The sequence below is a fragment of the Aquariibacter albus genome, assembly GCF_014145335.1.
Lineage (GTDB): Bacteria > Pseudomonadota > Gammaproteobacteria > Burkholderiales > Burkholderiaceae_C > Aquariibacter > Aquariibacter albus.
Genome location: NZ_JACIVI010000004.1, coordinates 1 through 112516 on the forward strand (window position 1 = coordinate 1; position 112516 = coordinate 112516).

At 70.3% G+C, this 112516-nt stretch carries 100 protein-coding genes, 1 tRNA gene, 1 other RNA gene and 1 pseudogene (1 of these 103 cut by a window edge); 49 read left to right on the forward strand and 54 right to left on the reverse strand.

The features are described 5' to 3' along the window. The coding region (locus H4F90_RS15895) for a hypothetical protein (RefSeq protein WP_235972167.1) at nt 1–540 on the forward strand (540 nt) is incomplete at its 5' end. On the opposite strand, the gene H4F90_RS11080 is transcribed toward H4F90_RS15895, so the two are convergent. From H4F90_RS11080 to secA, 15 genes and pseudogenes are all read right to left on the reverse strand, one after another. After that, nucleotides 532–1482: a WecB/TagA/CpsF family glycosyltransferase gene (locus H4F90_RS11080; protein ID WP_182664551.1), complete on the reverse strand. Its 951-nt coding sequence runs from the start codon at nt 1480–1482 to the stop codon at nt 532–534. The genes H4F90_RS15895 and H4F90_RS11080 overlap by 9 nt on opposite strands. 112 nt (nt 1483–1594) lie before the next feature. Continuing rightward, on the reverse strand, nt 1595–2671 hold the full coding sequence (locus H4F90_RS11085; RefSeq protein WP_235972168.1) for a glycosyltransferase family 2 protein: 1077 nt from the start codon (nt 2669–2671) through the stop codon (nt 1595–1597). 155 nt (nt 2672–2826) lie between these two features. Beyond that, nucleotides 2827–4083, reverse strand: coding sequence for a glycosyltransferase (locus tag H4F90_RS11090; protein WP_182664556.1), 1257 nt, complete (start codon nt 4081–4083; stop codon nt 2827–2829). Nucleotides 4084–4099: 16 nt separating this feature from the next. Continuing rightward, nucleotides 4100–5629, reverse strand: a complete 1530-nt coding sequence (locus H4F90_RS11095; RefSeq protein ID WP_182664558.1) for an O-antigen ligase family protein — start codon at nt 5627–5629, stop codon at nt 4100–4102. A 22-nt stretch (nt 5630–5651) separates the two neighbouring features. Further along, a pseudogene (gene xrtB, locus H4F90_RS15875) lies at nt 5652–6544 on the reverse strand (exosortase B). Next, the gene (locus H4F90_RS11105; RefSeq protein WP_182664560.1) at nt 6541–7455 is read right to left on the reverse strand and encodes a polysaccharide biosynthesis tyrosine autokinase; all 915 of its coding nucleotides are present in this window, start codon (nt 7453–7455) and stop codon (nt 6541–6543) included. The pseudogene xrtB and the gene H4F90_RS11105 overlap by 4 nt, the downstream one beginning before the upstream one ends. Continuing rightward, nucleotides 7452–8879 carry a chain length determinant protein EpsF gene (gene epsF / locus H4F90_RS11110; protein WP_182664563.1) on the reverse strand — a complete coding sequence of 476 codons (1428 nt, stop codon included), beginning with the start codon at nt 8877–8879 and terminating at the stop codon, nt 7452–7454. The genes H4F90_RS11105 and epsF overlap by 4 nt, the downstream gene beginning before the upstream one ends. 18 nt (nt 8880–8897) lie before the next feature. Then, nucleotides 8898–9761, reverse strand: coding sequence for a polysaccharide export protein EpsE (epsE, locus tag H4F90_RS11115; RefSeq protein ID WP_235972170.1), 864 nt, complete (start codon nt 9759–9761; stop codon nt 8898–8900). Between the two features lie 7 nt (nt 9762–9768). Continuing rightward, nucleotides 9769–10842, reverse strand: coding sequence for an EpsD family peptidyl-prolyl cis-trans isomerase (locus H4F90_RS11120; protein WP_182664565.1), 1074 nt, complete (start codon nt 10840–10842; stop codon nt 9769–9771). Between the two features lie 155 nt (nt 10843–10997). Beyond that, nucleotides 10998–11732 (reverse strand): bifunctional demethylmenaquinone methyltransferase/2-methoxy-6-polyprenyl-1,4-benzoquinol methylase UbiE, encoded by a 735-nt coding sequence (gene ubiE / locus H4F90_RS11125; RefSeq protein ID WP_182664567.1) that lies wholly within the window; start codon nt 11730–11732, stop codon nt 10998–11000. Between the two features lie 16 nt (nt 11733–11748). Then, the gene (locus H4F90_RS11130; protein WP_182664569.1) at nt 11749–12183 is read right to left on the reverse strand and encodes a gamma-butyrobetaine hydroxylase-like domain-containing protein; all 435 of its coding nucleotides are present in this window, start codon (nt 12181–12183) and stop codon (nt 11749–11751) included. A gap of 117 nt (nt 12184–12300) precedes the next feature. Then, the gene (locus H4F90_RS11135) at nt 12301–12738 is read right to left on the reverse strand and encodes an HIT family protein (protein WP_182664571.1); all 438 of its coding nucleotides are present in this window, start codon (nt 12736–12738) and stop codon (nt 12301–12303) included. Further along, nucleotides 12735–16772, reverse strand: coding sequence for a DUF3683 domain-containing protein (locus H4F90_RS11140; protein ID WP_182664574.1), 4038 nt, complete (start codon nt 16770–16772; stop codon nt 12735–12737). The genes H4F90_RS11135 and H4F90_RS11140 overlap by 4 nt, the downstream gene beginning before the upstream one ends. 216 nt (nt 16773–16988) lie before the next feature. After that, a complete protein-coding gene (gene argJ / locus H4F90_RS11145; RefSeq protein ID WP_182664576.1) occupies nt 16989–18233 on the reverse strand; it encodes a bifunctional glutamate N-acetyltransferase/amino-acid acetyltransferase ArgJ in 1245 nt (414 codons plus the stop codon). A gap of 100 nt (nt 18234–18333) precedes the next feature. Continuing rightward, nucleotides 18334–21090 (reverse strand): preprotein translocase subunit SecA, encoded by a 2757-nt coding sequence (gene secA, locus H4F90_RS11150; protein ID WP_182664578.1) that lies wholly within the window; start codon nt 21088–21090, stop codon nt 18334–18336. A gap of 200 nt (nt 21091–21290) precedes the next feature. Between secA and H4F90_RS11155 the strand changes: the two genes are divergently transcribed. Then, nucleotides 21291–21713, forward strand: coding sequence for a hypothetical protein (locus H4F90_RS11155; protein ID WP_235972171.1), 423 nt, complete (start codon nt 21291–21293; stop codon nt 21711–21713). On the opposite strand, the gene H4F90_RS11160 is transcribed toward H4F90_RS11155, so the two are convergent. After that, nucleotides 21694–23004: a hemolysin family protein gene (locus tag H4F90_RS11160; RefSeq protein WP_182664580.1), complete on the reverse strand. Its 1311-nt coding sequence runs from the start codon at nt 23002–23004 to the stop codon at nt 21694–21696. The genes H4F90_RS11155 and H4F90_RS11160 overlap by 20 nt on opposite strands. A gap of 118 nt (nt 23005–23122) precedes the next feature. Between H4F90_RS11160 and chrA the strand changes: the two genes are divergently transcribed. Beyond that, nucleotides 23123–24466 carry a chromate efflux transporter gene (gene chrA, locus H4F90_RS11165; RefSeq protein WP_182664582.1) on the forward strand — a complete coding sequence of 448 codons (1344 nt, stop codon included), beginning with the start codon at nt 23123–23125 and terminating at the stop codon, nt 24464–24466. 10 nt (nt 24467–24476) lie between these two features. Here chrA and H4F90_RS11170 read toward each other — a convergent pair. The 6 genes from H4F90_RS11170 to petA form a co-directional block, all read right to left on the reverse strand. After that, nucleotides 24477–24552: transfer RNA gene (locus H4F90_RS11170), tRNA-Thr, on the reverse strand. A 68-nt stretch (nt 24553–24620) separates the two neighbouring features. Further along, on the reverse strand, nt 24621–25154 hold the full coding sequence (locus tag H4F90_RS11175; RefSeq protein ID WP_182664584.1) for a ClpXP protease specificity-enhancing factor: 534 nt from the start codon (nt 25152–25154) through the stop codon (nt 24621–24623). A gap of 70 nt (nt 25155–25224) precedes the next feature. Beyond that, nucleotides 25225–25836 (reverse strand): glutathione S-transferase N-terminal domain-containing protein, encoded by a 612-nt coding sequence (locus tag H4F90_RS11180; protein WP_182664587.1) that lies wholly within the window; start codon nt 25834–25836, stop codon nt 25225–25227. 121 nt (nt 25837–25957) lie between these two features. After that, a complete protein-coding gene (locus H4F90_RS11185; RefSeq protein WP_182664589.1) occupies nt 25958–26725 on the reverse strand; it encodes a cytochrome c1 in 768 nt (255 codons plus the stop codon). A gap of 31 nt (nt 26726–26756) precedes the next feature. Beyond that, nucleotides 26757–28157 (reverse strand): cytochrome b, encoded by a 1401-nt coding sequence (locus tag H4F90_RS11190; RefSeq protein WP_182664591.1) that lies wholly within the window; start codon nt 28155–28157, stop codon nt 26757–26759. A gap of 22 nt (nt 28158–28179) precedes the next feature. Next, nucleotides 28180–28782 (reverse strand): ubiquinol-cytochrome c reductase iron-sulfur subunit, encoded by a 603-nt coding sequence (gene petA / locus H4F90_RS11195; protein ID WP_182664593.1) that lies wholly within the window; start codon nt 28780–28782, stop codon nt 28180–28182. 202 nt (nt 28783–28984) lie between these two features. Here petA and mscL point away from each other — a divergent pair, with 202 nt between their 5' ends. Continuing rightward, nucleotides 28985–29410 carry a large conductance mechanosensitive channel protein MscL gene (gene mscL, locus H4F90_RS11200; RefSeq protein WP_182664595.1) on the forward strand — a complete coding sequence of 142 codons (426 nt, stop codon included), beginning with the start codon at nt 28985–28987 and terminating at the stop codon, nt 29408–29410. 12 nt (nt 29411–29422) lie between these two features. Here mscL and pdxA read toward each other — a convergent pair whose 3' ends face one another. Both pdxA and H4F90_RS11210 read right to left on the reverse strand, forming a co-directional pair. Next, nucleotides 29423–30472: a 4-hydroxythreonine-4-phosphate dehydrogenase PdxA gene (gene pdxA / locus H4F90_RS11205; RefSeq protein WP_182664597.1), complete on the reverse strand. Its 1050-nt coding sequence runs from the start codon at nt 30470–30472 to the stop codon at nt 29423–29425. 7 nt (nt 30473–30479) lie between these two features. Beyond that, entirely contained in the window at nt 30480–31232 is a 753-nt protein-coding gene (locus H4F90_RS11210; RefSeq protein ID WP_182664599.1) for a Nif3-like dinuclear metal center hexameric protein, read from the reverse strand. An 18-nt stretch (nt 31233–31250) separates the two neighbouring features. Between H4F90_RS11210 and H4F90_RS11215 the strand changes: the two genes are divergently transcribed. Then, the gene (locus H4F90_RS11215) at nt 31251–32417 is read left to right on the forward strand and encodes a S1C family serine protease (protein ID WP_182664601.1); all 1167 of its coding nucleotides are present in this window, start codon (nt 31251–31253) and stop codon (nt 32415–32417) included. Between the two features lie 32 nt (nt 32418–32449). On the opposite strand, the gene H4F90_RS11220 is transcribed toward H4F90_RS11215, so the two are convergent. The 4 genes from H4F90_RS11220 to pyrC all read right to left on the reverse strand — a co-directional run bounded on the left by H4F90_RS11220 (nt 32450) and on the right by pyrC (nt 36028). Next, nucleotides 32450–33670, reverse strand: a complete 1221-nt coding sequence (locus H4F90_RS11220; protein WP_182664603.1) for a multidrug effflux MFS transporter — start codon at nt 33668–33670, stop codon at nt 32450–32452. Between the two features lie 118 nt (nt 33671–33788). After that, an RNA gene (rnpB, locus tag H4F90_RS11225) (RNase P RNA component class A) lies at nt 33789–34150 on the reverse strand. A 23-nt stretch (nt 34151–34173) separates the two neighbouring features. Beyond that, entirely contained in the window at nt 34174–34941 is a 768-nt protein-coding gene (locus H4F90_RS11230; protein WP_182664605.1) for an NYN domain-containing protein, read from the reverse strand. A 37-nt stretch (nt 34942–34978) separates the two neighbouring features. Next, nucleotides 34979–36028, reverse strand: coding sequence for a dihydroorotase (gene pyrC, locus H4F90_RS11235; RefSeq protein ID WP_182664607.1), 1050 nt, complete (start codon nt 36026–36028; stop codon nt 34979–34981). Nucleotides 36029–36163: 135 nt separating this feature from the next. On the opposite strand from pyrC, the gene epsI reads away from it, so the two are divergent. Beyond that, a complete protein-coding gene (gene epsI / locus H4F90_RS11240; RefSeq protein WP_328700912.1) occupies nt 36164–36865 on the forward strand; it encodes an exosortase-associated protein EpsI, B-type in 702 nt (233 codons plus the stop codon). 45 nt (nt 36866–36910) lie between these two features. Here epsI and galE read toward each other — a convergent pair whose 3' ends face one another. The 3 genes from galE to H4F90_RS11255 are packed head-to-tail and all read right to left on the reverse strand — an operon-like array spanning nt 36911 to nt 40713. Then, on the reverse strand, nt 36911–37936 hold the full coding sequence (galE, locus tag H4F90_RS11245) for a UDP-glucose 4-epimerase GalE (protein ID WP_182664611.1): 1026 nt from the start codon (nt 37934–37936) through the stop codon (nt 36911–36913). Continuing rightward, nucleotides 37933–39273, reverse strand: coding sequence for an outer membrane beta-barrel protein (locus tag H4F90_RS11250; protein WP_182664613.1), 1341 nt, complete (start codon nt 39271–39273; stop codon nt 37933–37935). The genes galE and H4F90_RS11250 overlap by 4 nt, the downstream gene beginning before the upstream one ends. Before the next feature lie 45 nt (nt 39274–39318). Beyond that, entirely contained in the window at nt 39319–40713 is a 1395-nt protein-coding gene (locus H4F90_RS11255) for an undecaprenyl-phosphate glucose phosphotransferase (protein ID WP_182664615.1), read from the reverse strand. 167 nt (nt 40714–40880) lie between these two features. On the opposite strand from H4F90_RS11255, the gene H4F90_RS11260 reads away from it, so the two are divergent. The 12 genes from H4F90_RS11260 to H4F90_RS11315 all read left to right on the forward strand — a co-directional run bounded on the left by H4F90_RS11260 (nt 40881) and on the right by H4F90_RS11315 (nt 53201). Next, entirely contained in the window at nt 40881–41417 is a 537-nt protein-coding gene (locus tag H4F90_RS11260) for a hypothetical protein (protein ID WP_182664617.1), read from the forward strand. Beyond that, entirely contained in the window at nt 41414–42991 is a 1578-nt protein-coding gene (ubiB, locus tag H4F90_RS11265; RefSeq protein ID WP_182664619.1) for a ubiquinone biosynthesis regulatory protein kinase UbiB, read from the forward strand. Before H4F90_RS11260 ends, ubiB begins: the two co-directional genes overlap by 4 nt. Nucleotides 42992–43129: 138 nt before the next feature. Next, nucleotides 43130–44569 carry a sodium:solute symporter family protein gene (locus tag H4F90_RS11270; protein ID WP_182664990.1) on the forward strand — a complete coding sequence of 480 codons (1440 nt, stop codon included), beginning with the start codon at nt 43130–43132 and terminating at the stop codon, nt 44567–44569. Between the two features lie 133 nt (nt 44570–44702). Continuing rightward, nucleotides 44703–45056 (forward strand): FmdB family zinc ribbon protein, encoded by a 354-nt coding sequence (locus H4F90_RS11275; protein WP_182664621.1) that lies wholly within the window; start codon nt 44703–44705, stop codon nt 45054–45056. A 64-nt stretch (nt 45057–45120) separates the two neighbouring features. Beyond that, nucleotides 45121–45771 carry a DUF502 domain-containing protein gene (locus H4F90_RS11280; RefSeq protein ID WP_182664623.1) on the forward strand — a complete coding sequence of 217 codons (651 nt, stop codon included), beginning with the start codon at nt 45121–45123 and terminating at the stop codon, nt 45769–45771. A gap of 66 nt (nt 45772–45837) precedes the next feature. Further along, the gene (gene aspS / locus H4F90_RS11285; protein ID WP_182664625.1) at nt 45838–47628 is read left to right on the forward strand and encodes an aspartate--tRNA ligase; all 1791 of its coding nucleotides are present in this window, start codon (nt 45838–45840) and stop codon (nt 47626–47628) included. Nucleotides 47629–47700: 72 nt separating this feature from the next. After that, nucleotides 47701–48186, forward strand: a complete 486-nt coding sequence (nudB, locus tag H4F90_RS11290; RefSeq protein WP_182664627.1) for a dihydroneopterin triphosphate diphosphatase — start codon at nt 47701–47703, stop codon at nt 48184–48186. Further along, the gene (locus H4F90_RS11295; RefSeq protein ID WP_182664629.1) at nt 48183–49007 is read left to right on the forward strand and encodes an endonuclease/exonuclease/phosphatase family protein; all 825 of its coding nucleotides are present in this window, start codon (nt 48183–48185) and stop codon (nt 49005–49007) included. Before nudB ends, H4F90_RS11295 begins: the two co-directional genes overlap by 4 nt. An 11-nt stretch (nt 49008–49018) precedes the next feature. Then, nucleotides 49019–50350 carry a cardiolipin synthase ClsB gene (clsB, locus tag H4F90_RS11300; RefSeq protein WP_182664631.1) on the forward strand — a complete coding sequence of 444 codons (1332 nt, stop codon included), beginning with the start codon at nt 49019–49021 and terminating at the stop codon, nt 50348–50350. A gap of 77 nt (nt 50351–50427) precedes the next feature. Continuing rightward, a complete protein-coding gene (locus H4F90_RS11305; protein WP_182664633.1) occupies nt 50428–50964 on the forward strand; it encodes an SH3 domain-containing protein in 537 nt (178 codons plus the stop codon). A gap of 63 nt (nt 50965–51027) precedes the next feature. Further along, the gene (locus H4F90_RS11310) at nt 51028–52032 is read left to right on the forward strand and encodes an acyltransferase family protein (protein WP_182664635.1); all 1005 of its coding nucleotides are present in this window, start codon (nt 51028–51030) and stop codon (nt 52030–52032) included. A gap of 2 nt (nt 52033–52034) precedes the next feature. Then, nucleotides 52035–53201, forward strand: a complete 1167-nt coding sequence (locus tag H4F90_RS11315; RefSeq protein WP_182664637.1) for a ligase-associated DNA damage response exonuclease — start codon at nt 52035–52037, stop codon at nt 53199–53201. On the opposite strand, the gene H4F90_RS11320 is transcribed toward H4F90_RS11315, so the two are convergent. Continuing rightward, nucleotides 53117–53671 (reverse strand): copper chaperone PCu(A)C, encoded by a 555-nt coding sequence (locus H4F90_RS11320; RefSeq protein WP_182664638.1) that lies wholly within the window; start codon nt 53669–53671, stop codon nt 53117–53119. The genes H4F90_RS11315 and H4F90_RS11320 overlap by 85 nt on opposite strands. A gap of 65 nt (nt 53672–53736) precedes the next feature. Between H4F90_RS11320 and H4F90_RS11325 the strand changes: the two genes are divergently transcribed. The 5 genes from H4F90_RS11325 to H4F90_RS11345 all read left to right on the forward strand — a co-directional run bounded on the left by H4F90_RS11325 (nt 53737) and on the right by H4F90_RS11345 (nt 60346). Then, nucleotides 53737–55539: a cisplatin damage response ATP-dependent DNA ligase gene (locus H4F90_RS11325; protein WP_182664640.1), complete on the forward strand. Its 1803-nt coding sequence runs from the start codon at nt 53737–53739 to the stop codon at nt 55537–55539. A 128-nt stretch (nt 55540–55667) separates the two neighbouring features. After that, nucleotides 55668–56390, forward strand: coding sequence for a GTP cyclohydrolase I (gene folE, locus H4F90_RS11330; protein WP_235972172.1), 723 nt, complete (start codon nt 55668–55670; stop codon nt 56388–56390). A gap of 4 nt (nt 56391–56394) precedes the next feature. Then, nucleotides 56395–56823 carry a BLUF domain-containing protein gene (locus H4F90_RS11335; protein WP_182664644.1) on the forward strand — a complete coding sequence of 143 codons (429 nt, stop codon included), beginning with the start codon at nt 56395–56397 and terminating at the stop codon, nt 56821–56823. A 477-nt stretch (nt 56824–57300) separates the two neighbouring features. Further along, nucleotides 57301–59466, forward strand: a complete 2166-nt coding sequence (locus H4F90_RS11340) for a TonB-dependent receptor family protein (protein ID WP_182664646.1) — start codon at nt 57301–57303, stop codon at nt 59464–59466. 49 nt (nt 59467–59515) lie between these two features. Then, nucleotides 59516–60346, forward strand: a complete 831-nt coding sequence (locus tag H4F90_RS11345; RefSeq protein ID WP_182664648.1) for a DUF429 domain-containing protein — start codon at nt 59516–59518, stop codon at nt 60344–60346. Nucleotides 60347–60356: 10 nt separating this feature from the next. On the opposite strand, the gene H4F90_RS15795 is transcribed toward H4F90_RS11345, so the two are convergent. Both H4F90_RS15795 and H4F90_RS11355 read right to left on the reverse strand, forming a co-directional pair. Further along, nucleotides 60357–60935, reverse strand: a complete 579-nt coding sequence (locus H4F90_RS15795) for a serine O-acetyltransferase (protein WP_182664650.1) — start codon at nt 60933–60935, stop codon at nt 60357–60359. A gap of 16 nt (nt 60936–60951) precedes the next feature. Continuing rightward, nucleotides 60952–61968: a glycosyltransferase gene (locus tag H4F90_RS11355; RefSeq protein WP_182664652.1), complete on the reverse strand. Its 1017-nt coding sequence runs from the start codon at nt 61966–61968 to the stop codon at nt 60952–60954. A gap of 201 nt (nt 61969–62169) precedes the next feature. On the opposite strand from H4F90_RS11355, the gene H4F90_RS11360 reads away from it, so the two are divergent. After that, complete coding sequence (locus H4F90_RS11360) at nt 62170–64950, forward strand: ligase-associated DNA damage response DEXH box helicase (protein ID WP_182664655.1); 2781 nt, start codon at nt 62170–62172, stop codon at nt 64948–64950. Here the strand turns inward: H4F90_RS11360 and infA are convergent. After that, entirely contained in the window at nt 64877–65149 is a 273-nt protein-coding gene (infA, locus tag H4F90_RS11365; RefSeq protein WP_182664656.1) for a translation initiation factor IF-1, read from the reverse strand. The genes H4F90_RS11360 and infA overlap by 74 nt on opposite strands. Nucleotides 65150–65390: 241 nt before the next feature. Between infA and H4F90_RS11370 the strand changes: the two genes are divergently transcribed. From H4F90_RS11370 to H4F90_RS11380, 3 genes are read left to right on the forward strand one after another with little or no spacing between them, the layout of a single operon-like run. Beyond that, nucleotides 65391–65792, forward strand: a complete 402-nt coding sequence (locus tag H4F90_RS11370) for a YkvA family protein (protein WP_182664658.1) — start codon at nt 65391–65393, stop codon at nt 65790–65792. Beyond that, on the forward strand, nt 65789–66307 hold the full coding sequence (locus tag H4F90_RS11375; protein WP_182664660.1) for a thermonuclease family protein: 519 nt from the start codon (nt 65789–65791) through the stop codon (nt 66305–66307). The genes H4F90_RS11370 and H4F90_RS11375 overlap by 4 nt, the downstream gene beginning before the upstream one ends. Further along, a complete protein-coding gene (locus tag H4F90_RS11380; protein WP_182664662.1) occupies nt 66304–66780 on the forward strand; it encodes a hypothetical protein in 477 nt (158 codons plus the stop codon). The genes H4F90_RS11375 and H4F90_RS11380 overlap by 4 nt, the downstream gene beginning before the upstream one ends. Nucleotides 66781–66816: 36 nt before the next feature. Here H4F90_RS11380 and H4F90_RS11385 read toward each other — a convergent pair whose 3' ends face one another. Next, complete coding sequence (locus tag H4F90_RS11385) at nt 66817–68919, reverse strand: ATP-dependent helicase (RefSeq protein ID WP_182664663.1); 2103 nt, start codon at nt 68917–68919, stop codon at nt 66817–66819. A gap of 140 nt (nt 68920–69059) precedes the next feature. Next, a complete protein-coding gene (locus H4F90_RS11390; RefSeq protein ID WP_182664665.1) occupies nt 69060–70394 on the reverse strand; it encodes a hypothetical protein in 1335 nt (444 codons plus the stop codon). 110 nt (nt 70395–70504) lie between these two features. On the opposite strand from H4F90_RS11390, the gene H4F90_RS11395 reads away from it, so the two are divergent. Both H4F90_RS11395 and H4F90_RS11400 read left to right on the forward strand, forming a co-directional pair. Beyond that, nucleotides 70505–71068: a hypothetical protein gene (locus tag H4F90_RS11395; RefSeq protein ID WP_182664667.1), complete on the forward strand. Its 564-nt coding sequence runs from the start codon at nt 70505–70507 to the stop codon at nt 71066–71068. A 26-nt stretch (nt 71069–71094) separates the two neighbouring features. Further along, nucleotides 71095–72078 carry an AEC family transporter gene (locus H4F90_RS11400; RefSeq protein WP_182664669.1) on the forward strand — a complete coding sequence of 328 codons (984 nt, stop codon included), beginning with the start codon at nt 71095–71097 and terminating at the stop codon, nt 72076–72078. Nucleotides 72079–72095: 17 nt separating this feature from the next. Here the strand turns inward: H4F90_RS11400 and H4F90_RS11405 are convergent, their stop codons facing one another. From H4F90_RS11405 to gspG, 11 genes are all read right to left on the reverse strand, one after another. Next, entirely contained in the window at nt 72096–72572 is a 477-nt protein-coding gene (locus tag H4F90_RS11405) for an AtaL-like protein (RefSeq protein ID WP_182664671.1), read from the reverse strand. Between the two features lie 172 nt (nt 72573–72744). Then, nucleotides 72745–74163 carry a type II secretion system ATPase GspE gene (gene gspE, locus H4F90_RS11410; protein WP_328700919.1) on the reverse strand — a complete coding sequence of 473 codons (1419 nt, stop codon included), beginning with the start codon at nt 74161–74163 and terminating at the stop codon, nt 72745–72747. A 21-nt stretch (nt 74164–74184) separates the two neighbouring features. After that, the gene (gspD, locus tag H4F90_RS11415; RefSeq protein WP_235972173.1) at nt 74185–76434 is read right to left on the reverse strand and encodes a type II secretion system secretin GspD; all 2250 of its coding nucleotides are present in this window, start codon (nt 76432–76434) and stop codon (nt 74185–74187) included. 2 nt (nt 76435–76436) lie between these two features. Next, complete coding sequence (gspN, locus tag H4F90_RS11420; RefSeq protein ID WP_182664675.1) at nt 76437–77309, reverse strand: type II secretion system protein N; 873 nt, start codon at nt 77307–77309, stop codon at nt 76437–76439. 7 nt (nt 77310–77316) lie between these two features. Then, the gene (gene gspM, locus H4F90_RS11425) at nt 77317–77805 is read right to left on the reverse strand and encodes a type II secretion system protein GspM (protein ID WP_182664677.1); all 489 of its coding nucleotides are present in this window, start codon (nt 77803–77805) and stop codon (nt 77317–77319) included. Further along, nucleotides 77802–79070 (reverse strand): type II secretion system protein GspL, encoded by a 1269-nt coding sequence (gspL, locus tag H4F90_RS11430; protein ID WP_182664679.1) that lies wholly within the window; start codon nt 79068–79070, stop codon nt 77802–77804. Before gspL ends, gspM begins: the two co-directional genes overlap by 4 nt. Before the next feature lie 122 nt (nt 79071–79192). Beyond that, nucleotides 79193–80167 (reverse strand): type II secretion system minor pseudopilin GspK, encoded by a 975-nt coding sequence (gspK, locus tag H4F90_RS11435; RefSeq protein WP_182664681.1) that lies wholly within the window; start codon nt 80165–80167, stop codon nt 79193–79195. Nucleotides 80168–80183: 16 nt separating this feature from the next. Then, the gene (locus H4F90_RS11440; RefSeq protein ID WP_182664683.1) at nt 80184–80816 is read right to left on the reverse strand and encodes a PulJ/GspJ family protein; all 633 of its coding nucleotides are present in this window, start codon (nt 80814–80816) and stop codon (nt 80184–80186) included. 12 nt (nt 80817–80828) lie between these two features. Then, nucleotides 80829–81221, reverse strand: a complete 393-nt coding sequence (gspI, locus tag H4F90_RS11445) for a type II secretion system minor pseudopilin GspI (protein WP_182664686.1) — start codon at nt 81219–81221, stop codon at nt 80829–80831. Continuing rightward, a complete protein-coding gene (locus H4F90_RS11450) occupies nt 81205–81720 on the reverse strand; it encodes a prepilin-type N-terminal cleavage/methylation domain-containing protein (RefSeq protein ID WP_182664688.1) in 516 nt (171 codons plus the stop codon). Before H4F90_RS11450 ends, gspI begins: the two co-directional genes overlap by 17 nt. Beyond that, nucleotides 81695–82135: a type II secretion system major pseudopilin GspG gene (gene gspG, locus H4F90_RS11455; RefSeq protein ID WP_182664690.1), complete on the reverse strand. Its 441-nt coding sequence runs from the start codon at nt 82133–82135 to the stop codon at nt 81695–81697. Before gspG ends, H4F90_RS11450 begins: the two co-directional genes overlap by 26 nt. A gap of 22 nt (nt 82136–82157) precedes the next feature. Here gspG and H4F90_RS11460 point away from each other — a divergent pair, with 22 nt between their 5' ends. After that, on the forward strand, nt 82158–82781 hold the full coding sequence (locus tag H4F90_RS11460) for a hypothetical protein (RefSeq protein ID WP_182664692.1): 624 nt from the start codon (nt 82158–82160) through the stop codon (nt 82779–82781). Between the two features lie 10 nt (nt 82782–82791). Here H4F90_RS11460 and H4F90_RS11465 read toward each other — a convergent pair whose 3' ends face one another. Continuing rightward, the gene (locus H4F90_RS11465) at nt 82792–84003 is read right to left on the reverse strand and encodes a nicotinate-nucleotide--dimethylbenzimidazole phosphoribosyltransferase (RefSeq protein ID WP_182664694.1); all 1212 of its coding nucleotides are present in this window, start codon (nt 84001–84003) and stop codon (nt 82792–82794) included. Nucleotides 84004–84027: 24 nt separating this feature from the next. After that, nucleotides 84028–85638 carry a threonine ammonia-lyase, biosynthetic gene (ilvA, locus tag H4F90_RS11470; protein ID WP_182664696.1) on the reverse strand — a complete coding sequence of 537 codons (1611 nt, stop codon included), beginning with the start codon at nt 85636–85638 and terminating at the stop codon, nt 84028–84030. A gap of 401 nt (nt 85639–86039) precedes the next feature. Here ilvA and H4F90_RS11475 point away from each other — a divergent pair, with 401 nt between their 5' ends. Further along, on the forward strand, nt 86040–86462 hold the full coding sequence (locus H4F90_RS11475) for an OsmC family protein (protein ID WP_182664698.1): 423 nt from the start codon (nt 86040–86042) through the stop codon (nt 86460–86462). A gap of 27 nt (nt 86463–86489) precedes the next feature. Here the strand turns inward: H4F90_RS11475 and coq7 are convergent, their stop codons facing one another. After that, the gene (gene coq7, locus H4F90_RS11480; RefSeq protein ID WP_182664700.1) at nt 86490–87125 is read right to left on the reverse strand and encodes a 2-polyprenyl-3-methyl-6-methoxy-1,4-benzoquinone monooxygenase; all 636 of its coding nucleotides are present in this window, start codon (nt 87123–87125) and stop codon (nt 86490–86492) included. A 282-nt stretch (nt 87126–87407) separates the two neighbouring features. Here coq7 and H4F90_RS11485 point away from each other — a divergent pair, with 282 nt between their 5' ends. The 5 genes from H4F90_RS11485 to H4F90_RS11505 all read left to right on the forward strand — a co-directional run bounded on the left by H4F90_RS11485 (nt 87408) and on the right by H4F90_RS11505 (nt 93103). Continuing rightward, nucleotides 87408–88613, forward strand: coding sequence for a porin (locus tag H4F90_RS11485; protein ID WP_182664703.1), 1206 nt, complete (start codon nt 87408–87410; stop codon nt 88611–88613). 113 nt (nt 88614–88726) lie between these two features. Then, a complete protein-coding gene (locus H4F90_RS11490; protein ID WP_182664704.1) occupies nt 88727–89713 on the forward strand; it encodes an ABC transporter permease in 987 nt (328 codons plus the stop codon). After that, nucleotides 89710–90642, forward strand: coding sequence for an ABC transporter permease (locus H4F90_RS11495; RefSeq protein WP_182664707.1), 933 nt, complete (start codon nt 89710–89712; stop codon nt 90640–90642). Before H4F90_RS11490 ends, H4F90_RS11495 begins: the two co-directional genes overlap by 4 nt. Then, the gene (locus H4F90_RS11500) at nt 90639–92069 is read left to right on the forward strand and encodes an ABC transporter ATP-binding protein (protein WP_182664709.1); all 1431 of its coding nucleotides are present in this window, start codon (nt 90639–90641) and stop codon (nt 92067–92069) included. The genes H4F90_RS11495 and H4F90_RS11500 overlap by 4 nt, the downstream gene beginning before the upstream one ends. Continuing rightward, nucleotides 92066–93103, forward strand: a complete 1038-nt coding sequence (locus H4F90_RS11505; protein WP_182664711.1) for an ABC transporter ATP-binding protein — start codon at nt 92066–92068, stop codon at nt 93101–93103. The genes H4F90_RS11500 and H4F90_RS11505 overlap by 4 nt, the downstream gene beginning before the upstream one ends. Before the next feature lie 63 nt (nt 93104–93166). Here the strand turns inward: H4F90_RS11505 and lysA are convergent, their stop codons facing one another. Then, on the reverse strand, nt 93167–94456 hold the full coding sequence (gene lysA, locus H4F90_RS11510) for a diaminopimelate decarboxylase (RefSeq protein WP_182664713.1): 1290 nt from the start codon (nt 94454–94456) through the stop codon (nt 93167–93169). Further along, on the reverse strand, nt 94453–94677 hold the full coding sequence (gene lptM, locus H4F90_RS15880; RefSeq protein WP_407926182.1) for an LPS translocon maturation chaperone LptM: 225 nt from the start codon (nt 94675–94677) through the stop codon (nt 94453–94455). The genes lysA and lptM overlap by 4 nt, the downstream gene beginning before the upstream one ends. A 15-nt stretch (nt 94678–94692) precedes the next feature. Between lptM and cyaY the strand changes: the two genes are divergently transcribed. Further along, nucleotides 94693–95067 carry an iron donor protein CyaY gene (cyaY, locus tag H4F90_RS11520; RefSeq protein ID WP_182664715.1) on the forward strand — a complete coding sequence of 125 codons (375 nt, stop codon included), beginning with the start codon at nt 94693–94695 and terminating at the stop codon, nt 95065–95067. Between the two features lie 32 nt (nt 95068–95099). Here the strand turns inward: cyaY and H4F90_RS11525 are convergent, their stop codons facing one another. After that, the gene (locus H4F90_RS11525; protein WP_182664718.1) at nt 95100–97472 is read right to left on the reverse strand and encodes a penicillin-binding protein 1A; all 2373 of its coding nucleotides are present in this window, start codon (nt 97470–97472) and stop codon (nt 95100–95102) included. 147 nt (nt 97473–97619) lie between these two features. On the opposite strand from H4F90_RS11525, the gene H4F90_RS11530 reads away from it, so the two are divergent. From H4F90_RS11530 to H4F90_RS11585, 12 genes are all read left to right on the forward strand, one after another. Continuing rightward, nucleotides 97620–98699 carry a pilus assembly protein PilM gene (locus H4F90_RS11530; protein WP_182664720.1) on the forward strand — a complete coding sequence of 360 codons (1080 nt, stop codon included), beginning with the start codon at nt 97620–97622 and terminating at the stop codon, nt 98697–98699. Continuing rightward, on the forward strand, nt 98696–99322 hold the full coding sequence (locus H4F90_RS11535) for a PilN domain-containing protein (RefSeq protein ID WP_182664722.1): 627 nt from the start codon (nt 98696–98698) through the stop codon (nt 99320–99322). Before H4F90_RS11530 ends, H4F90_RS11535 begins: the two co-directional genes overlap by 4 nt. Nucleotides 99323–99332: 10 nt before the next feature. Further along, complete coding sequence (locus H4F90_RS11540; RefSeq protein ID WP_235972175.1) at nt 99333–100058, forward strand: type IV pilus inner membrane component PilO; 726 nt, start codon at nt 99333–99335, stop codon at nt 100056–100058. After that, nucleotides 100055–100645 carry a pilus assembly protein PilP gene (locus tag H4F90_RS11545; RefSeq protein ID WP_182664724.1) on the forward strand — a complete coding sequence of 197 codons (591 nt, stop codon included), beginning with the start codon at nt 100055–100057 and terminating at the stop codon, nt 100643–100645. Before H4F90_RS11540 ends, H4F90_RS11545 begins: the two co-directional genes overlap by 4 nt. Then, complete coding sequence (locus H4F90_RS11550) at nt 100642–102519, forward strand: type IV pilus secretin PilQ (protein WP_182664726.1); 1878 nt, start codon at nt 100642–100644, stop codon at nt 102517–102519. Before H4F90_RS11545 ends, H4F90_RS11550 begins: the two co-directional genes overlap by 4 nt. Continuing rightward, nucleotides 102516–103100, forward strand: a complete 585-nt coding sequence (locus H4F90_RS11555; protein ID WP_235972176.1) for a shikimate kinase — start codon at nt 102516–102518, stop codon at nt 103098–103100. The genes H4F90_RS11550 and H4F90_RS11555 overlap by 4 nt, the downstream gene beginning before the upstream one ends. Before the next feature lie 109 nt (nt 103101–103209). Continuing rightward, complete coding sequence (aroB, locus tag H4F90_RS11560; RefSeq protein ID WP_182664728.1) at nt 103210–104379, forward strand: 3-dehydroquinate synthase; 1170 nt, start codon at nt 103210–103212, stop codon at nt 104377–104379. Then, on the forward strand, nt 104376–105617 hold the full coding sequence (locus tag H4F90_RS11565; RefSeq protein WP_407926183.1) for a deoxyguanosinetriphosphate triphosphohydrolase: 1242 nt from the start codon (nt 104376–104378) through the stop codon (nt 105615–105617). Before aroB ends, H4F90_RS11565 begins: the two co-directional genes overlap by 4 nt. A gap of 140 nt (nt 105618–105757) precedes the next feature. Next, entirely contained in the window at nt 105758–107116 is a 1359-nt protein-coding gene (locus tag H4F90_RS11570; protein ID WP_182664730.1) for a porin, read from the forward strand. A 41-nt stretch (nt 107117–107157) separates the two neighbouring features. Continuing rightward, a complete protein-coding gene (locus H4F90_RS11575) occupies nt 107158–108567 on the forward strand; it encodes a porin (RefSeq protein ID WP_182664732.1) in 1410 nt (469 codons plus the stop codon). Between the two features lie 75 nt (nt 108568–108642). Beyond that, a complete protein-coding gene (locus H4F90_RS11580; protein ID WP_182664734.1) occupies nt 108643–109353 on the forward strand; it encodes a transposase in 711 nt (236 codons plus the stop codon). A gap of 131 nt (nt 109354–109484) precedes the next feature. After that, a protein-coding gene (locus tag H4F90_RS11585) for a glutamate synthase-related protein (protein ID WP_182664736.1) crosses the window boundary here: on the forward strand, nt 109485–112516 show its 5' portion. The gene runs 1720 nt beyond the window's last position; 3032 of the gene's 4752 nt are visible here — the first part of the coding sequence; the start codon lies at nt 109485–109487; its stop codon lies off the right edge, out of view.

Sequence of the window (112516 nt, forward strand, 5' to 3'; positions counted from 1 at the left end):
GTCTCGCCCTCGCTCAGGATCGCCAGGATCTGGCTCTCTGTGATTCTCGACTTCCTCATCGCTCTTCCTCGAAGATGCGGAAGTCTCCACTTTCAGGTTGTCTACTCAGCGGGGGAGCTTACGGGGCGACACGGCACGCAGCAGCTCGCCTCGTACCCAGCGGCCCAGGGGCGAGTCGAACGCCGTGCCGAGCTTGCGCGACTTGGCCCTGGACGTCGCTCAGCGCTGCGTGGCCATCGCCTGGGCGCGCGCAGCGCGATACGGGCCACCCAGCGTCGCGTTGCGGGCGAACCGGCGGCAGATCGTGCTGGTGCTGCGCCCCATCTGAGCCGCTATGGCACGGCGGCTCAACCCCTGCTCGGCAAGAAGGCCAAGCTGGGTGCGCTCCTCCAGGCTCAGGCTCGTCTATCCAGTGGCCACGTGTGCAAGTCGTTGAAGTTGCTGGACGTGTTGGACATCAACTTTGACTCTGCTCTGCAAGAGTCAAGCAATACCCGCCGGGTGCTGCACTTCAGAATTGAAACCGCCACCTCAGTCTAGCAAGTGGTTCAGGCGCAGCTGAAGACGAGCACGCCAATGCGTTGGAGGGGTCAGCTCGGACCACTTGCGCGGGCGGTCTGGCCGTCGAAGCAGTACCGCTGCGGTCGCCGCATCCAGGGACCGTAAGGCAGACAAATCCCAGTGACAAGGGCCCGCGACCTTGTCGAGGCCACGCAGGGCTTGGCGCATTGCAGGCCCACCGTCTCCCTGCAGCTTGTAGCTGCCGTCTCGGATGCCCAGAGCACCTCGGGCGTGCGGTGAGCCACCCGCAGGACGACTACCGAAGAGCCAGAGGGGTATGACCTGAGCGATCAGCAGGCCGACCAGTTGGCGGCCATCGTTCATGTATCGGCGCCAGATTCCCGGCTCCGTTGCGATGCGCCAAAGCCATTCAATGCCGACCCTGCGAGCCCACACGGGGGCTCGACTCAGCCGACCAGCGGTGAAGTTCACGACGGCACCAAGATGGCTGATCAGCGGTGCCCGCAACCGGGCTCGGTTACGCAGCGCCCAAGCCTGACCCTTGACGGCACCAAGCGCAACGACGAGAAAGTCCGCGCCGCTCGCATTCAGGGCGGCCAGCGTGGCTTCGTCACTGAGGCTGTCGACATCACCGAAGCCTGCAGCGAAGCCTCCTGCGCCGGTCAATCCTGGAGACAGGCCCTTGGCATGCTGTTCTGTCAGCTGCGCCGATGCCTCCTCCGCCGCACCGGGTGGCCCGCCGAAAAAGGCAACCTTGAGTGGAGGTCCGGGCAAGCGCTGCAGGTCCTCAAACAGATCCGAGCCTGCCACCCGCTCCGGCAGCGGCAAGCCGAGCAGGCGTGCTAGCCAGATCAGAGGCTGACCATCAACAAGCACCAGATCACTCTCCAATACTGAGCGTCTGAACTCGGGTGCGGACTGTGCTGCGATCAGGAAATTGACGTTGACCGTCGAGAGCATGCAGCGTTCCCCCGCGCGGGCCTTTCTTCGCAGAAGCTCCGCAGCTTCGTGTCGGGTAATGGCATCAAAGGGTAGGCCTAGCAACGCATAGGCGGAGCTCGATACACAAGAATCATTCACCGTCACGTCGGGCCCTTACCCAGTTCGATTGCCGCTTGATTACGAATTGCAGGTAAATCGGTATTTTACGCAGGGCGTAGAGAGGCGCAGCGAGCAACTCATGCCCCGCCAGCCAGCTGCGTCCGACTTTGTGCCAGGCAATGAGGACACCGAGCCCAAGTAGGGTCAGTTCGATCATCCCAAGAAAAGCTACCGTACCGGTCAGAGATACACTCGGCGCGACCCACGCAAGCACGCCGGCTGCTGCTGTGACGCTTGACAGCGCCATAACCAGCAGGGCTAGGGGGGGGACGGCCAAGTCCGCAGCCAAGTAGATCAGGCCGACGTCTCGCCGTTGCCAAGCTGCTCGGAGTAATGTGGGCAGCTCGTGAATCAGCGTGCTGAGGTGACCGTGCTCCCAACGGGTCCGCTGATTGCCTCGGCTCGCATCCTCAGGCGCAAAATAGCTCCACACCCGAGCTTGGGCTAAATATCGAGGTGCTCGACCGATTGCGGCGAGGTCCAAGCCAAGTTTCATGTCCTCGACGATGTGGCCGCTTGCTAGCGATACCCCTGCTAGACTTTCCCAGGGAAAGGCCATGCCAGTGCCAGTCAACAGGCAGGGTGCGCCTAAGCGCGCTGAGCCGCGTGGTCGTAAAGAGTTCTTAACTGCCCAGGCGAACCCGGCGATACGTTGGCGTAGACCGGATTGCTCAAAATCGACTGGGAGCTGCATTGCGTAATCCGCCTGTACGGGCAGCTTCAGAGCCATACAGGTTCTCGCTAAAAGATCTATTGCATCGGGGGCCAACTGGCAGTCGGCGTCGATCATGATCAATACCTCTGGTGGCTGCCCGGATGCAAGTAATGCGTTCAACCCGTGGTCTAGTGCGTAGCCCTTCCCTCGCTCCGTTGCGTGATGGCGTTCGCTGACTTCAACGCCGGCAGAGCGGGCAACCTCTGCGGTTCGATCGGTGCAGTTGTCAGCCACGACAAGCAAACGATCGCCCGCTTCCAACTGTGCGAGAGCCGTCTGCAGCGTGGCTGCAAGGCCCACTGCTTCGTTATGTGCCGGGATCAACAGCGCCAACCGGGGTCGATGTGTCGCTCGGGGGAGCGGTTGCCCAGCACTCGGCAAGCACGCTGCAAGTACTTGGACCAGCAGGGTTGCAACTGGAACTGCAAGGATGAGCAGCATCAACCCGACAAGCACAGAGATAAGCCCTGCTGTTTGACTTGCGTCGCTCATGCTGCAGGCACGGCCGCATCGACCGCTTGGCGAAACAAGGTGTGCAGTTTGCGAGCTTCGGTATCGATGTCGTGTCGGGCGAGAACCCGCTCGCGTGCCGAGGAGCCCATACGATTCAAAACGGCATGTGGTGCGTCAAGGAGTTCCTCCAGGGCCAAGCTGAGGGCATCAACGTCTCCGGCAGGGACCAGCCACCCATCTTTTCCTGGACGGACAAGCTCAGGAATGCCGGCCACATACGTCGAAAGTACTGGACGGCGCAGCGCCATTGCTTCCATCAGCACCACGGGCAGGCCTTCTGCAAAGCTCGGCAGTACCAGGGCCTGAGCCGATTGAATCTCCTCTCGAACGCGATCGCTACCGATCCAGCCCGTGATCTCAATCCGGTTCTCCAGGCGATGTTGACGAATCAAGGATTCAACCGCCTCACGGAGCTCGCCATCCCCGGCCAAGACCAAATGGAATGTACGACCTCGTGCTGCAATACGGGCAAGCGCTTCAATCAGAAGCAGTTGGCCCTTCTGCTCGCATAGCCTGCCGACGCAGACCAATCGGCCAACCTCCGGCGTTCGATCCGCCACCGCATGAAAGGTCGGTTCCAGCCCACAGTGCACCACCGCAAACCGCGACCATAGTTCCTGAGGCACCCATCGCATCAGTTGGCTGCGACCGTAACTACTGATGGCGACAACCCGATGTGCTGCTCGGATCTTGAGCGGAAGATGCAGGAACAACGGTTTGTCAAACTCCTCCGGGCCATGTACTGTGAAGCTAAACCCTGGGCCACCCAGCGCCTTTGCCAAGCAAGCAACTGTTGCAGGGTTGGTCCCGAAATGGGCATGCAGGTGATTGATGTTCGAGTCGCGCAGCCATGTCACAAGTAAGCACGCTTCGGCCAAGTAGACAATATGCAAACCAGTGGATCGAACGGATCCTTGGCCTAAACGCCATGCCAATCGCACAGCCTGCATGAAACGCCACGGATGACTCGCAGCAAAGCGGAGCATGGCGACAAGCAAGCCGAGGATTCCCCCGCGCAGCAGATAGCGAGTCTGCTGCCGCTCAGCGTCGTCAATGGGGTCACTCAACTTGTCATCCCAACCTCTTACTGCAAACCGAGCCACGGGCACGCCTTGGCGTTCTAGAGCAAGAATCTCTCGGCGGATGAAAGTGTGACTGACCTTGGGGTACTGGTTAACCAGGTACGCAACCCGTACATCGCTAGAATTCAGCCTCTGAGGCAGTGCCACCATATTAACGAACCTCTGCTCAGACAGTCCGCCACCCGGTTGCCGACCATCCGGGTTGGGCCGCGGAGCGCTGATTGGCGAGCTGTGTATAACTCAAACACAGACCGACCACCATTTGACACAGAACCGGGACCGTGCCAATCGGGCTCAACGTGGCGATCGCAACCATTACACCCGCAAGCGTCGCAAAAAGAGTTCTGCCGAGCCAGTCCAACTCGGGATCACGTGCTCGGTTCAGCTGCCAAGTTGCGGCTGCGCCAATCAGCGCCGCCAAGAAAGGTCCGGTATAAAAGGCGAGACCAATCAACCCGCTGGAGAGTGCAATAAGTATGTAAGTGTTGACAAAGTCGATGAAGTCGCCATAGATCACCAAGTGACTAAAGGCGTCATGATAATAGTAATTAAGGTTTCCGAAGAAGGGATTCTGGGCTATTACTACTAGCGAGGCCTCGAAGAGGTCCTGTCGATACTCGACATTGCTCGAGTCGACGCTGCCGACAAAGGGTAGATAGTCGACCAGTGTCGCGCCGAGTGGGGTGATGATAAGAAAGGGCAACATCACGAAGCCCCAGCCCGCAAAAGCGCCGATGCGTCGCACGCCGCCCTGACCTGTGCTTATCGAGAGCACGAGTGCTGTCACTGCTGCCACCCAAGGGCCACGCGAAACAGGTGCGATCAACCCCAGGGTTAAGAGAGTGATCACCACACTGCGTTGTAGGCGGTTGGTGCTGGGAAGGAATAATGCGAAAGATAGCGCAATCATCATGGCTAGGCCAAGGATCAGCGCATGAATGGCAGGCCCCATCGCACGCAAGGTCGATCCACCGCGGAGAAGGTAAGTGCCGAAGCTCTGGTCAGCACCTAAATATATGCCGGTGGATGCGTAAAGTAACCAGCCCTTCGCATACTCGAATACGGCTACCGGAGCGATCAGCAGGCATCCCAGTGCAAATGCAGCGAGCACTTCAATTAGGCTTTTCCGGTTGGGTGCAAAACGGCTGAAAGCGTAATATGGTAACCACACCTCAATGGCCATCTGAGTGATTTCTCGTGCAATGCCGGTCGTCGATGCGGCGTCCTGAATAAGGGCAATGCGAAGTGTTGCATACGAAAAAAAACAGAGGTCAGCTATCTTCAGCCAAATATTTCGCGGCGTTTGACCACGTAGGCGCTGACCTGACAATACCAAGGGCAACAGCAGCCCCAAGTTCAGCACTGTGATGATGTTGACGTTCAGCAGGTTATTGATTCCCGCGAAGCCGGGCAGCATACTGTTGTTGGCCGGGCTGCACAACAGCAGCAGTGCATAAGCTGCGAGAGGGTTTTTGTCCCTTTTGTGCAAGAATATTGCGATTAAAAAGGCAAGTGCGCAATATACCCAAAAATTGAAACTTAGGAAGGCGGCAAGCGTGAGCGCGAACCATGCACCGCTCCGCCGCCAATAATCTTCGGCAGTCATGGTTCGACTGATGAAGAAATCGCGGCAAAAATGGAGCGTACAAGCGCTGAGCACTAGAATGATGATCAGGGCTTTGAGATGGGCGCTCATAATGGACGGTTTGCAAACAAGTTCAGATTTGGCTCTTGATTGAGTGCTGTCGATTGAGCTGCCGTGCGGCAAGTACCAATACGCCGTCCATTGCGATGAAAATTGCGAGTGCAACAAGCATCAGCACCATGCCAGCAAGGCCATGAAGAAACCCCTGCCCTGCTTCATCGCCTAGATGGTAGGTGATTAGCACAAGAATCATGACGCGAATAATGTTCGCCGTGAAAGCGATGGGCGGGATCAGTACCAGCATAAGCATATTGTGTATGACGCTTTTGCGTTGCGCGATGTACATGTACAGCACGCCCAGTGCGGACAGGCTGAACATAGAGTTCAATCCGGAGCATGCGTCTGCCACCAGCAGCTGATATTGGCCGACCGTCAGCATTACGCCGTTCCGCGCAATAGGGTAGCCTGTCGCGTAAAGGACCTCTTCTGCAATGATTGAAACGTATTGTTTAGATTGGCTGTCGCAGCGTCGATCATGAAGCCCGGTAGGGGTATCATGAAAATGGTATAAAGTAAAGGGAACCATGCCAGCCGCAAAAGGGGGCGTCCGCCCAGCAGCAGAAGCACCCCAGCTAGTATGGGTAACTGCGCGGTAAATACGAAAATCGAAAGATCCAGCGCTCTGCCAGATACGTAGAGCAGAAGTCCAGCAATCAGCAATGGCCAGCCTGCGCGGCAACCTGCACCAACGGATCCAATGACACTATCGCGTTGTCGATAGAAAAGCCACGCGACCACCGCCAGGACGATGGTGCCGTGTCCTTGTTCCTCACTTTGCCAGATCGTGTTCAGGGCCCACCAGTAGATTGGCAGATATAGCGCCAAAAAACCTAGCAGTGCACTTCCAACAGCATACTGCGCGGGCTTGAGGCGCCGTGTCCACGAAGCGAGATTCGCCCTGCTCATGCTGAATGACGAAGGCGCGACTTGGCTTTGGTCGTTGGTACATCAACCAATACGGTGCCGATAGTTGGAGCCCCGACATCCGACAATGCGCCGATCATGTTGCTGAATAGCTTTGCTCGCGTCCGATGGCTGCGAGCGACGGCTAGGGCAGCCCCCGCGAAACGTGTCATCAGCAGCGAGTCATCTCCAAGTTCAAAAGCAGGCGTGTCGATGATGACGGCATCGAAGGTCGCCATGCTTTGCTCAAGGATACGATCGAGCGAGGTCGTGCCTAACAACTCGGCCGGATTGGGGGGCGTCGGTCCCGCGGGCAACACTGCTAAACCCGGTATCCCAGGAATGAAACTAATTGCGCGGTCATGAACCCTCCCAGCAAGCAGACTTGAAAGGCCTGCGCCCGACTCAAGCTGAAACAGTTGGTGTTGGCGTGGGTTTCTGAGGTCCGCGTCGATCAGTAGCGTGCGCTCTCCAACTTGAGCAAAAGAAACAGCAAGGTTTGCGGCCAAGTGACTGCGTCCGTCACCCCGCGAGGTGCTGACGATGCTCAGGGCAGTACGCTTGCCAGGGGCATTGAACCACCTCAACTGCAATTGGCTGCGTAACGCGCGGATCTGGTCTCCCTCAACTCCGAACGGCTTGTAGGCCGCCACCACCTCCTCGCTCACCGGCTTATTAGGTCCGGTAGGCAGAAAGGGGTAATTGAACTGCAGCGACAGTGCGTAAACAATGTCAGCCTCTGTCAGTACACCAATGCGAACGCCCGCTTCACCGAATCGCAAACCTTCACTCTTTTGGACTTGTAAAACGCGTTCTGCGTCCTGAGGACTTAGGATGCCTGCATCTACCAAAATCGCTCCGATGGAGCGCTCCGCCGTTCTGGCTTTCGAGTAATTCATGGTCGCGGCGCTCAAGATGATTCTCCGTTGACTGTTAGTCGGGGCGGCATCTGGACGCGGGGCCGCATCAATGCGATAGACGTAAGGTGTTGTTTGCCGGGCTTGGCCATGGGTGAGATAACGCCAAGCAGTGGCACGCCTTCGATATCGGCCAGATCCGTTGCAGCTCGCAGTCGCCTGTCGAACAGCTCCAATCCCAATGCCACAGCCACAGCAAGGCCTGTGCCCAGCGCTAGGGCGATCAGCACGTTTCCTGGAATATTGGGGCGGCTGTGCACCAGAGGCTCGATGGCGGCGCTGAGTACACGACCCCCTGCCTGTTCTGACTGACTTTCCAATGTCAATTGTGTGCGTCGGTCCGACACTGCTACGAATGCCTTCTGTGCTGCATCCACTTCCCGTTGCAGATTATTCAGATCGTCGAGCTGAGTGCGCATGCCCAGCACAGTTCGCTTCTGTTGTTCGACCAAGCTACGGAGCTGGGCCACCTTCTGGCCTGACTGCCGGTTGACCGTCGCAGTTGTTCCGGAGACTCGCCGCATCTCCGCTGTGAGTTGCTGCTTGAGCGTGTCGATTTGCGCTTCCAGCTGGACCCGTTGGGGGTGGCGGGAGCCGACGATGCTGCTTATCTCACCCAGTTTGGCCTCAGCCGAAGCGAGTTGAGCCTTCAACCCCTGAACGGCAGAACTATTCTGGATGTCCGGCGAAGTTTCATTCCCCGAATTCTGTTGTCGTGCGGACGTGTCGGTTTGCTCCGCAATTGCAGAGGCTAATTGCAGGTTCAGTGCATCAAGTCGTGCCATCTCGGCATCGACCCGTTCAGGGGATGCAACGATACCGTGCTTACTCTGGAAGTCAGATAGTCTTGCTTGAGCTTTTTCCAGATTCTCTCGGATTGATTTAATCTGTCCCTCATAATATCCAGCATACTGCTTTGCTGGCTCTACACGCAGGTTTGAGTTGGTCGAAAGATATGCTTGTGCAAAAGCATTCGCAGCTGCCGCAGCAAACTTGGGGTCTGCGGAGGCGTAGCTGATCGTAATGACGTTGCTGTTGCGTGCAACTTGGACTCCGAGACTGCGTAAGAGTAGTTCGCCAAAATAGCGCTCCACGGGAACCTTGCCTCCGGTTTCCGATCGCCAGGTGTCGAGCGAGTCAGCGTGTCGGTCCACCCCCAACATCTGCACCACTTGCGATGCCACCCGGTCGCTTCGGATGATCTCCATCTGGGTACCGATGTAGGCCGAACCCGCAATTGCTGGCATGAAAGTCGACAGCAGTGGGTCGGACTTCACATCAAGCAGTAGCGAGGTCTCAGCAATATAGACCTTGGGTAACTGCTTGCTGACAAGGTAAGTTCCAGTGACTGAGATGGTGACGATGCCGAGCACCAACCACCAACGCAGTCTGAGGATGTAGAAAAGTTGCCGGATGTTCATGAATTGGACCTGTTCCGATCAGAAAATCGATTCGCGCACATAAACGATATCGTCGGGTCGGAGTAGATCGTTCATGCCTGGTTCAATCACTTCAAGCTTGCCATCTGCCTTGCGACGGTTGACTCGAAGTCCCTTCTCCGTTCCTCGGGGCGTTAGCCCCCCTGCCGTGGCCATGGCTTGCATCAGAGTCATGTTGCGCTCCAATCGGATCACGCCAGGTCGCTGAATCTGTCCATAAATATAGATCTGCGGGGCGCGGTCAATGAAAATGACATCCCCGTTCTGGAGTTCAACATCCGCCGTGTTGTCCTGAGAGGGCCCCAGCACGGCTGGCATATCGATCTCCTTGCGAAAGGGCTTGCCCCCTCGCTGACCTGATAGAACCAGAATATCAGAGCCCCCCGGAGCCACTCCGCCGGCCTGCGCTAGTACATCCATCAGCTTGGTTCCGCCCACCTCCAGCGGATAGCGGCCGGGCTTCCCAACCTGGCCTAGAACCGATACCAAGTTCGCGCGAACCTGAGTCAGCAGCACAGTGACCTGCGGCTCCTTTACGAAATCGCCAGTTCGCAGACCATCCGCAAGAGCTTTCTCGGCCGCTGAGACCGTCAGGCCTCCGAGCCGAACCACACCGATCAGTGGAAACCGAATGGTTCCGTTCTCATTGATGCGTGCCTCAAGGCTCAGGTCAGGGTTCTGAAAAACTGAGACTTTGATGACATCCCCTGCGCCGATCACATACTCGGTGCGATCGGTGCTTTGGACTGCTGAAGCCACCTCAGCTCGGGTGATCGGCGTGCCTAGGCAAAGGCCGGCAGCCCAAAAGCAAGCTGCAAGGATCCTGGTCGAGTGCGTTTTTCGATTCATCGATAGCTCCAGCATCTGCGGGTCACTTCAGGCCACGAAGGCCACGGTTCAGGGTGTCGTCTCCTACGGGCTCAGCTGGCGGCGGAGGCGGCGGGGGCGGCAGCGGTGTCAGAGGGGGCGGGGGAGGAACAACAGCGGGCGTGGGCGGTGCGATCGCAGCAGATGCCGGCACCGGCATGTCCAGCGCAGGCCCCGTTTTCGCCTCCGCAGGCGCAGGCTGGGTGTTCTTCATGTCTGCAAATTTACCCAGGTACTCAATCTTGGCGGCTTCCCGCAGGGCCTTCAGGTCCTTCGTGATCAGCTCCCGCTTTGCTTCCGTTAGCAAGAACCGTTCAATGGCTGGGCGGGCCTGGGTCTCGTCGACTGGCGCACTTCGGGAGGAGGCAAGGTAGATGGCCTGCATCCTGGTGCCTGCCAAGTTCACCATGATCTCGCCGTCGCGTAGCTTCGCGAACCGCGGCAGCACCGCCAGTGGAATCTGCTCGGCAGCACGCACGGCCTGGCTCGCACCGAATTTCAGGCCGCTTCCTCGCATGATCTCGGCCAGCTGGCCTGCATCTTTTGCGGCCGTGACCTTCGGGTGCAAGGCCTTGATTTCTTCAATGGTTCCGTCGACCACAAATTCCTGTAGCTGGTAAATGCGACGCTGACTAAAAAGCGCAGGATTCTTTGTGTAGTAGTCCCGGATTTCGTCTTCCGTGGGTGGTTTGGCTGAGTTGCCGATCCGGTCGACGTAAGCCCGGGCGATGATTTCACGCCGTGATGCGTCCAAGGCCTGAACCACCCGCGGATCACGGTCCATTTTCTGTTCGATGGCCTTCTGTACAGTCAGCTCTTGGTCAATCAGCTTATCGAGCACCACCCGGCCTGCTGGCTCGACCTGCTCGGGGGCCAAGTTGCCCTGGCGTGCGAGCAAGAAATTGATCTGGTGCACCGACAGTTCTTCTTTGTTGACCTTTGCCGCCACCTGGGTTGCAGGCTTGTCACTGCTGTTGTCTCCGCCGCAAGCTGCGAGCAGAGTTGATGTCGCCACCAAGCTGAGAGAAAGCCGCCATAGCGGATACCGGGAGGTGTCGTTCCGAGATGGATTGCGCATGGCAGGAGTTCCTGGATCGTATGTGGGTCAACGAACTGCTTGCTCGCGGCGCCCTGCTGCGGGCCCGCGACGTGCATCTCCAGCGGATGAGGGCTTCAGCCTCAACGCACTGGCGAAAGGTATCTGACTGCTAATGTGCTCAGGCATGGCTTCGCTCAGCACCGCAGTCCAACATGCAGCGCCACCACCCCGCCGCTCAGGTTGTGGACGTCCACGTGGCCGAAGCCAGCGACCTTCATCATCGCCTTGAGTTCCGCCTGTCCCGGGTGCATGCGGATCGATTCGGCGAGGTAACGGTAGCTATCGGCATCGCCCGCCACCACTTGACCCAGTCGGGGCAGCACCTTGAAGGAATACCAGTCGTAGAGTTTCTCCAGCGGCTTGGCGACCTTCGAAAATTCCAGCACCAGCAGCCGGCCGCCGGGCTTGAGCACGCGGTGCATCTCGGCCAGCGCCCGGGCCTTGTCGGTCATGTTGCGCAGGCCGAAGGCGACGCTGACGACGTCGAAGCTGCCCTCCCGGAAGGGCAGCTGCTCGGCGTCGCACAGGACGGTCGGCAGCACCAGGCCGGCGTCGTGCAGGCGGTCGCGGCCGCAGCCCAGCATGGCGGCATTGATGTCGGTGTGAACGACGGTGCCTTCCGGGCCGACCCGGCGGGCGAAACCCTCGGCCAAGTCGCCGGTACCGCCCGCCAGGTCCAGCACCTTGTCGCCAGGGCGGACCCGGGCGACCGCCAGGGTGTAGGCCTTCCAGACCCGGTGCAGGCCGACCGACATCAGGTCGTTCATCAGGTCGTACTTGACCGCGACCGAATCGAAGACGCCGCGAACCCGCCGGGCCTTCTCGCGGGCGTCGACCGTCTGGAAGCCGAAGTGCGTCTGTTCTGTCATGGCGAAAGCGGGCGACTCAATGGCTGCAGCCACCGCTGCCGCAGCTGCCGCCGGAGGCGCTGGCGGCCTCCTTCATCGGTGCGTCGCGGTCCAGGCCGGCGGCGGCCAGGCGGTCGAGGTGGGCCTGCCACAGTGCGTCCTGGTTGCGCGCCAGGTGGTGGAGGTAATCCCAGGCGTACAGGCCCGAACTGTGACCGTCGGAAAAAGTGGGCTGGATCGCGTAATGGCCGACGGCCTCGATCTCGACGATGCCGACCTCGCGCTTGCCGGTTTGCAGGGTTTCCTGACCCGGACCGTGACCCTGGACTTCGGCCGACGGAGAAAGCACGCGCAGGAATTCGAACGGCAGGCGGTAAACCGTGCCGTCGGCATAAGCGATTTCAAGCGCGCGGGACTGCTGGTGGACGGTCAGCGCGGTCGGAATGGGGGTGTCGTCTTGAAGGCCAGCCATGGTCGGGTGGGATACGGAGCCGCAATGCTCAACGCCGCAGGGGGGTGGGCCGGATGCGACCCCATCAACGACCGAGTGTAGCGAGCCGTCATGACGGCTCCACGGGGTCATGCTGCCTCAAGGGTCGAGGCGCTCGCGAATCCTGCGCGCAAGCTCCGGCTGGCGCACCGCCCAGACCGCCGCCAGCGCCGGTTCGACCGGTCGCTCGGCCGACGCCCAGACCGGCGCCGGCCAGCGGCTGTCGGCCCGGTCGCGGGCGATCACATGCCAGTGCAGGTGCGGCACCATGTTGCCGAGGCTGGCCAGGTTGATCTTGGTCGGGGCCAGCGCCTCGCGCAGCACCTGCTCGACCGCCAGCACGGCCGCCATCAGCCGGGCCTGCTGGCCGGGGTCCAGATCGCTCATCTCGGCGACGTGCGCGTTCCAGACCACGCGGTAGAAGGCCGGGAATTCCGGTTCCGCGGCCTGGATCACGCGCAGTTCGGCGTTGCGCCACACCAACGCGCCGCCGTCGCCGGCACAGAGCTCGCAGGGCGTGGCACCGACCGGGTTCACAGCAGCACCCGCTCGATGCCGCCCGCGTTGGCGCGGCGCACGTACTCGGGCAGCCACTGCTCGCCGAGGATCTGGCGGGCCATTTCGACGACGATGTAGTCGGCTTCCAGCAGGCCGTTGACCTTGCCCTCGCCGCCGCCTTTCAGATCGCCCTCGTAGCGCGACAGACCCTGCAGGCAGCTCGGGCAGGACGTCAGCACCTTGACCGTGCCGCCCTCGGCCAGCTTGCCGCTGGCCTGCAGCGCGGCGGCGGACTTGCGCAGCTCCTCGGTCTTGCGGAAGCGCACCTGCGTCGAGATGTCGGGCCGCGTCACGCCCAGCGTGCCGCTTTCGCCGCAGCAGCGCTCGCTGGCCTGCACCTCGGGGCCGAGCAGGGCCTGCACCGTCTTCATCGGCGCCTGCAGCTTCATCGGGCTGTGGCAGGGGTCGTGATACAGGTAGTTCGCGCCGTCGGAGGCCCGGGGCAGGGTGATGCCCTTCTCCAGCAGGAACTCGTGGATGTCGATGATCCGGCAGCCGGGGAAGATGTCCTCGAAGCGGTAGCCCTGCAGCTGGTCGTAGCAGGTGCCGCAGCTGACCACCACCGTCTTGATGTCCAGGTAGTTCAGCGTGTTGGCCACGCGGTGGAAGAGCACCCGGTTGTCCGTGATGATCTTGTCGGCCTTGTCGAACTGGCCGCTGCCGCGCTGCGGATAGCCGCAGCACAGGTAGCCCGGCGGCAGCACCGTCTGCACGCCGGCCTCCCACAGCATGGCCTGGGTGGCCAGGCCGACCTGGCTGAACAGTCGCTCCGAGCCGCAGCCCGGGAAGTAGAAGACCGCCTCGCTGTCGGCCGTGGTCCGCTGCGGGTCGCGGATGATCGGCACGTAGTCGCGGTCCTCCACGTCCAGCAGCGCCCGGGCCGTCTTCTTGGGCAGGCCGCCCGGCATCTTCTTGTTGATGAAGTGGATGACCTGCTCGCGGATCGGCGCCGCGCCCAGCGTGGCCGGCGGCGCGGCGGTCTGGGCCCGGGCCAGCGGCTTGAGCAGATCGTGCATGAAGCGCTGGGCCTTGAAGCCCACGCCCACCATCGCGCTGCGGGCCAGCTTGATCGTCTCCGGATGGCGCGCGTTCAGGAAGAACATTGCCGCCGCATTGCCGGGGCGGAAGCTCTTCTTGCCCATCTTGCGCAGCAGGTGGCGCATGGCCATCGACACGTCGCCGAAGTCGATCTTCACCGGGCAGGGGCTGGCGCACTTGTGGCAGACCGTGCAGTGGTCGGCCACGTCCTCGAACTCCTGCCAGTGCCGGATGCTCACCCCGCGGCGCGTCTGCTCCTCGTAGAGGAAGGCCTCCACCAGCAGCGAGGTCGCCAGGATCTTGTTGCGCGGGCTGTAGAGCAGGTTGGCGCGCGGCACATGGGTGGCGCAGACCGGCTTGCACTTGCCGCAGCGCAGGCAGTCCTTGACCGCGTCGGAGATCGCGCCGATGTCGCTCTGCTGGAGGATCAGCGACTCATGCCCCATCAGGCCGAAGCTGGGCGTGTAGGCATGGCTGAGGTCGGCCGGATGCAGCTCGGCCGGCGCGACGCCGTCCGGGCCGGCAGCCCGCAGGGCCTGCTGGGCGCCGTCGCGCAGCAGCTTGCCGCGGTTGAAGCGGCCCTCCGGGTCGACCCGGCGCTTGTAGTCGGCAAAGGGCGCCAGCTCCTCATCGCTGAGGAACTCCAGCTTGGTGATGCCGATGCCGTGCTCGCCCGAGATCACGCCGCCGAGGCTGCGTGCCAGCGCCATGATGCGGGCCACCGCCTCGTGGGCGGTCTGCAGCATCGCGTAGTTGTCGCTGTTGACCGGGATGTTGGTGTGCACATTGCCGTCGCCGGCATGCATGTGCAGGGCGACCCAGACGCGGCCGCGCAGCACCTCCTGGTGGATCTGGCGGCAGGCGGCGATCACCGGGGCGAAGGCCGCGCCGGCGAACAGCTGCTGCAGCGGGGCGAGCAGCTGCGTCTTCCACGAGGCCCGCAGGCGGCCGTCCTGAAGGTGTTCGAAGACCAGGCCTTCCGCGTCGAGGCGCAGCGCGTCGGGCAGCGCGGCCACCGGCCGGTCCAGGCCGTCCAGCCAGGCCTGCCACTGCGCCTGCACCCCGGCGATCAGCGCCAGCGCGCGCGCGGCGCGGTCTTCCAGCAGCTCGGCACTGGCGATCTCGGCGGCGTCGTCGGTCTTGCCCAGCGGCAGCTGGCCGGCGGCGAAGAAGTCGCCCAGCCGGGCGGCCAGCTCCAGCTTGTTGCGCAGGCTCAGCTCGATGTTGATGCGCTCGATGCCATTGGTGTAGTCGCCCATCCGCGGCAGCGGGATGACGACGTCCTCGTTCACCTTGAAGGCATTGGTGTGACGCGCGATGGCGGCGGTGCGCTTGCGGTCCAGCCAGAACTTCTTGCGGGCCTCGGCGCTGACGGCGGTGAAGCCCTCGCCGCCGCGGGCGTTGGCGATGCGCACCACCTCGCTGGCGGCGCGGGCCACGGCGGTCTCCTCGTCGCCGACCAGGTCGCCGATCAGCACCATCTTCGGCAGCTTGCCGCCGCCGCGTTGGCTCTTGGTCGTGTAGCCCACCGCCTTCAGGTAGCGGTCGTCCAGGTGCTCCAGGCCGGCCAGCAGCACCGGCGGCTGGCCGCCGGCCGGCTGGGCCAGGGTGGCCATCAGGTCCTTGATCTCGACGATGGCCGGCACGGCATCGCGCGCATTGCCGAAGAACTCCAGGCAGACCGTGCGGGTGTGCGCCGGCAGGCGGTGCACGATCCAGCGCGCGCTGGTGATCAGGCCGTCGCAGCCTTCCTTCTGGATGCCCGGCAGCCCGGCCAGGAACTTGTCGGTCACGTCCTTGCCGAGGCCCTCCTTGCGGAAGACGCGACCGGGGATGTCCAGGCGCTCGGTGCGCAGCACGGTCTGGCCGTCCCGGTCCAGGTGGCGCAGCTCGAAGCTCGCCAGCTCCACGTCATGGATCTTGCCCAGGTTGTGGTTCAGGCGGACCACCTCCAGCCAGCTCGCCTCGGGCGTCACCATCTTCCAGCTGGCCAGGTTGTCCAGCGCGGTGCCCCAGAGCACGGCCTTCTTGCCGCCGGCGTTCATCGCGATGTTGCCGCCGATGCAGCTGGCCTCGGCGCTGGTCGGGTCGACCGCGAAGACATGGCCCGCGCGTTCGGCCGCATCGGCCACCCGCTGGGTGACCACGCCGGCCTCGGTGGCGACGGTCGGCACCGGGGCGTCCACGCCGGGCAGGCGGACCCACTCCACCTCGCTCATCGCCTCGAGCTTCTCGGTGTTGATCACCGCGCTCTTCCAGCTCAGCGGCACGGCGCCGCCGGTGTAGCCGGTGCCGCCGCCGCGCGGCACGATGGTCAGGCCCAGCTCGATGCAGCCGGCCACCAGCGCGGCCATCTCGGCCTCGCTGTCCGGCGTCAGCACGATGAAGGGGTACTCGACCCGCCAGTCGGTCGCGTCCGTCACATGGGCCACGCGCGAGAGGGCGTCGAACTTCAGGTTGTCGCGCCGCGTGTGCCGGCCCAGCACGCGCAAGGCCCGGCGGCGCAGCGCGGCACTGTCCTCGAAATGGGTGGCGAAGCGGTCCACCGCCGCGCGGGCTGCCGCCAGCAGCGCGCTGACCATCGCGTCCCGCTCGGGGTTCTTCGGCTGGCGGCGCTTCTCCACCTCGGCCAGGCGGTGGTGCAGGGCCTCGATCAGCAGGCCGCGCCGCTTCGGGCTGCCGAGCAGATCGTCCTGCAGATAGGGGTTGCGCTGCACGACCCAGATGTCGCCCAGCACCTCGTAGAGCATGCGGGCCGAGCGGCCGGTCTGGCGCTCGCCGCGCAGCAGCAGCAGCTGCTCCCAGGCGGCTGCGCCGAGCAGGCGCAGGACGATCTCCCGGTCGGACAGCGAGGTGTAGTTGTAGGGGATCTCGCGCAGGCGAACCGACGGATGGGCTTCGTCGATCAGCGCCGGCTCGGTGGTCCCGGTGCGGCTCTGGGCCTGCACACGGTGGAGCGGGTGCGGTGCGTTCATGGGCTCCGGCGCCCCGAAGAAGCGTAGGCGCGGGGGAGGGATGCTAGCGCAGTCCCGGGGGAAACCCTGGGGTCAGGGGATGGGCTTGGACGGGCCTGGCCGCGCGAGACGCGTCCAGGCCTTCGCCCAGAGGGCTTTGACTGCCCTTGCGTGCAAGACACGCAAGGGCCTTCGCCAGGCACCGGCTCGCCCGCAGGGGCGGTCCGGTGTCCGGGCTCAGCTCCGGTAATCGGCGTTGATGGTGACGTAGTCGTGCGAGAGATCGCAGGTCCACACCGTGGCGCGCGGGCGGTTCTCGCCCGCCGGTGCGCGGCCCAGGTCGACCTTGACGGTGATCTCGGCCTGCTTCATCACCCGCTGGCCGTCGGCTTCCTGGTAGTCGGGGTGGCGCCCGCCGCGGGTGGCCACATGCACCTCGTCGAGCCAGAGCTCGATCCGGGTCTGGTCCAGGTCGGCGATGCCGGCGTAGCCGACGGCGGCCAGGATGCGGCCGAGGTTGGGGTCGCTGGCGAAGAAGGCCGTCTTGACCAGCGGCGAGTGCGCGATGGCGTAAGCCACCTGGCGGCACTCCTCCTTGGTCTTGCCGCCTTCCACGCGCAGGGTGATGAACTTGGTCGCCCCTTCGCCGTCGCGCACGATGGCCTGGGCCAGCTGCTCGGCCACCGCGATCACGGCGGCGCGAAGCGCCAGGCCGGCCGGGCTGTCCAGGCTGTCGATCTCCTCGTGCGCGGCCTGCCGACTGGCAATGAGCAGGAAGCTGTCGTTCGTCGAGGTGTCGCCGTCGATGGTGATGCGGTTGAAGCTGCGGTCCGCGGCCTCGCGCACCAGCTCCTGCATCAGGCGCGGGGCGAGGTTCGCGTCGGTCGCGATGTAGCCCAGCATGGTCGCCATGTTCGGCCGGATCATGCCGGCGCCCTTGGCGATGCCGGTCACCGTGACCAGCTGGCCGCCGATGCCGATCTGCCGGCTGGCGGCCTTGGGCAGGGTGTCGGTGGTCATGATGGCCTCGGCGGCCACGGCCCACTGGTTGCTCTTCAGGTCGGCCAGCGCGGCCGGCAGGGCGGCCTCGATGCGCTCGACCGGCAGGGTCTCCATGATCACGCCGGTCGAGAAGGGCAGCACCTGCTCGGGCGAGAGGTCCAGGTGGCGGGCCAGCGCGATGCAGCCCTGGCGGGCGCGGATCAGGCCGTCCTCGCCGGTGCCCGCGTTGGCATTGCCGGTGTTGATCAGCAGGGCGCGCACGCCGTGGCCTGCGGCCAGGTGCTCGCGGCAGACCTGCACCGGCGCGGCGCAGAAGCGGTTCTGCGTGAAGACGCCCGCGACGGCGCTGCCCTCGGCCAGTCGCCAGACGCTGAGGTCGCGGCGGCCCGCCTTGCGGATGCCGGCCATGGCCGTGCCGATCTCGATGCCGGGCACCGGCAGCAGGGTCGAGGGGTTGGGGGCGGTCAGGTTCACGGGCATGGCGGGCTCCGTCGAAAGCGCAGGGGGTCCATGAAAACCGGGGCCGTCGGGCCCCGGGTGTCGGAAGCTTCGGCCGGCCCCGCGGGGGGCCGCGCCCGCATCATGCGAGCTTGCCGTGACAGGCCTTGTACTTCTTGCCGCTGCCGCAGGGGCAGGGGTCGTTGCGGCCGACCCGCGGGGCGGGCGGCGCGGCGGTGGCCGGGTCGGTTTCGGTGCTGACCGAGCCGTCCTCGTTGGGATGGGTGTAGCTGACGTTGGCGAACTGCTCGGCCTGGGCTTCGACCGCCTCGGTCGCGCGCTCGGCTTCCTCGCGGCTGCCGATGACGACGGTCAGCAGCAGCTTGCTCGTCTGGTCGCGCACGGTGTCGAGCAGCTTGGAGAAGAGCTCGAAGGCCTCGCGCTTGTATTCCTGCTTCGGGTTCTTCTGGGCATAGCCGCGCAGGTGGATGCCCTGGCGCAGGTAGTCCAGCGCCGAGAGGTGGTCGCGCCAGTGCTGGTCCAGGGTCTGCAGCAGCACGCTCCGCTCGAAGGGCGCGAACTGGGCGCGGCCGGCCAGGGCCACCTTGACCTCGTAGGCGGCATCGCCGGCCTGCACGACGCGCTCGACGAGGTCCTCGTCGGTCACCGCCTCGGCGCCAGCCACCCAGCCGAGCAGCTCGACCTGCAGCTGCCACTCGTCGCGCAGGGCCGCTTCCAGGCCGGCCAGGTCCCACTGCTCCTCGACGCTCTCGGCCGGCACGAAGGCCCGCACCACATCGGTCAGCGCGCCGCGGCGCAGGTGGGTGATCTGCTCACCGATGTCGGTGGATTCGAGGATCTCGTTGCGCTGCGCGTAGATCACCTTGCGCTGGTCGTTGGCGACGTCGTCGTACTCCAGCAGCTGCTTACGCATGTCGAAGTTGCGCGCCTCCACCTTGCGCTGCGCACCTTCGATGCTGCGGCTGACGATGCCGGCCTCGATGGCTTCGCCATCGGGCATCTTCAGCCGCTCCATGATGGCCTTGACCCGGTCGCCGGCGAAGATGCGCATCAGCGGGTCTTCCAGGGACAGGTAGAAGCGCGAGGCCCCCGGATCGCCCTGGCGGCCCGAGCGGCCGCGCAGCTGGTTGTCGATGCGGCGGCTTTCGTGGCGCTCGGTCGCGACGATGCGCAGGCCGCCGGCGGCCTTGACCTGGGCGTTCAGGGTGGCCCACTCATCCTTGAGCTGCTGGATGCGGGCGGCCTTGTCGGCGTCCGACAGCCCGGCATCGGCCTCAATGAACTGGCACTGCTTCTCGACATTGCCGCCCAGCACGATGTCGGTGCCGCGGCCGGCCATGTTGGTGGCGATGGTGATCACGCCGGGCCGGCCCGCCTGGGCGACGATCTCCGCCTCGCGGGCATGCTGCTTGGCGTTGAGCACCTGGTGCGGCAGGCCCGCCTCGCCGAGCAGCTTCGCGATCAGCTCCGACTTCTCGACCGAAGTCGTGCCGACCAGCACCGGTTGGCCGCGCTCGTGGCAGTCGCGGATGTCCTCGACGACGGCGGCGTACTTCTCGCGGTCGGTCTTGTAGACGAGGTCCAGCTGGTCCTTGCGGATCGTCGGCCGGTTCGGCGGGATGACCACCGTCTCCAGGCCGTAGATCTCCTGGAACTCGTAGGCCTCGGTGTCGGCCGTGCCCGTCATGCCGCCCAGCTTGGCGTACATGCGGAAGTAGTTCTGGAAGGTGATCGAGGCCAGGGTCTGGTTCTCGGGCTGGATGGCCACGCCTTCCTTGGCTTCCACGGCCTGGTGCAGGCCGTCGCTCCAGCGCCGGCCGGCCATCAGGCGGCCGGTGAACTCGTCGACGATTACCACCTCCGGGCCCTGCTGGCCGGGCTGCACCACATAGTGCTGGTCGCGGTGGAAGAGGTGATGGGCCTTCAGCGCGGCATACAGGTGATGCATCAGGCTGATGTGGGCCGCGTCGTAGAGGCTGGCCCCCTCGGGCAGCAGGCCGGCTTGCTGCAGCAGCTGCTCGGCTTTCTCGTGGCCGTCCTCGGTCAGGAAGACCTGGTGGGTCTTCTCGTCGGCGGTGAAATCGCCGGCCTCGATCACGCCCTCGCCGGTGCGCGGATCGGCCTCGCCGACCTGGCGCTTGAGCTTGGGGATGACAGCGTCGATCTTCAGATAGAGGCTGGTCTGGTCCTCCGCCTGGCCGCTGATGATCAGCGGGGTGCGGGCTTCGTCGATCAGGATCGAGTCCACCTCGTCGACGATCGCGAAGTTCAGGCCGCGCTGCACGCGGTCTTGCACCTCGTGGACCATGTTGTCGCGCAGGTAGTCGAAGCCGTATTCGTTGTTCGTGCCGTAGGTGATGTCGGCGCCGTAGGCGGCCTGCTTCTCCTCGCGCGTCATCTGCGCCAGGTTCACCCCGACCGTCAGGCCCAGGAAGTTGTAGAGCACGCCCATCCACTCGGCGTCGCGGCGGGCCAGGTAGTCGTTGACGGTGACCACATGCACGCCCTTGCCCGACACGGCATTCAGCACGACCGGCAGGGTGGCCATCAGGGTCTTGCCCTCGCCGGTGCGCATCTCGGCCACCTTGCCGGCGTGCAGCACCATGCCGCCGATCATCTGCACGTCGAAGTGGCGCATCTTCAGCGCCCGCTTGCCGCCTTCGCGCACGACGGCGAAGACCTCGGGCAGCAGGGCGTCCAGGCTTTCACCGCCGGCATGGCGGGCCTTGAAGCGCGCCATCTCCTCGCGCAGGGCCTCGTCGGCCAGGGCCTCGTAGCGCGGCTCGAGGGCGTTGATCTGCGCGACGACCTTGCGGTACTGCTTGAGCAGGCGGTCGTTGCGACTGCCGAAGATCGAGGTGAGGAGCTTGGGCAACATGCGGAGCAGGCGTCGGAAAACGCATCGGGAATCCACCGCCGCGAGAGTGCGACGGGGCGCCGCATCCCATGCATGCACAGCATCGGCCCGGCGAGGGCCCGCAGGGCGCGGACAAAGCGGGGCAGTCTAGCACCGGGCTTTTGACCGTCCGGATGGGGGCCGGATGGGGTCCGGAGGGGCGCCGTATGATCCCGCGCACCATGTCCCAGCCCCCGTTCCGCCCCGCCCGGCCCTCGCAGGCGCCGGCCCTGCGCCGGGCGGCTTCGGGAGGGCCGGCGGTGCCCGCCGCCCTGCCGATGGCCGAGGCCCTGGCCCGCTCGGGCCCGCTGCAGGACCTGATGGCACGCTTGCGGGCGGCGGAGGCGCGGGTCGCGGTGGTGCGCGCCCTGCTGCCGCCGGCCCTGGCCGAAAGGGTGCAGCCCGGTCCGCTGGAGGCCGATGGCAGCTGGTCGCTGATCGCCCCCAATCCGGCTGCGGCGGCCAAGCTGCGGCAGTGGCTGCCCACCCTGGCCGCGGCCCTGAAGGCGCGCGGTCTGGGCGACGGGGCCGTCGCCGTGCGCGTGAGCGGCCGGGCGGTGCCGGCCCCGCCCGGGCCGGCCGGCTTCAGCCGTCGCGGTCCCTAGTCGCGTCCTCGGCCACCGGGCTGGCCAGCACCTTGTCGATGCGCTTGCCGTCCATGTCGACGACCTCGAAACGCCAGTTCTCCCACTCCACCGCGTCGGCGGTGGCCGGCACCCGCCCCAGCAGGAACATCAGCAGCCCGGCCAGGGTGTTGTAGCGGCCGCGGTCCTCCTCGGGCAGCTCGCGCAGGTGCAGGCGGTCCTTCAGTTCGGGCACGGGAATCAGGCCGTCGACCAGCCAGGAGCCATCCTCGCGCTGCACCGCCCAGGCGGCCTCGCCCGGGGTGGGTGCGAATTCGCCGGTGATGGCCTCCAGCACGTCCTGCAGCGTGACCAGGCCCTGCACCTCGCCGTACTCGTCGATCACCAGGGCCAGGTGCACACCGGCCGAGCGGAAGTGCTCCAGCAGCTCCATGCCGCTCTGGGTCTCGGGCACGAAGACGGCGGCTTGCAGATCGCCGGCCAGGTCCAGCGGCTCGCCGCGCAGGCTGCGCGCGAGCAGGCTGCTGGCGCTGGCGATGCCGATGATGTCGTCGAGCCCGCCGCGGCAGACGGGGAAGCGGCTGTGCCCGGCGCTGCCGAGCTTGAGCAGATTGGTCTCCAGCGGCTCGGCCAGGTCGAGGTAGACGATGTCGGCCCGGGGCACCATCAGCGACAGGATCTCGCGCTCGTCGAGCCGGAACACATTGCGCACCATCTGGTGCTCCTGCTGCTCGATCACGCCGGCATCCGAGCCCTCGGCCAGCAGGGCTTCGATGTCCTCCTCGGTCACGGCCGAGTTGTTCTCGTTGCGCACGCCGAACAGCCGCATCATCAGCTCGGTCGAGCCGGTCAGCAGCCGCACGAAGGGCTTGGCCAGGGTGGCCAGCATCAGCATGGGGCGGGCGACGATGCGCGCGATCGGCTCGGGGTTGATCTGGCCCAGGCGCTTGGGCAGCAGCTCGCCGAGCACGATCGAGAAATAGGTGATCGCGAAGACCACGGTCGCCGTCGCGGCGAAGTCCGCCGTCTCCTCGGCGATGCCGAAGCGGGCTTGCAGGCTGTCGGCCAGCGGGCCGGCCAGGGCCGCCTCGCCGACGATGCCGTTGAGCACGCCGATGGAGGTGATGCCGATCTGGATGGTCGACAGGAAGCGCGTCGGGTGCTCGCCGAGCTCCAGCGCCGCGGCCGCGGCCCGGTCGCCGTCCTCGACCATCTTCTGCAGCCGCGCCTTGCGCGCGGTCACCAGAGCGATCTCGCTCATCGCGAACAGGCCGTTCAGGATGATGAGGCCGAGCAGCAACGCAATTTCCATGGGGTGCAGCGCGATCGCTGCCAAAACCGGGACGGCGGCATTGTCTCAGCCGTCGGGCCCTCGACCCGGGGGTGCACCGTGGCGGGTCAGCCCGCGTCGCCGCGGGACACTGCGCACCATGTCCGCGCCCCATGCCCGCCCCTCCGCCCCGCCCCCCGTTCGCCTGGGCGAGGCCCTGGTCTACTGGCTGCGCCTGGGCTGCATCAGCTTCGGCGGGCCGGCTGGCCAGATCGCGCTGATGCATGCCGAGTTGGTGGAGCGACGTCGCTGGATCTCCGAGCGCCGCTTCTTCCACGCGCTGAACTTCTGCATGCTGCTGCCCGGCCCCGAGGCGCAGCAGCTCGCCACCTACCTGGGCTGGCTGATGCATGGCCGTCTCGGCGGCCTGCTGGCGGGCGGCCTGTTCGTGCTGCCCTCCCTGCTCTTGCTCAGCCTGCTGAGCTGGGTCTACCTGCGCCACGGCAATCTGCCCTGGGTGGCGGGGGTGCTGGCCGGCATCAAGCCCGCGGTGATCGCCATCGTTGCGGCAGCGGCCCTGCGGATCGGTCGTCGCAGCTTGCGGGATCCGCTGTGGATCGGCATCGCTGCGGCGGCCTTCCTGGCGCTGGAGGTCGCCGGCCTGCCCTTCGCGCTGATCGTTGCGGCGGCCGCCGCGATCGGGGCGGTCGGGGTGCGCTGGAGGCCGCAGGCCTTGCCTGCCGGGGCCTCGGCCGAAGGGGGCGGGGGGGCCGACGGCCCGCGGGCCTGGATCGACGACGACAGCCCGCCGCCCCCGCAGGCCCGGGCCAGCCTGGCCGGCGCGCTGAAGGTGCTCGCCTGGGGCCTGGGCCTGGGGCTGGGCGCGCTGGGCCTGCTTGCGCTGTGGGACGGGGCGGACGGGCTGCTGGTCGAGCTGGGCCTGTTCTTCACCCAGGCGGCGCTGCTGACCTTCGGGGGCGCCTACGCGGTGCTGCCCTTCGTCGTGCAGGGGGCCGTGGCGCAGCACGGCTGGCTCAGTACCCTGCAGATGATGGATGGCCTGGCCCTGGGGGAGACCACGCCCGGACCGCTGATCATGGTGGTCGCCTTCATCGGCTTCCTCGCGGGGGCCGGGCGCGAGCTGCTGGGGCCCGACACGGTGCTGCTGTCCGGCCTGCTCGCGGCCACGGTGGCCACCGCATTCACCTTCCTGCCGTCCTTCGTGTTCATCTTCCTCGGCGCGCCCTTCATCGAGCACAGCCGCGGACAGCTCGGCGTGATGGCGCCGCTGGCCGGCATCAGTGCCGCGGTGGTCGGGGTGATCGCCAGCCTGGCGCTGTTCTTTGCACGGCAGGTCTTCTGGCCAGCCGGTGCGGGCTTTGACGCGCTGGCAGCCTTCGCGGCCGCGCTGTTTTTCGCGCTGCTGGCCCGCGGGCGGATCGGCGTGGTGCCGCTGATCGCGCTGGCCGGCGGCCTGGGGGCCCTGCGCAGCGTGCTGGGCTGAGGGGAGAGGGTGGTGCCGACTGTCCGAATCGAACGGACGACCTGCTGTTTACAAGGCAGCTGCTCTACCAACTGAGCTAAGCCGGCGGCGTTTTCATTCTAGGAGGGCGACCTGGCGCGCCCCCGATCCGTGGAAGGCCCCGTCGGGGCCCGGATCACTTGATGCGCTTGAGCGCCGGCCGGCCGGCCGAGCCCTTGGGGCCCGCCGGCGGCGGGGGCGGATCCTCGTCGGCCGGAGCGCCCGCCGGGCCCGTGTCCGCGGGGGGTGGCGCCAGCCGCAGGCCGTGCTCGGCCGGGGCCGGGCTGTTGGCATCGCGCAGCGGCGCGGTCGTCGCCAGGCCGGCGGCGGGGTCGGTCGGCGCCGGGAAGGCCATGCCCTGGCCGTTCTCGCGCGCGTAGATCGCGATCACATGATCGACCGGCACGACGATCTCGCGCGGCACGCCGCCGAAGCGGGCCTTGAAGCGGATCTCCTCGTTGCCGAGGTCCAGGCCACTGGTCGCGTCGAAGCTCGCGTTCAGCACGATCTCCTGGTTCTTCACGAACTCGGCCGGCACCTGCACCGAGGCGTCGACATGGACGGCCAAGTAGGGCGTGTAGCCGTTGTCCGTGCACCAGTTGTGCAGGGCGCGGATCAGGTAGGGGCGGGTGGACTGCCCCGGACCCTCGGGACGCAGCGGGATGTTCATCGGCAGGCTTTCCGTGCGGAAGCGACGCGGGCCGCGCCGTCGCCCCGGAGGGGCGGCGCGGCGACGGGCCTCACTTGCGCATGACCTTCTCGGACGGCGTCAGGGCCTCGATGTAGGCCGGGCGCGAGAAGATGCGCTCGGCGTACTTCAGCAGGGGCAGCGCGTTCTTCGACAGGTCGATGCCGTAGTAGTCCAGGCGCCAGAGCAGCGGCGCGATGGCCACGTCGAGCATGCTGAAGTCGTCGCCCAGCATGAACTTGTTCTTCAGGAAGATCGGCGCGAGCTGGGTGAGCCGGTCGCGGATCTGGCTGCGGGCCTTCTCCAGCATCTTGTCGGTCGCCTTCACGCCCCGGCCTTCGAGCGCGTTCACGTGGGTGAACAGCTCCTTCTCGAAGTTGAACAGGAAGAGCCGCACCCGGGCGCGCGCCACCGGGTCACCCGGCATCAGCTGCGGGTGCGGGAAACGCTCGTCGATGTACTCGTTGATGATGTGCGATTCGTACAGGATGAGGTCGCGCTCCACCAGGATCGGCACCTCGTTGTACGGATTCATCAGCGCGATGTCTTCCGGCTTCGCGAACAGGTCGACGTCGCGAACTTCGAAGTCCATGCCCTTCTCGAACAGCACGAAGCGGCAGCGGTGCGAGTAGGGGCAGGTGGTGCCGGAATAAAGGACCATCATGACGTCGGGCTCCTGTCGTTGTTCGTTCTGTCTCTCGGAAAACACGAAGCGGAGCAGGCGTCCGAACGCCTGCTCCGCCCTCACCGGGACCGCCTGGGCGGCCCCCGGTCAGATCACACGATCACTTCACGTCTTTCCAGTAGGCCGCGTTCAGGCGCCAGGCGATGACCATGAAGACCGCGAGGAACAGCAGCACCCACACCCCGAGGCGCACGCGCTGCTGGGCCACGGGTTCGCCCATCCAAGTCAGGTAGGCGACGAGGTCGGCGACCGCGTCGTCATAGGCCTGCGGGCTCAGCTTGCCGGGGGTCACCTGCTGGAAACCGGCGAAGACGTGCGTGGTCTTCGCGGGGTCGTGCGCATCCACTTCTTCCTTGTAGACCGCGGTGCGCTGGCCTTGCAGCTCCCACAGGACGTGCGGCATGCCGACGCCCGGGAAGGCCAGATTGTTCCAGCCCGTGGCCTTGGTTTCGTCGCGGTAGTAGGTGCGCAGGTAGGTGTAGAGGTAGTCCGCACCCGTGCCGCCGTGGCCGGCGCGCGAGCGGGCGATCACGGTCAGGTCCGGGGGCAGGCCGCCGAACCAGTCCTTGGCGTCCTTCGCATCCAGCGCCACCTTCATCGTGTCCCCCATCTTCTCGGTCGAGAACATGAGGTTCGACTTGATCTGCGCGTCGCTCAGGCCGAGGTCGCGCAGGCGGGTGTAGCGCATGAAGGCCGCCGCGTGGCAGTTCAGGCAGTAGTTGGTGAACAGCTTGGCGCCATGCTGCAGGGCAGCGAGGTCGGTCAGCTTCTTCTCGGGGAATTTGTCCCAGGCGATGCCTTCCGAGGAGGCGCGGACGCCGCCTGCGGTGGCCATCAGCGCCAGGAAGAGGGCGATGAGCTTCTTCATGATGTGGTGGGTTCTGGCGTTGAGGGCGGCTTCAGTGCGCGTGGAAGACCACGCGATCGGGGACCGGCTTGAAGGTGCCCAGACGGGTCCACCAGGGCATCAGCAGGAAGAAGCCGAAGTACACCAGGGTGCCAATCTGCGAGACCAGCTCACCGGTCGGCGACGGCGGCTGGATGCCGAGGTAGCCGAGGATGAAGAAGAAGATCACGAAGATGCCGTACAGGTACTTGTGCCAGTCCGGACGGTAGCGGATCGACTTGACCGGGCTGCGGTCCAGCCAGGGCAGGAAGAACAGGATGACGACCGCGCCACCCATGACCACCACGCCCCAGAACTTGGCCTCGAAGACCTTCAGCAGCGCCACGCCGACCAGCGCGCCCACGATCAGCAGCAGCTTGCCCTTGGCCGAGAAGCCGCCCTTGAGCAGGCTCAGCACGACGCTGACGCCGACGATCGCGCACAGGACGTTGATCATCGGATCGGTCGTTGCACGCAGCATCGAATAGAACGGCGTGAAGTACCAGACCGGGGCGATGTGCGCGGGGGTCTTGAGCGGGTCGGCCGGGATGAAGTTGTTGAACTCCAGGAAGTAGCCGCCGAACTCGGGCGCGAAGAACACGATCGCGGTGAAGATCAGCAGGAAACCCGAAACCCCCAGGATGTCGTGCACCGAGTAGTAGGGGTGGAAGGGGATGCCGTCGAGCGGCTTGCCGTTCGCGTCCTTGTTGGCCTTGATCTCGACCCCGTCCGGGTTGTTCGAGCCCACTTCATGCAGCGCGATGATGTGCGCGACGACCAGGCCCAGCAGGACCAGCGGCACGGCGATCACGTGGAAGCTGAAGAAGCGGTTCAGCGTGGCGTCGCCGACCACGTAGTCACCGCGGATCAGGATCGACAGGTCCGGGCCGATGAAGGGAATGGCCGAGAACAGGTTGATGATGACCTGGGCGCCCCAGTAGGACATCTGGCCCCAGGGCAGCAGGTAGCCCATGAAGGCCTCGGCCATCAGGCACAGGAAGATCGCGCAGCCGAAGATCCAGACCAGCTCGCGCGGCTGGCGGTAGCTGCCGTAGATCAGCCCGCGGAACATGTGCAGGTAGACCACGACGAAGAAGGCCGAGGCGCCGGTCGAGTGCATGTAGCGCACCAGCCAGCCCCAGGGCACATCCCGCATGATGTATTCGACCGACGCGAAGGCCAGGGCCGCGTCCGGCTTGTAGTGCATCACCAGGAAGATGCCGGTGACGATCTGGATCACCAGCACCAGCAGGGCCAGCGAGCCGAAGAAGTACCAAAAGTTGAAGTTCTTCGGCGCGTAGTACTCGGAGAGGTGCTCCTTGTACAGCTTGGACGCCGGAAAGCGGTTGTCCACCCAGTTCAGCAGCTTCTGGGCTGCCGGCGCGTCGGCCGGCACGGTCTTGAATTCAGCCATGGTTGCCTCGTGATGCTCAGGTTCAGGCCTTCTTCGCTTCACCGATCAGAAGACGGGTGTCGCTGAGGAAAGTGTAGGGAGGCACCTCGAGGTTGTCGGGCGCAGGCTTGTTTTTGTAGACCCGGCCGGCCAGGTCGAAGGTCGAGCCGTGGCAGGGGCACAGGAAGCCGCCCGCCCAGTCGGCCGGCAGCGAAGGCTGGGCGCCCGGGGTGAAGCGGTCGACCGGCGAGCAGCCCAGGTGCGAACAGATGCCGACGGCCACGAAGATCTCGGGCTTGATCGAGCGCCAGGCGTTGCGGGTCTCCTCCATCGGCGTGACCTCGGCGGCCTTGCGCTCGGACGCCGGGTCGGCGACCTGGGACTCGGTGGCCTTCAGCGATTCGATCTGCTCGGGCGTGCGGCGGATGATCCAGACCGGCTTGCCGCGCCATTCCACGGTCAGCTTCTCGCCAGGCTTCAGGGCCGAGATGTCGACCTCGATGGGGGCGCCGGCCGCGCGGGCGCGCTCCGACGGTTGCAGGGTGCTGACGAAAGGCACCGCGACCGCAGCCCCGCCGGCCACGCCGGCACAGGTGGATGCGATCAACCAGGTGCGCTTGCCCTGATCGACAGTCTGATCACTCATGGGGATCCTCGGCAAAAACGTTGGCAAGGCGGGACATTGGGGTCAACCCGAAATTCTAGACCAGCCCGCCGCCGCTTCCCAAGATCTCCCAGCCCGGCACTGTCTCGTTCCGTCGCCAGCCCCCGCAATGCACTTGACGCCGGGGGCACGGCATGAATACTCGCGCCGCCGGGCCGTTCCGGCGTCAGCCGGGAGTCAGGCGATGAGCGTCATCGACGAATTCAAGCAGTTCGCGATCAAGGGCAATGTCATCGACCTTGCGGTCGGCGTCATCATCGGCGGCGCGTTCGGCAAGATCGTCGATTCGATGGTCGGCGACATCATCATGCCCCTGGTCAGCCAGCTCTTCGGCGGCCTGGACTTCAGCAGCTACTACCTCGCCCTGGCCGGCCAGGCACCCGGCCTGCCGCTGGCCGAGGCGCGCAAGGCCGGCGCGGTCTTCGCCTACGGCAACTTCATCACCGTCTCGCTGAACTTCCTGATCCTGGCCTTCGTGATCTTCATGATGGTCAAGCAGATCAACCGCCTGAAGGCCAGCGAGCCGCCGCCCCCGCCGGCCGAGCCGGCCCCGACGCCCGAGGACATCGCGCTGCTGCGCGAGATCCGCGACGCATTGAACCGGCGCTGACCGGCGCCGGGCTCAGCCGCCGGTCAGGCGGCGGGCCATGTGCGCCGCGGCGATCAGGCTGGCCGGGTCGGCGGTGCCGAGCCCGGCCTTGTCGAAGGCGGTGCCGTGGTCGGGGCTGGTCCGCACGAAGGGCAGGCCCAGGGTCACGTTCACCCCCTGCTCGACGCCGAGGTATTTCACCGGGATCAGGCCCTGGTCGTGGTACTGGGCGATCACCAGGTCGAATTCGCCGGCCCGCGCGCGCATGAAGACGGTGTCCGGCGCGAAGGGGCCTTGCGCGTCGATGCCCTCGGCCCGCGCGGCGGCGACGGCCGGCGCGATGTGGCGAATCTCCTCGTCGCCGAACAGGCCGCCCTCGCCGGCATGCGGGTTCAGACCGGCCACCGCGATGCGCGGCCGCGGCTGGCCCCAGCCGGCTGCCGCGGCGTGGGCGATGCGGATCGTCGCCAGCACGTTCCTGGCCGTGACCTGCTCGATGGCCTGGCGCAGCGACACATGGATGCTGACCAGCACGGTCTTCAGCTCCGGGCTGGCCAGCATCATCCGCACCGGCGGCAGCGTCTCGCCCGGCCGGCCGCCCTCGGCCTGAAGCAGCTCGGTGTGGCCCGGGTAGGGCTCCCCGGCCGCGGCCAGGGCCTCCTTGTGGAGGGGCGCGGTCACCAGGGCGGCAGCTTGCCCGGCGCGCACCTGGGCGATGCCGGCACGGACGCAGGCCGCAGCCGCCCGGCCGGCATCAGCCTCGATCTGGCCGGGGGGCCGCGCGGCCAGGCCTGCCGGCAGGCCCGGCACCGGCCAGACCGGCAGCACGCCGGGCGGCAGGTCCCGGGCATCGGCCGGCTCGCCAATCAGCGCGATGGGCAGGGGCAGCACGGCGGCATGCGTGCCCGCGTCACGCGCGTTGTCGGCCGCAGCCACCCAGGCGGCGGCGCGGCGCATCACCGCTGCATCGCCCAGCACGTAGCCGCCGGGCACGGCCCGCTGCGAGAAGGCGCGCACCAGGATTTCGGGGCCGATGCCATTCGGGTCGCCCATCGTCAGGGCCAGGGGATGGGGGGCAGGCATGCGGGGCTCAGGCCGGGTTGTCGATGTCGAGGAAGCGGTGGCTCAGGCCGAAGTGCGCGGCCAGGTGCTCGCCCAGGGCCGGTGCGCCGTAGCGCTCCGTCGCATGGTGGCCGGCGGCCAGGAAGGCGACGCCGGTCTCGCGGGCCAGATGGGCCTGGGGTTCGGAGATTTCGCCGGTCAGGAAGGCGTCGGCGCCTGCGGCGATGGCAGCCTCGAACCAGCCCTGGGCCCCTCCCGTGCACCAGGCGATGCGGGCCAGCGGCCGGCCATCGCCGGGCACGACGGTGGCGCGGCGGCCCAGCGCGGCCTCGACCCGCTGCACCAGCTCAGCCAGGGCCAGCGGCTGCGCGGGCTCGGCCAGGGCACCCAGCTGCTGATCGCCGAAGCTGCGGGCCACATCCAGGCCCAGCCGGCGGCCCAGCTGGGCGTTGTTGCCCAGTTCGGGGTGGGCGTCGAGCGGCAGGTGGTAGGCGAAGAGGCGCACGTCGGCGGCCATCAGCCGGGCCACGCGGGCCTTGAGCCAGCCGGTCAGCCGCCCGTCCTGGCCGCGCCAGAACAGGCCGTGATGGACGAGCAGCGCATCGGCCCCGTCGGCCAGCGCCGCATCGATGAAGGCCAGGCTGGCGGTCACCCCGCTGACCAGCCGGCGGATGCCGGGTTTGCCCTCGACCTGCAGACCGTTCGGCCCATAATCCTTGAACCGGTCCACCTCCAGCAGCCGGCCCGCATAAGTCCCCAGCGTGTCCCGCGTCGTCGTCATCGGCTGCCTGCTTTCTTCATGCGCAAAACCTGGCTGATTTTCTCGCAGGCGGTCACGGTCGCCCTGGCCCTGCTCTTCGTGGTGGCCACGCTCAAGCCGGAGTGGCTGGATCGGCGGCCCCTGGCCTCGGTGGTTCCCGTCATGCCGCCGCCTTCGGGCAGCACGGCGCCGGTGATGGTCAGCCAGGTGCCCGGCACGGCCGGCCTCGGCTTTGCGCCTGCGGCGAAGAAGGCGGCACCGGCCGTGGTCAGCGTGGTCACCAGCAAGACGGCGCAGCGGAATCCGCAGTCGGTCGACCCCTGGTTCCGCTTCTTCTTCGGCGAGCGCGGCGAGCCGCAGCCGCAGGGCGGCATCGGTTCGGGCGTGATCGTCAGCGCCGACGGCTATGTGCTGACCAACAACCATGTGATCGATGGCGTCGACGAGATCGAGGTGGTCGTTTCCGACGGACGGCGCACCGCCGCGCGGGTGATCGGCAGCGACCCCGAGACCGACCTGGCCGTGCTGAAGATCGATCTGGACAAGCTGCCGGCCATCACCTTCGGGGCCTCCGATGCGCTGCAGGTCGGCGATGCGGTGCTGGCCATCGGCAACCCCTTCGGCGTCGGCCAGACGGTGACCTCGGGCATCGTCAGCGCGCTCGGCCGCAACCAGCTGGGCATCAACACTTTCGAGAACTTCATCCAGACCGATGCCGCCATCAACCCCGGCAATTCCGGCGGGGCGCTGGTCGATGCCAACGGCCACCTGATGGGCATCAACACGGCGATCTACTCGCGCTCGGGCGGCAGCATGGGCATCGGCTTCGCGATTCCCTCGGCCACGGCGCGGCAGGTGATGGACGGACTGATCCGCGACGGGGCGGTGGTGCGCGGCTGGATCGGCGTCGAGCCGCGCGATCTCAGCGCCGAGATCGTCGAGACCTTCAAGCTCCCGGTTCGCGAGGGCGTGCTGATCACCGGGGTGCTGCAGGGCGGTCCGGCCAGCAGCGCCGGCCTGCGGCCTGGTGATGTCGTGACCCGCGTGGCCGAGCAGCCGGTGGCCAACACCGCGCAGCTCTTGAATGCCGTGGCCGCCCTCCGGCCCGGCAGCCGCGCGCCCTTGCAGGTGCAGCGTGGCGACCAGACGCTGGCGCTGACCGTCGTCGTCGCGCAGCGGCCCCGTCCGCTGGTCCGGCCCCGCTGAACGGTCGACCCGCCGAAGGCTTGGCGTCGCCTTCAGCGCCGGGCGGCGGCGGGCAGCTGCCGCCGCACCCACAGCCAGGCCAGCAGGCCGATGCCCATCAAGCCGAGCGAGCCCAGAGCCAGCGCGACGGTGGAATGCATGACCAGGGGCGTGACGAGGCCCGCGACCAGGCCGTTGGACAGGCTGCCCACCCCCATCTGCAGCGACGACGCCATGCCACGCCGCGTCGGCGCCAGGTCCAGCACCATCAGCGTGACCACCGGCACCATCAGCGCCCAGCCGAAGGAGAAGATGGCCACCGGCAGCATCGCCCAGCTCGCATGGGCCGGGAAGGCCAGGTTGGCGGCCACGTTCAGCAGCGAGATGCCGACCATGATGCGGAAGCCGCGCCGGATCTGCCGCTCCGGGGGCAGCTTGCCGGCCAGCCGGCCGCTCCACCAGGCGCCGGCCATGATGCCGGCGATGTTCAGCACGAAGAACCAGAAGTACTCGGTCGGCGCCAGCCCCAGGTGCTCCCCCAGCCAGGCCGGGGCCGCCATCACGTAAAGGAACATGCCGTTGAAGGGCACCCCGCTGGCCAGGGCCAGCGCCAGGAAGCGCGGGTCGGCCAGCAGCTCGGCGTAGCCGGCCAGCAGGGGCTTCAGCCGCAGCGGCTGGCGCTGGCTGATGTGCAGCGACTCGGGCAGCAGGCGGCCGTGGAAGGCGAGCAGCAGACCGCCGACACCGGCCAGGAACCAGAACACCGCATGCCAGTCCAGGCGGTCGAAGAGCAGGCCCCCGACCATGGGCGCGATCGCCGGCGCGATGCCGAAGAAGAGCGTGACCTGCGACATCACCTTCTGCGCCTCGGCCGGCGGGAACATGTCGCGGATGATGGCCCGCGACACCACCACCCCCGCGCCGGCCGACAGGCCTTGCAGCGTGCGGAAGGCGATCAGCTGGCCGATGGTCTGCGACAAGGCACAACCCGCCGAGGCGATCGTGAACACCACCAGCCCGGTCAGCACCACCGGCCGCCGCCCCAGCGCGTCCGACAGCGCGCCATGGAAGAGGCTCATGAAGGCGAAGCCGAAGAGGTAGGCCGACAGGGTCTGCTGCATCTGCGCAGGGCTGGCGCCGACCGAAGCCGCGATGCCGGTGAAGGCCGGCAGGTAGGTGTCGATCGCGAAGGGGCCCAGGGCGCCCAGGCCGGCCAGCAGCGCGGCCAGCATCCAGCGGGGGGCCCGCCAGAGGGCGGCGGCGTCGGGATTCATCCGAAGACTCGTTGGGATCGCCGGCGGGCTCGGGCCACGACGGCGGCCGCGCGGGGCGGACCGATCCCGGCGGGCCCCCGCATGCAGTGCGCGGGGACGGAGCCGGGTCCATGCATTAGTGTGAAGCGGGCCGATAGGCCGGATTCTGTGCAGGGTCGAAGGCTTGCGCCCGCGACCCCGTGACCGCCATTCCTCTGGGCCAGGGATCGCTCGCCTGGCTCGGTGCTACCCACCCGCCGGCACGTGCGGGACCACACTCCACGCGATCCCGAGGGATCGCGCACGCCGGCCTATTCGGTATTGCTGCGCGCAGAGATTGCCCGTTTCACCCCGGCCGGTTGCCCGGCCGGACTCGTCTCTGTTGCTCTGATCCTCACCTCGCGGTGGAGAGCCGTTAGCTCCTGCGCTGCCCTGTGCAGTCCGGACCTTCCTCCCGTGCCACCTTTCGGATCCGGCACCGGCGGCGGTCTGGCCCGCTTCACGCAGAGGATTGTCGCAGGGCTTCAGGCGGGCTTGGCGGCCTTGGCGTTGCGCTTGTCACGCACGGCCACCTGGCTGGTGCCCTCGTGGCTCAACTCGAAGAGCTGGGTCGCAACCAATAGCTTCGTCAGGGTGGCATAGCCGTAGTTGCGCGGGTCCAGCGAGGCTTGGTTGGCGATCTGTTGACCCACCACGCCGACCCGGGCCCACCCGCTGTCGTCCAGGGCCGCATTCACCGCATTGCGCAGCAGCGAGACCAATTTGGTGTTCTGCCGCAGTTGGGCCGTCGGCATGCGGATGGCCTGCGCCGGGGTGCTGGGCGCCTCACCCTCGACCTCCGCAGTCGGGGCACCCGCAGCCGCCAGCTGATTCAGGAAGAGGAAGCGTGAACAGGCATTGACAAAGGGCTCTGGGGTCTTCGGTGCGCCAAAACCATAGACCGCCGCGCCCTTGGCCCGCAGGTGCATGACCAGCGGGGTGAAATCAGCATCGCTGCTGACTAGGCCATAGGCATCGGGCCGGTCGGTGTAGAGCAGGTCCAGCGCGTCGATGGTCATCGCCATGTCACTGGCGTTCTTGCCCTTGCTGACATCGAACTGCTGCATCGGCCGGATGGCGTGCTCATGCAGCACCTCCTCCCAGCCCTTGAGCTCGGGCTTCTTCCAGTTGCCGTAGGCGCGGCGGATGTTGGTCTCGCCGAAGGTCGACAGCTCGGTCAGGATCAGGTCGATCTTGTTCGCCGGTGAGTTGTCGGCATCGATCAGCAGGGCGACGCGGGGTTTGCGTTCCATGACAGCACGGGAAGGATGGAGGCGGGTCGCGGTGTTTTCAGTCGACCTGCAGCCGCCAAGCCAGGGTCTCGCCGCCGCGCAGGGGCTTGAGCACGGTCTCGCCGAAGGGCAGGGTCTCGGGCAGGGCCCAGGGCTCGCGCCGCAGCGTGACGGTGCCGGTGTTGACGGGCAGGCCGTAGAAGGCCGGGCCGTGCAGGCTGGCGAAGCCTTCCAGTTTGTCCAGCGCCCCGGCGGCCTCGAAGGCCTCGGCATACAGCTCCAGCGCACTCAGCGCGGTGTAGCAGCCGGCGCAGGCGGCGGCATGCTCCTTGAGCGGCGCGGCATGCGGCGCGCTGTCGGTGCCGAGGAAGAAGCGCGGGCTGCCGGAGGTGGCCGCCTCGACCAGGGCCAGGCGGTGCGTCTCGCGCTTGAGCACGGGCAGGCAGTAGTAATGCGGCCGCAGGCCGCCCTGGAAGATGGCGTTGCGGTTGTAGAGCAGGTGGTGGGCGGTCACCGTCGCGGCGATCGGGCCCTCCGCGTCTCGCACATAGTGCGCGGCCTCGCGGGTGGTGATGTGCTCGAAGACGATCTTCAGCGCCGGGAAGTCGCGGCGCAGCGGCTGCAGCACGCGGTCGATGAAGACGGCCTCGCGGTCGAAGAGGTCGATGTCGCCGTCGGTCACCTCGCCGTGGATCAGCAGCAGGAGGCCCTCGCGCTGCATGGCCTCCAGCGTCGCGTGGCACTTGCGAAGATCGGTCACCCCGGCATCGCTGTTGGTGGTGGCGCCGGCCGGGTAGAGCTTGAAGGCAAGCACGCCCGCCGCCTTGGCGCGCTGCACTTCCTCGGGCGGCGTGTTGTCGGTCAGGTAGAGCACCATCAGCGGCTCGAAGTCCGCGCCCGGCCCGATGGTCGGGCGGGCGGCCAGGATGCGTTCGCGGTAGGCCAGGGCCTGGGCCGCGGTGGTGACCGGCGGCTTCAGGTTGGGCATGACGATGGCGCGGGCGAATTGCCGCGCGGTGTCCGGCAGCACGGCGGCCAGGGCCGCGCCGTCGCGCAGATGCAGGTGCCAGTCGTCGGGGCGGGTGAGGGTGAGGAGGTCGGCGCTCATGGCTGAATTGTCGGGCCTGGGCGGGCTCAACCCCGAAGCCTGCGCGCCACCGGCCCTCGGTCACAATCCACCATGGCAGACCGCCCCGCCGTGCGGGGCACCGGTCCCTTTTTTCCTCCCCTGGCGTCTCTCCGCATGCCCCTGCAGCAGCCCCTTGCCGTCCGGCGAGCCCTTCTCGCCACCGGACTGATGGTCGGAGCCTCGGCCCTGGCCTACAGCCTGCGTCCCCGCAGCCATGCCGGGGAGGCCGAGTCGCGCCTGGATCTCGAGGTGCTGGTGCCCAAGACCTTCGGTGGCTGGGCCGTGGATGCGACCCAGGCCCAGCCCCTGGTCAATCCGCAGACCCAGGAGCTGCTCGACAAGCTCTACAACCAGATCCTGTCGCGCACCTACCTCGGCCCGCAGGGCGAGCGGGTCATGCTTTCGCTGGCCTATGGTGGCGACCAGCGCAGCTCGCTTCAGGCCCACATGCCCGAGGTCTGCTACCCGGCCCAGGGCTTCAAGCTGCTGGGCCTGCAGGACGGGACGATCGATCTGCCGGCCGGCCACATTCCCGTGCGCCGGCTGATGACCGAGCTCGGGCCGCGCAAGGAACCGCTGACCTACTGGTTCACGATGGGCGGCGCGACCGTCAAGAGCACCTGGGACAAGCGGCTGGTGCAGCTGCGCCTGCTCTTGACCGGACAGATTCCGGACGGTCTGCTCTTCCGCGTGTCGACCCTGGATGCCGATCCCCAGGCCGGCTGGGCCGCGCAGCAGCGCTTCGTGGCCGACCTGATGGCCGCCGTCGATGCGCCCACCCGCATCCGTCTCGCCGGCCTGGCCCCGGCGCCCTGAAGCCCGCGGGCTTGCCCGGGCGCGTCCGCGGCGCTGCGCCGGCCCTCAGCCCAGGCCGTTGGGCTCGCGGGTCTGCCAGGCCCAGCTGTCGGCGCACATCGCGTCGAGCCCGCGCTTGGCCTCCCAGCCGAGCAGTTCGCGGGCACGCTGCGGATCGGCCCAGTAGGCCGGCAGGTCGCCGGCCCGGCGCGGGCCGAAGTGATGCGCGATCGGATGACCGCATGCGCGCTCGTAGGCGCGCAGCACCTCCAGCACGCTGTGGCCCTGGCCGGTGCCGAGATTGACCGTCAGGCCGCCGGGCTGGCCCAGCAGGCGGTCCAGCGCAGCGACATGGCCCTCGGCCAGGTCTTCCACATGCAGGTAGTCGCGCATGCAGGTGCCGTCGGGCGTCGGATAGTCCTTGCCGAAGATCTGCAGCGACTCGCGCCGGCCGATCGCCACCTGGGCGATGAAGGGCATCAGGTTGTTCGGCACGCCGCGCGGGTCCTCGCCGAGCCGGCCGCTGGGGTGCGCGCCGACCGGGTTGAAGTAGCGCAGGCAGGCCAGCTGCCAGGCCGGCTCGCGCTGGCTCAGCGCGGTCAGCCACTGCTCGCCGTGCAGCTTGGTCAGGCCGTAGGGGTGGGTGGCCCCGAGCCGCACCGTCTCGCGCCAGGGCGGCGGTTCCTCGCCGGCATAGACGGTGGCCGAGGAACTGAACACGAAGCGGTGGATGCCGCGTGCGAGCAGGGCCTCGCAGACCGTCCACAGCCCGCCCAGGTTGACCCGTGCGTAGTCGAAGGGCTTCTGCACCGACTCGCCGACCGCCTTGAGCGCGGCGAAGTGGACGACCGCATCGACCGGATGGCGGTCCAGCACGGCCTCCACGGATGCACGGTCGGTCACGTCGGCTCGCTCGAAGACGGGACTGCGGCCCGACAGCTCGGCGATGCGCTCCAGCACCCTCGGCGAGCTGTTGGAGAAGTTGTCGAGTCCGACGACCTCATGCCCGGCGGCCAGCAGCGCCAGCCAAGTGTGCGAGCCGATGTAGCCGGTGGCTCCCGTCAGCAGGACCCGTGCGCCGCGTGCGCTCATTCGAGCGCCACCGAAGCGCTGCAGCCCACGACGTTGGCGGAGTAACTGCTGACCGAGGCGATCGCATCGCGACGGATGTAGCTGTAGTCACAGCTGAGGCCCACGATGCGATGCACGGCCCAGGAGGCCCCCAGGTTAAAACGCGTGCTGGTGGTGGTGCTGCTGCTGGAACCCGGGAGAGCAATCAAGGAGCGATCGACGTTGTCGCGGGATACCGTGGCACTGGTCCTCACGGCGATCTTGGACGTCGCAGCCCATGAAGCCCCGACGTTCAGGATGTTGGACAGCCGTGCATCGGTCAGGAAGCTCAATTCCGGCGTCAACACGGGTGGGCTGCCAGCCGGCGCCGAATTCACGATGCGCTGGCTTGCGGTTTCACCTGTCCCGGTCTGACGGGTGAAGCCGGCGTTGAGCGTGATCTTGGAGGTGAGCGCATACGAAGCGCTGACCGAGCCGGTCAGGCCGGAATAATCACGGCCGCCGATCTGGTCATGTTTTTCATCGGCGTAAGACAACGAGCCCTTGAGCCGCAATCGGTCGCCCGGTGCGTAGCTCATCTGGACCGTGATGTCGGAGCGGTCGAAGTCGTCGTTCGTGTACTCGCCTTGTGTCTGGCTGATGCGCAGGCCGACGTTGAAGTCGGGGCTCGGTTTGTGCAGTACGCCAAGGCCCAACGTCCTGTTCTGACGCGCACGTAAAGCAGTCGAGGTGTCGGTGTAGTCAACGTCGGTCAGGTCACCAAAGGCCTCAAGGCTCCACATCGAGAACAAGCCGTATCGTCCGTCGAAGCTCAGGTATCGGGTCTTGGCTTGATTCTTCACGTTGCGCACCACGCCGCCGCCGCCAGGTAGATCGATCAAGCTGTCCAACGGCACTTGATCACGGCTGACACCGGCCTGCACGGAACCTGCCAAGTTGTTACCGACTTCCCAGGCCAGCCGACCGTTAAGGCGGTAGCCAGTGTTGTCGAGCTGGTCATTGTCCTGGTAAACGTTCCGAAGTACCGTCCCTTCGATGTTCAGCACTTGGCGGCTGAGAAACAGGCGCGTACCCAAGGTGGCGCTGGTGGTGCCGATCACATCCGACTCTTGGCCGCTACCGCGGCGGAAGATGTTGTCTTCGAAGCGTACTGACTGACCCAGCCGGGCATAAAGGCCTCGTGTCGGCTCAAACAGCCCACTGGGCAGCATGACCGGGGTGCCTGATGCCGCGGCAGTTTCCGGGGAGCCGCTGCTCTCGCTCTGCGCGACAGCGGGTGTCTGCCAAGCCGCCATGACGGCCAGGGCCAGGGTCGTGGGCAGCATGGCGTGCCGGAAGCTGTCGATGGTGATTTTCATCCGATTCTCCTTGCGAGTTTTGCAAGCGCCATGCCGCGATGGCGTTCAGTAAGCATGACGATCAAAGACCAGCAACTTGATCGTACGTGCAATGATTTGCAGATCGAGGCTCAGGGACCAGTTGCGGAGATATTCCAGGTCGTACTCGACCCGGGCCTGCATCTTCTCCAGCGTTTCGGTTTCTCCGCGCAGGCCATTCACCTGGGCCCAGCCGGTGATGCCCGGTTTGACCTTGTGCCGGACCATGTACGCGCGGATCAGGCGACGGTATTGCTCGTTGTGGGCGACCGCGTGCGGCCGGGGGCCGACGATGCTCATGCGGCCCTGCAGCACATTGATGAACTGCGGCAGCTCATCGAGCGAGGTGCGGCGCAGGAAAGCCCCGAAAGGCGTGATGCGCGGGTCGCCCTTGGTGGCCTGCTTGACCACGGCACCGTTGTCCATGGTCCGCATCGAGCGGAACTTGTAGACGATGATCTCCTCGCTATCGAGGCCGTTGCGGCGCTGGCGGAAGATGACAGGCCCCGGGGAGCTCAGCTTCACGCCGATGGCCAGCACGATCAGGATCGGCGCGATCAGCACCAGGATGATGCTGGCCAGCACGACGTCCGTGACCCGCTTGATCAGCTTGTTCGTCCCGGTGAACGGCGTCTCCAGGATGCCGACCACCGGCACGCCATTCAGGTCCTGCAGCCGCCCTTGGATGATGCTGATACCGAAGATGTCGGGCACGTAGAACAGCGAGGCGGTGGTGCCCTGCAGCGAGGCCAGCAGCTGCTGGATGCGTGGCTGCGAACCCATCGGCAGGGTGATGTAGACCTCGTGCACCCCATAGGCGCGGATGTAGTCCGCCACCTCGTCGAAGCGACCCAGGCGCTGGGGCGCGGCCTCCGGGTCGAGGCGGTCGCCTTCCCGGTCGTCGAAGTAGCCCGACAGATGGAGATGGCCTTCGACCTGGGCCATCAGCGCCCGGGCGACCTTCACGCCCAGCGGGCCCGCCCCGACGATCACCACGCTGCGCCGGTTCCACGGGCGCTTGGCCCGCTTGCGAATGATGCGGCGCCCGATCAGCACCGCCAGCCACAGCACCATCGGTGTCAGCGTGGCCCACCACGCCAGCACGTGGAGTTCGAAAAAATGAAAGCTGTTGGTCGCATACCCGCACAACCCCAGGATGGCGAGCAGGCTGATCCAGGAGCTTAGGATTTCCACCGCCGAGCTCAGCGGGCGGTCAAGGAAGCGGTCGCGACCGGGGAAGGTCAGGGCAAAAACCAGCAGGCACAGCGTCAGCGTCGCGCGCAGAACAGGTTCGTCATGAGCGTGCGTAACGACGAGGAAGGTGCCAACGATGATGGCTGGCTCCAGGAACGCCGCGACCAGCGATCGCACGGATTGCGGTGCGCTGTAGAAGGTTCGCTTGTGGTCGCGCTGTTCGTACATCGGTCGTTCGGTCGGGCCTCAAGTGCGTGGCCTGCGCAGCGTTTCCTGCGGGCATAGGAAATCCAAAGCAGCCCAATCACGCCGCGAAAAGCATGCGCATTGTGGCAAAGCCCAGCCGCCAGCCCTCCAGGCAATCCCCGCCGTGGTGCGCCTCCTACAATCCATGCATGTTTCAGGCCCTCCAAGACGCCCTCGCGCCGGACCGCTGGTGGACCCCCGTCCACGAGCGGCTGACCCTGCTGATCAACCACCTGCTTTTCGGTGAGCCCGCCGCGCTGGAGCGGCTCCGGCCGCATGGCGGACGCGTGGTCGAGTGCCGCGCCGACGGGGAGGCCCTGCCGGGCCTGCGTCTGCCCGTCACCCGCTGGCGCATCACGCCAGCCGGTGCCCTGGAGGCCGAGCTGCCCGGGGATCAGCCGGCCGACCTGCGTCTCACCGTGCGCCTGCTGCCCTTGCCGCAGGCCCTGCCGCAGATGCTCGCCGGGCGCCGGCCGCCGGTCGACATCGAGGGCGATGCACAGCTGGCCGCCGACGCGGCCTGGCTGATCGACACGCTCCGCTGGGATGTCGAGGCCGATGTCGAGCGCCTGGTCGGTCCGCTGCTCGGGCCGCGGCTGAGCGACGCCGGCCGCGCCCTCGCGGCGGGCCTGCACGCCTTCGCGGCCCGCCTGCAGGCGGTCTGGCCGGGCGCTGCCGGCCGATGAGGCATGCGCTGCGGCTCGCGTTCATCGCGCTGACCGCCCTCCGCTTCGGGCTGGACCAGCTCGTCCTCGGCAGCCTGCCGCATCCGGGCCTGCGTCTGCTGGGTCGCCTCGTGCGGCTGGGCCGGCGTTTCGATGCGCCGCGCGGCGAGCGCCTGCGCCAGGCCCTGGAGCGACTCGGGCCGATCTTCGTCAAGTTCGGCCAGGTGCTGTCCACCCGCCGCGACCTGCTGCCGCCGGACGTGGCCGACGAGCTGGCGCGTCTGCAGGACCGTGTGCCGCCCATTCCCAGCGAGCAGGCCCGTGCCCTGGTCGAAGCCGCCTACGGCCGGCCGGTCGAACAGGTCTTCGCGCACTTCGAGCGCGAGCCGGTGGCCAGCGCCTCGATCGCCCAGGTGCATTTCGCCCGGCTGCACGACGGCCGCGAGCTTGCGGTCAAGGTGCTGCGGCCGGGCATCCTGGAGGTCATCGATTCCGACCTGGCGCTGCTGCGCAGCGCGGCCCGCTGGATCGAGCGCCTCAGCGCGGACGGCCGGCGCCTGAAGCCGCGCGAGGTCGTCGCCGAATTCGACAAGTACCTGCACGACGAGCTGGACCTGGTCCGCGAGGCATCCTGCGCCGCCCAGCTGCGTCGCAACATGGAGGGCCTGAACCTGGTGCTGGTGCCCGAGATGCACTGGGACCTGTGCACGCCGACGGTGCTGGTCATGCAGCGCATGCACGGTGTGCCGATCAGCCAGGTCGAGCGTCTGCGCGCGGCCGGGGTCGATTTCAAGAAGCTCGCCCGCGACGGCGTGACCATCTTTTTCACCCAGGTCTTCCGCGACGGCTTCTTCCATGCCGACATGCACCCCGGCAACATCCAGGTCAGCCTGGCGCCGGCCACCTTCGGCCGCTACATCGCGCTGGACTTCGGGATCATCGGCACGCTCACCGAGACCGACAAGGACTACCTCGCGCAGAACTTCATCGCCTTCTTCCGCCGCGACTACAAGCGTGTGGCCGAGCTGCACGTGGAGAGCGGCTGGGTGCCGGCGGCCACCCGCATCGACGAGCTGGAGGGCGCGATCCGCGCCGTCTGCGAACCCTATTTCGACCGGCCGCTCAAGGAGATCTCGCTCGGCCTGGTGCTGATGCGCCTGTTCCAGACCTCGCGCCGCTTCAATGTCGAGATCCAGCCGCAGCTCGTGCTGCTGCAGAAGACCCTGCTGAACATCGAGGGCCTGGGCCGCCAGCTCGACCCGGACCTGGACCTGTGGAGCACCGCCAAGCCCTTCCTCGAACGCTGGATGAACGAGCAGGTCGGCTGGCGCGGCCTGCTGGAGCGCCTCAAGGACGAGGCCCCGCGCTACGCCCGCATGCTGCCCGAGCTGCCCCGCCTGGTGCACGAGGCCCTGGCCGCCCAGACCCAGCAGGCCCGCGAGCTGGCCGAGCAGCGCCAGCAGATGGCCCTGCTGCTGCGCGAGCAGCGGCGCAGCCACCGCCTGCTGCAGGCCGCCGTCTACACCCTGCTGGGCTTCGGTCTGGGCGGGCTGGCCACCCTGATCCTGCAGCGCCTCCTGAGCCCGCCGCTCTGAGCCCGGGGCCGCCCGCCGCGGCCGGAGCCCGGTCGGCACGGACCTTGCGCCCATAATTCGGCGCCCCCCGGAGGCCTGTCCGGCTCCCTGGGGATCCGCCGCACCGTCCGCAGCCGACCCCCTGCCGCCATGAACACGATGCTGATCGGCGCCATCGCGCTCTATCTCCTTCTGACCGTCGTCGTGGGCCTGCTGGCTGCGCGTCGCGTGCACAGCGCCAAGGACTTCGCCCTGGCCGGTCGCAGCCTGCCGCTCTACGTGGTGGTGGCCACCACCTTCGCCACCTGGTTCGGCTCGGAGCTGGTGCTGGGCGTCAGCGCCAAGTTCGTGGAGGGCGGCTTCAACGCGGTGATCGAGGACCCGGTCGGCTCCTCCTTCTGCCTGATCCTGGTGGGCCTGTTCTTCGCGCGCAAGCTCTACAAGAAGACCCTGCTGACCATCGGCGACTACTACCGCCAGCGCTTCGGCCCGGCCGTCGAAGGCCTGTGCTCGCTGATGATCCTGCTGAGCTACCTGGGCTGGGTGGCCGCGCAGATCACTGCCCTGGGTCTGGTCTTCAACCTGCTCAGCGACGGCGCCATCCCGGTGCTGGCCGGCATGGCCATCGGCACCGGCGTCGTGCTGGTCTACACCCTGTTCGGCGGCATGTGGTCGGTGGCCATGACCGACCTGGTGCAGATGATCGTCATCGTCCTGGGCCTGGTGGCCATCGCCGTGATGGCCGCCGATCTGGCTGGCGGCACCGACCGGGTGCTCGCCGTCGCCACCGAGCGCGATCTCTTCCGCTTCCTGCCCGAGCCGAGCGCGCACGACTGGCTGTTCTTCGTCGGCGCGGCCGTCACGCTGATGTTCGGCTCCATCCCGCAGCAGGACGTCTTCCAGCGCGTGATGGCCGCCAAGGATGCCGACACGGCCGCGCGCGGCCCCGTGCTCGGCGGCCTGCTCTACCTGCTGGTCGGCCTGGTGCCGATGTTCATCGTGACGAGCGCCCTGCTGGTCATGCCCGAGGAAGCGACCGCGCTGCTGGCCGACGATCCGCAGAAGATCCTGCCGACGCTGATCCTGCAGCACATGCCGCTGGTGGCCCAGGTCTTCTTCTTCGGCGCGCTGCTGTCGGCCATCATGTCGACCGCCTCGGCGACGCTGCTGGCCCCCTCGACCATCTTTGTCGAGAACGTGCTGCGCCATCTGCGGCCGGGCATGGACGACGCGACCCTGCTGCGCACCCTGCGCGTCACCGTGGTCGGTTTCACCGCGCTGGTCTTCGCCTATGCGGTCTTCGTCGAGGGCACGCCGATCTACGACATGGTGGCCAGCGCCTACCAGATCACCCTGGCCGGCGCCTTCGTGCCCCTGGTGGCCGGTCTGTACTGGAAGCGCGCGACCACGCAGGGCGCGCTGCTGTCCATCGTGCTGGGCATCGGCCTGTGGGCGGTGTTCACCTTCGTCGGCGACCTTGGCGAGCACTTCCCGGCCCAGCTGGCGGGCCTGGGCGCGGGCGTGCTCGGCATGGTGCTGGGCTCGCTGCTGCCGCAAGGGGTGCGCGACAAGCACGAGAAGCCCCACGACGTGGTCTGAGCCTGTCGTGGGAGGCCCGGCCGCTGCGCGGCAGGGCCGGAGCCCGGCTCCTATACTTGTGGGTTGCATTGCCCAGGCAGGGGTGAATCCAAGCGTCCCTGCCGTCCACGATTCACGCGCAAGGACCCCCCCCATGCCGATCTACGCCTACCGCTGCGAAGCCTGCGGCCACGCGCAGGACGTGCTGCAGAAGATCTCCGACCCCCTGCTGAGCACCTGCCCCGCCTGCGGGGCCGAGGCCTACCGCAAGCAGGTCACCGCCGCCGGCTTCCAGCTCAAGGGCTCGGGCTGGTACGTGACCGATTTCCGCAATGGCGGCGGGGCCACGGCCACCGCCGCGCCCGCCGCGACCCCGCCCGCAGCGGCCGCGGCCGGCACGGCAGCCGCCGCGCCGGCCCCTGCGCCCGCAGCCGCCACGGGTGGCGAGGGCAGCGGCGCAGCGTCCGGCCCGTCCACGGCCTGCGGCGGTTCCTGCGCCTGTCATTGAGCCGCGTCCGGCCGGTCCGGCGGATCCCCTGTCCCGCTGCCGTGACCCGGCCCCGATCGCACGCATGAAAAAGTACCTCATCGCCGGCCTGCTGGTCTGGCTTCCGCTGGCGATCACCGTCGCGGTGCTCGTCTGGGCCCTGGGCCTGGTCGACGGCGTGTTCGGCGGTTTCGTCAACGCCGCCTCGCGGGTGCTGCCCGAGGGGGCGGTCGCGGTGCTTCGGCAGCTTGATGCGGTACCGGGCGTCGGCCTGCTGGCCATGCTGGCCGTGCTGCTGCTGACCGGCGTGGCCGTGACCAACTACATCGGCCAGTGGTCGCTGCGGCAGTGGGATCGGCTGCTCGGCCACATCCCGATCGTCAAGTCGGTCTACAGCTCGGTCAAGCAGGTCTCGGACACGCTGTTCTCCAGCAGCGGGAATGCCTTCCGCGAAGCGGTGCTGGTCGAGTACCCGCGCCGCGGGGCCTGGACCATCGCCTTCGTGACCGGCCAGCCGGCCGGCGAGCTCGTCTGCCACCTGCCCGCCGAGCCGCATGTCAGCCTCTATGTGCCGACCACGCCCAACCCGACCTCCGGCTTCTACCTGATCGTGCCGCGCTCCGAGGTCAAGCCCCTGGCCATGGACGTGGACGCGGCGCTCAAGCACATCATCTCGATGGGCGTCGTCGCGCCCCCCGAAGTCGCGGCCTCGGCTGCCCTGCCGCCGGCGGCCTGAGCCGGCCGGCCTGCCCCCTTTTCGACGCGCCGCCCGAGCGGCCCGCATTTTCCGGAGACATCCCGCATGCGCACCACCTACTGCGGCCTCGTCAGCGACGCGCTGCTCGGCCAGACCGTCACCCTGATGGGCTGGGCCCACCGCCGCCGCGACCATGGCGGCGTGATCTTCATCGACCTGCGCGACCGCGAAGGCCTGGTCCAGATCGTCTGCGACCCGGACCGCGCCGAGCAGTTCGCCACCGCCGAAGGCGTGCGCAACGAGTTCTGTCTCAAAGTCGTCGGCAAGGTCCGCGCCCGGCCGGCCGGCACCGAGAACGCCAACCTGGTCAGCGGCAAGATCGAGGTGCTCTGCCATGAGCTGGAGGTGCTCAACCCCAGCGTCACGCCGCCCTTCCAGCTCGACGACGAGAACCTCAGCGAGACGGTGCGCCTGACGCATCGCGTGCTGGACCTGCGCCGCCCGCAGATGCAGAAGAACCTGATGCTGCGCTACCGCGTGGCGATGGAGGTGCGCAAGTACCTCGACGAGCACGGCTTCGTCGACATCGAGACGCCCATGCTCACCAAGAGCACGCCCGAGGGCGCGCGCGACTACCTGGTGCCCAGCCGCGTGCACGACGGCCAGTTCTTCGCGCTGCCGCAGTCGCCCCAGCTCTTCAAGCAGCTGCTGATGGTCGCGGGCTTCGACCGCTACTACCAGATCACCAAGTGCTTCCGCGACGAGGACCTGCGCGCCGATCGCCAGCCCGAGTTCACGCAGATCGACATCGAGACCTCCTTCCTGACCGAGGTCGAGATCCGCGCGATGTTCGAGGGCATGATCCGCCACGTCTTCCGCAAGGCCATGGACGTGGAGCTGGGCGACTACCCCGTCATGCCCTACAGCGAGGCGATGCACCGCTTCGGCAGCGACAAGCCCGACCTGCGCGTGAAGCTTGAGTTCACCGAGCTGACCGAAGTCATGGCCGACGTGGACTTCAAGGTCTTCAGCGGCCCGGCCACCACGCCGGGCGGCCGCGTCGTCGCGCTGCGCGTGCCGGGGGGCGGCGAGATGTCGCGCGGCGAGATCGACGGCTACACCGAGTTCGTCAAGATCTACGGCGCCAAGGGCCTGGCCTGGATCAAGGTCAATGACCTGGCCAAGGGCCGCGAGGGCCTGCAGAGTCCCATCGTCAAGAACCTGCACGACCGCGCGATCGAACAGATCCTGGCCCGCAGCGGCGCGCAGAACGGTGACCTGCTCTTCTTCGGTGCCGACAAGGCCAAGGTGGTCAACGACGCCATCGGCGCCCTGCGCCTGAAGGTCGGCCACAGCGAGTTCGGCAAGAAGGCCGGCCTCTTCGAGGACCGCTGGGCCCCGCTGTGGGTGGTCGACTTCCCGATGTTCGAGCACGACGACGAGGACGACCGCTGGAACGCCGTGCACCACCCCTTCACCGCGCCCAAGGACGGCCACGAGGACTTCATGGTCAGCGACCCGGGCAAGTGCGTGGCCAAGGCCTACGACATGGTGCTCAATGGCTGGGAGCTGGGCGGCGGTTCGGTGCGGATCCACCGCGCCGACGTGCAGGCCAAGGTCTTCGATGCGCTCAAGATCGGCGCCGAGGACCAGCGCATCAAGTTCGGCTTCCTGCTGGATGCGCTGCAGTACGGCGCTCCTCCGCACGGCGGTCTGGCCTTCGGCCTGGACCGCCTGGTCACGCTGATGACCAAGGCCGAATCCATCCGCGACGTCATCGCCTTCCCCAAGACCCAGCGCGCCCAGTGCCTGCTGACCGGCGCCCCCAGCCTGGTCGACGAGAAGCAGCTGCGCGAGCTGCACATCCGCCTGCGCAATCCGGCAGCCACGGCCTGAGGTGCCGGCGTCCTGGAGCCTTGCAAGGCCTGATCGCCCGGTGGACGGGCTGCAGGCCCTAAGCTCCTCGGCATGACGAACACGCCCCGCCCGCCCAAGATCCCCGAGTCGGTTCTCGTCATCATCCACACCCCCGCGCTGGAGGTGTTGCTGATCGAGCGGGCCGATGCGCCGGGCTTCTGGCAGAGCGTGACCGGGTCCAAGGACCGGCCCGACGAGTCCCTGGTCGAGACCTGCGTGCGCGAGGTGGCCGAGGAGACCGGCATCCAGCTGGGCGCGCCCGGCATTCCGCCGGGTGCGCTGCGTGACTGGGGCCTGTCCAATGTCTACGAGATCTACCCGCGCTGGCGCCACCGCTATGCACCGGGCGTGACGCACAACACCGAGCATGTCTTCGGCCTGTGCGTGCCGGCCGGCACGCCGGTGACGCTGAGTCCGCGGGAGCACACCGCCCACGCCTGGCTGCCCTGGCGCGAGGCGGCCGACCGCTGCTTCTCGCCCAGCAATGCCGAGGCCGTGCTGCAGCTGCCCCGCCTGGCCGCCGGCCCGCCGGCATGAGCCTGCCGCCGCTGGCCTCCAGCCTGCTGCCGCCGGCCATGCGCCGGCCCGAGGGCGGGCGCCTGCTGCGGATCGCGACGTACAACATCCACAAGGGCGTGCGCGGCCTGGGGCCGGCCAAGCGGCTGGAGATCCACAACCTCGGCGCGGCCGTCGCCGCCTTCGATGCGGACCTGATCGCCTTGCAGGAAGTCCGCCGCCACAACCACCGCGAGGCCCGCCGCTTCGACCACAGCCGCTTCGGCTGGCCCGCGCAGGAGCAGGCCGACTTCCTCGCCCCGGCCGGCCATGTTGCGGCCTACCGCAGCAATGCCCGCACCCGGCATGGCGAGCACGGCAATGCCCTGCTCAGCCGACTGCCGATGGGCGAGCCCCTGCACCGCGACCTGTCGGACCACCGCTTCGAGCAGCGCGGCCTGCTGCAGCTGCCGGTGCAGCTGCCAGGGGGGCACCTGCTGACGGTGGTGGTCGTGCATTTCGGCCTGCACCACGCCGGCCGGCGTCGCCAGGCCGAGCGCCTGATCGCCCACCTGGCCGAAACGGCGCCGCAGGGCCCGCTGCTCGTGGCCGGCGATTTCAACGACTGGGGCGAGAAACTCGACCCGGTCTTTGCCGCCGCCGGCCTGCAGCGCGCGCGCGCGCCCGACGGCGCACGACGCGCGACCTTCCCCTCGATCGCACCGATCTTCGCGCTCGACCGCTTCTACGCGCGGGGCCTGCGCTGCCGGGCCCTGCATGTGCCGCGCGGCCTGGCCTGGGCGCGGATGTCGGATCACCTGCCGCTGGTGGCCGATTTCGAGGCCCCGGCCCCGGGCGGCTGAGGCCGGCTGCGATGGACGCTGCGCAGCCTCCGCGGCCCGACCGGTCGGTCTCGGCGGCAGCCCGCTGGCTGCGTGACCGCCGCTGGTACCTGCAGCGCCGGCCGCAGGAGGCCGACGGCCACGAGCTGCTGCTGCTGCGGGGCGGCGCGGCCTATTTCGAGGACCTTGTCGCCGCGATCGACCATGCCGTGGCCGAGGTCTGGGTGGCCAGCTACATCTTCGAGGATCCGGCGGGGGATCCGTCCGCGGCGCGGGTGGCGGCGGCGCTGGCCGCGGCGGCCCGCCGCGGGCTGCGCGTGCGGGTGGTGGTCGACGGCTTCGGCTCGCGCCGTGCGCTGCCCGGCCTGCGGGCCGTGCTGGAGCCCGCAGGGGTGGATCTGGCCGTCTTCCGGCCGCTGACCGGCTGGTGGCACTGGCTGCAACCCCGTCAGCTCCGCCGCCTGCACCACAAGCTGGCCGTGGTCGATGGCGCCGTGGCCTGGTGCGGCGGCATCAACCTGATCGATGACCACCTGGACCAGCACCATGGCTGGACCGACAGCCCCCGGCTCGACTACGCCCTGCGTCTGCGCGGCCCCGCGGTCGGGCCGATCGCGCAGACGCTGAGCGCCGTCTGGCATCGCGCCTGGCTGGGCCATGACTGGCGCGACGAGCTGCGTGCCCTCGTGCGCCACCCCCGGCCGGTCGCGCAGATGCGCGCGATCTGGCAGCGGCTGCACCCCCCGCGTCGCGGCCTGCGGCGCCCGGCGGCCGAGCCGGCCCCCGGGCGGGCAGGCTTCGTGCTGCGCGACAACCTGCGGCAGCGCCGCGCGATCGAGCGGGCCTATCTCGAAGCCCTCGGACGGGCGCGCGACAGCATCGACATCGTCTGCCCCTATTTCTATCCGGGCCGGGCCTTCCTCCAGGCCCTGCTTGCGGCGGCTGCGCGTGGCGTGCGGGTGCGCCTGCTGCTGCAGGGCAAGGTCGACCTGCCAGTGGCCGCGTGGGCGGCACGCGTGCTCTACGAGGAACTGCTCGAGGGCGGCTTGCAGATCTACGAATACACCCCGGCCTTCCTGCATGCCAAGGTCGCGCGGGTCGACGGGGACTGGGCCACGCTCGGCAGTTCGAACATCGACCCGCTGTCGCTCCTGCTCAATCTGGAGGCCAATGTGGTCGTGCGCGACCCGGACTGCGTTGCCGCGCTTCGTGCCGGACTCGCGCAGGATTTCGCCGCGGCACGCGAGGTGCATCGGGACGAGCTGTCCGCGCGGCCCCGCTGGCGCTGGGCCCTGCGCCGCCGCCTGATCGCCTGGCTGACCCGAGCCTATCTGTGGATGGCGGGCGGCCCCGACCGCTCCTGAGCCGGCTCGCGCTGGATGCCCGCTCGCCCTGCGACTAGCATGCCGAGCCATTCCTTCCCGCCCCGCATCGCCCGACCATGAGCCCCCCGAAAGCGTCTTCCCCCGATGCCGCCGCTCCGGCCGCCTGGTGGAGCAGCCTGCCCGGCATCCTGACCGCGCTGGCCGGCCTGGTGACGGCCGTTGCCGGACTGCTCACCGTGCTGAGGGCGGGCCCCGCGGATCCGACGCCGACGCCGACGCCGACCCCGCCCCCGGCCGCCCCGGTCGCCCAGCCGCCGGCTGCGCCCGCGCCGACGGCGCCGCCGCCCGTCGCGCCGGTTCCGGTCGGCGTGGCACGGCTTCCGCTCGCCAGCGCCCCCCGCCCTGCCGCGCTGCTCGAAGAGCGTGCGCAGCCGCTGACCGCGATCCGCCTGAGCGTCGAGGTCCGCGATCCCGACGGGCACAGCAATCTGCGCGAGGGGCCCGGCACGCAGACCCCGGTGATCGGCCGGGTCGACAGCGGCCAGCGCGTCACGCTGCTCGGGCGCAGCGGCAGCTGGTGGAAGGTGCGGACCGCCGACGGCCGCGAAGGCTATCTGCACGGCAGCCGGCTGCCGGACGCGCCGGGATCCTGAGGGCCAGGCCACCGTGCCCGCCGCGGCACGCCATGGCTCCCGCAGGGAGCCGACAAGGGAGCAATGACTTTGACCGAACGACAGACCTGGCCGGACATCGCCAAGGGCGTGGGCATCCTTCTCGTGGTCTACGGCCACGTGGCGCGTGGCCTGGTGAAGGCCGGCATCCTGCCGGCCGAGGGCTGGCCGCAGCTGGTGGACAGCTGGATCTACAGCTTCCACATGCCCCTGTTCTTCTTTCTGGCGGGGCTGTTCTTCCTCGACAGCCTGGGACGCCAGAAGCCGCTGGGCTTCCTGGCCGGACGGATCGACACCCTGGTCTATCCCTATCTGATCTGGTGGCTGATCCAGGGCGCGGTGGAGGTGAAGCTCTCGGGCTATGCCAACGGGGGCGCGCAGTGGGCCGAGGTGCTGCGGCTGGCCACCGTGCCGCGAGCGCACTTCTGGTTCCTCTATGCGCTGTTCACCCTGTCGGTGGCCGGCCTGCTGGTCTACACGGTGTCGCGCCGGCCGGCCTATCTCGCGGCGGTGCTGCTCGGGGCCCTGGCCCTGCGCCTCGGGGTCGAGCCGACCGGGGTGATCGCCGTCAACCACCTGATCGCCTTCGGCGGCTTCTTCAGTGCCGGCGTGCTCTACGGGCAGCTCCCGGCCGCCAGGCCCTCCCGCCGCGGCGCCGGGCTCGCCATCGGTCTGCTGCTGGCAGCACTGGCGGCCCAGCAGTACGTCCACGGTGTGCTGGGCTGGCGCTACTACCAGCAGGGCGCCATCGGCCTGGGCCTGGCGGCGCTGTCGATCGCCGCGCTGGTGGCCCTGTGCCAGCAGGCCCAGGCCCTTGGCCTGCGTCTCGGCCTGGCTGCGCTTGGCCAGGCTTCGATGGTGATCTACCTGATGCATGTGCTGACCGGCAGTGGCGTGCGCATCCTGCTGTCGCGTGGCCTGCGGCTCAACGATCCCACGCTGCATCTGCTGGCCGACCGCCTGCTCCGGCGCTGGGGCATCGGCTGGCATCTGCTGCCGCCGCGCGCGCTGCGCCTGCAGCCCCGGCTGGCCGGCGCGGCAGCGCGCTGAGCATGTCGGCGGACCTGGTCGTCGCCCGGCCCGAGGGCCTGTACTGTCCGCCGGGCGATTTCTACATCGACCCCTGGCGCCCGGTCGACCGGGCCGTCATCACCCATGGCCACGCCGACCATGCGCGCCCCGGCCATGCGCACTACCTGGCCGCGGCCGAGGGCGAGGGCGTGCTGCGCGTGCGCCTGGGCGAGATCACGCTCCAGACCCTGGACTGGGGCGAGGTCGTCGAGCACCGCGGCGTGCGCCTGAGCCTGCATCCGGCCGGCCATGTGCTGGGCTCGGCCCAGCTGCGGCTGGAACATGCCGGCCGGGTCTGGGTGGCTTCGGGCGACTACAAGTTCGCGCCCGAAGACGCCCCCGACCCGACCTGCACGCCCTTCGAGCCGCTGCGCTGCGACTGCTTCATCACCGAGTCCACCTTCGGCCTGCCCATCTACCGCTGGCGGCCGCAGCGCGAGGTCTTTGCCGAGATCAACGCCTGGTGGGCCGCCAACGCCGCGGCCGACCGGCCCAGCCTGCTGCTGGCCTACAGCTTCGGCAAGGCGCAGCGCCTGCTGGCCGGGGTGGATGCGAGCCTGGGCCCCATCCTGGTCCACCCGGCGGTGGAGGCGCTCAACCGCGTCTACCGTGCGGCCGGCATCGCCCTGCCGACGACCCGCCTGGTCAGCGAGTTCAAGGACGCCGCCGCCACGCGCCGCGCCCTGGTGCTGGCGCCGCCGGCCGTGCTGGGCAGCGTCTGGGCGCGGCGCTTCGCGGGCGGCAGCGAGGCCTTCGCGAGCGGCTGGATGCTGCTGCGGGGCGCCCGCCGCCGCCGCGGCCTGGACCGCGGCTTCGTGCTGAGCGACCACGCCGACTGGCCCGGCCTGCTGCGCGCCATCGGCGCGACCGGGGCCGAGCGCGTGATCGTGACCCACGGCGATGCCGCGGTCATGGTGCGCTGGCTGCAGGAGCAGGGCCTGGACGCCGGAGCCTTCCAGACCGAGTACGGCGACGAGGCCGCGGCCGATGCGCCACTGGCCACCGACCCGCCGGCCGAGGCCGTCGCGCCGGTCCCGGCGGCTGCGCTCGGGCCCGCGTCGGCTCAGGCGGGCGGTTCGACCGGCAGGGGCTCGACGGCCGGGGGCATCACCGGCGGCCGCGTGCCCCTGCGGGATTCGTCCACCTGAAAGGCGATGCGGTGCTGACCAGCCCGTTCGAAGACCAGGCGCATCGGCCGCTGCTCATGCGGCCGCAGCGGGCGGTCCAGCTCGAACAGCGCGATGTGCACGCCGTCGGGCCGCATCGTCAGCACCTCGCCGGCCGGCAGCGGCAGGCCGGTGTCGAGCGGCCAGAGGCCCGGCAAGCCCTCGAGCAGGCCGGGACCGCGCAGCTCGACCCGGCCGGCCCAGTCGCACTGCAGCTCCAGCAGGCGGTCGTCGCGCGGGCCCAGGCCCACCAGCTGCAGGCAGGCCACCGCACCCTCGGGCGTGCTGCGCATCCAGGCATCGGCCATCTGCACGGCACTGCGTTCGCGCGGCGGGGGCGGCGCGGCCAGCGCCCGACGTGCTCCGCTGCCGCTGCCCAGCAGCAGCCCCAGGCCCAGCAGGTGGCGCATCAAGGGGCGGCGGGCAGGGCGGGGGGGCAGGGCGCGGGACATGGTCGGCAGAGGGCTCGGGGCATCGGGCGCCCGCAGTCTAGGCAAGCCTGAGGCGGGCGCCGCCGATGCAGGATTTCAGCAGGCTGTACGCCCAGCTCGACCAGCAGACCGCCACCGGCGCCAAGCTGGCCGCGCTGCAGGCCTATTTCGCCACCGCCGCGCCGCGCGACGCGGCCTGGGCGGCCTACTTCCTGGCCGGCGGCAAGCCACGCCAGACGGTGCCCACGGCACGCCTGCGCGCGCTTGCCGGCCGGCTCAGCGGCCTGCCGGACTGGCTGGTCGAGGCCAGCTACCAGGCCGTCGGGGACCTGGCCGAGACCCTGGCCCATCTGCTGCCGCCGCCGTCCCGGCAGGACGAGGCCTCCCTGGCCGACTGGGTCGAGCAGCGCCTGCTGCCGCTGCGCGGCGCACCGCCCGAACAGCAGGATGCCGCGCTGGCGCAGGCCTTCGACCGCCTGCCGGCCGAGGGCCGCTTCCTGCTGGTCAAGCTCATCGGCGGCGGCTTCCGCGTCGGCGTCGGCCGGCAGCTGGTGGTGCGTGCGCTGGCGGCCTGTGCTGGTCTGCCCGACACCCTGGTGGCCCAGCGCATGATGGGCTACACCGAGGCCGGGGCGCGCATCGACGCCGCGCGCTACCTGGCCCTGGTCGCCCCGCCCGAGGCCGGCGCCCCCGCCGGTGGCCAGCCCTATCCCTTCTTCCTCGCCCATCCGCTGGAGGCCGGCGGGCCCGTCGAGCCCGAGACCCTGGCCGAGCGCCTCGGGCCCTGCCACGACTGGGTGGCGGAATGGAAGGCCGACGGCATCCGCGCCCAGCTGGTCTGCCGGCCGGCGAGCGAGGCCGGCGGGCCGACGGTCTGGCTCTGGTCGCGCGGCGAAGAACTGGTCAGCGAGCGCTTCCCCGAGGTCTTGGCCGCCGCCCGCGCGCTGCCGCCGGGTACCGTGCTCGATGGCGAGCTGCTCGTCTGGCCGGGCGCACCCGAGGCCGCCCCGGCCCGCTTCGCGACCCTGCAGACGCGGCTCAACCGCAAGACCCTGCCCCGCAAGCTGCTGGCCGAGGCGCCGGTCGTCTTCTGGGCCTACGACCTGCTGGAGTCCGACGGGGTGGACCGCCGCCCCGAGCCGCAGGGCCAGCGCCGAGCGCGGCTGCAGGCCCTGCTCGGCCCGGGCGGGCCGGCGGCCGGGGCCTTTCCGATCTCGCCGCAGCTCTCGGCGGCGGACTGGCCGGCGCTGGCCCGCCAGCGCGCTGAAGCCCGTGCCCGCGGCTTCGAGGGCCTGATGCTCAAGCACCTCGCCACGCCCTATGGCGTCGGCCGCCGCAAGCCGGGCGAGGGCCAGGGCGGCTGGTGGAAGTGGAAGCTCGAGCCCTACCGGGTCGATGCGGTGCTGGTCCATGCGCAGCGCGGCCACGGCCGCCGCGCCAGCCTCTACACCGACTACGGCTTCGCGGTGTGGAACCGCGCCCCGCGCGATGCCGAGGAGGTCGCGGCCGTCTGCGCGGCCATCGCCGCGCGCCGCCCGCCGCCGTCGCGCACGCCCCCGGCCCCGGGCGAGCCCGAGCCCCTGCAGTTGCTGCCCTTCGCCAAGGCCTATTCGGGCCTGAGCGATGCCGAGATCCTGCGCGTCGACCGCGAGATCCGCCGCCACACCGTCGAATCCTTCGGGCCGGTCCGCAGCGTCGTCCCGACCCTGGTGGTCGAGCTCGGTTTCGAGGGCCTGGCACCCAGCCCCCGCCACCGCAGCGGCCTGGCCGTGCGCTTCCCGCGCATGCTGCGGCTGCGCGAGGACAAGCCGCTGGCCGAGGCCGACACCCTCGCGCAACTCCGGGCGCTGCTGCCTGCCCCCACGATGCCCGTGCCCGGCAAGGGCTGAGGGCCTGCGTGGTACAACGCGGCTCGCTTTTCCAGGGCGAGCGCCGTGAGCTGCCGCCCCAGCCCCGCCCTGCAGCCGCCGCTGGCGCACCCGACGAGGGCCCTCCGATGAACGCACCGCATCCCTTGATGTCCGACCTGCCCGCCGCCGCCGCGACCGATGACGAGGACGGCGTGCCCGTCTCGCAGCGCATCCGCGAGCGCATCAAGGCCTCGCGCCAGCGCTTCCACGCCAACGACAACATCGCCGGCTTCATCGAACCGGGCGAGCTCGAAGGCCTGCTCGACGAGATCGCCGGCAAGATGAGGGGCGTGCTGGAGAGCCTGGTCATCGACACCGAGAACGACCACAACACCCAGGACACCGCGCGCCGCGTCGCCAAGATGTACCTGCACGAGGTCTTCCGCGGCCGCTACGTGCCGCAGCCGGCGGTCACCGAGTTTCCGAACGTCGAGCACCTGAACGAGCTGATGATCGTCGGCCCGATCACCGTGCGCAGTGCCTGCTCGCACCACTTCTGCCCGATCATGGGCCGGGTCTGGATCGGGGTGATGCCCAACGAGCATTCCGACCTGATCGGCCTGAGCAAGTACGCCCGCCTGGCCGAATGGATCATGAGCCGCCCGCAGATCCAGGAGGAGGCCGTCACCCAGGTCGCCGACCTGCTGCAGGACAAGATCAGCCCGGACGGCCTGGCCATCGTGATGGAGGCCGACCACTTCTGCATGCAGTGGCGCGGCGTGAAGGACATGGATTCCAAGATGATCAACAGCGTGATGCGCGGCAGCTTCCTCAAGGACCCGAACCTGCGCCGCGAATTCCTGGCGCTGGTCAACAACAAGAAGGGCTGAGGCCATGCTGGTCCGTCTGCTCTACGCCAGCCGCGCCACCGAGGCGGTGAGCCCCGCCCTGATCGATGCCGTGCTGGCCGCCTCGCGACAGCACAACCCCGCGCTGGGCATCACCGGCATCCTGTGCTGGGGAGGCGACATCTTCATGCAGGTCATCGAGGGCGGACGCGACACCGTCAATGCGCTCTACGCGGCCATCGTGCGCGACCCGCGGCACCGTGACGTCGTGCTGCTGCACTACGAGGAAGTCAGCGAGCGTCGCTTCGCGGGCTGGACCATGGGCCAGGTCAACCTCGCGAAGATCAACCCCTCGATCCTGCTGAAGTACAGCGAGAAGCCCCAGCTCGATCCCTACAGCGTCTCGGGCAAGGTCTCGATGGCGCTGCTCGAAGAGCTGATCGCCACCGCCTCCATCATCGGCCGCGCGGGCTGAGTCAGGACACGGACGGCGGCCTGCGCCGCCGTTCGTGCCTGACGAAGCGCCGGGCCCTGCAAGGCCCGGCGTGGGGCAAGTCAGGACACGAACGGCGGCCTGCGCCGCCGTTCGTGCCTGACGAAGCGCCGGGCCCTGCAAGGTCCGGCGTGGGGCAAGGCAGGACACGGACGGCGGCCTGCGCCGCCGTTCGCGCCTGACGAAGCGCCGGGCCCTGCAAGGTCCGGCGTGGGGCAAGGCAGGACACGGACGGCGGCCTGCGCCGCCGTTCGCGCCTGACGAAGCGCCGGGCCCTGCAAGGCCCGGCGTGGGGCAAGTCAGGCAAGCACGCACGTCCCGCGTCGCATGGGTGCATCTCCCCCGCACGATTGCAGATTTTCTGGAGGCGGCTCACGCCGCGAGCCTCTAGAGTGCCGCCGCCCGCCGGCCCGCTTCCTCCCGAAGCCCGGGCCCCGCGACCGACCCGGAGACCTCCCGATGCCTGCCCCCCTTGCCTTCGTCCGCCAGCCCGTCGCGCTGGCCGTCACCCTGTTCGCGGCGAGCGTCCAGGCGCAGACCGCCGCCCCCGCGGCCGACCTGGCCCCGGTGGTCATCAGCGGCCGGGGCTTCGAGCAGCGCGCCTTCGACACGCCCTATTCGGTGGACATCGTCGATGCGGACACCCTGGCCAAGGGCGGCCTGCTCGTCAACCTGTCCGAGACCCTGGCCCGGGTGCCCGGCCTGACGGTGGCCAACCGCAGCAACTACGCGCAGGACCTCCAGATCAACTCGCGCGGCTTCGGCGCGCGCTCCAGCTTCGGGGTGCGCGGCATCCGCCTGTACACCGACGGCATCCCGGCCTCGATGCCGGACGGCTCGGGCCAGGTCTCGCATTTCGACCTCGCCGGCGCCCAGCGCATCGAGGTGCTGCGCGGCCCCTTCAGCGCGCTCTACGGCAACAGCTCGGGCGGCGTGATCTCGCTGTTCAGCGCGCCGGTGCGCGAGCGCTACCTGCAGCTCGACGGCGATGTCGGTGACGATGGCACGCGCCAGGTCCGCGCGACCCTGCAGACGCCGCTGTCGGACACGCCCGGCCGCGGCTTCGACCTGCGCGCCAGCGTGTCGAAGTTCGAGACCGATGGCTTCCGTCCGCAGAGCCAGGCCGAGCGCACGCTGGCCAATGTCCGCCTCGGCTGGACTGGCGCGCAGGACACGGTGGCCGTGCAGCTCAACCACATCGACCAGCCGGCCGACGATCCCCTGGGCCTCACCCGCGCGGCCTTCGACGCCGATCCCTACCAGACCGCCACCGTCGCCCTGCCGCAGGACGCGCCGGGCCAGGCGGGCCGTTTCAACACCCGCAAGACGGTGAAGCAGACGCAGATCGGCGCGAGCTGGCGCCATCGCTTCGAGGCGGCCGGCCCCCTGCAGGAAAGCGCGGTGACGGCCTACACCGGCACGCGCGAGGTGCGGCAGTTCCAGTCCATTCCGCCGGCCACCCAGGCGGCGGCCACCAGCCCCGGTGGCGTGATCGACTTCGAGCGCGACTACTTCGGCCTCGATGCCCGCCTGGCCTTCCGCTGGACGCTGGCCGGCGAGCGCCGCGCCAGCCTGGTCGTCGGCGCCGCGCACGAGTCGGCCGAGGACGACCGCCGCGGCTTCCGCAACTTCATCGGCACGGGCGCCACCCAGCAGCTCGGCGTGCTGGGCGAGCTGCGCCGCGACGAGACCAACCGGGTCACCACCACCGACGTCTACGCCCAGGGCGAGCTGGAGCTGAGCGCGCGCTGGTCGGCCACCTTCGGCCTGCGCAGCGGCGAGGTGAAGTTCCGCTCGCGCGACCGCTACATCGTGCCGGGCAATGGCGACGACTCGGGCTCGACGAGCGACCGCTACACCAACCCGGTGGCGGCCCTGCAGTTCCGCGCCACGCCGACGCTCAACCTCTACCTCAGCGCCGGCCAGGGCTTCGAATCGCCGACGCTCAACGAGCTGGCCTATCGCAGCAGCGGCAGCGGCTTCAACAGCGAGCTCAAGGCCCAGGAAAGCACCCAGGTTGAGCTGGGCGCCAAGTGGCGGCCGGCCGGCACCGGCCTGAGCGTGGATGCCGCCCTCTTCTCGGCCAAGACGGAGAACGAGATCGGTGTCCTCAGCAACACCGGCGGCCGCTCGGTCTTCCAGAACGTCGGCGACACCACCCGCCGCGGGGCCGAGGTCGCTGCTGCCTGGCAGATCAGCCGCGCGCTGCGCAGCACCCTGGCCCTGACCTGGCTGCATGCCACCTACGACGACAGCGTCGGCAGCGTGGTGGCCGGCAATCGCATCGCCGGCACCTCGCCGCGCAGCGCCTTCGCCGAACTGGCCTGGCGGCCCCTGGCCAGCGAGCGCACCGAGCTGGCCACCGAGGTCCTGTTCCGCGACAAGGTGGCGGTCAACGATGCGAACAGCGACTTCGCCGGCGCCTGGTCGACCGTGGCCGTGCGGGCGCAGCACATCATTCCGCTGGCTGGCCGCAGCCGCGTCGAACTGCTGGCCCGGGTCGACAACCTGTTCGGCCGCGAGTACGCCGGCAGCGTGATCGTCAACGAGGGCAACAGCCGCTTCTTCGAGCCGGGGGCCCCGCGCACCTGGCTGCTGTCGGCCAAATGGCGGCACGCCTTCTGAGCCCGAGGGTGCGCCGCCGGGTCGAGGCGCGGCCCTTGAGCTTCGACCGATGAGCGCGGGCTTCGACGGCCCGCTGCTCGGGGTCGACTTCAGCAGTGCGCCGAGCCGCCGCAAGCCCATCACCGTCGCCCATGGCCGCCGGGCCGGCGCGGTGCTGCGGCTCGACCGGCTGGAGGCCCTGCCGACCCTGGACGACTTCGAGGCCCTGCTGGCCCGGCCCGGTCCCTGGCTGGGCGGCTTCGACCTGCCCTTCGGCCTGCCGCGCGAGCTGGTCGACAGCCTGGGCTGGCCGCAGGACTGGGCGGCGCTGATCACCCACTACGCCGCGATGGAGCGCGCGGCCCTCCGCGCGGTCTTCAAGGCCTGGTGCGACGCGCGTCCCGCCGGCCACAAGTTCGCGCACCGCGCTTGCGACCGGCCAGCCGGTTCCAGCCCCTCGATGAAGTGGGTCAACCCGCCCGTCGCCTGGATGCTGCACGCCGGCGCCCCGCGCCTGCTGGCCGCCGGCCTGAGCCTGCCCGGCCTCTGCGACGGGCCGGGCCGCGATCCGCAGCGCCTGGCCCTGGAGGCCTATCCCGGCCTGCTGGCGCGCGAGCTGCTCGGTGCGCGCAGCTACAAGAGCGACGAGCCGGCCAAGCAGACGCCCGAGCGCCTGATCGCCCGCAAGGATCTGGTCGAGGCCCTGGAGCAGGGCCGCAGCCGCCTTGGCCTGCGGCTGAAGCTGAGCCCGGCCCAGGCCGAGGCCCTGGTGGCCGATGCCCGCGGCGACCGGCTCGATGCCGTGCTCTGCCTGGTGCAGGCCGCCTGGGCGGCGGGGCAGCCCCGCCATGGCTGGCCGGCGGGGGTGGACCCGCTGGAAGGCTGGATCCTGACGGCCTGAGCCGGCGGCTTCAGGCCTCGGGATCGACGGTGCCGGCCGGACCGACGCCTGCGGGGGCCGGGTCGGTGCCTGCAGACAGCGGCCGGTCCTTGCGCGGCCGCACCACGGCCGGCACGCCCACCGCGATGGACCAGGGCGGCACGTCCTTCACGACGACCGCGTTGGCGCCGATCAGGCTGTGCTCGCCGACGGTGATGCGGCCCAGCAGCACCGCGCCGGTGCCGATGTCGACGTGGTCGCCGATGAGCGGCGCGCAGGGGTCGTCCACCCGGGCCAGGCCGACCACCACGCCGTTGCGGATGCGGCAGTGCGCGCCGAACTTCGCGTAGCCGCTGATCACGATGCCACCGCTGTGGTCGATGACGAAGCCGGGGCCGATCTCGGCCTCGCAGGGCAGCTCGATGCCGGTCAGCACCTGCACCAGCTTGAACAGGACCTTGTAGACCAGGGACAGCGGCTTGCGCAGCCAGGGCGAGCGCACGGTGTAGCGCCAGCGTCCGAAGCGGTAGACCGCGAGGGCCCAGAAGCCCTGGGCGCCCCAGTCGCCCCGGTGGGCCCGCAGGTCGGCGCGGAGATGCTCGAAGGCCATGGTGTCCTGCCCCGTCTCAGCGCGTCGGCCGGGTGCCGAAGCCGGTCGCGCGGGCCAGCGTCCACCACTGGCGCGCGTTGCGGGCGTGCACGGCGGCATCGCCGGCCGCGCCCCGGCCGAGCCGGGCCTTGGCCCAGGCCTTGAGCGCCAGCACCGTGTCGGCCAGCAGGCCCAGGCCCAGGGCCAGCAGCAGGCCGGGGCGGCCGCGATGCTTGCGCCAGTACAGCAGCTCGCTCTCCACCTGGAGCACCGACACCTGCCGCGCCCGCGGGCCGAAGCCCGGCATCTGCGCTGCGCTGCCGCCGCCCACGTGCACGACGGTGGTGGTGGCCAGGCAGGCGATTCCCCAGCCGGCCTGGTGGGTGCGCAGGCAGTGGTCGACTTCCTCGAAGTAGAGGAAGTAGCGCGGATCGAAGAGGCCGACCTGCCGCAGCACCGTGCCGCGCACCAGGTAGAAGCAGCCCACCACCCAGTCGCAGGGGCGCAGGGCCGGCGCGCCGGGCGTGGTGGCCGGGTCGGCGACGAGCTCGACGTGATGCGGGTCGCCGCGCTTCAGGCCGGTCTTGTGCAGGAAGCTGGAGACGATGCCCGGGAAGCGGCGCGCCGCCGGCGCGGCCAGGCCGTTCTCGTCGACCAGGCGCACGCCGAGCAGGCCCAGGGCCGGATCGGCCGCCAGCGCAGCCAGCGCGGCGCGCAGGCTGTCGGGTGCGACGAAGGCATCGGTGTTCAGCAGCAGCAGCGGCTCCTCGCCCAGCAGCGGCAGCACCTGGTTGTTGGCCCGGCCGAAGCCGACGTTCTGGGTGTTGGCGATCACCACCGCATCGGGTGCATGCGCGGCCAGCCAGGCAAGGCAGCCGTCGCCGCTGGCGTTGTCGACCACCACCACCCGCACCCGCAGGCCCGCGCTCGCGACGCGCAGGGTCTCGAAGCAGCGCGGCAGGAAGCTCAGCGAGCGGTAGGCGACCAGGGCCACCGTCAGGTCGGCCGGGGCGCCGCCGGGCACGAAGGAGGGCAGGGCGGGATCGAGGGGCATGGTGGGCGGGGTCGGAAGCGCGCGGATGGTAAGCGGCCGCCAGGGCCGCCCGGCCCCGCACGCAGGGGGCGTGCCCGGCGGCCTGGGGCGGGGGGCCGGCAGGGGCCGGTCCGACGCGGCCCCGCGCGGCCTGCCCGCGCCGGCCGGCCAAAGCCCCGGCCCGGCCGGCCAGGCGCTGCCGCTGCTAGCCTGCCGGCCGCCATGCCCTCATCGCCTGCCCCGTCGACCCCGCCCCCCGCCGCTGCCCTGCCGGGCGAGGCCTGGTTCGCGGGCCGGGGCTGGCAGCCCTTTCCCTTCCAGCGCCAGGTCTGGGCGGCAATGGCCGCCGGTCGCAGCGGCTTGCTGCATGCCAGCACCGGCTCCGGCAAGACCTATGCGGTCGCCCTGGGGGCCCTGGCCCGCGCAGCCCGCCAGGGCCTGCTGGCGGCCCGCAGTGCGCCGCCGCTGCGGCTGATCTGGGTCACGCCCATGCGGGCGCTGGCCGCCGACACCCTGCGCGCGCTGCAGGCGCCGCTGGCCGATCTGGCCCCGGCCTGGACGGCCGGCCTGCGCAGCGGCGACACGCCGGCCGCCGAGCGCGCGCGCCAGGACCGCCGCTGGCCCAGCGTGCTCGTCACCACGCCCGAGTCGCTCAGCCTGATGCTGGCCCGCGAGCATGCGGCCGAGGAACTGGCCGGCGTCGACGTGCTGATCGCCGACGAATGGCATGAGCTGATCGCCAGCAAGCGCGGCGTGCAGCTGCAGCTGGCCCTGGCCCGGCTGCGGGGCTGGAACCCGGGCCTGCTGGTCTGGGGGCTGTCGGCCACCCTGGGCAATCTGGCCGCCGCCGGCGAGACCCTGCTCGGCGCGCCGCCGCAGCCGCTGGGGGCGGGGGGCGAGACGCCGGCCGCTGCGCCGCAGCCCGTGCTGGTGCAGGGTCGCATCGACAAGACCCTGTGCATCGACACCCTGCTGCCGGCCCGGCCCGGTCGCTTCAGCTGGGCCGGCCACCTCGGGCGGCAGATGCTCGCGCCGCTGGTCGCCGAGCTGGACGGCGCCGGCACCGCCCTGGTCTTCACCAACACCCGCTCGCAGGCGGAGATCTGGTACCAGCTGCTGCTGGAAGCCTGGCCGGACTGGGCCGGCCTGGTCGCGCTGCACCATGGCTCGCTCGATCCGGCCGTGCGGGCCTGGGTCGAGGCGGGGCTGAAGGAGGGCCAGCTGAAGGCCGTGGTCGCCACCGCCTCGCTGGACCTGGGGGTGGACTTCCTGCCGGTCGAGCGCGTGCTGCAGATCGGCTCGGCCAAGGGCATTGCCCGCCTCTTGCAGCGCGCCGGCCGCAGCGGCCATGCGCCGGGCCGGCCCAGTCGCCTGACCCTGGTGCCCACCAACACCCTGGAGCTGCTGGAAGCCGTGGCCGCGCGGCGTGCCGTTCAGGCCGGCCGCATCGAGCCGCGCCACGGCCCCGAGGCGCCGCTGGACGTGCTGGTGCAGCACCTGGTCACCGTCGCGCTCGGTGGCGGCTTCCCGGTCGAGCCGCGGCCCGGTCGGCCCGGGGCCCACGATGCACCCGCCCTGTTCGAGGAGGTGCGTCGTGCGCCGGCCTACCGCCAGCTCGGCCTGGACGCCTTCCGCTGGGCGCTGGACTTCGTCGTCCACGGCGGCGCCAGCCTGGGCGCCTACCCCGAATACCACCGCGTGCGCGTCGGCCCCGCGGCCGACGGCAGCCTGCGCGCCAGCGTGCCGGACCGCGGCATCGCCCGCCGCCACCGCATGGCCATCGGCACCATCGTCAGCGAGGCGTCCATGCAGGTCGTCTGGGCCCGCCGCGCGGCGGGCGGGGGCGGCTCGCTCGGCAGCATCGAGGAAGGCTTCATCGCCCGGCTGCAGCCCGGCGATGCCTTCGTCTTCGCCGGCCGCCTGCTGGAGCTGGTGCGGGTGCACGAGATGCGTGCCCTGGTCCGCCCGGCGACCGCCCGCAGCGGCACCGTGCCCACCTGGCAAGGCGGCAAGATGCCCCTGTCGACCGAGCTGGCCGATGCCGTGCTGGAGGTGCTGGAATCCGTGCGCCCCGCGCTGGAAGCCGCCCCGGGCCGCGAGCAGCCGCCGCCGGAGCTGGACGAGCCCGAGCTGCGCGCGGCCTGGCCGATGCTGGCCACCCAGGTCCAGCGCTCCCGCCTGCCGACGCCCGGCACCCTGCTGGTCGAGCACGAGCGCACGGCCGAGGGCTTCCACGTCTGCATCTACCCCTTCGCGGGGCGGCATGTGCACCTGGGCCTGGCTTCCCTGCTGGCCTGGCGCTGGGCGCGCGAGCAGCCCAACACCTTCAGCCTGGCCGTCAACGACCTGGGCTTCGAGCTGCTCGCGGCCGAGCCGCCCGATCTGGACGCGCTCGGCCTGCCGGACCAGCCGGTCGGCGCCGCCTGCGGCCCGGAAGCGCCGGGGCGGCTGTGGTCCACCGCCGACCTGCTCGACGATGTGCTGGCCAGCCTGGCCACCGGCGAGCTGGCGCAACGCCGCTTCCGCGAGATCGCCCGCGTGGCCGGCCTGGTCTTCACCGGCTATCCCGGCGCGCCGAAGTCGACCCGGCAGCTCCAGGCCTCCAGCAAGCTCTTCTACGAGGTCTTCCGCAAGCACGACGCCGGCAACCGCCTGCTCGGCCAGGCCGAGACGGAGGTGTTGGCGCAGGAGCTGGATCTGGGCCGTCTGCAGGCCACGCTGCAGCGCGTGCAGGGCCTGCGGCTGCAGCGGGTGGCCCTGGACGGGCCCAGCCCCTTCAGCCTGCCGCTGCGCGTCGAACGACTGCGCGAGCGCCTGAGCACCGAACAACTGGCCCAGCGACTGGACCGGATGCTGCGCGCCCTCGGGGAAGCGGATGCGGCACGCGCCGAGGGCCTGGCGGCCCTGGGTCGCGCGCCGGAGGCCGCGCTCAGCGGCGCACGTTCCGGCGCGGGCCGCCGCCGGCCGGGCCGCCGCTCCGCGGCTCCAGGTGACGGAAGGTGATGCGGCCCTTGGTCAGGTCGTAGGGCGAGAGCTCGAGCGACACGCTGTCGCCGGCCAGGATGCGGATGCTGTGCTTGCGCATCTTGCCGGCCGCGTAGGCGATCAGCTGGGCGCCGCCTTCCAGCGTGACGCGGTAACGCGCGTCGGGCAGCACCTCGTCCACCTTGCCGTTCATTTCGATCAGGTCTTCTTTACTCATCCACCAGCTCCTCGGGCGACGCTCGGGTCCGCCCCAAAACAAAAGACCGCGAACAGCATTCGCGGTCAGGCTGAAACGGAGCAGGTCGGGGGCAGCAAGAAGGCCGACCCTCGGTCGGCAGAGGCCAGCGGCCTGTCCACCCCTCAAATGTAGCCGGATCGAGCCTCCGGCAGGCGGGTTCGGCCCGCAGCCGGACACGGCACGGGGGGCTTCGGCGCGCTTCGGCGGCCATACTTTGGGCATGTCCTGGTTCTCCGCCCTGACCGGCCCCGCCGCCCGCCGCGCCCTCAAGATCCGCGTCTTCGCGCTGTGGAAACTGTTGCGACACCCCAACACGCCCTGGCCGTCCAAGGCGGTGGCCGGCCTGGTCCTGCTCTATGCGCTGAGCCCGATCGACCTGATCCCCGATTTCATTCCCGTGCTCGGCCTGCTCGACGAGCTGCTGCTGCTGCCCCTGGGCCTGGCCCTGGCCGTGGCCCTGGCGCCCAAGCCGCTCTGGCAGGTCTGCCTGGCCGAGGCCCGGCAGGAGGCCGAAAGCCGCCATGCGCGGGCGCCGAAGTGGCGGGCGGGGGCCGTCTTGGTCGTCTTGATCTGGTTGCTGCTGGGGGCCCTGGCGCTGGGGTGGTGGTGGGGCCGGGGATGAGCCGCCCCTGCCGGGCCCTGCTCGCCGGGCTGCTGCTTGCGGCGACCGGGTGCGCGCGGGCCGAGGTGCTCGACGGCTGGGTCACCCGCGTGAGCGACGGCGACACGCTCTGGCTGGCGCCGCTGCGCGAGGACGGCCGCCGCGGCCGGCCGATCAAGCTGCGGCTGGTGGGTCTCGATGCGCCCGAGCGCTGCCAGGCGCATGGCGAGGCGGCCCGCACCGCGCTGGCCGGCTGGGTGCTCAAGCAGCGTGTGCGGGTGGACCGCGGCGCGCAGGATGTCTACGGCCGCCCCCTGGTCACGCTGCGCCTGGCGGGCGAGGACCTGGGCGCACGCCTGGTGCGCGAGGGCCATGCCTGGTCGGCCCGCTACCGCGACGATCCGGGCCCCTATGCCCGCGAGGAAGCTGCCGCCCGCGCCGCGCGGCGCGGGCTCTTCGCCGATCCGGCGGCCGAGCGGCCCCGGGATTTCCGCCAGCGTCACGGGCCCTGCCCGAGCGAGGCCTCGCCGCCATGAAGCGCATCGGCGCCCCGTCGACCGGCCCTGCACGCCGGGCCCGCGGCCTGGGCCGCGCCGCCTTCGGCCCGCTGCTCGCCCTGCTGTCCGCCTGTGCGCTTCCGCCGCCTCTGCCCGAGGGGCCGGCCCTGCAGGCCGCGCTGCAGGGCCTGTGGTGCAACAGCGAGGACGGTGGCCGCAGCTGCTGGGCCCACGACCGCTTCACGCCGGACGGCCGCTTGCGCATGTGCGGTCGCGCGCCCGACAGCCGCCAGGCCTTCGACGGCCTGGGCGAGGTGGAGATGGCGGGCCGGCGCATGTGCTACCGGGTGCTGCGCGCCGAGGGCGCGTTCTGGTTGCCGCCCGGCGCGCGCTACTGCACCGAGATCGTCGAGCTGGGCCCGCGCCACCACCGCTACCGCGACCTGGACGGCGGCGGCGTCTTCACCCTGCACCGCCTGCCCGACAGCGCGCCGGACTGCCCGACGCCCTGAGCCGCCGCCCCCCTGCCGCGCCCGAGGCCCCGACGCTCAAGCCGCCGGTTTCGGTGCCGCCGCGGCCCGCGCGGCGAACTCGGCACGCAGGGCCTTGAGCTTCTCGCGCGGATCTTCCTTGGTGGTGGCTTCGTCGAGCTTCATCTCGCCGATGAAGCGGCTCGGGCTGCCCTTGACCATCTCGCGCCCGCGCTTGCGGCGGCTGAGCCAGCTCACCAGCAGGGTGCGGCGCGCGCGGGTGATGCCGACGTACATCAGCCGCCGTTCCTCTTCGATGCGCTGCGCCATGTCGGCCGCGTCCACGCCCTCGGTCTCCTCGCTGCGGAAGGGCAGCAAGCCCTCGTTCACGCCGACCAGGATCACGTGCGGCCACTCCAGGCCCTTGGCCGCATGCAGGGTGGACAGGGTGACCACGTCCTGGTCGTCGCCGCGCTCGGCCAGGCTGAGGATCACGCTGATGGTCTGCGCGACCTCCAGCACCGTCTTGCGCTCGGTCTCGAAGGTGGCGCCGCCGGTGGCGTCGATCTCGCCGCCGCAGCGCTTGGCGATCCAGTCGACGAAGTCCAGCACATTGCCCCAGCGGGCGGTGGCGAGCTTCTCGCTCTCCTCGTGGTCGCGCAGGTGCTGCTCGTAGCCGATGTCGCTCAGCCAGCCCATGAGCAGGGTCTTCGCATCCTCGGCGCCGGCGGTGTGGCGGGCGCGGTGCTCCAGCTCGTTCACGTAGCGGCCGAACTCATGCAGTGAGCCCAGGGCCTTCTTGCTCATCGTGGCTTCCAGGCTGTCGGCGAACAGGGCCTCGAACATCGAGACCTTCCAGCGTCCGGCGAACTCGCCCAGCGCTCCCAGGGTCTGGTGGCCGATGCCGCGCTTGGGCGTGGTCACGGCGCGCAGGAAGGCCGGGTCGTCGTCCTGGTTGACCAGCAGGCGCAGCCAGGCGCAGAGGTCCTTGATCTCGGCCCGGTCGAAGTAGCTCTGCCCGCCGGAGACCTTGTAGGGGATCTGCGCGGCGCGCAGCTTCTGCTCGATCGCCCGGGCCTGGTGGTTGGCCCGGTAGAGGATGGCGAAGTCCTTCCAGGCCAGGCCGCCGCCGGCGGCACTGCCGCCCGCCGCCCGCAGGCTCTGGATGCGGGCCACGGCGCGTTCGGCCTCGTGCTCCTCGCCGTCGCAGGGCTGCACGCGCACCGGCTCGCCTTCGCCCAGGTCGCTCCAGAGCTTCTTCTCGAAGATCTTCGGGTTGGCCGCGATCACCGCATTGGCCGCGCGCAGGATGGCGCTGGTCGAGCGGTAGTTCTGCTCCAGCGGGATGACGGTCAGCTCGGGGTAGTCCAGCGGCAGGCGCTTGAGGTTGTCGATGGTCGCGCCGCGCCAGCCGTAGATGCTCTGGTCGTCATCGCCCACCGCGGTGAAGAGGGCCGGCCGCGCCGAGGGCTTGCCGTCGCCGCCGCCGACCAGGAGCTTCAGCAGCTGGTACTGCTGGGCATTGGTGTCCTGGTACTCGTCGACCAGCACATGGCGCAGGCTGGTCTGCCATTTCTCGCGCACGCTGGGGTTTTTCTCCAGCAGGGCCACCGGCAGGCCGATCAGGTCGTCGAAATCGACCGCCTGGTAGGCCTGCAGCCGCTCCTGGTACTTGCCCCAGACGATGGCCGCCACGCGCTCGTCCTCATTCGCCGCCGCGGCCAGGCCCTGTTCGGGCGTCAGGCCCTGGTTCTTCCACAGGCTGATCGTCCACTGCCAGTGGCGGGCCGTCTTGGCATCGGTGGTGCCGCCGGCCTCGCGCATCTGGCCCAGCACATCGTCGCTGTCGAGGATGGAGAAGGCCGGCTTCAGGCCCAGGGCCTGGCCGTCCTCGCGCAGCATGCGCACGCCCAGCGAGTGGAAGGTGGCGATCACCAGTTCCTTGGCCGCCCGGCCACCGACCAGGGCCTTGGCCCGCTCGCGCATCTCCTGCGCGGCCTTGTTGGTGAAGGTGATCGCGGCGATCTGCGAGGGCGCCAGCCCCGCCTGCAGCAGGCGCTGGATCTTGTGCGTGATCACCCGCGTCTTGCCCGAGCCGGCGCCCGCCAGCACCAGGCAGGGCCCGCCGAGGTGATGCACGGCCTGCATCTGCGCGAGGTTGAGGGAGGGGGCGTCGGCCATCGGATCCGGGAAGGCAGGGCGGCGCCGGGGCGCGCGCAAAGCCGCGGATCGTAGCGGCTAGCCGGGTCAAGGCGCCCGAGGCCGGCCCGCCCGCAGGCCGACGGGCTCGTCCGGTCGGCCGGCAGGGTCTGCGGGAAGCTTCAGTCCGGCCCCGGGTCCGCCAGCGCCCCCGCCGCCAGCAGGGCCGGCCAGGCGATGAAGCTGTTCAGCAGGGCATCGCCGAGGGCCAGCAGCAGCATCACCGCCAGTGCCCAGCTGCCCTGCCCCGGCTGCCAGGCCGGGCCGGGCGGTGCCCGGCTGGCGGCCCGCAGCACGGGCAGCAGCCACAGGCCCAGCACGCAGGCCAGGGCCGGCAGGCCGTACTGGCCGACGATCAGCAGCGTCAGCCCCCAGGGACGCACGCCCTCCGGTCGGAACCAGTCCCAGCGGCCCGTGCCCGTCAAGGGGCGCGCCAGGGCCGGCTTCAGCAGGGCCTGCTCCTTGCTGATCCGCCAGGTCAGGGAATGGCGGCCGGCGTCCCGCAGCAACTGCACCACAGCCTGCCCCGCGGTCGTGCCGGTGGCCCACTGCCGCAGCGGCAGCAGGCCGGATGCATAGACCAGGCCGCCCAGCAGCAGCAGCCCGGCCAGCCCCGGGGCCAGGCGCCGGGGCGGCAGCCAGGAGGCGCTGGCCAGCAGGGCCAGGCCCAGGCCCAGCAGCAGCAGGGCGCCGACGGACTGCGCCGCCAGGCTCATGGCCAGCAGGAGCGCTGCCACGAGGCCGCGGCCCTGTTGCATCCCCAGGCTGCGGGCCCGCCAGACCGCGGCGAGGCTGGCCAGGGCCAGCACGATGCCGTACTGGTTGCCGTCCTCGAAGAAGCCCATCGGACGGTGACCCAGGTAGCGCACGCTGCCGATCGCGTCGAAGGGGTGGGGGCCGTAGAGCGCCTCGTGCAGCCAGGGGCCGGTCCAGGCCTCGGCCAGGGCGAAGGGCAGGCAGGCCAGACCCGTCAGGCTCAGGGCCTGCAGCAGCAGTGCCCGTCCGGCGGCATCCCCCGCCACGGCGCGGCCCAGCAGCCAGGGCAGGCCCCAGCCGCCGAACAGCAGCAGGCTGGCCCGCAGGGGCGGCGGGTCGGCCTCTCCCCCCTGGAAGGGCGCCAGCAGCAGGGGGCTCAAGCACCACAGCAGCAGGGGCAGATCCGGCACCGCGGGGCGCAGTTGGCCCAGCAGCCGGGGGGCCCGCAGGGCCAGGCCCAGCAGGGCCACGGCCGGGGCGATGACGCTTTTGCCCAGGGGCAGATCCGAGGGCAGGGCCTGGCCGAGGATCCAGTAGGCAAAGACGCCGTCCGTGCTGGCCGCCGGGAAGGGTCCGGCCGGCAGCATCACCCAGCCGCCCAGGGCCACGGCCAGGGCAGCATGCCGGACGGGGAGGCGCCAGAAGAGCAGCACCGCAGCGCCGAGGAAGACGGCCAGCGCCAGCAGGGGGGTTGGATGCATCGGCGCGATCATAGGCGGCGCCTGCCGCCTGCTGCCCGCCGATCCCACCCCCAGCGGCCCCGCCGCTGCCCCGCCCACCGCCCACCGCCCACCGCCCACCGCCCACCGCCATGACCGACCTGACCCGCGAGCTGGGCCTGCTGGCCTTCGGCCTCGGCGCCCTGGCCTGCGCTACCGCCGCCCGCGCCGTCCGTGCCCACCGCGGCCCGGCCCGCCTCTGGCTGACCCTGGCCGCCCTGCACGCCCTGCTGCTGCTGGACACCGCCAGCAACGCCCGCCACCTGCTGCGGGCCCTCGTCATCGCGGGCTTGAAACGCGAGGACTTGTATGCGGGCCGCGGCCCCTGGCAGCTGCTGCTGCTGGCCGCGCTGGGTCTGGGCCTGCTGGCGGTCGGTCGGGGGGGGCTGCGACGCCTGGGCCGCCGTGGTGGCCACCGCGCGCCGGATCCGGTCGACCCGGCGGATCCGCGCCGGCCCCTGCGCCTGGCGTGGCTGGCCGCCGTCGCCCTGGGGCTGATCCTGGGCTTGGAACTGGTGTCCCTGCATGCCGTGGACGCTTGGCTCTACGCGCCGGTCGGCCCGGTGCGGCGCATCGCCCTGCTGTGGGCTGCCTGCGGCCTGCTGACGGGGACTGCTGCAGGCATCGCGCTACGCGCTGCCCGCAGCGCGGCCTGAGCAGGCGGCGGCGACACTTCCGTCCCATGCCTGCCCTGCTCGCCGTCACCCTGCCCTTCTTCGCGCTGGTGCTGTGTGGCTGGCTGGCCGGCCGCTTCCGCGTGCTGCCGGAAGCGGCCATTCCGGGGCTGAACGCCTTCGTGCTGTTCTTTGCACTGCCCTGCATGCTGTTCCGCTTCGGCGCGGCCTCGCCGGTGGCGGCGGTCTTCAACCCGCGTGCGCTGGCGCTCTACACCGCCTGCGGCCTGCTGATCGTCGCGCTGGCCGCGGGGATGAGCCGGCGCGGCTGGGTCGGCCGCCGCCTGGGCTGGCAGGACGCGGCCTTCGGGGCCTTCGTCGCCGCCTTCCCCAACACCGGCTTCATGGGCATGCCACTGATGGTGGCCTTGCTCGGGCCGGCCGCGGCCGCGCCCATGATGGTCACCCTGCTGGCCGACATGTTCATCATCAGCGGCGTCTGCCTGGCCCTGGCGCAGATGCAGGGCAGCGGCCACCTGCCCTGGGCCCGGCGCCTGCGCGCCCTGATGGCCGGGCCGCTGAAGAACCCGCAGCCCTGGGCGATCGCGCTGGGCGCGCTGTTCTCGGTCATGGGCTGGGCGCTGCCCGCGCCCGCGGCACGCATCGTCGAGCTGCTCGGCGGCGCCGCCACGCCGGTGGCGCTCTTCACCATCGGTGCCGTGCTCTGGCGCAGCGGCCTCCATGCGCAGCGCCGCACCCCGCCGGCCGAGGTGCTGCCGATCGCTGCGCTCAAGCTCTTCGTCCACCCTGCGTTGATGTTCGCCGGCGGCCTGGCCCTGGCCGCCGCGGGCTGGCCGCTGGAGGCCTTCACCCTGATGGTGCTGACCCTGGCGGCGGCCCTGCCTTCGGCCAGCAATGCCTCGCTCCTGGCCGAGCGCCACGGCGCCGACAACGGCCGCGTCGCCCGCATCATCCTGGCCAGCACCGTGCTGGCCTTCGCCAGCTTCACCGGGCTGGCGGCGCTGTTCGGGGTGGAGCCGGTCGCGCCCTGAGCGGCGCGGGCGGCGGGCTAGAGACGCCCCTGCGCCTGCCAGGTGCGCAGGGTGCGCACCATGTCGCGGTCGGCGGCCAGCCAGGCCTGCTGGCGCAGGCCGTCGGTCTCGGGGTCGTCGGTCTCGGCCGGTGACAGGTAGATGAAGCGCAGGCAGAGCAGGCCGGGCTGCGGCTCCTCGAGGCGCAGGCTCAGCACGATGGCGGGCATGCCTTCGCGCCGCTCGGGCTGGAAGACCAGGCTGACACCGGACTGGATCGTCACCTCGTCGACCAGGCGCAGCTCGCCGTAGTGCAGCTCGCGGCGCAGCCGGGTCGCGTCCTCGGGGCGGGTGCTGCCGTCCAGGGCCTGGGTGCGGCAGTCGTCGGGGCCGAAGGGGAAGCGCTCGGGGGCGTAGACGCGGGCCAGCAGGCCGCGCCACAGCGCATCGCGGTCCATCGGGTCGATGCGCGGGTCGGCCGGGTCGGTGACCTGGATCAGGTGCTCGTAGTGCATGGCGGCGGACTCAGAAGGTGTGAATGGACCGGCCGTGTCCGAGCAGGTCGCCCGGAGCCGTCCCATCAAGGCGCAAAGCGCAGCCGTAGCCCGTGCTACGGCGAGCATTTGCAACGCCGAGGGGGCGGCTCCGGGCGGCATGAGCGGGCATGGCGGGTCCGTTCACACCTTCTCAGTCGCGCGTGACGCGCAGCAGCTCTTCCAGCGAGGTCTGGCCTTCGGCGACCAGGCGTTCGCCATCCTCGCGCATGCTGCGCAGGCCGCTGGCCCGGGCGGCCGCCGCGATCTCGGACTCGGCCGCCCGCTCGTGCACCAGGGCCTGCACGGCCGGGTTGACGGTCATCAGCTCGTAGACGCCGGTGCGGCCGCGGTAGCCGGTGTGGCCGCAGGCCGGGCAGCCGACCGCATGCCAGCGGCCGTCCTCGCCCAGGCGGCGGCAGTCGGGGCAGAGCTTGCGCACCAGGCGCTGGGCCAGCACGCCGAGCAGGCTGGAGCTGAGCAGGAAGGGCTCGATGCCCATGTCCACCAGCCGGGTCACGGCCGAGGGCGCGTCGTTGGTGTGCAGGGTGGCCAGCACCAGGTGCCCGGTCAGGCTGGCCTGCACGGCGATCTGCGCGGTCTCGTGGTCGCGGATCTCGCCGATCATGATCACGTCCGGGTCCTGGCGCAGGATGGCGCGCAGGGCCTTGGCGAAGGTGAGGTCGATCTTGGGATGGACCTGGGTCTGGCCGATGCCGGGCAGCTCGTACTCGATGGGGTCCTCCACCGTCAGCACATTGGTGGTGGCGGTGTCGATCTGGCCCAGGGCCGCGTAGAGCGTGGTCGTCTTGCCCGAGCCGGTCGGGCCGGTGACCAGCACGATGCCGTGCGGCTGGGCGACCAGGCGCTTGAAGTCTTCCAGCGTCTCGCCGGCCATGCCCAGCGATTCGAGCGAGTAGCGGCTGCTGTCGCCCTTGTCGAGCAGGCGCAGCACCGCGCGTTCGCCGTGCGCGCTGGGCAGGGTCGAGACCCGCACGTCGATCGCGCGGCCGCCGATGCGCAGGCTGATCCGGCCGTCCTGCGGCAGGCGCTTCTCGGCGATGTCCAGCTCGGCCATGATCTTCAGCCGGCTGATCAGCGCGCCGTGCAGGGCCTTGTTGGGCTGCACCACCTCGCGCAGCGTGCCGTCGACCCGGAAGCGCACCGCGCTGCTGCGCTCGTAGGGCTCGATGTGGATGTCGCTCGCGCCGTCCTTGGCGGCCTGCGTCAGCAGGGCATTGAGCATGCGGATGATGGGCGCGTCGTTGGCGGCTTCGAGCAGGTCCTCGACCGCCGGCAGGTCTTGCATCAGGCGCGAGAGGTCGACCGCGCTCTCGACTTCGCCGACCACCGCCGCCGCGCTCGATTCGCCGCCCGCATAGGCGCGGGCGATGCGCAGGGCCAGGGCCTCGGCGGGCGCGGTCTCGATGCGGTCGATCTCGAACAGTCGGGTCAGCTCCCCGAGCGCGGCCGGCGAGGGGCTGGGGCCGCAGTGCAGCACCAGGGCCTCGCCGTCGTCCTCGACCAGCAGGGTGTGGGCCTTCGCGAAGGCGTAGGGCAGGGGGTGGCGCAGGGCCATCGACGGCTCCCGGCTTCAGCGCGGCTGCTCGGCCGGTGCCGAGCCGGGCGGGGCCGGCAGCACCGGGCCGGGGCCCACGTCCAGGCCGGGCTTGTCGGCCGGCTGCGCGCCCTGCTGCTGCGCGCGGATCAGCTCGTAGCGGCCCAGGCTCAGGGCATTGGCCGCGTCGGCGTCGCGCATCACCACCGGGCGCAGGAAGACCATCAGATTGCTCTTGGTGCGGGTGCGGTTGTCGCTGCGGAACAGCGCGCCGATGCCCGGCAGGCTGCCCAGGCCGGGCACCTTGCTCGTGTTGTCCTGAAACTGCTCCTGCATCAGGCCGCCCATCACCAGGATGTCGCCGTCGTTGACGACCACGGTCGATTCGATCGAGCGCTTGTTCGTGACCAGGCCTGCCGTGGCATCGGCCACGCCCTGCGAGACGTTCTGGTTCACCACGCTCGACGACTCCTGATAGATGACCATGCGCACCGTGCCGTTCTCGCCGATCTGCGGCCGCACGCGCAGCGTGATGCCGACATCGCGCCGCTCGATGGTCTGGAAGGGGTTGGTCGCGCCGCTGGTGCTGTTGGTGAAGGAGCCGGTCACGAAGGGCACGTTCTGGCCGACGACGATCTTGGCCTCCTCGTTGTCCAGGGTCACCAGATTGGGCGTCGAGAGGATGTTGCCGTCGGCCTCCGTCTGCAGGAAACGCGCGAGCGCGCCCAGCGTGATCACATTGCCGTAGCGCTTGAGCAGGCCGGCATTCAGGCCCGCCGAGGGCAGGGTGCTGGTGCTGACGTTGCCGGTGGCCCCGGCGATCGACAGGTTCAGCAGGTTGTTGCCGCCGCTGCCGAAATTGGTGCCGGCGAAGACGCGCACGTTGTTGCCGCCGCCGAGCAGGCCCTGGAACTGGAAGCCCAGGTCGGCGGCCTTGTTGGCATTGACCTCGACCAGCATGGTCTCGACGAAGACCTGCGCGCGGCGCGCATCGAGCTGCTCGATCACCGCACGCAGTTCGCGGTAGAGCGGTTCGGGCGCGGTGATGATCAGGGCATTCGTCGCCGGGTCGGCCTGGATGAAGCCGCCGGTCGACGGGGCGGCCGCTCCGCTGACCGGCTGGGTGGTCTGCGGGGCCGCGCTGTTGCCGCTGCCGGAGCTGCCCAGGCCGCTGGCCGTGCCGCTGCCGCCCAGCCCGCTGCTGCCTCCAGCGGTCGGGCTGCCGCCGCCGACCAGGCTGGCGGCCGTGCCGGCGCCGGATCCACCGCTCGCGCCGCCGCTGGCCGCCGCACTGAAGGCGGCGCGCAGCACCTGGGCCATCCGGGTGGCGTCGGCATTCTTCAGGTAGACCACATGGATGCCGCTGCCGGCCGTGCCGCTGCGGCCCGGCACGTCGAGCTGGGCCACCAGTGCACGGACCGCGCTGAGCCGGCCGCGCTGGCCGGCCCGCACCAGCAGCGCATTGCCGCGCGGGTCGGCGATCACCGACACCCCCGTGCTGCCGATGCCGCCGGGCACCGGCACCCCGGGCGGCGTGGCCGCGCCGCCGGCGCTGCCGCCGTCGGACAGGCGCTGCACGATGGGGGCGAGGTCCGCCGCCACGGCATGGCGCAGCGGCAGGATCTCCACCTCCGCCGATTGCGGCAGATCCAGCGCCGCGATGATCTGGCCCAGGCGCTTCAGGTTGTCCGCATAGTCCGTCACCACCAGGGTGTTGTTGCCGGCATTCGCGTTGATGGTGTTGTTCGGGCTGATCAGCGGCCGCAGCACCGGCACCAGGCTGGCGGCGCTTTCGTGCTGCAGGCGGAAGATCTGGGTGAGGATCTGGTCGCCGCGGCGTTCGGTCTCGTCGACGGCGACGGTGCCGGTCTGCAGCTTGGCATCGGCCTCCGGCACCACCTTCAGCAGGCCGGCCACCTCGACCACCGTGAAGCCCAGGCCGCGCAGCGCGGCCAGGAAATTCCGGTAGGCCTCCTGGGGCGGCACCGGGGTTTCGTTGAACAGCGTGATCGTGCCGCGCACCCGCGGGTCGACGACGATGGGCTTGTTCAGGATCGCGCCGACGGCCCGGGCCACGCCTTCGATCTCCGCGTTGACGAAGTTCAGCGTGACTGGCGCCGGGCCACGCTTGGCCGCGGCCGGCCGTGCGGCCGGGGCCTGGGTCTGGGCCTGCAGTGGCAGCGCCGGCAGGGCCAGGGCCAGGGCCAGCAGCAGCGTGGCCGGCCGCGCCGGCCGGTCCATCGAGGGGGTGGCGCGCAGGGCGCGCCGCAGCTGACGCAGCTTCATGGTCATCCGATCGCAAGGACGGACCGCGCACCCTGGCGCCGTCCGATGATGTTCAGCAGGTTGGCGAGGGCGGCTTCCTCGCCCGGCGCGGCCTCGGCCTCGCCGCGGAAGCGCAGGCCGCGCGCGCCCAGGTGGCCGTCGCCGCGCAGCTGCAGCGCGCCCTCGCGCGTCGACAGGCTGAGCCGCGCGCGGCCCGGGCCCTCGCCGGCCAGCTGCAACTCGTAGCTGCCCAGGCGCGGCAGCGGGCTGAGCCGGGCCGAGAGATCCTGCAGGCCGAGCACGGCCACGCCCTCCAGCTGCCAGCCGGCACGCGACCAGTCCAGGCCCAGGGCCTGGCTGCGCAGCGTCAGCCGGCCGCCGGCCTGCAAGGTGTTCCACGGCGTGCCCAGGCCGCTCAGCCAGGCGGCCGGCCAGCGGGCCAGCTCCGGCGCGGTCTCGGCGGCGCGGGCCGGCGGGGGCTCCAGGCTCAGGCGCAGGCGGTCCCAGCCTCCCCCCAGCCGCAGCCGGGTGCCGGCTTCGATGCAGCAGGCCTGGGCCAGGTCCAGCACCGGGCCGCCGGACCATCTCAGGTGCCAGTGCAGGCGGTCGGGCAGCGCGCTCGCATCGCGGCTGCCGGGGCCGCCGCTGAGCACCGGCACCGCGCTGCCCTGCCAGACGGTGCCGGAGGCGGCATCCAGGCGCAGGCGCTCGCCGCTGGCGCGGGCCAGCGCATCGCCCAGCCAGGTCGCCGGGGCCTGGGCGATCAGGGCGAGCAGGCCGCCCAGCAGGGCGCCGGCCAGGCCCCAGCGGCGCGGGGGGCGGCGGCCGGCGCTCGATCCGGCCGGGGCGGCGGCGGCTCGGGTCGGCAGCCGGGGAGGGCGGGGCAGGCGGGCCATCGGCGGCTCAGGGGGCGGGCGGCAGCGCCAGCACGGCGCTGCCGCTGTAGAGCTCGCCCTGGCGGCGCAGCTTCAGCTCCACCGGCAGGGCCCGGGCGCCGGCGCGCAGCTCGCGCAACCAGCCCAGCAGGGCCTCACCGGAGACCCCCTGCAGCGCCACGACCGCCCGGTCGCCCTGCATCTGCACGCGGTTGCCGGCACCGAGTGCGGCGGTTGCGGCCTGCAGCGCGGCTTCGGCCTGGCCGGCGGCCAGGGGCGGGCGCTCGCGCAGGCTGCGCACCTCGGCCGCCTGCTGGCGCATCTGCTGCAGCTGCGTGGCCAGTGCGGCGCGCTGCAGCGGGGCCTCGCGCAGGGTGCGCAGGGTGGGTTGCAGCCACAGGCTCCACAGCAGCAGCACGCCGAGCAGGGCGGCGGCCAGGCCCAGGCCCTGGCGTTCCTGGGGCTTGAGCGCCGCCCATCGGGCGCGCAGGGTCGCGCGCAGCGCGGTCGGGTTCATGGACGGTCCTCCGCGCGCGGGGCGCCTGGGGGCGGGGTCCGGCGCAGGCTCAAGCGGCCCGTCTGGGCATCGACCTGCCAGCCGGCAGGGGCCAGGCCGCTCGCCAGGGCCTCGGTGGCCGGCGAGCGCAGACCGGTGGCTTCCAGGCGCAGCTGGCGGTTCTCGTAGCTCAGCGTGTCGGCCGACACCCCCTCGGGCCAGACGCTGGCCAGGGCCGCCAGCGCGGCTTCCAGATCGGCCTCCCCGACTTCGCCGGCGGCGTGGCGCAGCCGCGCGGTCTCGGTCTGCATCTGCCGCGGGGCATCCAGCACCACGCGCAGCTGCGGGAAGCTCTCGCGCAGCAGGCGCGTCATCTCGGCGCGGTCGGCGGCCAGCGCCCGCTGCAGCTGCCAGGCCCCCAGCTGCAGGCCCAGGGCCTGCACCAGCAGCAGGGCGACCAGGCCCCAGCGCAGCGGCCGCCACAGCGGCTCGCGCAGGAAGCGCAGGCCGGCTTCGCGCAGCCGGCCCCAGCCGCGGTGGCGCGAGGCCAGATCGAACTGGCGCAGGTTCCACGGCGAGGCCAGGGCCTCGCGGGCCTGTTCGATCCGGCCGTGCACCTGCACCGGCTGGTTGAGCCAGGCTTCGGCGGCCGCGGCGGCGCCAGGGCTGGCCTGGACCAGCAGCCGGCCGGGCCCGGCGGGCAGCAGGGCCCGCGCCCCACTGCCGTCCAGCGGCCAGTGGCGCAGGCCTTCGGCATCGGCCAGGCTGGCCTGCAGGCGGGGCGGGGTGCCGCGATCTGCCGCGGCCTCGATCCACAGCCGGGTAGGCGCTTCGGGCTCGTCGGCCGGCGCCAGGGCCGGCACCAGGGTCTGGATCGGGCGGCCCGCCGCATCGAAGCGGGCCAGCAGCTCGGCCAGGCCCGCCTTGTCGGTGACGGCGATCCAGCCGGTCTGGCCGCCACGCAGGCCGGGGGGCAGGGCGTAGTGGAGCTGGGCCGCGTCCTCGAGCACGGCCTCTTCGAGCACCCCCGCCAGGGCCGCGGCGCGCTGGCGCGGCGGGGCCTTGGGGCAGGCCAGGCGGTGCCAGCCGACTGCGGTCGGCGGCAGCACGCCGACGATGCGCTCGGCCGCCGGCAGGCCGGCCGGCAGGCCGTGGCCGCTGTGCGGACTCAGCCCTTCGGCCGGCCAATGCACCCAGTCGAAGCCTTCGGCGGCTGCGGTGGCGGCGGGTTGGCCGCCGGCCCGCAGGCGCGGACGGTCGGGCAGGAAGACGACCAGGGTGCTCATCGAGGGGCCTCGGGGCGCCCGCCGGAGGGGGTCTGCGGGGCGCGGCGGATTGTAGGAGGCGGTCTTTGCACGGTCGGGACAGCGAATCGTCAGTTCGGGCAGGGAGGGCGGGGCCGCGCGCCTCAGGGGGCGAAGGCGGCGCGGCGCTCGCGGAAGACGGTCAGCACGTCGACGCCGCGGCGTTCCAGCACGGCATGCTCCTCGACGATGCGCTCTTCCAGCCGCAGGCGCCCGCGGACCTCGAACCAGGACGAGGCCACGGCAAGCCGGTCCGCGTCCAGCTCGACCGTCGCGGGCAAGAGGCTGCGCGCCTCGCTCAGGTTGGCCAGGGGCTTGCGCGCGCGGGCCTGCACCAGGCGCTCGGCGGTCGAGCTGTCGACATCGAGCACGGCGGCCAGCACCTCGCGCGGGGCGGTGTTCAGGTTCAGCGGGGTCGTGACCGGCAGCAGGGTCAGCAGGGGCTCCAGCGCGCGCAGCGCCGCCTCGTCCAGACCCATCCAGCGCAGGTCGCGCAGGCGGGCCGGGCGCAGCGGGCGGTCGGCCAGGGCCTCACCGGCGGCGGCGTCGGAGGCGATGCTCATGCTCGGCACCGCCAGACGCATCGTCTGGCTGAGCTGGGTCGCCAGGCCCGGCGCCAGGCCGGCGGCTGCGAGCACCCGGGCCAGGGTGCGGGCCTCGCGGTTGCGCACCTCGGGGGTCGCGGCCACGACGTTCAGCAGGTTGTAGCGGGACTGCAGGTCGCGGATCTCGCCGGACAGGAAGGCCTCGGGGCCCTGGTCGGCGCGGCGGTCGGGGTCGGTGGCCAGAAAGCTCGACAGGCGGGCCTCGGCCAGCGGCGTGGCCCAGGGTTCGCTGAGCGCGTCGTAGCCGCCGTTGCGGGCGTCCTCGCGCAGGATGAGCCGCGCGTAGTCGGTGGCCCCGCCCAGGATCCACTGGCTCTGGGCGCGGGCGCGTTCGGCCGATTCGACCTGCACGGCCTGCCACTGCTGCCAGACCACGCCCGCGGCCAGGCTGGCGATCAGCGCGACCAGCAGCATCGCGGTCAGCAGGGCCACCCCTCGGGTTCGGCGCGGGCTGGCAAGGGCGTGGCGGGGCATCTCCGACTCCGGGGGCTCAGCTGCGACGGCCCAGCGCCAGCTGCAGGTCGCGCTGCAGCAGCAGGGCCTCGCCGGCCGGACCGGCAGGCGGGTCCAGGCTCAGCAGCAGGCGCACGCCGCCGGGCAGCTGCTCCTGGCCCTGGGTGTCGGCATCGCCGGTCGACTGGGCGTTCGTCCAGGCGGTGTCGCGCCAGTAATAGAGCTGCCAGGCCCGCAGGCCGTCGAGCATGACCAGCCGCGCCGGGCTGTCCCGGTCCAGCGCCGCGCCGGCCTCGCTCCACTGGGCCTGCAGTGCGGCCAGGCGCTGCTGCGGCACGCCCGCCCAGCGCAGCCAGCGGCCGCCGCGCAGCGACCAGGCGACGATCTGCACGCCTTCGGCCGTGCTGCGGCTCAGGCGCAGGGTGGCGCCGTCGAAGCTCAGCGCCGGCAGGGCGCGGGTTTCGTGCAGGGCGGCGAGGTCGGCCTCCCACTGGGCGATCGCGTTCTGGCGGCGCAGCACGGTGCCCAGCTCGCGCGCGCTGGCCTCGCGGCTGCGCACCAGGCCGTCGATGCCCTGCCAGCCCAGGCCGGCCAGGACCGCGAAGATGAACAGGGAGACGAGCAGTTCGACGAGGGTGAAGCCGGCCTGGGCCGGACGGGCGGGCTGCATCGCGGCGGCGTCTCAGTAGCGGCCGAGCACGGTGCTCAGGCTCAGGATGGGCCGGCCCTCGGCGTCGCGCACCTGGGCTTCCAGGCGGCGGAAATTCGGGTTCGGCGTCGCGGCGACCTGCACGGCCAGACGGTAGACACGGCCGAGCTGGCGGCATTCGTAGGCCAGCTCGCCGGTGCCCGGGAACTGCTGGCTGAGCCGCAGCTCGGCCAGGCGGTTGTCGGCGCACCACTGCGCGGCCTGCACCTCGGCCAGCCGGTCGGCGTTGTCGAGCAGGGCGGCCGAGGCCCGCACCGCCGCGGCCAGCGCGACGGCGAGGATGGCCAGGGCCACCAGCACTTCGATCAGGGTCAGGCCCGCCGCGTGCGCGCGGCGGCCGGCGCCCGGCTCAGCGGCTCGCGCCATGGCTTTCGATCCGGAAGGGCCCGAGGCCGTCACTGGCCACGACGATGCCCTGCGCGTCGAGCCGCAGCTCGATGCGCTGGGCGCCGATGATGGGTTCGGGCCCGAGCAGCACCTGCCCGGGCGACTGGCTGCCCCGGGCGTCGAAGCGGGTGATGCGCACCTCGGGGGCCGGCTGGTCCAGCCAGGCCTGCGGCGGCGGCTTCATGCCGGGGGGCAGGCCGAGGAAGCGGAAGTCGGCCCCGTCCACCCGGGCTGGCAGGGGCTGCCAGCGCAGGGCCAGGCCGAGGGTCCGGGATTCGGCCCGCATGCCTTCGAGCAGGGCCACGAGGCGTTCGGCCTCGCGCTCGAGACGCGCCTCGGCCGGGTCGCGCAGGGCCAGGCTGGCCAGGCTGGATGCGATCGCGATGATGGCAACGACGAGGATCAGCTCGATCAGCGTGAAGCCGCGTGCGGCCTGGCGCACCGGGCCGCGCTCACTGCCAGGAGCCGATGTCGGCATCCTTGCCCTCGCCGCCCGGCTGGCCGTCGGCGCCCAGGCTGAAGACGTCGATCTCGCCGTTCACGCCCGGGTTCAGGTACTGGTAGGGCCGGCCCCAGGGGTCGGCGGGCAGCTTGTCGAGGTTGGGCTTCCAGCTCGGCGGCACCGGCTCGACGGTCGGTCGGCTCACCAGGGCCTGCAGGCCCTGCTCCGCACTGGGGTAGCGCAGGTTGTCCAGCTTGTAGCGCTTGAGCGCGGTGACGATGCCGTTGACGTCGGTGCGGGCGGCGGTCACGCGGGCATCGTCGGCACGTTCGAGCACGTTGGGGACGATCAGCGCACCGAGCACGCCGATGATCACCAGCACGACCATCAGCTCGATCAGGGTGAAGCCGCGGACGCGGCGGCGGGCGGGAGACAGGAGGTTCGGCAACATCGGACCATCATAATCACCGCCCATGTCCATGCCGCTTGCCGCCCGCCTCGGGGCCTTTCTCGTCTGGGCCGCCGTGGCGGCCTCCGCGGTGGCCTGGGGGCTGCGGATCGCTCAGCCCGGCGGGGGGGCCAGTCCGGCGCAGGCCGTTTCCGCGGCCGCCGGCCTGGCGGGCGATCCGCTGCGTCTGCTCGGTCGCGGGCCGGGCCCGGCGGCCGAGGTGGAAGCGGTGGTCGAGACCGATGCCGACCGCGGCCTGCGCCTGATCGGCGTGGTGGCCGGCCTCCGGCCCGAGGCCGGGGTCGCGCTCTTCGAGCAGGCCGACCGGCCGCTGCGTCCGCTGCGGGTCGGTCAGGTCGTCGACGGCGACTGGGTCTTGCTCGCGGTCGAGCGCCGGGCCGTGCAGCTCGGCCCGCGCGGCGGTCCGGCGGCCCGTCGGCTGAGCCTGCCGGATCCGGCAGGTGCTGGCGCGGCAGGCCCTGCCGACGCGCCCGCCCCGGGCTTCCCGCCGCGGCCCAACCCGGCCCCGACCCTGCCGCAAACGCCCGATCCGTCGCCGGAGGCCGATCCTCCGGGGAGCGTCGGGGGGGCAGCCGAACCGGAGGACCCGGTCGGCATGGCGCGCCGCGCGGCGGCCAGCGCGCGCTGAGCGGGCGTCCTCAGGCGAGGGCGGGGGGATCGACGGTGTCGCTGACCGTCGGGAGCTGACGCAGGTCGGCGGGCGGCAGGCTGCTGCGCAGGCGCGGCAGCCGATCGGCCGCAGGCGGCGCGCTGATCTCGTCCGTGATCAGCGGCGGCTCGGGGATCCAGCCCGGGACGGTTTCACTCACCTCACCCAGCAGCGCGGCTGCCGCCGACAGCATGGGCCAGGCGAGCACGGCCCCGGTGCCGTCGGGGGCGTCGAGGTCGAGTTCCAGCAGCGCGTTCGCATGGAAGACGCTGAAGGCCTGGTCCAGGCCGGGATGCGGACTGCTGCGCGCAAAGAAGGCGTAGTCGACGACGGCCGGCGCCAGCCTCGCGGCGATGGCCAGGGCCGCGCAGGCCGGCACACCGTCGACCAGCAGGGTGCGGCGCTGGCCTGCCGCGGCAATCATGGCGCCGGCCAGCACGGCGATCTCGTGACCGCCGTAGGCACACAGCACCTCGATCGGCCCGCGGGCGCCGAGGTGGCGCTTCTGCGCGCTCTGCATCACCACCAGCAGCCGTGACAGGCGGTCGGCGGTCATGTGCGGGTCGATCAGCAACTCGCGCAGGGGCAGGCGGCCCAGCTCGGACAGGATCAGCGAGGCGGATTCCAGGCTCCCGACTCCCATGCCGGCACAGGCCAGCAGGTTGCCGGGCAGGCCATCGACGATCTCCAGGCCGGCGCGCAGGCCGGCCTCGGCTTGGGCGGCGTTCATGGCCTGACCGAGCCGCGCGTTGTGCGATCCGTAGGCAATCTTGCGGCTCAGCAGCGCCGGGTTCGGGGGCAGGTCTTCGGCCAGTCCGGCGTCGACCACGGTCAGGCCCAGGCGCTGCTGGAAGGCGAAGGCCGTCATCGGCACCCGGCCGCCGAGCAGGTGGCTCACCTGCTCGCCACTGCCCGGCAGGCCGTTGCGGCCGAGGTCGACGGCCAGGCCATGGTCGCCCGCCACCACGAGCAGCTGCGGCGAGCGCAGCCGTGGCTTGACGGTGTTCTGGATCAGCCCGAGGCGGATCGCCACCGCCTCGAGCTCGCCGTGGTATCCGGTCACGCCATGCCGGCGACGCAGCTTGGCCTGCAGGGCATCACGCAGCCAGGGCTGGCTGTGGATGGGGGCGATCGGCGCGAATCCGGCGGCCCGGCGGCGTTGCGCGGAGGCTGGGCGGGGCGGGAGCTCGGGAACAGCCATGGGTGTGTGCGGAGGGCGCGCCGATCAGCGCAGGAAGAGCCGATAGACCGGATTGTCGGTCTCCTCGACGCAGGGCAGGTCCAGCTGCTTGAGGAAGCGTTTGAGCTCGCCCCCCTGTCCGCGAGGGATCTGCAGGCCGACCAGGATGCGGCCGTAGTCCGCGCCCTGGTTGCGGTAGTGGAAGAGGCTGATGTTCCAGGCCGGGTGCATGCTCGACAGGAAGCCCATCAGCGCACCCGGCCGCTCGGGGAAGACGAAGCGGAACAGGCGTTCGTCCTGGGCCAGCTCCGAGCGCCCGCCGACCATGTGGCGGATGTGGGTCTGGGCCAGCTCGTCGTGGCTGAGGTCGACGGTGGCGAAGCCCTGCGCGCTGAACTCGGCCGCGATCCGCGCCGACTCGCCCGGCTGCGACAGGCTCAGGCCGACGAAGACCTGCGCGGTCGCGGCGTCCGAGATGCGGTAGTTGAACTCGGTCACGCTGCGCGGCCCGATCAGCTCGCAGAAGCGGCGGAAGCTGCCGCGCTCCTCGGGGATGGTCACGGCGAACAGGGCCTCGCGCTGCTCGCCGAGCTCGGCCCGCTCGGCGACGAAGCGCAGGCGGTCGAAGTTCATGTTCGCGCCGCAGGCGATGGCGATCAGCGCGCCGCGCTCGCCGGCCGGCGCCTTGCCGCGCCGCGCCTCGGCGGCACGCTGGCGCGCCGCGTACTGCTTCAGCCCGGCCAGGCCCAGGGCCCCGGCCGGCTCGACGAGGGCCCGGGTCGTCTGGAAGACATCCTTGATCGCGGCGCAGACGGCGTCGGTGTCGACCACCTCGTAGCCGTCGACCAGCGCGCGCGCGATGCGGAAGGTTTCCTCGCCGACCTGCTTGACCGCGGTGCCGTCCGAGAACAGGCCGACGTCGTGCAGCATCACGCGCTTGCCCGCCGCGACGGAGCGGACCATCGCGTCCGAGTCCGTCGTCTGCACGCCGATCACCTTGATTTCCGGACGCACGGCCTTGATGCAGGCGGCGATGCCGGCGATCAGGCCGCCGCCGCCGATGGCGACGAAGATCGCCTCGATCGGGCCCTGGTGCTGGCGCAGGATCTCCATGGCCACCGTGCCCTGGCCGGCGATCACGTCCGGATCGTCGAAGGGGTGGACGAAGGTGGCGCCGGTCGATTTCTCCAGCGTCAGCGCGTGCGCATAGGCGTCGGAATAGCTGGTGCCGTGCAGCACGATGTTCACCGCCGCGCCGCCGTGGCGGCGCACCGCGTCGATCTTGAGCTGCGGCGTGGTCACCGGCATCACGATCGTGGCCGCGCAGCCCATGCGCCGTGCCGACAGCGCGACCCCCTGGGCATGGTTGCCGGCCGAGGCGCAGATCACGCCGCGCTCGCGCTGCGCCGGGCGCAGGCGGGCCATCTTGTTGTAGGCCCCGCGCAGCTTGAAGCTGAAAACCGGCTGGGTGTCCTCGCGCTTGAGGAAGACGGGGGCACCCAGGCGCTCGCTGAGCTGGGCGGCGGGGTCGAGCGCGGACTCGATCGCCACGTCATAGACCCGCGCGGTCAGGATGCGCTGCAGGTAGTCTGCGAGCAGGGCGGGATCGGCGCCGGGGGCGCGGCGCGCAGGGGGTCGGGAGACGCGGGAGGGCATGCCGGGAAGGGGCCGGAAAAGTCGCCGGATCATAGGCGAGCCCCCGATGGGCTTCGGCGGGGCCCTGCCTGCGGACCGGCCAGAAAAAAGGCCCCGCGTCGTGAGACCCGGGGCCCAATCCACCAATCGAGGAGGGGTGGAGGAGACAAGCGAATGAGGGATCTCTGCAGCTCAGCGGGGGAACGTTCCGCAGATTTCTCTCGATGGTTCGTATTCTAGGGGCTAACCCTAGATTTGCAAGCGTCGTGAAAGCCCAACAGCGCCGCGGATTCGTGCGGAAGTCGCAGATCGATCCCACCCCTGCGCGCTTCACGGGAAGGCGCGGCCATGGTGACAATCCGCGACCCGGGCGGAGGCGGCCCGACCGGCTCCCTCGCCCTGCCGCCGCGGAAAGTCGATCGATGGAATGCACCGTGCGCTGGCAGCCCGAAGCCGGCATGGCCTTCGTGGCCGAAACCGGCAGTGGCCACCTGCTGACGATGGACGGGGCGCCCGAGGGCGGCGGCCGCAACCTGGCCCCGCGGCCGATGGAGACCGTGCTGGCCGGCACCGCGGCCTGCAGTGCCTACGACGTCGTGCTGATCCTCAAGCGGGGCCGGCATGCGGTGAACGGCTGCGAGGTGAAGGTGCAGGCCGAGCGCGCCACCAGCGATCCCAAGGTCTTCACCCGCCTGAGCCTGCACTACCGGGTCAGCGGCAAGGGGCTCGCCGCGGCGGTCGTGGAACGCGCGGTCCAGCTCTCGCACGACAAGTACTGCTCGGCCAGCGCGATGCTGGCCAAGACGGCCGAGATCGGCCACAGCGTCGAGATCGTCGAGGCCTGAGGGCCGCCGGCCGCGCCGCGGTCGGCTTCAGAGGCGGTGCGCCGTCACCGTCATGACTCGGGCCGCCCCGCGCATCGCCCAGCGCGCGAGCGCCGGCAGCTTCCGGGCGCCGGCCTGCTCGGCCTCCTGCGCATGTCGGATCTCGTCCTCGCGCATCTGCGCGACCACGGCCCGCGAGGCCAGGTCGCCGGCCGGCAGGCGATCGAGATGGCTGTCGAGGTGTCGCTCGACCTGGCGCTCGGTCTCTGCAACGAAGCCCAGACTGTTGCGGTCCCCGGCCCGGCCGGCCAGCAGGCCCAGGCCGAAGGCCCCGGCATACCAGACCGGATTCAGCAGGCTCGGGCGGCCGCCCAGGGCCGCCAGGCGCTGTTCGCACCAGGCCAGGTGGTCGGTCTCGTCCCGGGCGGCGGCCTCGAAGTGCGCACGCAGGGCCGGGTCCCGGGTGGCCAGGGCCTGGGCCTGGTACAGGGCCTGGGCGCAGACCTCGCCCACATGGTTGACCCGCATCAGGGCGGCGGACTCGCGCCGCTCGGCCTCGCTCAGCGGCGTCTCGGCTTCGGGTGCGACGGGGCAGGGGCGCTGCGCACTGTGGCGCGCCCAGAGGGTCCGCAGCCCGTGGTCGAGCGCATGGAGGCAGCGGTCCAGAGGGGAGTCGAGGGGCATGGCAAGTCGGAGAAGTCCGTGACGAAGTGTGCCGTCAGCCGGTGTGCAGGGTGCGTTCGGGGCCGTTCCACCCTGGCACTGTGTCCCGCTGATGACGCGGTGGCCGTGTCAGGGATAGTTGTGGCTTGACAACGCTTGCTTGGTCGATGTGGTTTGCCACCGTGGAAGCGTCATGGAAAGTCTGGTGGAATGAATCGGCTTCCAAGACCGGGAGTTGATTTGCGTGAGCCCCGTCGGCCCTGACAGACGGGATTCACCCGGTACATACACAGGAGATCGTTCATGAAGAAGTCTTTGATTGCGCTGGCCGTGCTGGGCGCGTTTGCAGGCGCCGCCTCGGCGCAGTCGTCGGTGACCCTGTACGGTCGCGCCGACCTCAATGTGACGAACGAAAAGGCCGGTAACGACGTCAGCCCGCTTTCTACTGCGCCGGGAGAGTCCACCACCAAGCTGAACGACGGCGGTGGCACCACCGGCATCGGCGGCTCGCGCTGGGGCCTGCGCGGCACCGAAGATCTGGGCAACGGCGTGAAGGCCGTGTTCCAGCTGGAGTCGGGCTTCACGGCCGACACCGGCGCCCAAGGTCAAGGCGGTCGCCTGTTCGGTCGCCAAGCCTGGGTCGGCCTGTCGTCGGCCACCCTGGGTGAAGTCCGCTTCGGCCGTCAGGAAACCTATTCGCGCCTGAATGCGCTGTACTGGGATCCCTCGTTCAACGGTCAAACCAAGCTTAACGAGGGCAACACGGTTTCCGCTGCCAACGCTGCAGACTGCCAAGCGCTGACCGGTTCGACCGCGACCCAGTGCGCGAGCACCACCACCGTCAGGTCCCGCAACTACCTGCTGTTCCAGAACTTCGGCGATCGTCAGGACAACGTCATCTCCTACACCTCGCCGAGCTTTTCGGGCTTCCGCTTCGGTGCCCAGGTCGGTCTGTCGGAGCAAGCGGATGACAACACCTCGGATCTCGCCGGCCGCTACCAGGGCGTGACCGCCTCGTACGCCAACGGTCCCTTCGCCGCGGGCCTGTCCTACGAGTCGATCAAGGTGGCCGATGTTGCCGCCGGTGCGCCGAACAACCTGAACAAGACCTTCTCGGTCGGCGCGAACTACAACTTCGGCGTGGCCACCGTCTACGCCGGCTACCAGCGCGTCAGCGACGTGGCCGACGGCAGCCAGATCACCTCGGCCGCCGCGAACACCGTCGCCCCGAGCTCGCTGATCGTCGAAGACCAGAAGTCCTACACCGTCGGCGTGAAGGTTCCGCTGGGCAAGCTGACCCTGCTGGCCAACTACGGCAACGCCAAGTACGAGATCCGCGCCTTCGGCGGTCAGGAACTCGAACTGCGCAAGGTCGCCCTGGGCTGGAACTACGCCTTCTCCAAGCGCACTGTGGCCTATGGCACCTTCGCCACCCGCAGCGGCGATCTGGATGACAACGTCGCCATCAAGCGCGAGTTCACGCTCTTCGGTCTGGCCCACAGCTTCTGATTCCGGTTTTCCGGACCCAGTGCGAGCAGCCCTTCGGGGCTGCTTTTTTTTGCCCGCCTGCCGAGGTCGGGTGCGAAGGGTCACAATTTGGCGAAGGGATTCCTCTGTCTTCGATGCCTTCTGCCCTGATGTTCCTGCTGCGCCGCCTGGCCGAAGCCCTGCTGGTCCTCCTGCTCGTGGCGGCCCTGGCGTTCGGCCTCTTCCAGTTCGTGGGTGATCCGGTGGCCCAGATGCTGGGCCAGGATGCCAGCCCTGCGCAGCGCGCCGCCTTGCGGGCCAGCCTGGGCCTGGACGAGCCGCTGCCTGTGCAGTACCTGCAGTTCATCGCCCAGGCGGTCCAGGGCGAGTTCGGCCTCAGCCTGCGCCATGGGCGCCCGGTGGCTGAGCTCTTGGCCGAGCGTCTGCCGGCCACGCTGGAGCTGGCCGGCGCGGCGGCCGTGCTGGCCCTGCTGATCGGCCTGCCGCTGGGCATGCTGGCTGCAACCCATCCGCAGAGCCGTCTGCTGCGGCTGGGCATGGGCCTGTCCCTGCTCGGCATCTCGCTGCCCAGCTTCATGCTGGGCATGCTGCTGATCCTCGTCTTCACCCTGCACCTGGGCTGGCTGCCGGGCTTCGGCCGCGGGCCGGTGCCCGAAGGCGCAAGCAGCAGCCTTGGCAGCCTCGCGGGCTGGCGCCACCTGCTGCTGCCGGCCCTGACCCTGGCCGCCTTCCAGGCGGCGCTGATCGCCCGGCTGGTCCGCGCCGAGATGCGCCAGGTGCTGGCCAGCGAGCACATCCGTTTCGCCCGTGCCCGCGGCCTGCCGGCCTGGCGCATTCACGGCCGCCACGCCTTGCGCAGCGCGCTGACCCCGGTGATCACAATCAGCAGCCTGCAGCTCGGCAGCCTGATCGCCTTTTCCATCGTGACCGAGTCGGTCTTCCAGTGGCCCGGTCTGGGCCTGCTCTTCATCCAGGCGGTGGCCTATGCCGACATTCCGGTGATGGCGGCCTACCTGTGCGCGAGTGCGCTGCTCTTCCTGGGGCTGAATGTCCTGGCCGACCTGGCCTGTCGTCGGGTCGATCCCCGCCTGCGCCGCCCTGCCGGCACCGAGGCCGCATGAGCCGCGCCCGCCTCGTCTGGCGACGCGGATCCCGGTGTGCGACCCCCGGCCGGCCTCCGCGCCGCTGGCGGGTCCTGCTTGCCCCGCGGCGTCTGCTGCTGGCCGCGCTGGCCCTTCTGTTGCTGGCGGTGGCGGCCGCACCATGGCTCGCACCGCAGGACCCGTCCGACCTCGCCAGCCTCAGCCTGGGGGATGCCCGCCTGCCCCCCGCCTGGCTGCCGGACGGCGAGCTCCGTTACCCCCTGGGCACGGACGATCAGGGCCGTGATCTGCTGTCGGTCGTGCTGTACGGCGCGCGGGTCTCGCTGATGCTGGCGGTCCTGGCGGTTGGCCTGTCGCTGTCGATGGGACTTGCCGTCGGCCTGCTGGCGGGCTACCGAGGCGGGCGGACCGACCGCCTGCTGATGCGTCTCTGCGACGCGATGCTCGCCTTCCCTGCCATCCTGATCGCCTTGCTGGTCGATGGCATCGGGCGTGTCATCGCCCCCGGCGCCGACGAGGCCCAGGCGCTGGCCGTGCTCGTCCTGGCCATCGCGCTGGCCGGCTGGGTGCCGTATGCCCGGACCGTGCGTGCCGCCACCCAGATCGAGCGGCAGAAGGCCTACATCGACGCAGCCCGGCTGATGGGCGTCGGCGAGCGCAGCGTTCTGCTCCACCACCTCCTGCCCAACGTGCTGGGCGCGGTCTGGGTGCTGGTACCGCTGCAACTGGCCAGTGCGGTGCTGACCGAGGCCACCCTGTCCTTCCTCGGCGTCGGCGTGCCGCCGACCGCGGCGTCCCTCGGCAGCCTGATCCGCGTCGGCGGTGACCACCTGCTGAGCGGTGCCTGGTGGATCGCACTGGTGCCCGGTGTCCTGCTGCTGCTGCTGGCCCTGGCCTTCAACCTGGTCGGCGAAGCCTCACGGCGCGCGAGCGATCCATTGACATGATCAGCCCCTCCCAACCCCCGCCTCCGGGTTCACGTCGCGAGCCGGGCTTCGATCCCAGCGCCGACCTCGATCTCGGCATCGTTGATGTCGAAGCGCACCTTCTGACTGAAGACCAGGAGGTCGCCCGGGCTGCGACCGCCACCGAGGCGAATCCCGCCCCGGACTCGCAAGCGCCGCGTGGAGCTGCTTTCGTCGGGCCCGACAGTCCCCCTGAGTCGGGCTCCGGGCAGAAGAGGGCAGCCCCTTCGCCTGCGACACAGAGCATCGGCGAAGGGGTGTTCGGCATACGTCAGCTTTCGCTCTTGACCCGTGATGCCAGCGGAGTCGTGCAGACCCTCATCGACGACATCAGCTTCGATCTCCGCCGCGGCGAGTTGATGGCCCTGGTCGGCGAATCCGGCGCAGGCAAGTCCCTGGTGGGCGCCGCCTTGATGGGCTTGCTGCCGGTCGGGGTCTGGTCTTCCAGCGGCAAACTATGGTTCGGTGGTCAGCGGCTGGATACCTTGCGTCCGGCTGCTCGCGCCCGTTTGCGCGGTCGGCGCATTGCCGCGATCTTCCAAGATGCGAATGCCGCGCTCGACCCACTGTTTACCGTTGGCGATCAATTAACGGAGACCCTGGCTCACCATCACAAGCTTGGACGAGCCGCGGCTCGCGAACGTGCCATCGTGCTGCTCGGCGAGGTTGGGCTGGCTCCGGCCGAGGCCCGCCTGGCGCAGTACCCACACGAACTGTCCGGCGGCCAGCGCCAACGGGTCGTCATTGCGCTTGCTCTGGCCGGCGATCCCGAGGTCCTGATCGCCGATGAACCGACCAGCGCGCTTGACGTGACGCTGCAGGCCCAGATCATCGACCTGCTGCAGCGCATGGCCCGCGAGCGTGGCCTTGGCGTGCTGCTGATCACCCACGATCTGGGGCTGGTGGCCGAGGTCTGCCAGCGCGTGCTGGTGCTCTATGCCGGTCGGATGGTTGAGGAGGGCCCCGTGCCGGAAGTCCTCGGCCGGCCGCTTCACCCGTACACCGCGGCCCTGCTCGGGACCCTGCCACGTTTGGCAGCGCAGGCGCACTTGCCGCGGCCGATTCCCGGCGCCATGCCCTCGGCGGCGGAGCGACCGACGGGCTGCGCCTTCGCTGCGCGCTGCCTTCGCGTGGGGACTGAGTGCGCCCAGCGGCCGGAGACCCTCATTCGCGGTACCCGCCAGCGTATTGCCGTCCGCGCACTTGGCTTCGACCGTCCGGGTGAGCCAAGCAGCAACCGGCTCGTCGCGCCAAGCGCCCTGCCCACACAATGGGGTGGCCAACTCGCCTGCTGGCATCCGCTCGATGGTCCGCCCCCAGCCGGCTCCCCGGAGGCTGCGTCTGCGTCCGCGGCTGCAGCCGCGAGGAGGCGGCCGCAGCGACTCGGTGGAGCCCTCGATCTGCCATGAACACCGCCCACGCACCCCTCGGATCGGCTCGGGTCTTTCGCCCCCCGCTGATCGAGACCTATGGGCTCAGTCGCAGCTTCGATCTGCCGCGAGCCGGCTGGTTAGACCCGCCCCGCAGTCTGCTGGCCGTGGACAAGCTCGATCTGACGCTCGCGGTCGGCAGCAGCTACGGCCTGGTCGGCGAATCCGGCTCGGGCAAGAGCACGGTGGCCCGGATGCTGGTGGGCCTGCTCGCGCCCAGCGAAGGGGAGGTCAATTTCGAGGGCGACGACCTCTACGCGCGCCTGCGTCGCCCCGGTGCGCAGGCCCTGCGCCGCCGCTTGCAGATGGTCTTCCAGGATCCGCAGGCCAGCCTGAACCCGCGCTGGACGGCCGGCCGCATCGTCGGCGAGCCACTGCGCCTGCTGGGGGACGGTCTGGGTGGCCTGGACACGCCGGCCGATCGGGCCGCGCGCGTGGCCGAGCTGCTTCGCCTGGTCGGTCTCAGCCCGGACGATGCCCTGCGCCTGCCCCACAGCTTCTCGGGCGGGCAGCGCCAGCGCATCGCGATCGCCCGGGCCCTGGCCTCGGCGCCGGATTTCCTGGTCTGCGACGAGCCGACCTCGGCCCTGGACATGTCGACCCAGGCCCAGGTGCTCGCCCTGCTTGCGGACCTGCGGGCCATGGCCCGCGGCATGACCCAGCTCTTCATCTCGCACAACCTGGCGGTGGTCCGCCACATGTGCGACAGCGTCGGCGTGATGTACCTCGGCCGCCTGGTCGAGGAGGCGCCGGCGGCCCGCATCTTCCAGGCCCCGCGCCACCCCTACACCCGTCAGCTGGTGGCTGCCGTGCCCGATCCGGCCCGCCGGGGTCGCGCGCGGCTGCTGCCGATCGGCGAGGCGCCGGACCCGAGCCGCCCGCCCGCCGGTTGTGCCTTCCATCCACGCTGCAGCCTGGCCAACGAGCGCTGCCGTGCGGAGCGTCCGGTGCTGCGGCGCCTGGAGGCCGACAGCCGCGTGGCCTGCCACGCCGTGCAGGAAGGCCGGGCCTGAGGCGCCTCCGGGGCCCCGTCGCCTCGGGTCGCTGAGGTGGGCTGACGCAGCCCCGGCCGCCGCTCAGGCGTCCGGCAGGCGCTCCAGCGCGCAGAGCGATTCGACCGGTTCACGCGCGCGCACCTGCACGGCCCGGCCGTCGTCCAGCAGCAGCAACTCGGCCGGGCGGCCGCGGCTGTTGTAGTTGCTGGCCATGGCCATGCCGTAGGCGCCTGCGCTCAGCACGGCCAGGCGGTCGCCGGCCTGCACGGCCAGGCTGCGGTCGCGGCCCAGCCAGTCGCCCGATTCACAGACCGGGCCGACCACGTCGCAGCGCAGCTCGGGCGTGCCGTCCGCGCGCGGGCGCAGCGGCACGATGCCCATCACCGCCTCGTAGAGGGCCGGGCGCATGAGGTCGTTCATGGCCGCGTCGACGACGCAGAAGTTCTTGTCCTCGCCGGGCTTGAGGTAGAGCACCTCGGTCAGCAGCACCCCCGCATTGCCGACCAGGGAGCGGCCGGGTTCGAAGAGCAGTTCGCGCCCGCCATGACCGCGCGCGTCCAGCTTGGCCAGCAGGGCCGCGATCAGGGCGTCGGCGCCGGGCGGCTGCTCGTCGGTGTAGGTGATGCCCAGGCCGCCGCCCAGGTCCAGGTGGTGCAGGGGGATGCCGGCGGCCTCGATGGCCTCGACCAGGTCCAGCACGCGGTCCAGCGCGTCCAGGTAGGGCGCGATCTCGGTGATCTGCGAGCCGATGTGGCAGTCGATGCCCACCACCTGCAGGCCCGGCAGGCTGGCCGCATGGCGGTAGGCCGCCAGCGCGCGGGTGTGGGCGATGCCGAACTTGTTGCCCTTCAGGCCGGTGGAGATGTAGGGGTGGGTCCTGGCGTCGACGTCGGGGTTGACGCGCAGGCTGACCGGCGCACGCCGGCCGCTTGCGGCCGCCACGTCGGACAGCACGTCCAGCTCGGCCTCGCTCTCGACGTTGAAGCACTTGATGCCGGCATCCAGGGCCTGGGCCATCTCGGCGCGGGTCTTGCCCAGGCCGGAGAACACGACCTTGGCCGGGTCGCCGCCAGCGGCCCGCACCCGGGCCAGTTCCCCGCCGGAGACGATGTCGAAGCCGCAGCCGGCCTGGGCGAAGGTCTGCAGCACCGCGAGGTTGCTGTTGGCCTTCATCGCATAGCAGACCAGGTGGGCCCGGCCGGCCAGCGCGCGCTGGTAGGGCGCCAGGGCGGCCCGCATCGCGGGGCGCGAGTAGACGTAGAGCGGCGTGCCGTGTTCGGTCGCCAGCGCATCCAGGGCCTGGCCGTCCAGGCTCAGACCGGCGGGGCCCCAGGCCAGGTGCGGGGCGCCGGGCAGCGGCGGGCGGCTCATCGGGCCGGCCCCGAGGCCGCCGGTGCGGCCGGCGGGGGCGCATCGGCGGGGCCGGGCAGGTAGAGCGGGCCCCGCTGGCCACAGCCGGCCAGCAGCAGGGCCAGGCCCAGGCCGCCGAGCAGCGCGCCGCAGCGCAGGCCCCGCGGAGACCGCGTGGTCCGCAGGGTGGGGCGGCCGGCCGCCGGGGGGGCGCTGCCTAGAATCGATCGCAACATCAACATCAGAAGATTCTAAGGATGAGCACCGAAACCTCCCTGGGCCACACCGACCCGGCCGCGCGCTCCGGCCTCAGCGAGGCGCAGTACCAGGCGCTCAGCCGCGAGCTGCTGGCCCGCATCGAGCTGCGGGCCGACCACTGGCTGCAGGTCGACGGCGTGGACATCGACAGCGCGCGCACGGGCGGCCTGATCGAGCTGAGCTTTCCCAACCGCAGCAAGATCGTCGTCAACACCCAGCCGCCGCTGCACGAGATCTGGGTCGCCGCGCGCCGCGGCGGCTTCCACTTCCGGCATCAAGACGGCCGCTGGGTCGACACCAAGTCTGGCGAGGAGCTGCTCGCCCTGCTGGCCGCCTGCGTCAGCGAGCAGGCCGGCACGCCGCTGGGCTTCTGAGGGCGCGGGGCGGGGCCCCGCCGCCGGCAGGCTCAGCGGAAGAGATCGAGGATGCCCTTCTTCTCGTCGGGCGAGGCCGGTGCCGCTTCGGGCAGGGCCTTGCCGAGGTGGTCGACGCCGTGGCCCGGCGTGTACTCCTCGAAGTACCACTCGCCGCCGATCTGCGACACGCCTTCGGGCACCGGCACCTCGAAGACCGGCACGCCGCGCAGCGCGCGGTTCATGTAGTCGATCCAGACGGGCAGGGCCAGGCCGCCGCCGGTCTCGCGCGAACCGAGCTTCTTCGGCTGGTCGTAGCCGATCCAGCAGACCGCCACCACGCCAGGCCCGTAGCCGGCGAACCAGGCGTCGACCGAGTCGTTGGTCGTGCCGGTCTTGCCGTAGAGGTCGGGGCGCTTCAGCGTGGCCTGGGCACGGGCCGCGGTGCCGCTGCGGGTCACCTCCTGCAGCAGGCTGCTCATCAGGAAGGCATTGCGCGGTGCGATCACACGCTGCTCTTCGGTCGGCGGCTGCGGCGTCAGGTCCAGCAAGAGGCGGCCCTGATCGTCGGACACCCGCGTGACCAGCCGGGGCGCGACGAGGTAGCCGCTGTTGCCGAACACGCCGTAGGCGCTGGCCATCTGCAGCGGCGTGACGGAGCCGGTGCCCAGCGCCATCGGCAGGTAGGCCGGGTGGCGTGCGGCCTCGAAGCCGAAGCGGGTGATCCACTGCTGGGCGTAGTCGGTGCCGATCGATTCCAGCACCCGGATCGAGACCATGTTCTTCGACTTCGCCAGCGCGGTGCGCAGCGGCATCGGGCCCTCGAACTTGCCGTCGTAGTTCTTCGGCTCCCAGGGCTGGCTGCCGGTGGCCTCGGCGCTGTAGAACAGCGGCGCGTCGTCGACCACGGTGGAGGGCGTGATGCCCTTCTCCAGCGCGGCCGAGTAGACGAAGGGCTTGAAGCTGGAACCCGGCTGGCGCCAGGCCTGGGTCACGTGGTTGAACTTGTTCTTCGCGAAATCGAAGCCGCCCACGAGGGCACGGATCGCGCCGGTGTTCACATCCAGCGCGACGAAGGCCCCCTCGACTTCGGGCAGCTGGGTCAGGAACCAGCGGCTGACCGGTCCGGTGATCTGGCCCTCGGCCGGCACCACCCGCACCACCGAGCCGCGGCGGATCTGCACCTTGGGATTGGCCTTGGGCGACAGCCCCGAGGCCACCGGCTTCAGGCTGTCGCCGCTCAGGCGCAGACGCTGGCCGTCGCGCAGTATCACGCTGACTTCGTTCGGGCTGGCGGCCAGCACCACGGCGGCCTGCACCTCGTCGTTGTCGGGGTAGGTCTCCAGGGCCTCGGCGATCTTCTCGTCCAGGGCCGGATCGCCGTCGGGTGGCAGCACCAGTTCGGCCTCGGGCCCGCGGTAATGCTGGCGGCGCTCGTAGTCGAGGATGCCGCGCCGCAGCGCACGGTAGGCGACCTCCTGCTCCTCCAGCCGCAGGCTGGTGTCGACCCGCAGGCCGCGGGTGTAGGCGTCCTCGCCGTACTGCTGGAACATCAGCTGGCGCGCCTGCTCGGCCACGTACTCGGCGTGCAGCGGCACCTGCTTGCGTTCGCGGTACTTCAGCGGTGCGACCTTGGCGGCCTCGGCTTCCTCCTCGGTGATGAAGCCGTTCTCGTACATGCGGTCGATGATGTGCAGCTGCCGCGTCCGCGAGCGGGTCGGATTCGTGAAGGGGTTGTAGGCCGACGGCGCCTTCGGCAGGCCGGCGAGCATGGCCGCTTCGGCGATCGACAGCTTGTCGAGCGGCTTGCCGAAGTAGGTTTCGGCCGCGGCGGCAAAGCCGTAGGCGCGGTGGCCGAGGTAGATCTGGTTCATGTACAGCTCGAGGATCTCGTCCTTGCTGAGCTGCTTCTCGATCTTCAGCGACAGCAGGATCTCGTAGATCTTGCGCGTCAGCGTCTTCTCGGTCGACAGGTAGAAGTTGCGCGCGACCTGCATCGTGATCGTCGATGCGCCCTGGCTGCGCGCGTCCGTCACATTGGCCAGGCCGGCCCGCACGATGCCGAGGTAGTCGATGCCGGAGTGCTGGTAGAAGCGCGCGTCCTCAATGGCGAGCACAGCGTCCTTCATCCGGGCGGGGATCTGCGCGATCGGCATGAACAGCCGCCGCTCCTCGCCGAACTCGCCGATCAGCCGGCCTTCGGCGGAATAGACGCGCATCGGCAGCTTGGGCCGGTAGTTGTCGATGCCGTCCAGGTCGGGCAGGTTGGGATAGGCCATGGCCAGGGCCAGGGCCAGCAGGGCCAGGCCGGCCAGCAGGCCGCCCACGCCGAGCAGGGCGAGCATCCCGAGGGCGCGCAGCCACAGCGGGCGGGGAGGGCGCGCCGGGCGGGCGCGCGGTTTCGGGGTGGGGTCCGGTGCGGGCATGGGGTGCGCGAAGTCCGGCGGATTGTAGGGAGGGGCTCTCCCTTCCCTCCGATGCGCGAGACAGGGCCGATTTCGTGCCGATTCTTCGTCGCTAGCATCGATTCGCCCCGTGGGATGCTGAGTCCCGAAGAACTTCGCGAGGACGCCATGAGCATGATCGACGCCTGGTTCGGCCGCCGGCCCGCGGCGCTCGTCGGGCTCGACATCAGCGATTCGAGCGTGAAGCTCGTGGAACTGGCCCAGGGCGCAGGCACCGTGCTGCGGCTGGAGCATTTCGCCCGCGAGCCGCTCGAGATCGGCTGGGTGGCCGACGGCCAGATCGAGAAATTCGACGAGGTGGTCGAGGCCGTGCGCCGCGTGCTCACCAAGAGCGGCACCCGCTGCCGTCGCGCGGCGCTGGCCATGCCCTCGGCCACCGTGATCACGCAGAAGGTCGTGCTGCCTGCCGGCCTGCGCGAGGACGAGCTGGAGCTTCAGGTCGAGACCGAGGCCGCCCAGATCCTGCCCTTTCCCCTGGACGAGGTCAGCCTCGACTTCTGCGTGCTCGGCCCGCACCCCGGCCTGCCGGGCGAGGTGGAGGTGCTGATCGCTGCCTCGCGCAAGGACCGCGTGCAGGATCGTCAGGGCCTGCTCGAGGCGGCTGGCCTGCGGCCGGTCGTCGTCGACGTGGCGTCGCATGCGGCCCGGCTTGCGCTGCGTCGGCTCGTTGCCACCTGGCCCGAGACCGGTCGCGAGGCCTTGCTGGCCCTGGTCGAGATCGGCGCCGAGACCACGGTGCTGACCGTGCTGCGCGGCGAGGAGGTCGTCTATGAACGCGCCCAGGCCTTCGGCGGTGCCCTCCTGAGCCAGCAGATCGCCCGCGAGGCCGGCTGGCCGCTGGAGGAGGCCGAGCGCCGCAAGATCGCCCGCGAACTGCCCGAGGCCCTGGAGGCCGCCCTGGTCCCGCCCTTCGTGACCGAGCTGGCGCAGGAGATCGAGCGCGCCCTGCAGTTCTTCTTCAACAGCACCCCGCACCTGCAGGTCGACCGCGTGCTGCTCAGTGGCGGCACCGCCGGCCTGCCCGGCCTCGATGCCGCCGTGCGTGCTGCCACCGGCTTCCCGGCCCAGGTGCTCGACCCCTTTGAAGGCATGACCCTGGGCCCCGGCGTGCGCGAGGCGCGGCTGCGGCGCGAGGCGCCGGCCTACCTGACCGCCTGTGGCCTGGCGATGCGGAGCTTCCTCGCATGATCCTCATCAACCTCCTGCCGCACCGGGCCGAGGCGCGCCGCCAGCGGCAGAAGGCCTTCCTCGCCGCGCTTGGCCTGGCGGCGCTCGCCGGCCTGGCCGGCGCGGCCCTGGCCGGTCTCGTGCTGCAGCAGGCCACCGAAGGCCAGCGTGCCCGCAATGCCTACCTGGGGCAGGCCATCACCCGCCTGGAGCTGCAGATCCGCGAGGTCGCGCAGCTGCAGGAGGAGATCGACCAGCTCAAGGCCCGCCAGCAGGCCGTCGAGAACCTCCAGGCCGAGCGCAACCTGCCGGTCCGCATCTTCGAGCAGCTGCTGGCGCGCACCCCCGAGGGTGTGTTGCTGTCGGCCCTGCGGATGGACGGGGAGCGGGTGCAGCTTGGCGGGCTCGCCTTGAGCAACGAGCGCGTGTCCGATTTCCTGCGCCAGCTTGGCCAGGGCTCCGAGACGCTGCGGACGCCCGAGCTGCTGGAGATCAAGCTGGCCGGGACCGGTGCGGCGGCGCCGGCCGCTGCGGCTTCGGCGGCCCGCCGGCCGGTGGAGTTCTCGCTGCGCCTGCAGCTGCCGCCCGCCCCCGGGGCCTCGGCCCCGGCGCCGGCCGGCACGCCGCGCCGCAGTGCGTCCTGAGGGGATGGGCATGCGGATGCACCGAAGGTTCCGATCCCTGCGCCTGGACTGGGCCGGGCTGCGCCGCCAGTTCACCGGCATCGACCTCGACCTGCGCCGCGCCGGCCAGTGGCCGGCCGCGCCGCGCTGGACCGCCTACCTGCTGTTGGCCCTGGCCGCCCTGGGCGGCGGCGCGCAATGGCTGGTGATGCCGGCCTACGAGGTGCTGCAGGCCGAGCGCGAGCGCGAGCCCGCCCTGCGGGCTGACTACCGCCTCAAGCTCGGCAAGGCGCTGCGGCTGGACGCCCTGAAGCAGCAGAAGCGCGAGGTCGAGCAGGCCGTCAACCAGCTGGAGAAGCAGCTTCCCGGCCGGGCCGAGATGGATGCCCTGCTGGCCGACATCAACCAGGCCGGCGTCGGGCGGGGCCTGCAGTTCGAGCTCTTCCGGCCGGGCCTGGAATCGGTGCGGGACCACTATGCCGAGCTGCCGATTGCGCTGCGCATCGGCGGCCGCTATCACGACCTCGGCGCCTTCGCGGCCGACATCGCCAAGCTCTCCCGCATCGTCACCCTGCACAAGCTGGTGATGGTGCAGCCTGGTGGCAGCGGCGCCGTGCCGGGGGTACTCAGCTTCGAAGCCGAGGCCCGCACCTACCGCTACCTCGACGCCGAGGAGCTGGCTGCACGCCGCAAGCCGCGTGGCAGCGGCGCGGCAAGCCGGCGCCCCAAGCCGGCCGACGACCGAGCCAAGCCATGAGCCTCGCCCTCCGCCCGTGGGGCCGCTGCCACCGGATCGCCGTGCTGCGCCCTTCCTTGCCGCTGCTGCTGGCCCTCTTGCTCGCAGCCTGCAGCGACGACCATGCCGAGCTCGATGCCTGGATGGCCGCCCAGCAGGCCACGCTGCCGCGCAAGGTCGAGCCCTTCGTGCCCCCGCAGCCCTTCGTGCCGCAGCCCTACGAGGCCGGCGAGCGACCCGACCCCTACAACCCGGCCCGTCTGGCTGGGGTCCTGCCCCGGGCCGGCCTGCGACCCGATGCCCTGCTGGCCCCCGAGCTGAAGCGCCCGCGCCAGCCACTCGAAGACGTGCCGCTGGACCAGATGGCCATGGTCGGCCTCCTTAGCCGGGCGGCGCGGCCGCAAGCCCTGCTCAAGGTGGGGCCCACCCTCCATCGCGTGCAGGTGGGTGACTACCTCGGCCCGCACTACGGCCGGATCACGGCCATCCGCGACAGCGGTCTGGAACTGCGCGAGATCGTGCAGGACGCCGCAGGCGACTGGGTGCTGCGCCCGGCCCGCCTCGAACTGCAAGGCCAGCCCCTGCCGGGCCCGAAGGATTCCCGATGAGCCCCTCCCTGCCTGCCTGGGCCCTGCTGGCCTGCTGCACCCTGGCCTTGCCGGGCCATCCCGTCGCTGCCGCCGAGGCGCCCCCGGCCCGCGCGGCTGAGGCCGCCGACCCCGCCACGACGCCTCGGCAGGTCCAGTCGCTGGACTTCCGCCGCGGCCCGGCGGCTTCGGGCCGGCTGGAGCTGCGGCTCTCGGCCCGCGAGCCGGCGGTCGAGGTGCGGCCGGAGGGCCGCAGCCTGATCGTCGAAATCCCGCAGACCCAGTTGCCCGCCGCCCTGCGCCGCGTGCTGGACGTGGGCGACCTCGGCAGCCCCGTGCGCCTGCTGCGCTGCGAGCAGCGCGGCGACACCGTGCGCCTGCGGCTGGAGACCGAGGGGGCCTGGGAACACAGCGTGACCCAGAGCGAGCAGCTGCTGGTCGTGGAGCTGCGTCCGCAGCGCGTCGATCCGAACAAGCCGCTGCCGGGCCCGGGCTACAGCGGCGAGAAGCTCTCGCTGAACTTCCAGAGCATCGAGCTGCGCGCGCTGCTGCAGGTCTTTGCCGACTTCACCAACCTCAACCTGGTGGCCAGCGACACCGTCACCGGCAGCGTCACCCTACGGCTGAAGGACGTGCCCTGGGATCAGGCGCTGGACATCGTGCTGCAGTCCAAGGGCCTGGGCCTGCGCCGCAACGGCAATGTGCTGAGCATCGCGCCGAAGGACGAGATCGCTGCGCGCGAGAAGGCGGACCTGGAAGCCCGCCGCCAGATCCAGGACCTGGAGCCCCTGCGGACCCAGGCCTTCCAGCTCAACTACAGCAAGGCCGAGGATCTGGTGCGCCTGCTGACCGGAAGCACCGGCCGGGCCGGGCCGGCGGCCGCTCCGGCGCTGCCGGCCGCTGCGGCCGCGGCGGCGGGTGGGGGCGAGCTTGCCCATCCTTCCGGCAGCAGCCGCATCCTTTCGCCGCGCGGCAGCGTCGGCTACGAGCTGCGGACCAACCAGCTCTTCGTGACCGATGTCGGTGCGAAGCTGGAGGAGGTGGGACGCATCATCGGCAAGGTCGACATCCCGGTCCGGCAGGTGGTGATCGAGGCACGCATCGTCGAGGCCAGTGACAGCTTCGGCCGCACGCTCGGCGTGCGGCTCGGCGGCCTGGGGCGGGTCGCAGCCCAGGGCGGGTCGCCGCAGCTGCAGGTGGGGGGCAGTTACCTGGGCGTGCAGCCCAGCCCCTCGGGCACCCTGGGCGCGCCCACGACGGCCGGCTACAACCAGAACCTGAACTTCGTGAACCTGCCGGCGGCCAGCCTCGGCAATGCGCCCGGGGTGTCGGCCGGCACGCTCGCCCTCTCGCTGTTCAACCAGGCGGCCAACCGCTTCCTCAGTCTGGAGATCTCGGCCCTCGAAGCCGAGGGCAAGGGCAAGATCGTCTCCAGCCCGCGCGTGGTCACGGCCGACCAGATCAAGGCCACCATCCGCCAGGGCACGCAGATCCCCTACCAGTCCGCCGCGCCGGGCGCGGCCGGCGGCACCCAGGTGTCCTTCAAGGATGCGGTGCTGAAGCTGGAGGTGACACCGCAGATCACGCCCGAGGGCGGCATCCTGCTCGACGTCGACGTGAGCAAGGACAGCCGCGGCCAGGACACCACCGCCGGCCCGGCCATCGACACCAAGCAGGTCCGCACCCAGGTGCTGGTCGAGAATGGCGGGACCGTCGTCATCGGCGGCATCTTCGAGCAGCAGGACACCGAGAATGTGAACAAGGTGCCCGTGCTCGGCGATCTGCCTGGCGTCGGCAACCTGTTCAAGAACCGAACGCGCGAAACGCGCAAGACCGAGCTTCTCGTGTTCCTCACCCCCAAAGTCATCGCTGAGCGCAGCGGCTGGGCGCAATGAGCGCGGCCGGGCCGCGCATCGCGCTGGTCGGCATGCCGGGCAGCGGCAAGTCCTCCGTCGGCCGGCAGCTGGCGCGCCGGCTGGGCCTGGGTTTCGTCGACGTCGACAGCGCCATCGAAGAGCGGCTGGGCTGCAGCATCCGGGATTTCTTTGCCGCGGAGGGCGAGGCCGCCTTCCGCGATCGCGAGGCCGAGGTGCTCGCCGGGCTGCTGGCCGCCCCGGGCGGCTGCGTGCTGGCCACGGGCGGCGGCGCCGTGCTGCGCCCGGCCAACCGGGCGGCACTGCGCGAGCACAGCACGGTGATCTACCTGAAGACCACCGTCGAGGAGCTGCTGCGCCGCCTCAAGGGCGACCAGCAGCGGCCGCTGCTGCAGGGTGTGGACCCGCGCGCCAAGCTGCGCGAACTCTTCGCGCAGCGCGACCCGCTCTACCGCGAGACCGCGCACTACGTGATCGAGACCGGCCGCCCCTCGGTCGCGACCCTGGTCGGCATGGTGCAGATGCAGATCGAGGTGGCGGGCCTGATGCCGTCCCGCATCCCGGACGAGGCCGCCGGGCCATCGCCCGAGGTGCCGGCCTGAGCGGCACGGAACCCGGCCGCGCGCCCAGCGCCTCGAGGTCGCTCGACCGTCCCCGGCCGGCCGCCGCGCGGTCCGGCGGGTGGGGGAGGGGCCCCGTACACTGGAGCGCATGCCGACCGCCGCGCCTGCCCTGACGCTCGCCCCCTCGCCTGAAATCCCGCGCCGCGTGCCGATCGCGCTCGATGCGCGCAGCTACGACATCCTGATCGGCCGCGGCCTGCTGGACGATCCGGCCAGCTACGAGGGCCTGCCGCGCTCGGCCCTGGCGGCCATCGTCAGCAACACCACCGTCGCGCCGCTCTACGCCGAGCGCCTGGCTGCACAGTTGCAGGGCCGCCACCGCCGCATCGAGACCGTGGTGCTGCCCGATGGCGAGGACCACAAGGACTGGGCGACGATGAACCGCATCTTCGATGCGCTGCTCGCCGCCCAGGGCGACCGCAAGACGGTGATCTACGCGCTCGGTGGCGGGGTCGTCGGTGACATGAGCGGCTTCGCCGCGGCCTGCTACATGCGCGGCGTGCCCTTCGTGCAGGTGCCGACCACGCTGCTGGCCCAGGTCGATTCCTCGGTGGGCGGCAAGACGGCCGTCAACCACCCGCTGGGCAAGAACATGATCGGCGCCTTCTACCAGCCGCTGCGCGTGCTGGCCGACCTGGCGACGCTCGACACCCTGCCGGACCGCGAGATCCGCGCCGGCCTGGCCGAGGTGATCAAGTACGGGCCGATCGCCGATGCCGATTTCTTCGACTGGATCGAGCGCAACCTCGACGCGCTGCTGGCGCGCGATCCGGCTGCCCTGGCGCATGCGGTGCAGCGCTCGTGCGAGATCAAGGCCTGGGTGGTGTCGCAGGACGAGCGCGAGTCCGGCCTGCGCGCCATCCTGAACTACGGCCACACCTTCGGCCATGCCATCGAGGCCGGCCTGGGCTTCGGCGTCTGGCTGCATGGCGAGGCGGTGGGCTGCGGCATGGTGCTGGCGGCCGAGCTGTCCGCCCGGCTCGGCCTGCTGGATGCCGGCGCGGCCGCGCGCATCGTGCGGCTGATCGAACGCGCCGGCCTGCCGGTGATCGCGCCGGTGCTGGGTGGAGCCGAGGACTGGCTGGCCCACATGCGGGTCGACAAGAAGGCCGAGGGCGGCGAGATCCGCTTCGTCCTGATCGACGGCCTGGGCCGCGCCTGCATGCGCCCGGCGCCCGATGCCCTGGTGACCGAGGTGATTGCCGCGCGCAGCGACCCGGCCGTGGATGCCGCGGCCCGCGCCGCGCAGCCGGCTTGATCCTGCCGGACCTGGCCGAGTGGGCCGGTTCCGGCCCACGCGCCCCCTGGGCCAGCGACCCGGCGCGCAGCCGCGGCCGCCGCCATGCCGAGCCGCCGCCCGGCGATCGCAGCGAATTCCAGCGCGACCGCGATCGCATCGTCCACGCCACCGCCTTCCGGCGCCTGGTCTACAAGACCCAGGTCTTCGTCAACCACGAAGGCGATCTCTTCCGCACCCGGCTCACGCATTCGCTGGAGCTGGCCCAGCTCGGCCGCTCCATCGCCCGCCGGCTGGGGCTGGACGAGGATCTGGTCGAGGCCATCGCCCTGGCCCACGACCTGGGCCACACCCCCTTCGGCCATGCCGGCCAGGATGCGCTCGACGCCTGCCTGCGGGCGGTCGAGCCCGAGGGGGGCGGCTTCGAGCACAACCTGCAGTCGCTGCGCGTGGTCGACCGGCTGGAGGAGCGCTATGCCGCCTTCGACGGCCTGAACCTGAGCTTCGAGACCCGCGAGGGCATCCTCAAGCACTGCGCGCGGGCAGCGGCCGAGCGGCTGGAGGCGGCCGAGCCTGGCGGTGTCGCCGCCCGCTTCCTGCGCCCGTCCGGCCAGCCGCCCGGGCCGCCCAGCCTGGAGGCGCAGCTTGCCAACCTGGCCGATGAGATCGCCTACAACGCGCACGACGTCGACGATGGCGTGCGCTCGGGCCTGCTCACGATCGAACAGCTGGAGGCCGTGCCGCTGTTTGCCGCCCCGCTGGCCGAGGTCCGCGCGGTGCATCCGCAACTCGGTGGCCGGCGCCTGCTGTCCGAGACCCTGCGCCGCATGCTCTCGGCCCAGGTCCAGGACGTGGTGCTCGCCACCGCGCAGGCCCTGCGCGAGGCGGGGCGGCGCCTGGGGCGTCCGCCGGATGCGCAGGCATTGCGTGCAGCCGGCCCGCTGCTGCGCTTCTCGCCGGCCATGCGCGAGGCCAGCACCGGCCTGAAGCGCTTCCTTTTCGCCCGGCTCTACCGCCACCCGCAGGTGGAGGCCACCACCGAGCGCGCCCGGGCCGTGGTGCGGGTGCTCTTCGAGGCCTACCTGAACGATCCGCCGGCCTCGGTGCGTCAGCGCCGCGACGACAGCAGCCTGCCGCGCCAGGTGGCCGATCACGTGTCGGGCATGACCGATCGCTATGCCACCCGGGAATACCAGCGGATTACTGGCCGGGAGGCCTTCCCCGCCGAGCGCCCCGAAGCCGGCCCGTCCGCGGGCTGAGGCAAAAAGCCACACGGGCTGGTGTTCTCCCGGGGGGCTCCTCCGAAAGGGGGTGTCTAGAGTGCATGGGCGCCCCGACCGCGGGGCGGCCGGGGCCCAGGCCGCGGCGCACCCTACACAACCGACTGGGAGATCCCGACATGACGCACGCCCCCTTCGCCCGGCCCCTGCTGATCCTGGCCCTGCTTGCTGCCGGGGCGGCCCAGGCCCAGAGTTCGCTGACCCTGTTCGGCCTGACGGACATCGGGCTCAACAACGTCACTGGCCAGAACGCCGCGAACACCCGTCTGTCGAGCGGCATCATGGAAGGCAGCCGCTGGGGCATGAAGGGCAGCGAGGACCTCGGCGGGGGCTACAAGGCCGTGTTCGTGCTGGAAAGCCGGATCGAGCTGGACACCGGCGCCAACAGCAACCGCGCGGCTTCGGGCAGCCAGCTGCCCGACCGCTTCACCGATCCGGCCAATTTCAATTTCCCGCTGACGCTGGCGGACTTCGGTCTGACCCCGGCCCAGTTTGCAGGCCTGCCGCTCGCCCAGCAGCAGCAGATCGGCGCCTTCATCACCAACACCCCGCAGGCCCAGGCGGCACGGCAGGGCCTGCTGGGCCAGGTCGGGGGCCAGGTGGGCGCCGCGATCGGCGTGAACCTCGACAACCGGCTGTTCGACCGCCAGGCCTTCGTCGGCCTGGTGACCCCGGTCGGCGCGATCCTGATGGGGCGCCAGTACACGCCGGGCTACGAGATGTTCTACGTCTTCGATTCGATGCAGACGGAGTCCAGCCTGTCGGCGGCGCAGATCGCCACGCTGCCCCCGGCCATCGACATCCGCCGGGACAACACCGTGGCCTACCGCGTGCAGCAGAACGGCTTCACCGGCACCCTGTCCCTGTCCTTCGGCGAGCGCAGCACCGGCTTCGAGGACGGTCGCTACCTGGGCGGCAACTTCTACTACAAGGGCGCCGACTGGGGCGCCGGCATCGCCTACGCACACAACACCAACACCGCGGGCGAGACCGGCCTGCGCAACCTGGTGCTCGGCGCCTATGCCGATGTGGGGCCGGGCCGGCTGTCGACCCTGTTCGCCTCGGCCAAGGACGACCATCCCGAGGCCGCCGTCGGCCTGCGTGCCGCGCTGGCTGCAAATGCGGCGATTCCGGTGCCGGTCAAGACGGTGCTCGGCAACGGCTTCGAGGACGCGCTGCGCATCGATGCGAACCTCTTCCACATCGGCTACCGCATCCAGAGCGGCCCGCACCAGGTGACCGTGGCCTACAACCACTTCCACGACAAGCTGCGCCAGGATGCCGACACCCAGTCCTATGGCGCGGTCTACACCTATGCCTTCTCCAAGCGGACTGACGTGAACTTCGTGCTGACCCAGTTCCGCAACGAGGACCGCGCCCAGGCCGCCCCGGGAGGCAACGGCTTCTTCGGGGGCGTGACCGCCGAGGCCGGTCGCGATGCACGCAACCTCGCGATCGCGCTGCGCCACCGCTTCTGAACCGCGCCTGCCCCGTCCCGCGTCCTCTGCGAGAGCACGTCATGCGTCCCTTTCTCTTCCCTCTGCGGCGTGGGCTGCTGCCGCTGCTGCTGGCCGCGGCCGCACCCGCTGCCTCCGCCCAGTCCACCCTGCAGCTCTATGGGCTGGCCGATGGCGGTCTGACCTACACCACCGGCCAGGACGCGGCCAAGCTGCGCCTGTCCAGCGGCATCATGGAAGGCAGCCGCTGGGGCCTGAAGGGCAGCGAGGACCTGGGCGGGGGCTGGAAGGTGCTGTTCGTGCTGGAAAGCCGCTTCGAGCTCGACAGCGGCGATCTGGCCAACCGCCCGGCCACCGGCGGCCGGCTGCCGGACCGCTTCAGCCAGCCGGACACCCTCGGGGCCCCGCCCTTCACCCAGACCGTGTTCAACGGCGTGCTGAACAGCGTCGGCCTGCCCCTGGGCAGCCTGCTGCCGCTGGGGCCGCTGTTCAACCTGTCGCCGCAGGTGTCGGATCCGCTGGGCCTGCGCCAGCAGGTCGCCGATGCGGTGGTCGAGGAGGCGGGACGGCGGGTGGGCGTGAACCACCTGGAGCGCAACCTCTTCGACCGCCAGGCCTATGTCGCACTGGTCACCCCGGTGGGCGGCTTCGTGCTCGGGCGGCAGTACTCGCCCGCCTACGAGGTGTTCTACCAGTTCGACGCCATGAAGACCGAGTCCGGCCTGTCGGCCGGGCAGATCGCCGCGATCCCGCAGGGCATCGAGATCCGGACGCCGAACGCGCTGCAGTACCGGATCGCGCTGAAGGGCTACACCGCCTCGCTGATGTACGGCACCCGCGAGGGCGGCACCTCGACCCCGTCGATCGTGCCGGCCGGCCGCTTTCTCGGCGCCAATGCGTACTACAAGGATCCCGATGGCCGCTACGGCTACGGCACGGCCTACGCGACCCGCAAGAACTCGAAGGGCAAGAAGGGGCTGACCAACTGGCTGGCCGGCGCCTTCGTGCGGCTGGGGCCGGGCACGCTGCACGGCCTGTTCACCTCCATCCGCGACGACAACCCGCAGTCCGGGGTCGACATCCGCGAGGGCCTGGAGGCCAACAGCACTCTGGCCAACCCGCTCCTGGCCGGTTTCCGCGACGCCTACGCGACGGCCTACAACGAGGCCTTCAAGCAGGATGCGCGGCTCTTCCACCTCGGCTACAGCGTCCCCTTCGGCCGTCACACGGTGACGGTGGCCTACAACCTGCTGGACGACCGCAGCATGTTCCGGTCGGACCTGCGCTCCTACGGCCTGGCCTACACCTACGCCTTCTCCAAGCGCACCGACCTCAATGCCGTGCTGGTGCACTTCGACAACCGCGGACTGGCGCAGCTGGCCCCGGGGGGCAATGGCTACCTCGGCGGGGTGACGCGTGCGGCGGGCGTCGACGCGACCCAGCTCGCGCTGGGCCTGCGCCACCGCTTCTGAGCCGCGGCGGCCGCTGGGGCTGAGGGACACTGCGGGCCTGCCCGCAGTCCCTCCCCGCCCTGCCGTCCGCTGCCCATGGCCCGCCTTCCCCGCGCCGTCTTCGACGGCCTGCCGCATCTCGTGCAGCTGCGCGGGCCGAGCCGAGAGCCGCTCTTCCTCGACGCCGAGGATCTCCGTGGTGCCCATGCGCTGCTCCGCGAGGCGGTCGTGCTGCACCGGCTCGCCCTGCATGGCTGGTGCTTCCTGCCCGACCGGGTCGAGCTGCTGCTGACGCCGCCGACGGCGGAGGCCCTGTCGCGGGCCATGCAGACCTTCGCCCGGCGCCATGCCGCCGCCTACAACCGGCGCCACGACCGGGCGGGCAGCCTGTGGGCCGGGCGCTACCGGGCCGCGGTGATCGATCCCGGTGCGTGGATGCTGGCCTGCCTGTTGCGTATCGATGGGGCGGGCCCGGCCGAACCGGCGGGGTTCCCGGAGTTCGGGGCGTGGATGTCCAGCCGTGCGCACCACCTTGGCTCGGTCGGTGAGGGCCTGCTGAGCGATCCGCCCGCCTACTGGGCGCTCGGCAACACCCCGTTCGAGCGCGAGGCGCGCTACCGCGCGCTGCTGGCGCAGCCCTTGCCTGCAAGCCAGGCCGAGTCGATCGAGGCGGCGCTGCGCGGCGGCTGGGCGCTCGGTCCGGCAGGGTTTCTCGCTCGGCTGGGCGAGCAGGCGGAGCGTCCGCTGCAGCCCCGGCCGCGGGGCCGGCCGGCGCGCCAGCCCGTCGACTCCGGGTCGAGTTCTTAAAGTGTCCCCATTTAATTTGTATGTTTTTCGCCAGTCGTTTTAATAGAACCTGACCCCATTTATTTGCGCTTGCTGTGGCTTTTGCGCCGCAGTAAATTCCCTGTCTTCTGTTCACGTTCCGGGAGTGCCCCATGGCCCAGCCCCTTCAAGCTACGCCGGCCGAACTGGCCCTCGCCAGCCAGCATGGCCTGTACAACGCGGCCCACGAGCATGACGCCTGCGGCGTCGGCTTCGTCGCGCACATCAAGGGCCAGAAGGCGCACGCCATCGTGGCCCAGGGTCTGAAGATCCTCGAGAACCTGGACCACCGGGGCGCGGTCGGTGCCGACAAGCTGATGGGCGACGGCGCGGGCATCCTGCTGCAGATCCCCGACGAGCTCTTCCGGGCCGAGATGGCCGCCCAGGGCGTGACGCTGCCGCCCCAGGGTGAGTACGGCGTGGGCATGATCTTCCTGCCCAAGGAGCACGCCAGCCGTCTGGCCTGCGAGCAGGAGCTCGAGCGCGCGATCAAGGCCGAAGGCCAGGTGCTGCTGGGCTGGCGCGACGTGCCGGTCGACCGCGAGATGCCGATGTCGCCGACCGTGCGCGAGAAGGAACCGGTGATCCGCCAGGTCTTCATCGGCCGCGGCGCCGACGTGATCGTGCCGGATGCGCTCGAGCGTAAGCTCTACGTGATCCGCAAGACGGCCAGCGCCGCCATCCAGCGCCTGAACCTGACGCACAGCCACGAGTACTACGTGCCCAGCATGAGCTGCCGCACGATCATCTACAAGGGCCTGCTGCTGGCCGACCAGGTCGGCCAGTACTACCTGGACCTGCGCGACGAGCGTTGCACCTCGGCCCTGGCCCTGGTGCACCAGCGCTTCTCGACCAACACCTTCCCCGAGTGGCCGCTGGCCCACCCCTACCGGATGGTGGCCCACAACGGCGAGATCAACACCGTCAAGGGCAACTTCAACTGGATGCGCGCCCGCGAAGGCGTCATGAAGTCGCCGGTGCTGGGCGAGGACCTGCCCAAGCTCTACCCGATCAGCTTCGAGGGCCAGTCCGACACGGCCACCTTCGACAACGCGATCGAGCTGCTGACCATGGCCGGCTACCCGCTGGCCCAGGCGGCGATGATGATGATCCCCGAGGCCTGGGAGAACCACGAAGGCATGGACGCCCGCCGCCGCGCCTTCTACGAGTACCACGCCGCGATGATCGAGCCCTGGGACGGTCCGGCCGCGATGGTGTTCACCGACGGCCGCCAGATCGGCGCCACCCTGGATCGCAACGGCCTGCGTCCCGCGCGCTACTGCGTGACGGACGACGACCTCGTCGTGATGGCCTCGGAAGCCGGCGTGCTGCCCTTCCCCGAGAACAAGATCGTCCGCAAGTGGCGCCTGCAGCCGGGCAAGATGTTCCTGATCGACTTCGAGCAGGGCCGCATCGTCGACGACGAGGAGCTGAAGAACCAGTTCGCCCAGGCCAAGCCCTACCGCCAGTGGATCGACAACGTCCGCATCAAGCTCGATGCGGTGGCGGCCACCCCCGTGCAGCCCCAGTTCACCGAGACCCTGCTGGACCGTCAGCAGGCCTTCGGCTACACGCAGGAAGACCTGAAGTTCCTGATGAGCCCGATGGCCATCGCGGGCGAGGAAGGCATCGGCTCGATGGGCAACGACAGCCCGCTGGCCGTGCTGTCGGACAAGAACAAGCCGCTGCCGAGCTACTTCAAGCAGCTCTTCGCCCAGGTCACGAACCCGCCGATCGATCCGATCCGCGAGGCCATCGTGATGAGCCTGAACAGCTTCATCGGCCCCAAGCCCAACCTGCTCGACATCAATGCGGTGAACCCGCCGATGCGGCTGGAGGTGGCGCAGCCCATCCTGGACTTCGCCGACATGGCCCGCCTGCGCGCCATCGAGGGCGCCACCGGCGGCAAGTTCAAGACCCACGAGCTCGACATCATCTACCCTCTGGCCTGGGGCGCCGAAGGCGTCGAGGCCAAGCTGGCCTCGCTGTGCGCGGAGGCGGTCGATGCGCTGCAGGGCGGCCACAACATCCTGATCCTGACCGACCGCCGGATGGACCGCGACCATGTCGCCATCCCCGCGCTGCTGGCCCTGTCGGCCGTGCACCAGCACCTGGTGCGCGCCGGCCTGCGCACCACCGCCGGCCTGGTCGTGGAGACCGGCTCGGCCCGCGAAGTGCATCACTTCGCCACCCTGGCCGGCTACGGCGCCGAGGCCGTCCATCCCTACCTGGCGATGGAGACCCTGGCGGCGCTGCACAAGGATCTACCCGGCGCGCTGAGCGCCGAGAAGGCGATCTACAACTACGTGAAGGCGATCGGCAAGGGCCTGTCGAAGATCATGTCCAAGATGGGCGTGTCGACCTACATGTCCTATTGCGGCGCCCAGCTCTTCGAGGCCATCGGCCTCAACAAGGGCCTGGTCGACACCTACTTCCGCGGCACGGCCACCCAGGTCGGCGGCATCGGCGTGTTCGAGGTCGCCGAGGAAGCCCTGCGCACCCACCGCGCGGCCTTCGGCAGCGACCCGGTGCTGGCCACCATGCTCGACGCCGGTGGCGAGTACGCTTGGCGTGCCCGCGGCGAAGAGCACATGTGGACGCCCGACGCGATCGCCAAGCTGCAGCATGCGACCCGCGCCGGCAAGTTCGACACCTACAAGGAATACGCCCAGATCATCAACGACCAGTCGCGCCGTCACCTGACGCTGCGCGGCCTGTTCGAGTTCAAGCTCGACCCGAGCAAGGCCATCCCGGTCGACGAGGTCGAATCGGCGGCCGAGATCGTCAAGCGCTTCGCCACCGGCGCGATGTCGCTGGGCTCCATCAGCACGGAAGCGCACAGCACGCTGGCCATTGCGATGAACCGCATCGGCGGCAAGTCCAACACCGGCGAAGGCGGCGAGGACCCGGCGCGCTACCGCAACGAGCTCAAGGGCATCAAGATCACCGCCGGCACCAAGGTGTCGGACGTGGTCGGCAAGAAGGTCATCGAGGCCGACTACGAGCTCAAGGACGGCGACAGCCTGCGCTCGAAGATCAAGCAGGTCGCCTCGGGCCGCTTCGGGGTCACGACCGAGTACCTGGTCAGCGCCGACCAGATCCAGATCAAGATGGCCCAGGGTGCCAAGCCCGGTGAAGGTGGCCA

Coding starts and splice junctions, on each gene's coding strand:
- H4F90_RS11080 (WP_182664551.1), bottom strand. CDS start 1,482: ATGCTCTCGACGGTCAACGTCAATTTCCTGATCGCAGCACAGTCCGCA.
- H4F90_RS11090 (WP_182664556.1), bottom strand. CDS start 4,083: ATGGTGGCACTGCCTCAGAGGCTGAATTCTAGCGATGTACGGGTTGCG.
- H4F90_RS11095 (WP_182664558.1), bottom strand. CDS start 5,629: ATGAGCGCCCATCTCAAAGCCCTGATCATCATTCTAGTGCTCAGCGCT.
- epsF (WP_182664563.1), bottom strand. CDS start 8,879: ATGAACATCCGGCAACTTTTCTACATCCTCAGACTGCGTTGGTGGTTG.
- epsE (WP_235972170.1), bottom strand. CDS start 9,761: ATGCTGGAGCTATCGATGAATCGAAAAACGCACTCGACCAGGATCCTT.
- H4F90_RS11120 (WP_182664565.1), bottom strand. CDS start 10,842: ATGCGCAATCCATCTCGGAACGACACCTCCCGGTATCCGCTATGGCGG.
- ubiE (WP_182664567.1), bottom strand. CDS start 11,732: ATGACAGAACAGACGCACTTCGGCTTCCAGACGGTCGACGCCCGCGAG.
- H4F90_RS11130 (WP_182664569.1), bottom strand. CDS start 12,183: ATGGCTGGCCTTCAAGACGACACCCCCATTCCGACCGCGCTGACCGTC.
- H4F90_RS11140 (WP_182664574.1), bottom strand. CDS start 16,772: ATGAACGCACCGCACCCGCTCCACCGTGTGCAGGCCCAGAGCCGCACC.
- argJ (WP_182664576.1), bottom strand. CDS start 18,233: ATGCCCGTGAACCTGACCGCCCCCAACCCCTCGACCCTGCTGCCGGTG.
- secA (WP_182664578.1), bottom strand. CDS start 21,090: ATGTTGCCCAAGCTCCTCACCTCGATCTTCGGCAGTCGCAACGACCGC.
- H4F90_RS11155 (WP_235972171.1), top strand. CDS start 21,291: ATGTCCCAGCCCCCGTTCCGCCCCGCCCGGCCCTCGCAGGCGCCGGCC.
- H4F90_RS11160 (WP_182664580.1), bottom strand. CDS start 23,004: ATGGAAATTGCGTTGCTGCTCGGCCTCATCATCCTGAACGGCCTGTTC.
- chrA (WP_182664582.1), top strand. CDS start 23,123: ATGTCCGCGCCCCATGCCCGCCCCTCCGCCCCGCCCCCCGTTCGCCTG.
- H4F90_RS11175 (WP_182664584.1), bottom strand. CDS start 25,154: ATGAACATCCCGCTGCGTCCCGAGGGTCCGGGGCAGTCCACCCGCCCC.
- H4F90_RS11180 (WP_182664587.1), bottom strand. CDS start 25,836: ATGATGGTCCTTTATTCCGGCACCACCTGCCCCTACTCGCACCGCTGC.
- H4F90_RS11185 (WP_182664589.1), bottom strand. CDS start 26,725: ATGAAGAAGCTCATCGCCCTCTTCCTGGCGCTGATGGCCACCGCAGGC.
- H4F90_RS11190 (WP_182664591.1), bottom strand. CDS start 28,157: ATGGCTGAATTCAAGACCGTGCCGGCCGACGCGCCGGCAGCCCAGAAG.
- petA (WP_182664593.1), bottom strand. CDS start 28,782: ATGAGTGATCAGACTGTCGATCAGGGCAAGCGCACCTGGTTGATCGCA.
- mscL (WP_182664595.1), top strand. CDS start 28,985: ATGAGCGTCATCGACGAATTCAAGCAGTTCGCGATCAAGGGCAATGTC.
- pdxA (WP_182664597.1), bottom strand. CDS start 30,472: ATGCCTGCCCCCCATCCCCTGGCCCTGACGATGGGCGACCCGAATGGC.
- H4F90_RS11210 (WP_182664599.1), bottom strand. CDS start 31,232: ATGACGACGACGCGGGACACGCTGGGGACTTATGCGGGCCGGCTGCTG.
- H4F90_RS11215 (WP_182664601.1), top strand. CDS start 31,251: ATGCGCAAAACCTGGCTGATTTTCTCGCAGGCGGTCACGGTCGCCCTG.
- H4F90_RS11220 (WP_182664603.1), bottom strand. CDS start 33,670: ATGAATCCCGACGCCGCCGCCCTCTGGCGGGCCCCCCGCTGGATGCTG.
- H4F90_RS11230 (WP_182664605.1), bottom strand. CDS start 34,941: ATGGAACGCAAACCCCGCGTCGCCCTGCTGATCGATGCCGACAACTCA.
- pyrC (WP_182664607.1), bottom strand. CDS start 36,028: ATGAGCGCCGACCTCCTCACCCTCACCCGCCCCGACGACTGGCACCTG.
- epsI (WP_328700912.1), top strand. CDS start 36,164: ATGCCCCTGCAGCAGCCCCTTGCCGTCCGGCGAGCCCTTCTCGCCACC.
- galE (WP_182664611.1), bottom strand. CDS start 37,936: ATGAGCGCACGCGGCGCACGGGTCCTGCTGACGGGAGCCACCGGCTAC.
- H4F90_RS11250 (WP_182664613.1), bottom strand. CDS start 39,273: ATGAAAATCACCATCGACAGCTTCCGGCACGCCATGCTGCCCACGACC.
- H4F90_RS11255 (WP_182664615.1), bottom strand. CDS start 40,713: ATGTACGAACAGCGCGACCACAAGCGAACCTTCTACAGCGCACCGCAA.
- H4F90_RS11260 (WP_182664617.1), top strand. CDS start 40,881: ATGTTTCAGGCCCTCCAAGACGCCCTCGCGCCGGACCGCTGGTGGACC.
- ubiB (WP_182664619.1), top strand. CDS start 41,414: ATGAGGCATGCGCTGCGGCTCGCGTTCATCGCGCTGACCGCCCTCCGC.
- H4F90_RS11270 (WP_182664990.1), top strand. CDS start 43,130: ATGCTGATCGGCGCCATCGCGCTCTATCTCCTTCTGACCGTCGTCGTG.
- H4F90_RS11275 (WP_182664621.1), top strand. CDS start 44,703: ATGCCGATCTACGCCTACCGCTGCGAAGCCTGCGGCCACGCGCAGGAC.
- H4F90_RS11280 (WP_182664623.1), top strand. CDS start 45,121: ATGAAAAAGTACCTCATCGCCGGCCTGCTGGTCTGGCTTCCGCTGGCG.
- aspS (WP_182664625.1), top strand. CDS start 45,838: ATGCGCACCACCTACTGCGGCCTCGTCAGCGACGCGCTGCTCGGCCAG.
- nudB (WP_182664627.1), top strand. CDS start 47,701: ATGACGAACACGCCCCGCCCGCCCAAGATCCCCGAGTCGGTTCTCGTC.
- H4F90_RS11295 (WP_182664629.1), top strand. CDS start 48,183: ATGAGCCTGCCGCCGCTGGCCTCCAGCCTGCTGCCGCCGGCCATGCGC.
- clsB (WP_182664631.1), top strand. CDS start 49,019: ATGGACGCTGCGCAGCCTCCGCGGCCCGACCGGTCGGTCTCGGCGGCA.
- H4F90_RS11305 (WP_182664633.1), top strand. CDS start 50,428: ATGAGCCCCCCGAAAGCGTCTTCCCCCGATGCCGCCGCTCCGGCCGCC.
- H4F90_RS11310 (WP_182664635.1), top strand. CDS start 51,028: ATGACTTTGACCGAACGACAGACCTGGCCGGACATCGCCAAGGGCGTG.
- H4F90_RS11315 (WP_182664637.1), top strand. CDS start 52,035: ATGTCGGCGGACCTGGTCGTCGCCCGGCCCGAGGGCCTGTACTGTCCG.
- H4F90_RS11320 (WP_182664638.1), bottom strand. CDS start 53,671: ATGTCCCGCGCCCTGCCCCCCCGCCCTGCCCGCCGCCCCTTGATGCGC.
- H4F90_RS11325 (WP_182664640.1), top strand. CDS start 53,737: ATGCAGGATTTCAGCAGGCTGTACGCCCAGCTCGACCAGCAGACCGCC.
- folE (WP_235972172.1), top strand. CDS start 55,668: ATGTCCGACCTGCCCGCCGCCGCCGCGACCGATGACGAGGACGGCGTG.
- H4F90_RS11335 (WP_182664644.1), top strand. CDS start 56,395: ATGCTGGTCCGTCTGCTCTACGCCAGCCGCGCCACCGAGGCGGTGAGC.
- H4F90_RS11340 (WP_182664646.1), top strand. CDS start 57,301: ATGCCTGCCCCCCTTGCCTTCGTCCGCCAGCCCGTCGCGCTGGCCGTC.
- H4F90_RS11345 (WP_182664648.1), top strand. CDS start 59,516: ATGAGCGCGGGCTTCGACGGCCCGCTGCTCGGGGTCGACTTCAGCAGT.
- H4F90_RS15795 (WP_182664650.1), bottom strand. CDS start 60,935: ATGGCCTTCGAGCATCTCCGCGCCGACCTGCGGGCCCACCGGGGCGAC.
- H4F90_RS11355 (WP_182664652.1), bottom strand. CDS start 61,968: ATGCCCCTCGATCCCGCCCTGCCCTCCTTCGTGCCCGGCGGCGCCCCG.
- H4F90_RS11360 (WP_182664655.1), top strand. CDS start 62,170: ATGCCCTCATCGCCTGCCCCGTCGACCCCGCCCCCCGCCGCTGCCCTG.
- infA (WP_182664656.1), bottom strand. CDS start 65,149: ATGAGTAAAGAAGACCTGATCGAAATGAACGGCAAGGTGGACGAGGTG.
- H4F90_RS11370 (WP_182664658.1), top strand. CDS start 65,391: ATGTCCTGGTTCTCCGCCCTGACCGGCCCCGCCGCCCGCCGCGCCCTC.
- H4F90_RS11375 (WP_182664660.1), top strand. CDS start 65,789: ATGAGCCGCCCCTGCCGGGCCCTGCTCGCCGGGCTGCTGCTTGCGGCG.
- H4F90_RS11380 (WP_182664662.1), top strand. CDS start 66,304: ATGAAGCGCATCGGCGCCCCGTCGACCGGCCCTGCACGCCGGGCCCGC.
- H4F90_RS11385 (WP_182664663.1), bottom strand. CDS start 68,919: ATGGCCGACGCCCCCTCCCTCAACCTCGCGCAGATGCAGGCCGTGCAT.
- H4F90_RS11390 (WP_182664665.1), bottom strand. CDS start 70,394: ATGCATCCAACCCCCCTGCTGGCGCTGGCCGTCTTCCTCGGCGCTGCG.
- H4F90_RS11395 (WP_182664667.1), top strand. CDS start 70,505: ATGACCGACCTGACCCGCGAGCTGGGCCTGCTGGCCTTCGGCCTCGGC.
- H4F90_RS11400 (WP_182664669.1), top strand. CDS start 71,095: ATGCCTGCCCTGCTCGCCGTCACCCTGCCCTTCTTCGCGCTGGTGCTG.
- H4F90_RS11405 (WP_182664671.1), bottom strand. CDS start 72,572: ATGCACTACGAGCACCTGATCCAGGTCACCGACCCGGCCGACCCGCGC.
- gspD (WP_235972173.1), bottom strand. CDS start 76,434: ATGAAGCTGCGTCAGCTGCGGCGCGCCCTGCGCGCCACCCCCTCGATG.
- gspN (WP_182664675.1), bottom strand. CDS start 77,309: ATGGCCCGCCTGCCCCGCCCTCCCCGGCTGCCGACCCGAGCCGCCGCC.
- gspM (WP_182664677.1), bottom strand. CDS start 77,805: ATGAACCCGACCGCGCTGCGCGCGACCCTGCGCGCCCGATGGGCGGCG.
- gspL (WP_182664679.1), bottom strand. CDS start 79,070: ATGAGCACCCTGGTCGTCTTCCTGCCCGACCGTCCGCGCCTGCGGGCC.
- gspK (WP_182664681.1), bottom strand. CDS start 80,167: ATGCCCCGCCACGCCCTTGCCAGCCCGCGCCGAACCCGAGGGGTGGCC.
- H4F90_RS11440 (WP_182664683.1), bottom strand. CDS start 80,816: ATGCAGCCCGCCCGTCCGGCCCAGGCCGGCTTCACCCTCGTCGAACTG.
- gspI (WP_182664686.1), bottom strand. CDS start 81,221: ATGGCGCGAGCCGCTGAGCCGGGCGCCGGCCGCCGCGCGCACGCGGCG.
- H4F90_RS11450 (WP_182664688.1), bottom strand. CDS start 81,720: ATGCCGACATCGGCTCCTGGCAGTGAGCGCGGCCCGGTGCGCCAGGCC.
- gspG (WP_182664690.1), bottom strand. CDS start 82,135: ATGTTGCCGAACCTCCTGTCTCCCGCCCGCCGCCGCGTCCGCGGCTTC.
- H4F90_RS11460 (WP_182664692.1), top strand. CDS start 82,158: ATGTCCATGCCGCTTGCCGCCCGCCTCGGGGCCTTTCTCGTCTGGGCC.
- H4F90_RS11465 (WP_182664694.1), bottom strand. CDS start 84,003: ATGGCTGTTCCCGAGCTCCCGCCCCGCCCAGCCTCCGCGCAACGCCGC.
- ilvA (WP_182664696.1), bottom strand. CDS start 85,638: ATGCCCTCCCGCGTCTCCCGACCCCCTGCGCGCCGCGCCCCCGGCGCC.
- H4F90_RS11475 (WP_182664698.1), top strand. CDS start 86,040: ATGGAATGCACCGTGCGCTGGCAGCCCGAAGCCGGCATGGCCTTCGTG.
- coq7 (WP_182664700.1), bottom strand. CDS start 87,125: ATGCCCCTCGACTCCCCTCTGGACCGCTGCCTCCATGCGCTCGACCAC.
- H4F90_RS11485 (WP_182664703.1), top strand. CDS start 87,408: ATGAAGAAGTCTTTGATTGCGCTGGCCGTGCTGGGCGCGTTTGCAGGC.
- H4F90_RS11490 (WP_182664704.1), top strand. CDS start 88,727: ATGCCTTCTGCCCTGATGTTCCTGCTGCGCCGCCTGGCCGAAGCCCTG.
- H4F90_RS11495 (WP_182664707.1), top strand. CDS start 89,710: ATGAGCCGCGCCCGCCTCGTCTGGCGACGCGGATCCCGGTGTGCGACC.
- H4F90_RS11500 (WP_182664709.1), top strand. CDS start 90,639: ATGATCAGCCCCTCCCAACCCCCGCCTCCGGGTTCACGTCGCGAGCCG.
- H4F90_RS11505 (WP_182664711.1), top strand. CDS start 92,066: ATGAACACCGCCCACGCACCCCTCGGATCGGCTCGGGTCTTTCGCCCC.
- lysA (WP_182664713.1), bottom strand. CDS start 94,456: ATGAGCCGCCCGCCGCTGCCCGGCGCCCCGCACCTGGCCTGGGGCCCC.
- lptM (WP_407926182.1), bottom strand. CDS start 94,677: ATGTTGATGTTGCGATCGATTCTAGGCAGCGCCCCCCCGGCGGCCGGC.
- cyaY (WP_182664715.1), top strand. CDS start 94,693: ATGAGCACCGAAACCTCCCTGGGCCACACCGACCCGGCCGCGCGCTCC.
- H4F90_RS11525 (WP_182664718.1), bottom strand. CDS start 97,472: ATGCCCGCACCGGACCCCACCCCGAAACCGCGCGCCCGCCCGGCGCGC.
- H4F90_RS11530 (WP_182664720.1), top strand. CDS start 97,620: ATGAGCATGATCGACGCCTGGTTCGGCCGCCGGCCCGCGGCGCTCGTC.
- H4F90_RS11535 (WP_182664722.1), top strand. CDS start 98,696: ATGATCCTCATCAACCTCCTGCCGCACCGGGCCGAGGCGCGCCGCCAG.
- H4F90_RS11540 (WP_235972175.1), top strand. CDS start 99,333: ATGCGGATGCACCGAAGGTTCCGATCCCTGCGCCTGGACTGGGCCGGG.
- H4F90_RS11545 (WP_182664724.1), top strand. CDS start 100,055: ATGAGCCTCGCCCTCCGCCCGTGGGGCCGCTGCCACCGGATCGCCGTG.
- H4F90_RS11550 (WP_182664726.1), top strand. CDS start 100,642: ATGAGCCCCTCCCTGCCTGCCTGGGCCCTGCTGGCCTGCTGCACCCTG.
- H4F90_RS11555 (WP_235972176.1), top strand. CDS start 102,516: ATGAGCGCGGCCGGGCCGCGCATCGCGCTGGTCGGCATGCCGGGCAGC.
- aroB (WP_182664728.1), top strand. CDS start 103,210: ATGCCGACCGCCGCGCCTGCCCTGACGCTCGCCCCCTCGCCTGAAATC.
- H4F90_RS11570 (WP_182664730.1), top strand. CDS start 105,758: ATGACGCACGCCCCCTTCGCCCGGCCCCTGCTGATCCTGGCCCTGCTT.
- H4F90_RS11575 (WP_182664732.1), top strand. CDS start 107,158: ATGCGTCCCTTTCTCTTCCCTCTGCGGCGTGGGCTGCTGCCGCTGCTG.
- H4F90_RS11580 (WP_182664734.1), top strand. CDS start 108,643: ATGGCCCGCCTTCCCCGCGCCGTCTTCGACGGCCTGCCGCATCTCGTG.